Source organism: Leclercia sp. CFBP8987 (assembly GCF_034044995.2).
In the GTDB taxonomy this organism is placed as follows: domain Bacteria; phylum Pseudomonadota; class Gammaproteobacteria; order Enterobacterales; family Enterobacteriaceae; genus Enterobacter; species Enterobacter tamurae.
Window position 1 is genome coordinate 57,672 of the sequence record NZ_CM188255.1, and the last position, 115,064, is coordinate 172,735.

Consider the following 115,064-nt stretch of genomic DNA (forward strand, 5'->3'; position numbering starts at 1 on the left):
GCGCTGGATTTTTTACATCAACCTGCCGCTGGGGCTGTTTGCCCTGCTGGTGATCGGCGCGGTCTTCCAGGGCAGCGCGAAGCGCAATAAACATGAGATCGACTATCTGGGGGCGATTTACCTCAGCATGGCGCTGCTGTGCATCATCCTGTTTACCAGCGAAGGGGGCACGGTGCGCGAGTGGAGCGACCCGCAGCTGTGGTGCATTCTGGCCTTTGGCCTGACGGGCATCGCCGGATTTATCTACGAAGAGCGGCTGGCGTGGGAGCCGATTATTCCGCTGTCGCTGTTCCGGGACCGCAGCTTCCTGCTGTGCAGCCTGATTGGCTTTATTATCGGTATGTCGCTGTTTGGCTCGGTGACCTTCCTGCCGCTCTATCTGCAGATTGTTAAAGAGGCCACCCCGACCGAGGCCGGGCTACAGCTGATCCCGCTGATGGGTGGGCTGCTGCTGACCTCGATTATCAGCGGCCGCATTATCAGCCGCACCGGGAAATACCGCCTGTTCCCAATCATCGGTACCCTGCTGGGGGTGGTTGGCATGACGTTGCTCACCCGGATCACCATTGATTCGCCGGTCTGGCAGCTGTACCTGTTTACCGGCGTGCTGGGGGCGGGGCTGGGTCTGGTGATGCAGGTCCTGGTGCTGGCGGTGCAGAACAGCGTGTCCGCGGATCAGTATGGGGTGGCGACCTCCGGCGTGACCCTGTTCCGCTCCATCGGCGGGGCGATTGGCGTGGCGCTGTTTGGCGCGGTCTTCACCCAGGTATTGCAGTCGGGCCTGATGGCGCGGATACCCGAGGGCACCGCACTGCCGCGGGAGCTGAACCCTGTTGCGATTCACCATCTGCCTGACGCCCTGCGTCTCGACTATCTGGACGCCTTTGGCTCCGCCATTCATGCGGTATTCCTGATGGCCGCAGGGATTATGGTGCTGGCCTTTGTGCTGTCGTGGTTTTTACGCGAGACACCGCTGCGCAAGCGGGAGGCGTAAGGTTAGCGATTCCGCTAATTGTTGCGAGTCGCTTTCCGAATCTGAACGGCCAGGCTTGTCTTCCTTAACGGTGCTGGCGCATGCTTTGAGCTGGTCAATAAACCAGCAGAGGTTGCAATGGAACGCAAAGCAAAACTGTTCAAAAAGGGACGAAATCAGGCAGTTATCCTTCCCGATGAGTTCGCGTTTGATACGGAGAGTGTCTGGATCCGGCGGGATGAGGAGGGGAATGTCGTTTTGAGGACAATGTCAGAGAAAGAAAAGCACAGGGAGAATTTTTTGCGTTTGCTGAAGCAAACGCAGGTTCCTGATTCATTCCTGAGCAAGGAGGAGCGCAATCAGAGCTATACGACAAGAGATCCTTTTGAAGGATTATAGAAATGCTGCTTATGCTGGACACAAACATAGTAAGTCACCTGGTGAGGCAACATCCTGGCGTGGTCGATCACTATTCCCGAATAGCACCAGAAGAGATGTGTATATCAAGCGTAACGAAGGCTGAACTGCTTTATGGCGTCGCCAGAAAGCAAAGTCATACATTGCATGAAACCATCTCGGAATTTCTTAAAACCATCACCATTTGCGACTGGGACAGTGACGCCGCGGCAATCTACGGCAAGCTACGTGCCGAAATGGAAAAGCGCGGGAAAGTAATGGGCGATCTCGATCAGCTTATTGCTGCGCATGCGCTCAGTCTGGGCACGACGATTGTGACTAACGATCGTGCCTTCGGGATGGTGCAGGAACTGACTATCGAGGATTGGACCACCGCAGCCTGAGCCTCAACGCCCGGTGGCGCTACGCTTACCGGGCCTACGATACTGGTGCTGGCCTTTGTGCTGTCGTGATTTTTGGGCGAAGCCGCGTTGCACAAGCGGGAGGGGTGAGAATGCAAAGAGAGATAAATTAGATCTTTTAAAAGCCATTAAGATATCTAAGGAAACAACACTCTTTAGCATTACCAGAGTAACGACTTTAGAGTGTTGTCAGAAAATGATGCGCATGTAGCTCAGGATTTTATATAGTACTGACGACTTAAGTTACGATTCACCTCTGGCTTCGATTCTGACTTCGCCAATAGTAAATATAATTTCTGCAGGAGATACTCTCATTGATGTTTCATCTGCTATAGCGCGTGCTTTGGTTATTGCTCTGTCATTACCAATAACTGGAATGCCTTCACACCATGTCAATCTAAGCTGACCTCTTTTGGGATTGTTTGAGGGGGTTGTAATGCTATAGCCCTGTTCACCGTTTGCTACTACTTTTAATCGCCAGGTTGTTCCATCATCGGTGAAGCCGATGTCGATACGATCTCCTTTTTTGAACCTTGCCCGAGACATAATATCTTCAGGGATCCTAATCGTCATAAATCGAACTAATTGGTTGTTAATTCTACGACAAATCTGAGTAATACTCAGATTATTTGTTACAGGGAGGCGCCCGGCTTTACCTGATCTGTTTTTAATTATTTCACTCACCGATATAAACTCAATGGGTTTATGATCTTTCATTCCACTTTCCTTAAGCCAATTTAATTGTTTCATACATGAGTACCTAACAGGGATTTCATAGCAAAAGGTTAGCCCTATAATATTTTAAATTATTGAGTTAAATCAAAAGGATTTCTATGTGTTAATGTTTTTATTACAGGCATAATATTCTTTAATATCATCCCTTAATACATGTGGTGTGTAATATCATTATTATTTATTTTATTCCACTATTCCTTATTAGCCTGCCTGTAACGTACATCATTCCTTCTTACTTTTCTTGCGTGGGGGGCAGTCGTTTATAACTTATCCTTCTTATTGATGCCATTTCGTTTTTTAGCCTGCCGCTGCGTTGCCGATATAGTCGATAAAACAGTTATCAAAAGGATATGACGGGTGAAACTTCGATTGGGTGCGCTTCTCCTCGCTGGCCTGCTGCTGGCGGGCTGTGATCAAAACGGCAGCGATGCCAAACATATCAAAGTCGGCGTGATTAACGGTGCCGAGCAGGACGTGGCGGAAGTCGCCAAAAAAGTGGCGAAAGAGAAGTTCGGCCTTGATGTCGAGCTGGTGGGCTTTAGCGGCTCGCTGCTACCAAACGATGCGACAAGCCACGGCGAACTGGATGCTAACGTCTTCCAGCATCGTCCGTTCCTGGCGGAAGACAACAAGGCACATGGCTACAAGCTGGTGGCCGTCGGTAATACCTTTGTGTTCCCGATGGCGGGTTATTCCCGCAAGATCAAATCGGTGACGGAGCTGAAGGACGGCGCAACTATCGCCATCCCGAACGACCCGACCAACCTGGGCCGCGCGCTGTTGCTGCTGCAAAACGAAAAGCTGATCGCCCTGAAACCGAACGTCGGTTTGCTGCCAACGGCGCTGGATATCACCGCCAATCCGAAAAAGCTGAACATTATGGAGCTGGAAGGGGCGCAGCTGCCGCGCGTGCTGGACGATCCGAAAGTGGATGTGGCGATTATCAGCACCACCTATCTTCAGCAAACCGGGCTCTCGCCGGTGCATGACAGTGTCTTTATCGAAGATAAAAACTCGCCGTACGTGAATATCGTCGTGACGCGGGAAGACAACAAAGATGCGGAAAACGTGAAGGAGTTTATTCAGTCGTATCAGTCGCCAGAAGTGGCGAAGGCGGCAGAGACAATCTTTAACGGCGGGGCAGTGCCGGGCTGGGAATAGAATAAATGCGGGGCGCTAGCGATCTTCCCGGCAATGCCAGAGGTCGAGAATATAGAGCGTAGTGCCCCGTGAATTACTCTTTTTTCAGGCGTGCTACCCATTCCAGAATCTCTAAGTGATCTACTACCCTTCCTGTATCGACATCAGCAAGGCCTGCTTTTATATCGTTATGCCTTTCATTTTGCGTTTCTTTTCTATGCGCCAGTTTAACGTTACTCCGGTCACTAATGATATGTTTAACATGCGATTGCATGGCTGACCTCGCTTAATCACCGTAAAAACTTTAAGAAAGCTAACATAACCTAGCTGACCTCCTATCAGGAACCGCACCCAATAAAATTGGCCCGATCCCATCGCTGAATGCCCTTTTGCCCACATCCTGTCGCCTGCCCTCCGGCTATGCTTTTCGCATACTAACCGGAGAACAGCCCATGAACATTACCCACATTCGCAACGCGACGCAGCTCATCACCTACGCCGGAAAACGCTTTCTGATTGACCCGCTGCTGGCACCCAAAGACGCTTACCCTGGTTTCCCCGGCACCGCCCGGGCGGAGATCCGCAACCCGACGGTGGAGCTACCCTGCGCGGTGGAAAGCCTGCTGGATGTCGATGCGGTAATCGTCACCCATACCCATGCCGATCACTGGGATCAACACGCCATCGAGCGGATCGCCAAAGAGATGCCGATCTTTGTCCAGCACGACGATGACGCGCAGCTGCTGCGCAGCCAGGGCTTCCGCAATCTGACCGTTTTGACGGACAACACGCCGTTTGGCGCGATCCAGTTGAGCAAAACCCACGGCGGTCAGCATGGCACCGACCGCGCTTACGCGGTGCCTGAGCTGGCGGAGATGCTCGGTGAGGCGTGCGGCGTGGTGTTTCGCCATCCCGACGAAAAAACGCTGCTGATTGCAGGCGACACTATTTTGCGTCCGCAGGTGGCCGACGAACTGCAAAAGCTGCAGCCGGATGTGGTGGTGCTTAATGCCGGGTACGCGCATGTGATCGGCTTCGGACCTATCATCATGGGCGCGGAAGATGTGCTGAATGTGCACTTCCTGCTGCCGCAGGCAAAACTTGTCGCCGTCCATATGGAGGCGATCAACCACTGCCTGCTGACGCGCAGTGCACTGCGGGAGTATGTGGATGCCAACCAGATGGGTGAGGCGGTGATCATTCCCCAGGACGGGGAAAGCGTTATAGTCTGAACAGCATCAGGGCAAAGGAGAACAGTGTGAAGCTAACAACAGTGGCGATTGTCGCCGTCGACGGGTTCAGCCCCTTTCACTACTCCGTGCCCTGCATTTTGTTTGGCGATAGCGTATCGGGTAAAAAGCGCTTTAACGTGACGATCTGCGCCGAAAACCCAGGGTTATTGACCTCCCGGGAGGGTTTCGCCCTCAATGCCACGCACGATTATTCCGCCATCAGGCAGGCCGACATCGTGGTGGTACCTTACTGGGCTCATGTGCTTGAACGCCCGCCGCAGACGTTACTCGACAGCCTGGTGCAGGCCAGAGACAACGGGGCGGAAATCGTCGGCCTGTGTCTGGGATCGTTTGTTCTCGGATACGCGGGCATTCTGGACGGCAAACGGGCGGCGACCCACTGGGAGTTCGAACGCCAGTTCCAGTCGTTATTCCCGGCGGTACAGCTGGATATCAATGCGCTGTACGTCGATGACGACAACATCATCACCTCTGCTGGCACGGCCGCTGCGCTGGACTGTTGCCTGTATATCATCCGTCAGCGCTTTGGCAGCGTAGTCGCCAACCAGATTGCCCGGAGGATGATTGTGCCGCCGCATCGCGAGGGCGGACAGGCGCAGTTTATCGCCCAGCCGGTGCCGGAAACGACCCGCGATGCGCGGATTAACAATCTGATCGACTATCTTCAGCATAATATCAGCCAGCCGCTGAACCTGGATGCGCTGGCAGAGAGCGTGGCGATGAGTCGCCGCACGCTGACCCGCCATTTTATGAAAGCCACCGGAATGAGCGTCGTCTCGTGGATCACCGCCGAACGCCTGCGGCGTAGCCAGCTGCTGCTGGAGAGCAGCAATCTGCCCGTTGAGGCGGTGGCGGAGCAGGTGGGGTATCTTTCCGCCGTGACCCTGCGCCAGCAGTTTAAGGCCCGCTTTGGTGTCAGCCCGGCGGAGTGGCGTAAAACTTTCCGCACGCAGAGTCAGGCCGGGTAGCGCAACATTTACCCCAGCTTCTCCATCCTCGTCTCCCCTTCCACCATCGACAGCTGATACAGCGAAAACGATCGGTGCTTTTCAATCAGCGTCGCCAGTTCCGGCGAGTGGCTGGTGAGCCAGATCTGCGAGTAACGGCTGGCCTCGGCAATCAGGCTCGCCAGCGCGGGCAGCATCTGCGGATGCAAGCTGTTTTCCGGTTCGTTGAGGGCGATAAACGCGGGCGGACGCGGGCTTAACAGCGCCACCGCCAGACAGAGAAAACGCAGCGTGCCGTCGGAGAACTCCGCGGGCTCCAGCGGTCGGCTTAAGCCTTCGCGCTGCATCATCATGCGAAAACGCCCCCCGGTATTGTCGCTGTAAAACACGCAGCCGGGGAAGGCCTGGTCGAGGATGCGCATCAGCAGCAGCTCATCACCGATCTCGACGATGGTCTGAAAGGCCGCGGCCAGGTTTGCACCGTCGCTGGCCAGCACCGGGGAGCGGAACCCCACCTGCGGGGCACGGATCGCCGAGCCGGATGAGACGGAAAACTCATGATAAAAGCGCCAGTTACGCAGGGATTCGCGCATCTGCGACACCTCCGGATAGAGGTGCGGCTCACCCAACTGCCCGAACACCGATTCGTTCTCGTACAGCGTGCCGCTGTGGGTCACCTTTTCGTGATGCACGTTATTGAGAAACACGGCCTGATTCTTGCGCTTCATCAGCTGTGACGACGGGCGTCGGTGCTGGCCGCTCAGCCAGATGGACTCCTCTTTGATCACCGGATCGAGCTGAAACTGCGAGGGATAAGGCAGCTTCTCGACAAAGCCCACCTGCAGTTCATATTCGTAGGTCTCTGTTTCCACCGCCAGGCTCATGCGCCGGAGCTGGTCGCTACGGGTTTTACCTGCCCAGAAGACCTTTAAAATCCCGCCCTCATTGGCCAGGGCCTGGGAAAACTGCCCCTGCGCCGCGCTGTGCATCAGGTGGATCGCCTTGTAGATATTGGATTTCCCGGTGCCGTTCGGGCCGAAAACGATATTGAGCTGCTGCAGATCCAGCGACAGGTCGCGAATCGAGCGATAGTTTTGAATGTGCAGGGTGTTGATCATCGGCGTACCCACTTTTGCGGACTAAACCTGTACAGAGTTACAGTGTTTCAGGCAAAGTGCAAAAAAAAAGACGACAGTGAGGTGTCGTCTAAACGGGGTAGTGCTTCGGGCCTCTCAGGGTCAATGGGGCCTCGCGTTTGACATTCAGATTACGGCCAGACGCAAACCCAGATCGTCAGGATAGGGATCAAAGTAGTTTTGCGTCATCAGATACCGGTCAGGGTATTCGGCCAGATAATGTTTCAGCAGCGTGAGCGGGGCGAGAATGGGCAGTAATCCGTCACGGTAATGCAGGATCACGTCGCGCAGTTCACCGCGCTGGCGGCTGTTCAGTTGGTTACGGAAATAGCCCTGAATATGCATCAGGACGTTAGTGTGGTTTTTCCGCGAAGCCGGTTTACTGAGGATCAGCATCAGTTTTTCGCGGTACGCCTCAAAGAAAGCGTCCAGGTCTTCCCACTCGTGCAGCGAGGCGACGAACGGCCCGATCTCGCGGTAGCCCGCCTGATGGTGCGCCAACAGCTGGAGTTTGTACCGGCTGTGGAAGTCCAGCAGCGCGCGACGCGTCAGGCCTTGTGCCCGCAGCGTATTCAGCTCATGAAGAGCGAAAACCCGCTCGACAAAGTTCTCACGCAGCACCGCGTCGTGCAGGCGTCCATCTTCCTCCACCGGCAGCCACGGCCATTTTTCAAGCAGGGCGGCGGTGAACAGCCCGACACCCTCCTTGCGGCCCGCGTTACCCTTTTCATCGTACAGCCGCACGCGCTCCATGCCGCAGCTTGGCGATTTGGCGCAGACGATAAATCCGCAAAGATCGCCCATTTTCGGCACATAACCCGCCGCAAAATCGGCCATTTTTTGGGTAACGTCTTCATGAGGCGCTTTGCTGAAGCGCATCTGGGTTTCACCGCTGGCGGTCTTCGTCAGACGCAGAGCCGGACGAGGCGTCGGTAGGCCGATCGCCATTTCCGGACACACAGGCCGGAAATTGACCCATTCGGCCAGCTCATCCATGACAAAGCCCATACGCTTATGCCCGCCGTCGAAGCGAACGGCGGAACCGGTCAAACATCCGCTAATACCCAGCACAGGTTTCGTTGTCATGATGTGCACCTCCAGAGTCATACTCTAAAAGTTACACAAAATGATTATTTTGTCCAAGTATTGACGAATATATTTTTTATTTTGTATAGATATCAGCAGCTTTTAGCTGCCCTTATAGGTCGAGTAACCGTACTGGCTCAGCAGCAACGGAATGTGCAGTTTTTCGTTGGTGCGGGTGACGGTAAACAGCACCGGGATCTCCGGGAAGAATGACTCCAGCTTGTTGCCGTGGAAGTACTCTGCCGTTTTGAAGGTCACTTTATAGACGCCAGGCTGCATATCCTGATCCGCCGGGTAGAGCGACTTGATGCGGCCGTCCTGGTCAGTTTTGCCGCTGGCGAGCGGGGTCCATTTATCCTGCTGCTGCTTTTCCAGCGTAACGGTCACGCCAGGTGGTGGCGTGCCGGTTTGCTGGTCAAGGATATGCACGCTCAGGGTGCCGGCAGGGGCGGCGCCAAAGGCGACAGGGGCAAAGGCCATGGAGGCGAGGATCAGCAGAGGGGCAGTCTTTTTCATCGTGTTTTCCTGTGGAGTGATAAGTCACAGGAAAACGTTAGCATTTGCCGCGCAGGAAAATATTCAACTTTTCGTGAAGATTCCCGCAGGAGAAAATAATCAGAGGATAATCACCTCAAGGGCAACCTGCTGCTGCCACTGTTCCACCTGTTTTCGGCGCACGGCGGTGAGTTTACCGCTGGTGACCAGCAGCCACTGGCGGTCCGGGAAAATCTCCGGTGCCAGCGCGGCAGGGGGAATGGGCAGCAGGTTGATGCGGTGGCCCTGGCCGGTGCGGGCTAAGGCTTCGAGCCAGATTTCGCACGGGTCGTTCAGGTGCCAGCCGCTGAGCAGGAGGTTGTCGCCCGGCGCTTTTTTATCGGCTTCAAGGCAAAACGAGGTGTAGGCGATGATGATGCCATCGAGGATCTCGCGCAGGGTCATGGCGGCGGGAACGTTGGCCGAGACCAGGCTGCGCAGGGGACGTAACACGTTCACGACCAGCTCCGGGCGCGGATACTCGCGACCTGCATCGTAAATCATCTGGCGCAGGGATTCGATTTTGCCGGCCTGCAGACGTTCCAGCATGGTCTGCTGCAGCGTTTGCCAGTTGTTGGTCCGGCCCGGGGCAGGACGCTCCAGCAGCGGCTTTACCTGGCCTATCGGGACGCCTTTTTTCACCCAGTCGAGGATTTTTAACGCCTGCTGGACGTCCTCGTCGCTGTACTGGCGATGACCGCCCTCGGTGCGCAGCGGCTTGAGTAAACCGTAGCGACGCTGCCACGCCCGCAGCGTGGTAGGGGTGATCCCACTAAGTCTGGCGAATTCGCCAATGGAGTATGCCATGTCTGCGTCCGAAGAGGATTAATCTCAATATTCTACGAATATTTTCCGATGGGATGAAGCGCCAGAGCGCTGCACTACACTTTAATTCCAAACGTGCAAAATGACAGGAGTTCTCATGAAACTATGGCCCGTTGTTACCGGTGTTGCCATTGCGCTGACCCTGGTGGCCTGTAAATCCCCTACGCCACCGAAGGGCGTGCAGCCGATAACGAACTTTGACGCCAGCCGCTATCTGGGCAAGTGGTATGAAATCGCCCGTCTGGAAAACCGCTTCGAACGCGGTATGCAGCAGGTGACTGCCACCTATGGCAAGCGCAGCGACGGCGGGATCAGCGTGCTTAACCGGGGCTATGATCCGGTGAAACGTAAATGGAGTGAGAGCGAGGGTAAAGCGTTTTATACCGGCGAGCCAACCACCGCAGCGCTGAAAGTGTCGTTCTTCGGCCCGTTCTACGGCGGTTATAACGTGATCAAGCTGGACGATGACTACCAGTACGCCCTGGTCAGTGGCCCGGATCGCGACTATCTGTGGATCCTGTCGCGTACGCCAACCATTCCGGATGCGGTGAAGCAGGATTACCTCAATACCGCGCGCAGCCTGGGCTTCCGGGTTGATGAGCTGGTATGGGTGAAACAGTAAAGATCGTGCTTTTGTCCTGGGGAAATGTGCGGGCAGGGGAATAGACTTGCGTCATGGGCACACGGGAGATGACATATGCACTGGCAACCCTTTCGCGGCACCGCGCCGACCACCATGACCCTCTACAGCGCGTCCTTTCCCGATGTCAGCGACAACTGGCCGATGAAAGACGAAGTGACGCGCGAGCTGAACGCCGTCGATCGCGCCTTAAAAGCGGACCCGCAGCTGATGCCGCCTGTTATCGAGAAGGATGCCAATGGCGAGAAGAGGATAAAGTGCCAGCATCAGTGGTCTGAAGAGGCCTTTGCGACACGGCCCGCCGTCGTCGCCTGGCGTACCCGGCTGGTGCCGACGGCGCTGGCCCTGTACGCCATCCAGAATCCGCTGGATGAACATCTCCCCGACGGCACCCGGATGGACAGCCGCAGCCGCCAGTGGTTTATCCACGCCAACGATGCCATCGGCATCCGTTCCCGCGCGAAGGTGCTCTCCGTGCTGGCGGAACAGTACCTGCATAACGACATCGACAACGTCTGGGTCAGTCTCGCCAGCGGGGCGGCCGTCCCGGTGCTGGAGGCGCTGCGCGGCGCCCATCTGGACGGGCAAAAAGTGCATCTAACGCTGGTGGATTACGATCCCGTCTCCCTGCGCTGGGCAGAGAAAATGACCGCTGCCGAAGGGCTGAGAGTAGGGGAGCAGGTGACCATATTGCAGCGCGATCTGAAAGAGAGTCTGATCCACAGCGATAAACTGATACAGGAGCTGGGCGAAGGTAAGGTCGAGCTGGTGGACGCGCTGGGGATCTTCGAATACTTCAACGACACAGAAGCGGTGACTTTCCTGAAACATGTCCTGCGCCTGATTAAACCCGGCGGGGCGCTGATTATCTCGAACATGCTCACCAGCAGCCCGCAGATTGATTTCGCCCTGCGCTGTATCGGCTGGACGCCCATCTTCCCGCGCACCTTGCAACAGATGCAGGATATTCATCTCGCGGCAGAGATCCCGGCGGAAAATGTCACGGTGATCGTGCCGAAAGACGGGGTGTATGCGGTGATGGAGGTGCGGGTTTAGGTTTCCTCTCCCGTTGGGAGAGGGTGTGGGGAAAATTCGCTATCACCCTTTCAACTCGTCGCGCAGCATTTGCTGGCGCGTTTCCTGAATTATCTTATCGGCTGCTGTTTGGATGCGCTGTTGGCTTTCTGGCGATCGGAAAGCTATCAATTCATTCAAAGTATTCAATTTACTCTGTTCGGGTAGGGGGAATGTGTTGCTGATAGAATGATCTGTCATTACCTTTATCGTCCTTGTTTATAAGTGCATGGCTAAGCTTGATATTGTTCCGTTATCTTATGATGATCGCATTATGAAAATCGAAACTGCAGTTCCCTCACACTTTGAACGTCTCGTCGCGATCTGGGAGTCCTCCGTTCGTGCTACTCACCACTTTCTGCAGGAGAGCGATATTGCGGCGTTACGCCCGTTATTACTCAACGCTTATCTACCAAATTTAAACGTTGTTATAGCCCGGGATGAAACCGGCGCCATTCACGGCTTTTTGGGCGTGGACGAAAACCGCATTGAGATGCTGTTTGTCGACGATGCGAGCCGGGGAAAAGGCGTTGGCTCGCTGTTGCTGAAGTACGCCATTGACCATCTCGGCGCTAACGAGGTGGACGTTAACGAGCAAAATCCGCAGGGCGTTGGGTTTTATCAGCATATGGGGTTTGTGCAAACCGGGCGATCGGAGCTGGACGGGCAGGGCAATCCGTTCCCGTTGCTGCATATGCGGTACGAGGGTTAACGCCTGCACATACTGCCCCCTCGCCCCTTCGGGGAGAGGGCTGGGGTGAGGGGAAACACACCGCAACGCCGGGTGGCGGCTTCGCCTTACCCGGCCTACGAAACCTGCATGGCGCGAACGTTACGCAGCGGCGAGCGCACCTTCAATGCCTTTCAGCTTCTGCTGCGCCTGCCTTAACTCTTCTAAAAGCTTTTTCTCATGCGGGTTGTGCGCCATCACCACGATGCAGCCATCCATGACTTTCACTGTGACTTTATCCCCAGTATCAAACCCCGCCGCACGCAGCCATTTGCCGGAAAGGATCAGGTTGGGCGTACTGCGATCGAGACCTTGCGGGCGATATCCCACAATTAATGTACGCTCAGTTCCGGTTGCGGCGGTGTCTGGGGTAGAATGCGAATCAGCCATAATCAACTCCTTGATAGTTGGTGAGGTTAGCTCTCGTCGGGTATTGCGAGTACCGGGCGAGGGCGTTTCGACTCAGGTTATCCTGTGATAAGGTACGTACCTGAATGGTTAGATTTTGCTCTCACAGGTACGTACATGTCAACAGCTAAACGCGATCCAAATCAGTCAAAATCCGGTAAAGCACCGACTTTTCAGATTCGAATTACGCCGGAGTTGAAGGCGCAGTTTGAGGCTGCGGCTAAGGCTGAAGGGATGAGTTTGGGGAATTGGTTGAAAAGTTTAGGACGCAAGGAATTAGAATATAAAAAATCAAAATAATGTAGAAAATAATGATTACATTATTAAACAAAAATAGTGTGCCCCTGCTGGTGTGTCTGTAACAGAAAGTAAAGGAACATAAACGTTAGTTAAGTCAATGTTCGTAGCACTACCCACTTTCAATACCTTCTGTTCTTTTTACCTAAGTAAAAAGTATCTGCCAAAAACTCAAATAACCGATGAAAAAGCCTCCTGAATTTTGCGATTCAGGTCAAATCTCAATCATCCCAACGCCAAAACATAAACATCCGCAGGGGTGTTATATGTATATCATAACAATTTTAAGAATCATAGCCTCTTTGCATTTCTTTTTTCTGAAGTAGTTTTTTTATGTTAATCGACTTATTCCAATCAATGAAAAATTGTTTATGGCTTTTAATCTTATTAAATAATTCGTTAATGCTTGCAGGATCTGGATTTGTGCCATATGTTTTTGAAATATAGATACTTAATGATTTTTTGAATTTTTCAGTAGCAATATGAGGGAATGTCCCCAGGTCGAGTATTGAATGTATTAAATCTGAAGCGTTACGCGGCGTCTTACATTCATCCAATTTAAGAGAAAGATTATCGTAAATACTATCTCTTATATGATGATTAGTATCATTGTTACATAATAAATATAAGCATGTACACATGTCAAAATAATCGAGGTTGCATCTAAAATCATTTTCCACTTCAAAATTATAAAATTGCATAATGACTTTGTCATCAATAATGTTAATTCCAAATACAGAACGTAGTGATATTATGAAATTAACAAACTCAACTCGGGGCCTTGACTCTGAAATCGCAATATTTATAAGTATGTTAGCTTCGTCTTTTATTTTTTTTATAATTTCATCTTGGTCAGGTTTTTCAAGTTTAGATGTTATTTCACTGACAATAACAATAAGTTGTGACATCAAATGACTAGTTCTTGATTTAATATTCATGGAAAATAAAAAACATATGAAATCCATGCTGAAAATTAAAAAATTCCTATAGGTTGAGCTATGGTTTTTTATATCCTCAATAAGTTTAATCTCATTGTTAATTTTTTGTAACCGCGCCCTTAAAATAGACATAATTAAACCACTGAAAGAATCATAATTTGTATTGTGTTGCTTTATAATCGATTTGAATTTAGTTATTAAGGTGTTTGATCGTGTATATGGTTTGTAGATGTAATCGATACTTGGCAATAATGCTCTATCTTTTCTCTCTAAATGCTCTTTACTTCTTCTAATGGATTTAAAAAAATCATTAATGGCTTCTAAAACTTGTGTTTTCGCTATTGATAATGGTGTAATAAATGGTCTGTTATCTCTTTGCTCTTTCGATTCGTTAACATATAACTTATATTGTGACAACTCATCAATAAATGTTTTGTAGATAATATTAGCAATGGCTTCATTTTTAGTAAAGATAAAGTAATCGTCAACATAGCGTTTTACTGTGTAATCAACTTTATTTCTATAACCTAAATTTAATAACGCTAATTCTGTTTTTATATCTATTGATTGAAGGATTATTTCTGCAAATATTCTTGAAAACTCAGGACCAATAATGATCCCATTTGTCTCATTATCATTCATTTTCCTGATGATCGCATCAAATTTATCATCAAATGAAATAGAAGCTATGTTTTCCTTGGAATATTTTTTCCCTTTGATTGCCCAGCTAATACTATGTGTATAAATACTATTAAAGCATTTGGCAATATCAAATTTTAAGGAGTATGAAAATTTCTTCTCAATAGATTGAAACTTTAGAGAACTGAAGAACTTATAAAGTAAAGTATAACCATCGTATGCAAAATAAGATGATGAAAATTTGCTTTCTGATGTGTTTTCCCCGTTTTCATTGCTTATTTGAATGACATCATTATCTTTTAAGTCTGAGTTTGAATAAACATCAAAAGGCGAGGATTCATAGAAATATGATGCAACAGAAACCGGTTTCCTTATACTGAAGTTAGATTTAGAGCATAAATATGTAATAAATTCGGCATTGTTGTGTATGAGTTCTCCAATTTCATACTGCGCAACAGGGTGTGGAATACTAATGATTCGAGAGTTTCTCTCATTTTTTGTTATTTTATAGTTATATGGGGTTAATGATGATTTATTAATGAAAAGCATGTCATCAATTATATTGTTCTTTTTGTTGTTGTTCTGAATATAACTATAAAAACCTATATTAGAAAAAATTAATGGGACTTCATAAGGAAGTGTTTCTGTCAGTAAAATGCGATGTGCATCATGCTTTTTTATTAGGATTTTATCCATTACCAACACCCCTTTATTTTATTAATTTGATTTCCATTAAATTTATGCGTATATTTATTTTTAAATCCAGCAACAAATGAATACTTACTTAATATTTCTCTATGAGTTCGATTCAAAACTATTGAAGTTGATATTTTTTTATATAAAATTTTTAATAGAAAAGCATCAAGTCTTTGATATTTTTCTAAATCTGTTAGATGGATATAATTGTAGTACGATCCAGATTTCATCCTATCTGTATGATGTTTTCCATTCGATATGTAATGGTTACCAGTTAGAAATTTTATTCTGCTTTCTAAAAGTTTGAAATTTCCTTTTTGATGATAATCATCAAAGCTTAGATAAATTCTATTTTTTAACTTATTCATTTTTTTTAAGGAAATATCAACTTTGAGTTGTTTGCTTGAGTTTTTAAGCGACAAATTTGGGAACTGGAATTGATAACCCAAAAAATCGAAAGAATGATTTTTAGAGTCAGTATTCTTGCATTTACATTTGTCCCAACAACAACATTTATTTACAACACAACTACATTGCTCATGACATTTGCAAGGAAGAATTGAAAGAATCTTATTTTTTTTCCAATTTAGCTGTAATCCAATTGGCAAGTTTTTGATTATATTTTTTTTTATATCAATCCTTTCTGTAGAGAATATTAAAATATCATCAACAAATCGCGTATAATAATAAATGGTAGGGTTTTTATTAATGATGTTATCAAATGGACGCATGGCTAATTCAGATAATGTAGAGCTTAACCCTATTCCTCGAGGTATACCAATTACGTTAGCACTTTCAACTTTCTGGATATATTCTTTCAAAATAAAAATTGAATCAAAAGATAGTAAATTATCTTCTAAAACTGCCCTGCAACATAACGACAAATCTATACTTTCATAGAAATCTTTAATATCAAACTTATAAATATACTTTGGACATTCTTCTTTTAAAAGTGATATGACTTGCTTAATGATGGTATGTCTATCACTTTGGCGAATATTGTAAATATGTTTAATATTATAATTTAACTTAGATAAAACTATTTCATCATCTACTGAAGAAGTAGTGAATATTTTTTTTCCATTTTCGGCATAGGAAGAGAAACTATTGAGAGTAAATGATTTTGATGTTATTGAATCAGCAATGTCCTCAATTGTTTTTATTCGAGGCTTTAATCTTAATGATCTTGATTTCCTTGATCTAGAATTTTCAATTTCTTTTAGATTTTTTACATTAAATGATTGTCTATTCATTTTAAATTCTCATGAAATTAAATTTTTAGAATAGTGACATAGCATATTGAGCATAAGAAAGCGTTTTTGGCGGAAGATCACAGGAGTCGAACCTGCCCAGGACCGCTGGCGGCCCCAACTGGATTTGAAGTCCAGCCACCTCACCGGAGATGACGATCTTCCGCGCCTCGATTGCTACATGGAGGCGGGGCGCATTATATCTACTTTCAATCATTTACCCCATCTTTTCCCGCACCTATTTCACCCCTTTCTTGACCTGTGTTAAGCCCTGCAGCGTAAACCTTAAGAAAATCCTCAGGTTACATTTTCCGCCGCCGCACTTTTACCGCGATCACAAAAAACAAGAAACGTAAAAACGTAACCAGAAAACGCAATACCTGCCCGTGGGTGAATGGTTTACAAAAACTGTAACCGGTCTCAGCGCCCTACGCGTGAAGGAATAACAATGAAAAGCGAAGTCTTGTCCGTCAAAGAGAAAATTGGTTACGGCATGGGTGACGCCGCAAGTCACATCATCTTCGACAACGTCATGCTCTACATGATGTTCTTCTACACCGATATCTTCGGGATCCCCGCCGGGTTCGTCGGCACCATGTTCCTGCTGGCGCGTGCGCTGGATGCCATCTCCGACCCCTGCATGGGGCTGCTGGCCGATCGCACCCGCAGCCGCTGGGGGAAATTCCGCCCGTGGATCCTGTTCGGCGCCATCCCGTTTGGTCTGGTCTGCGTGCTGGCCTACACCACGCCGGACCTCAGCCTGAACGGCAAAATGATCTACGCCGCCGTCACCTACACCCTGCTGACACTGCTCTATACCGTGGTCAACATCCCTTACTGTGCGTTGGGCGGTGTGATCACCAACGACCCGACGCAGCGCATCTCCCTCCAGTCCTGGCGCTTTGTGCTGGCGACGGCGGGCGGCATGCTCTCCACGGTGCTGATGATGCCGCTGGTGAATCTGATTGGCGGCGAGGATAAAGCGCTCGGCTTCCAGGGCGGCATCGCGGTGCTGTCGGTGGTGGCCTTCCTGATGCTGGCGTTCTGCTTCTTCACTACCAAAGAACGCATCCAGGTGCCGCCGAGTACCACCTCCATGCGCGAAGATCTGCGCGACATCTGGCAAAACGACCAGTGGCGCATCGTCGGGCTGCTCACCATCCTCAACATTCTCGCCGTCTGCGTTCGCGGCGGCGCGATGATGTATTACGTCACCTGGATCCTCGGCTCGCCGGAGCTGTTCGTCGCTTTCCTCACTACCTACTGCGTCGGCAACCTGATCGGCTCCGCGCTGGCGAAACCGCTCACCGACTGGAAGTGCAAAGTCAGCGTCTTCTGGTGGACCAACGCCCTGCTGGCGGTGGCGAGCGTGGCGATGTTCTTCGTGCCGATGCAGGCCAGCATCACCATGTTTGGCTTTATCTTCGTGATTGGCGTGCTGCACCAGCTGGTAACGCCGATCCAGTGGGTAATGATGTCCGATACCGTCGATTACGGCGAGTGGACCAACGGCAAACGCCTCACCGGCATCAGCTTTGCGGGCACGCTGTTCGTGCTCAAGCTGGGCCTGGCCCTGGGCGGGGCGTTAATCGGATGGATGCTGGCAGGCGGCGGCTACGATGCCGCAGCCAAAACCCAGAACGGCGCCACCATCAGCATCATCATTGCCCTGTTTACCCTGGTCCCGGCCGCGTGCTACCTGCTGAGCGCGGTGATCGCCAAACGCTACTACAGCCTGAAAACGCCATTCCTGATGAAAATCATGAACGATCTGGCACAGGGCGCGCGTCGTAACCAGCAGGAATTTGAAAATCTGCCGGTCAGCAAAGAATTGCAGAACTAAGAGGACGAAAGCATGAAAATCAGTGACGGAAACTGGCTCATTCAACCGGGTCTGAACGTGACCTACCCGGTGCAGGTGTTCGATGTGGAGCAGCAGGGCAACGACCTGGTGGTCTATGTCGCCCCGCGCGATGTACGCGAGCGCACCTGGCAGCTCGACACCCTGATGTTCACGGTGCGCCTGTTTGCGCCGCAGGAGGGGATTGTCGGGGTGCGCATCGAGCACTTCCAGGGCGCGCTGGATAACGGTCCACACTATCCGCTCAACGTCCTGAAAGAGGTCAACGTACAGATTGAAAACAATGCCGAGTTTGCCGAGCTGAAAAGCGGCAACGTCAGCGTGCGCGTCACCAAAGGCGAGTTCTGGGCGCTGGATTTCCTGCGTAACGGTCAACGCATTACCGGCAGCCAGCTGAAAAACAACGGCTACGTGCAGGACGGCAATAGCGATCGCAACTATATGTTCGAGCGTCTGGATCTGGGCGTGGGCGAAACCGTCTACGGCCTCGGCGAGCGCTTTACCGCCCTGGTGCGCAACGGCCAGACGGTCGAAACCTGGAATCGCGACGGCGGCACCAGCACCGAGCAGTCGTACAAGAATATCCCGTTCTACCTCACCAATCGCGGCTACGGCGTACTGGTGAACCATCCGGAAAACGTCTCCTTTGAGATCGGCTCCGAGAAGGTGTCGAAAGTGCAGTTCAGCGTCGAGGGCGAGTATCTGGAGTATTTCGTCATCGACGGCCCGACGCCAAAAGAGGTGCTCAACCGCTATACGCAGTTCACCGGGCGTCCGGCGCTGCCGCCAGCCTGGTCGTTCGGCCTGTGGCTCACCACCTCGTTTACCACCAACTACGACGAAGCGACGGTGAACAGCTTTATCGATGGCATGGCGGAGCGCGACCTGCCCCTGCACGTCTTCCACTTCGACTGCTTCTGGATGAAGGCCTTCCAGTGGTGCGATTTTGAGTGGGACCCGGTGACCTTCCCGGATCCGGAGGGGATGATCCGCCGCCTGAAGGACAAAGGACTCAAGGTCTGCGTGTGGATCAACCCGTACATCGGGCAGAAATCGCCGATCTTTAAGGAGCTGAAAGAGAAGGGCTATCTGCTTAAACGCCCGGACGGCTCCCTGTGGCAGTGGGATAAATGGCAGCCGGGGCTGGCGATCTACGATTTCACCAACCCGGAAGCGTGCCAGTGGTATGCCGACAAGCTGAAAGGCCTGGTGGATATTGGCGTCGACTGCTTCAAAACCGACTTCGGCGAACGCATCCCGACCGACGTGCAATGGTTTGACGGCTCCGATCCGCAGAAAATGCACAATCACTACGCCTACATCTACAACGAGCTGGTGTGGAACGTGCTGAAAGAGACGGTGGGCGAAGAGGAGGCGGTACTGTTTGCCCGTTCGGCCTCGGTGGGTGCGCAACAGTTCCCGGTGCACTGGGGCGGGGACTGCTACGCCAACTACGAGTCGATGGCCGAAAGCCTGCGCGGCGGGCTGTCGATCGGCCTCTCCGGGTTCGGATTCTGGAGCCACGATATCGGCGGGTTCGAAAACACCGCCCCGGCGCACGTCTATAAACGCTGGTGTGCTTTCGGGCTGCTCTCCAGCCACAGCCGCCTGCACGGGAGCAAATCCTACCGGGTGCCGTGGGCGTATGACGACGAGTCCTGTGACGTGGTGCGCCACTTCACGCAGCTCAAATGCCGGATGATGCCGTACCTCTATCGTCAGGCGGCGCTGGCCCGTGAGTTCGGTACCCCGATGCTGCGGGCGATGATGCTCGAGTTCCCGGACGATCCGGCCTGTGACTATCTCGACCGCCAGTACATGCTGGGGGATTCGGTGATGGTGGCTCCGGTGTTCAGCGAGGCGGGCGACGTGCAGTTCTACCTGCCGGAAGGGCGCTGGACGCACCTGTGGCATAACGACGAGGTGCAGGGGAGCCGCTGGCACAAACAGCAGCACGAGTTCCGCAGCCTGCCGGTCTACGTGCGCAACAACACCCTGCTGGCACTGGGTAACAACGACCAGAAGCCGGACTATGCGTGGAATGAGGGCACGGCTTTCCAGCTGTTTAACCTGGACGATGGTGCCACGGCGGTGAGCGACGTGCCGGCGGCCAACGGTGCCGTGGCCTTTACCCTGACCGCGACGCGCAACGGCGATACCCTGACGTTAAAAGGGAACGGCGAGGCGCGGGGCTGGTCGGTCTGTTTGCGCAATGTGCAGCAGATTAGCGGCGTGAAAGGCGCGTCACATGGCGGAAGCGAGTGGGGCGTGGTGGTGAAAGCGGAGGGGGATGAGGTGGTGATTCATCTCTGAGTCCCCTCACCCTAACCCTCTCCCCATAGGGGAGAGGGAATAGTTAGTGCCCATCTTTAAGCAGGTGAGGACGGGTTTGCTCCCTCTCCCTTTTAGGGAGAGGGCAGGGGTGAGGGTTGTTGCTCAACCGTACTCACCACCCCACCGGTCATCGTCTGCGTGACCTGCTGTTTATCCATATTCACCGCGTTCACCCTGCCGTTAACCGTCGGCTTCAGCGGCGAATCTTTCTGCACATTACCGCTGGCGTTGAGCTGAATATTGCCATCGCCCGTTATCGGTAGCGCTGGCCATCCCCACTGCTGGATCACGTTCAACGGCACGCCGCGCCCGGTCAGGTTGATGGTGGTCTGCCGCACCGGTGTCTGCGAGACGCTGGCCTTCGCCTCCAGAATGCCTTTCTCGGTAAAGGCGCTCAGCTCATTGATGGCAATGATCGAGGCGTTGGCGGTCAGGGAGAGTGACGGACGGCGCACGTCCACGCGGTTAAAGGTCGCCGCCGCGCCGTTCAGGGTAGCGGTACCCGCCCATACGCCCCACTGGCGATCTTTCGCCAGCTGCAGGTTGGTGCCGTAGCCGTCGAGGGCAGTGACCTGCCACGGGAAGGTAGAATCAACGTCAATCACCAGGTTACGGCTCAGGCCGAATTTGCGCAGCGTGACGCTATGCAGCCATTCCGGCAGAGTCTCCACCCACTGCGTTTTCCAGTTTTCCGGCAGGGTGTATTCCAGCCCGGCGACGGCGACATCATCCAGCACCAGGGCTTTACCGCTGCGCAACCAGTTGCCGGAGGTGCGCAGCATCCCGCCTTCCCAGCGCGAGGTGAACTGGCGCAGGGCAATCCCCTGCGGAGAGAATTCGGCATTCAGGATCGGGTCGAACAGGTGCAGCGAGCCGTAGATAAATTCACTGGCGTTCATCGACAGGCGACCATCCTCGCTCTGCCAGTCGCCCTGGCTCAGGGTCAGGTTGCGCAAGCTTAAATCGAGATCCGTTACCGCCCAGTCCGGCCCCTGCAGGCGGGCGTCGGTCACGTCGAGGCGGCCAATCTGCAACGACGGCAGGGTGGTGATGGGGGCAAAAAAGTCGGCCAGCGATTTATCGCTCTGCAGGCGGATATCGTTCAGGCGCATGTTGTCCACTTTCCAGCCGCCGTTAGCATCGCGTCGCGCGGTACCGGTGAGCGAGCCCCGCGCCATGTCGGCGCCGATGGTGGTCAGCACCACCTCTTTATCGCTCAGCTCGCCCTCGATCAGCACGTTGCTGGCCGGTACGCCGTTCAGCGTCAGCGACCCGGCGCTAATCTGGATGTTGGCTTTTTTACCCAGCACGTTACCTGCTTCAGGATCCCACGGGCGTACGCCGCCGGTCACCTTCTGCGCGCTCAGATCCCACGCGGTATTCGGGCTGTTAAACGCCATGTTGTTCAGCAGCAGACGATCGGCCTGGAAGGGGAGAGGGGCGGTCTGCGGGGAGAGGTTCAGCGTGCCGTCAAACAGGGTGATGGTATCCATGTGCAGTGGATCGGTGAGCTGGCGGCTGCTCACGCCGATATCGACCATTTTCGCCACCAGAGTGGCGGGTTGACCGTCGCGCCCGAAGGTGACGTTTTTCAGCACCAGGTGTGTCGGTGAGGAGAAACGGTGATCCATCAGGTCGAAATTGAGTTCGTAGTCGGTGTTTACCGTGATCCAGCTGCTGACCTGCGCCGCGCCCCAGCGGGTCTGAACCAGGATATAGAGCGCGAGGATCGCAATAAGCACAACGGCCAGAATACCGACGAGAAGCTTTCCAATAAATTTCATGGTCTTCCATCACGTAAAACGCACATAAAGGAGTTATGCACGATTTACACGCAATGCTCAAGGCTGGAAGGGCGGAATTCTGGGTTACGGCAGCAGTTGCCTGCTGCCGTAAAGGGGGATCAGTTCTTTTCTGGCGGGAAAATCAGGTTCAGAACGATAGCGGTGATCCCGCCGGCAGCGATGCCGGAAGAGAGCAGGTTTTTCACCCAGTCCGGGGCAAACTGGAGGATCAGCGGCTGCTGAGACACACCCAGACCGACTGCCAGCGACAGGGCGATAATCATGATCGCACGGCGGTTCAGCGGCTCACGGGAGACGATACGTACGCCTGATGCCGCGATAGTGCCGAACATCACCAGCGTTGCGCCGCCGAGCACCGGCTCAGGAATGTGCTGCACAAAGCCACTCACCGCCGGGAACAGACCCAGCACGATCAGCATCAGCGCTACCACAAAGCCCACGTAGCGGCTGGCCACGCCGGTCAGCTGGATCACGCCATTGTTCTGACCGAAGCAGGAGTTCGGGAAGGTGTTGAACACGCCGGAGACAAAGGAGTTCAGGCCGTTGGCCAGCACGCCGCCCTTCAGGCGCTTCATGTACAGCGGGCCAGAGACCGGCTGCTCAGAGACGTCGGAGGTGGCAGTGATATCCCCGATGGTCTCCAGGGAGGTGATCATAAAGACCAGCATCAGCGGCAGAAGCAGGTTCCAGTCGATGCCCAGGCCGTAGTAGAGCGGGGTTGGAACCACGATCAGCGGGCTGTCGGTCGTGGCGGCAGACTGCGGCAGCATGTCCATCCCCCAGGCGGCGAGATAGCCTGCGGCCATGGCGATCACCAGCGAGGCGACGCGCAGGTACGGGTTACGCTGACGGTTAAGCAGAATAATGATTGCCAGTACCACGCCCGCCAGCAGCAGGTTTTTCGGGGCGCCAAAGGTATGGTCAGCCATCGCGGCGTAACCGCCACCGATGGAGGTCAGACCCACCTGAATCAGCGACAGGCCGATAATCATCACCACTACGCCGGAGACCAGCGGGGTAATAATGCGGCGCGCCAGGTGCAGCACGCGGGAGATGACCATCTCGGTGCAGCTGGCCAGCATCAGGGTGCCGAAAAGCGCGGCCATCATCGTCGGGACATCCGCGCCGCCGGTTTTAAGCGCCGTGCCGCCCATGATCAGCGGGGCGACAAAGTTAAAGCTGGTGCCCTGAATCGACAGCAGGCCGGAACCCACCGGACCCCAGGCTTTAATCTGAATGATGGAGGCTACGCCTGAAGCAAACAGCGACATGCTGATGATGTGCTGGGTGTCCTGCGCCGGTAAACCGAGCGCCTGGCAGATCAGCAGGGCAGGGGTGATGACGGCCACGAACATCGCCAGCAGATGCTGACAGGCGGCGAACAAGGTCTGCGCCAGCGGGGGGCGATCTTCAAGACGGTAAATCAGTTCACTGTTATGCGGCTGCGCAATCGGTTGCGCATCTTGCTGTTCTACGGCGTTTACGGACATCTGCTGCGATCCCCAGGAAGAAAAGCGGGCATTTTAGCCGAGTGGGTGAGAAAAGCAAACGATTGCTCGCAAAAATAGCAGAGAAAACCCCCAGCTTAATACGGCTTTTCTGTCACGCTACGGTAAAGTTCATTACACTCCTGCTCCCGGTTGCGCTTAAGTCGCGCAAAGGGTTCAGAAAAACACGCATTTCATGGAGCACGTGTCATATAAGGAGCCCACTATGATTCATCTCGATACGTTGTCGACCCTCGTTGCGGCAACACTGGTTTTACTGCTTGGCCGTAAACTGGTTCACAGTGTCCCCCTTCTCAGAAAATACACCATCCCGGAGCCCGTCGCGGGCGGGCTGCTGGCCGCCGTTGCGCTGCTGGTGCTGAAAAAGAGCATGGGCTGGGAAATCGACTTTGATATGACGTTAAAAGACCCGCTGATGCTTGCCTTTTTCGCCACCATCGGCCTGAACGCCAACCTCGCCAGCCTGCGGGCAGGCGGCAAAGTGCTGGGCGTGTTTTTGATTGTGGTGGTCGGGCTGCTGGTGATGCAGAACGCCATCGGTATCGGCATGGCCTCCCTGCTGGGGCTGGACCCGCTGATGGGCCTGCTGGCCGGTTCCATTACCCTCTCGGGCGGGCACGGCACCGGGGCGGCGTGGAGCAAGCTGTTTGTTGAGCGCTATGGTTTCCAGAATGCTACCGAAGTGGCGATGGCCTGCGCCACCTTCGGCCTGGTGCTGGGCGGCCTGATCGGTGGGCCGGTGGCGCGCTATCTGGTGAAGCACTCCACCACGCCGAACGGCTGCCCGGAAGATGAAGCGGTGCCGTCGGCGTTCGAAAAGCCGGACGTCGGGCGGATGATCACCTCTCTGGTGCTGATCGAAACCATCGCCCTGATCGCCATCTGCCTGACGGTGGGTAAAATCATTGCGCAACTGCTGGTGGGGTCCGCATTTGAACTGCCGACCTTTGTCTGCGTGCTGTTCGTGGGGGTGATCCTCAGCAACGGCCTGGCGCTGATGGGCTTTTATCGCGTCTTTGAGCGGGCGGTATCGGTGCTGGGTAACGTCTGCCTGTCGCTGTTCCTGGCGATGGCCCTGATGAGCCTCAAGCTGTGGGAGCTGGCCTCGCTGGCGCTACCGATGCTGGCGATTCTGGCCGTGCAGACCCTGTTTATGGCGTTTTACGCAGTGTTCGTGACCTGGCGGATGATGGGCAAAAACTACGACGCGGCGGTGCTGGCGGCCGGACATTGCGGCTTTGGGCTGGGAGCGACGCCAACGGCGATCGCTAACATGCAGGCCATCACCGAGCGTTTCGGTCCGTCACATATGGCGTTTCTGGTGGTGCCGATGGTGGGGGCGTTCTTTATTGATATCGTCAACGCGCTGGTGATCAAGCTGTATCTGATGTTGCCGATGTTTGGCTGATCAGGCGTTGGAGTAGCGCTCGGTCTCGGGCATCCAGCGCTCGATTAACGCTGCCGCCTGGTCGGGGTAGCGTTCATGGATATGGCGTGCCAGACGCTGAACTTCGGGGATCATGCCCTGATCGCGCAACAAGTCGGCCACTTTAAACTCGGCGTTACCGGTCTGGCGGGTGCCGAGCAGTTCGCCCGGACCGCGAATCTCCAGATCCTGTTGCGCAATTACAAACCCGTCATTGCTGTCGCGCAGCACCTGCAAACGTTTCTGGGCGGTTTTCGACAGTGGAGCTTTGTAGAGCAACACGCAGTGTGAGGCCACTGCGCCACGTCCGACGCGGCCGCGCAGCTGGTGGAGCTGCGCCAGTCCCAGACGCTCCGGGTTTTCGATGATCATCAGGCTGGCGTTAGGCACATCCACCCCGACTTCAATCACCGTGGTGGCGATCAGCAGATGCAGATCGCCCTGCTTGAAGGATTGCATCACCGCCTGCTTCTCGGCAGGCTTCATCCGGCCATGCACCAGCCCGACGTTCAGCTCCGGCAGGGCCAGCTTTAACTCTTCCCAGGTGGCTTCCGCCGCCTGGGCTTCCAGCAGATCCGACTCTTCAATCAGGGTACAGACCCAGTAGGCCTGACGGCCTTCCTGACAGGCGTTGCGCACGCGATCGATGATGTCGCTGCGGCGCGTATCGGGTATGGCGACGGTAGTGACCGGCGTACGGCCCGGAGGAAGTTCGTCGATGGTGGAGGTGTCGAGATCGGCATAGGCGGTCATTGCCAAAGTGCGCGGGATCGGGGTTGCGGTCATGATCAACTGGTGCGGATGGTACCCCTGCTGGAGCCCTTTTTCCCACAGCGCCAGACGCTGATGCACGCCGAAACGGTGCTGCTCATCAATGATCACCAGCGCCAGGCCGTGGAACTGCACCTGCTCCTGGAAGATGGCGTGGGTGCCGACAATCATCTGCACCTGACCGCTGGCGATGGCCTCCTGCTGCGCCTGTCGCGCCTTGCCTTTTTGCTTCCCGGCCAGCCAGCCCACTTCAACTCCCAGCGGGGCAAACCAGCTGCGGAAATTATTCGCATGCTGCTCGGCCAGCAGTTCGGTCGGGGCCATCAGCGCCACCTGTCTGCCGTGGGCAATGGCGCGCAGCGCGGCCAGGGCCGCCACCAGCGTTTTACCGGAGCCAACATCGCCCTGCACCAGGCGCATCATCGGCACGTCCAGCGCCAGGTCGCGTTCGATCTCGGCGGTCACGCGGGCCTGCGCCCCGGTAGGCTTAAACGGCAGCGAGGCCAGCAGCCTCTCTTTTAATTCGTCCTGGGGCGGGAGCGGCAGGGCGTGAAAACGCTGGGCACCGGCGCGCAGCGCCAGCATGCTCAGGTTATGCGCCAGCAGCTCTTCCAGAATCAGTCGACGCTGGGCCGGGTGTTGCCCGCTCTCCAGATCGCTTAACTGTAATGTTGGCGGCGGGCGGTGCAGGGTGCGCAACGCCTCCGGCAGGCTCATCATCCCCTGCGCCAGCTCGGGCGGCAGCAGTTCGGTAATGGCGCATGTGTCGAGCAGCTCCAGTGCCTGATCGGTCAGCTTGCGCAGCGTCGCCTGCTTGATGCCTTCGGTGGTCGGATAGACCGGGGTCAGCGTCTCCTGCATCTCCGGGGTGCTGAGATCGCCCTGCACGCGGTACTCGGGGTGGATCATCTCCGCGCCGTATTTCCCGCGTTTGGCTTCACCATAGGCCAGTACCCGTCGCCCGGGGGCGAGGCTGTTTTTCATCGCCGCGCTGAAGTTAAAGAAGCGCATCGTCAGGATGCCGGAGCCGTCGCTGATCTGGCAGGTCATCATCCGGCGACCGCCGAAGGTGATGTTGCTGTTCAGGACTTCGCCTTCAACCGTGGCGTAAATGCCGGGCAGCAGCTCGCCAATCTGATAGAGCTGGGTGCGGTCTTCGTAACGCAGGGGAAGGTGCAGGAGGAGATCCTGCACGGTATGCAGGCCGATTTTTGCCAGTTTGCTGCTCTGGGCCGCGCCAACGCCCGTCAGGGAATTGAGCGGCACGGCATCCAGCAGGCGGCCTTGCATGATTATTTCGTCGCTTGCATGGTGGCCCACCACGTCGCATCGGCTTCAATTTCGCCCTGCATATTCACGTGGGGGTAGGGTAATCTTTTCTGCTTCGCCACATTGGCCAGCACCGGATAGCCGCCTTCAAACAGCAGACGCTGCTGCTCGTCTTCCGGCAGCATGCTGTTCTCGCGTTTGTACATCCCGGCATTTTGTCGCTGGCGCTGGGCTTCATACAGAATGAGCGCGGAAGCCACGGAGACGTTCAGGGACTGCACCATACCGGTCATCGGAATGATGATGTCCTGATCCGCCAGATCTAACGCTTCCTGGGTGATCCCCGTTTTCTCCTGACCCATCAGAATGCAGGTCGGGCGGGTGTAATCGATCTCGCGGAAGTCGACGGCTTTGTCGGAAAGATGGGTCGCCAGAATCTGCATGCCGCGCCCTTTCAGGTGCGAAATGGCGTCGCCAATATTGTCGTGGGTTTTGACCTGCACCCAGCTGTTGCTGCCTGCGGCAGCCGAGGCCATGGGACGCATTCGCGTCCCTTTCCAGACGGCGTGCACTTCATGCACACCGACGGCATCAGCGGTACGGACGATAGCAGCCACGTTATGCGGTTTATGAACCTGCTCCATGCAGACCGTCAGATCGGGCTGACGCCTGGCGAGCATTTCGCAGATCCGGGCATAACGTGTTGAATTCATAACGCTAGTTTCGGTTACGGGTGACTTTGATTACGTCGGCCATCACGCGGATTTTGCGCATGATGTTCGCCAGATGCACACGGTCGCGCGCGGTCAGACGAATAAAGGCGCTGTAAACGCGGCCATCTTTCTCTTCCGTATTCAGGCTATGAATGTTGGAAGAGGCGGTGTTGATTGCCGCCGTCAGGTTCGCCAGCGCACCCTGGTGGTTGAACATATCCACCTTGATTTCGGTGATGAATTCCTGCTCGGTCTCTTTATCCCACTCCACCGCCATAAACTTCTCAGGCTCTTTCTGGTAGCCACGGATGTTACGACAGGATTCGTGGTGGATAACCAGACCCTTACCAGGGCTTACGTGAGCAATAATCGGGTCGCCCGGGATCGGTCGGCAGCACTTGGCAAAGGTGATCAACACGCCGTCGGCGCCTTTGATCGGCAGATGGCCGTGGCTGGTTGATGACGGCTGCGGCACAGAGGTTTCGCCCTGCTGCAGGTTCTTCGCCACCACCACGCTCATTGCGTTACCCAGACCGATTTCTGCCAGCAGATCGTCAAGCGTAGCGAGCTTCATGCGCTCGATTTCACGCTGGACGTTCTCTTTCGGGATCTCAGCCAGCTTGCGGCTGCCGCCCAACGCGTGGTTGAGCAGACGACGGCCCAGGCTGACGGAGTCGTCGCGTTTGAGGTTTTTCAGCAACTGGCGGATCTTGGCGCGGGCTTTCGAGCTCACGACAAAGTTGAGCCACGCCGCGTTCGGACGTGCGCCAGGTGCGGTAATGATTTCCACCGTCTGGCCGCTGGTCAACGGCTGTGACAGCGGGTACGGCTGCCTGTCGACACGTGCGCCGACACAGGCATGACCGATATCGGTATGCACGGCGTAAGCGAAATCGACCGGGGTTGCGCCAGCAGGCAGCTCGACAATGCGCCCCTCTGGCGTGAAAACGTAAATCTCATCCGGGAAGAGATCGGATTTAACGCTCTCGATAAATTCAAACGAGCTACCGGCGCTCTGTTGCAGCTCCAGCAGGCTCTGCATCCAGCGCTGGGCACGGATCTGTGCGGTGGTGCTGCTTTCGCCGCCACGCTCTTTATAAGCCCAGTGCGCGGCAACACCCATCTCCGCCATCTGGTCCATGTCTTCGGTGCGGATCTGCACCTCAACCGGCACGCCGTGCGGGCCAATCATCGAGGTGTGCAGAGACTGATATCCGTTCGCCTTGGGAATAGCGATATAGTCTTTCATCCGACCCGGACGCGGTTTATACAGGCTGTGCATCTGACCCAGCACGCGATAGCAGGTGTCGGAGTCATGGACGATCACGCGGAACGCGTAGATATCCATGATCGAGTGAAAACGCTGCTCTTTGAGCACCATTTTGCAATAGATGGAGTACAAATGTTTTTCGCGACCGCTGACGCGGCAGGGGATACCGGCTTCCTGCAAGCGTCCTTCGATTTCCGAGAGGATCTTCTGAATCATCTCTTTACGGTTACCACGTGCGGCTTTCACCACCTCTTTAATCACGCGGAAGCGGTTCGGGTACAACGCTTCAAAACCCAGCTCTTCCAGCTCGGTTTTAATGTGATGAATACCTAAACGGTGCGCCAGCGGGCTGTAGATTTCGAGGGTTTCACGGGCAATGCGACGACGTTTATCCGGGCGCAGAGAGCCCAGGGTGCGCATATTGTGGGTACGGTCAGCGAGTTTGATCAGAATGACGCGGATATCCTGCACCATCGCCATGATCATTTTGCGGAAGTTTTCGGCCTGCGCCTCTTTCTTGTCGCGGAAATTCAGCTTATCAAGCTTAGAGACCCCTTCCACCAGCTCGGCAACGCTTTTGCCAAACAGCTGTTCCATGTCCTGGTAGGTGGCGGGGGTATCTTCGATCACGTCATGCAGCAGGGCAGCCATCAGCGTTTCATAGTCGAGTTTCATCTCGGCCAGAATACAGGCCACCGCTACCGGGTGCGTGATATAGGGTTCACCGCTTGAACGTGTCTGGCCCTCGTGAGCGTCACGTGCAACGAGATACGCCTGCTGGAGACGCTTAATCTGGTCTACCGGCAGGTAGGTTTGAATCAGTTGATTCAGGCTTTCAAACAGATACAAGGGCGACCCGCAGGTTTAATTAACGACGACCTTCAGCAATGGCGGTAACGGCCTGCAGTTCTGCGGCTTCCTGCTCTTGCTGCTCCTGGCGTTCACGAACATCAAGGATCTGGTTGTTGATCAGACCTTCTTCGATTTCACGCAATGCGATAACGGTAGTTTTATCGTTTTCTTCCGGTACCAGTGGATCTTTACCGCCTGACTGCATCTGACGAGCGCGACGCGCGGCGACCAGCACCAGGTCAAAACGGTTACCAATTTTCTCTACAGCGTCCTGAACAGTTACGCGTGCCATACTTAAAATGCTCCACAGATGAAGAAATGACTGGGCATGATACTGAATGTGGGTTCAGTCTGCCAACAGTTTGGTGATTAATGCGTCATGTCGCTGCTTCTGGCGGCTCATACGCAGACGTTCGGCGCGAAGGATGATTTTGAGATCGCTCAGGGCGGCGTCAAAGTCATCATTCACAATCAGGTAATCATATTCGGCGTAATGGCTCATTTCCGCAACTGCCTGGGCCATACGTTTTGCGATAACCTCTTCGCTGTCCTGGCCGCGGCCGCGGAGACGGCGATCCAGCTCATCTTTCGACGGCGGTAAAATAAAGATACTGCGCGAATCGGGCATCTTCTTGCGAATCTGCTCCGCGCCCTGCCAGTCGATATCCAGGAACACGTTTACGCCGGTCGACAGCACCTGCTCAATAGTTTCACGTGAGGTGCCGTAGTAATTACCGAAGACTTCCGCGTGTTCAAGAAACGCATCCCTGCCAATCATCGCTCTGAATTCGTCGTGATCAACAAAGAAATAGTGTTCACCGTGCACCTCACCCGGACGCGGCGCGCGCGTGGTGTGGGAAACCGATACCTGGGTATCGTACAACGGTTGGGTTTTTAACAGCGCCTGAATCAGGCTGGATTTACCCGCGCCACTAGGGGCAGAAACAATATAAAGCGTGCCTTGAGCCATGAGAGTCTTTTGTATGTGTTAGCGAAGAAAGTCCTACATACGGGCTTATTATACACGTCGCCGCTTCGTGACGTAGCCTTTGTCACACTTTTTCCGCTTCTTAGTTGATTTTTGCTCTCCCTTTTCCACTTTTCTACGCTGTTTGCTGCAACAGAAACAAAGTCCTGATGACGGCTCGTAAAGTCTGTTTTTGCCTGTCGCCTGCGATGTCATACCGCGTTATACCCTCCGTAAAACAGGGAGGGATAACGATGTGGCGATGTTTTGGTGTACTCATGCTGCTCTGGAGCAGTTGCGGCCTGGCGGTATGCCCGGTCTGGTCACCCGCGCAGGCAGAGCAGGAGATCGCCCGGCTCAGCGCGCAAATAGCTCGCTGGGATAAAGCCTACTGGCAGCAGGGCGTCAGCGACGTAAACGACGAAATATATGACCAGCTGGCTGCGCGGCTGAAACAGTGGCGGCACTGCTTTGGCGATGAGACGGCAACAGATACGCTGTTGCCTGCGGGCGGTTCGATCAGGCATCCGGTCAGCCATACCGGGGTGGAGAAGGTAGCCGACAAAGCGGCACTCCGGCAGTGGATGCATTTGCATCGCGATCTGTGGATCCAGCCTAAGGTGGATGGCGTGGCGGTGACGCTGGTCTACCGTCAGGGTCACCTGCTGCAGGCCACCAGCCGGGGCGACGGGCTGAAAGGCGAAGACTGGACGGCAAAAGTGAAGCGCATCGCCTCGGTGCCTGCCCGGGTGACGGGCCCGCTCGCCGACAGCGTGTTACAGGGGGAGCTCTTCTTGCTCCGTGATAATCATATCCAGCAGCAGATGGGCGGTATGAATGCACGGGCAAAAGTCGCCGGGGCGATGATGCGTCAGGATGAGAGCGCCGCCCTGGATCACATCGGCATCTTTATCTGGGCCTGGCCGGACGGTCCTGCCCCGATGGGTGAGCGTCTGCAGGCGTTAGCCCGGGCGGGCTTCACCCTGAGCGAATCCTGGACGCAGCCGATCGGTTCAGTGGAGGAGGCTGAAACCATACGCGATCGCTGGCTGAAGTCGCCGCTGCCCTTTGTCACCGATGGCATCGTGATCCGCTCGGCACAGGAGCCTGCAGGCAGCCGCTGGCTGCCCGGGGAGGGCAGTTGGGTGGTGGCGTGGAAGTATGCCCCGGCCGCCCGTGTCGCCGAGGTTCGGGCTATCACCTTCGCCGTGGGGCGTACCGGCAGGATCGCGGTGGTTGCGACACTTGAGCCGGTACAGCTTGATGATAAACGGGTGCAGCGCGTCAATCTGGGGTCGGTGAGGCGCTGGCAGGAGCTGGATATTGCGCCGGGCGATCAGGTTCAGGTCAGCCTGGCCGGGCAGGGGATCCCACGGGTGGATAAAGTCGTCTGGCGGGGGAGCGAACGGAAAAAACCTGCGCCGCCAGCGTCACGCTTTACGCCGCTGACCTGTTTTTATGCCTCACCGGAATGCCACGAACAGTTTATGGCCCGGCTGGCCTGGCTGAGTTCGTCGTCGGTGTTAAACATCGAAGGACTGGGTGACGCTGGTTGGCAGGTGCTTCATCAGGCACATCATTTTGAGCACCTGTTTTCGTGGCTGGCGCTCACCCAGGAGCAACTTCAGCATACGCCCGGTCTTTCGGCACAGCGCGGCCTGCGGCTCTGGCATCAGTTCAACCTGGCGCGCCGTCAGCCCTTTACCCGCTGGCTGGATGCGCTTGGCGTGCCTCTGCCCCGGGTGGCCATGCGCGCGCTGGGGGATGGTCACTGGCAGCAGTTGCAGAGCAGAGATCCGCTGGGCTGGCAGCAGGTTCCGGGCATTGGCGTGGAAAAAGCGCGCAGGCTGGTGGAGTTTGTTCATCACCCCACCGTTAACGCCCTGACCGGCTGGCTGAATGAGCAGGGCGTGCAGGGGTTTTAGTGGCTGTCGTGGCGGTAATAAAAGACCGGCAGGCCCAGCTTTAAACGCAGCGCCAGCATACGGGCGGTAAAACCAAACAACAGCGTGGAGATGATCACCACATCCTGGTTGCTCACGTAATGCTGCAGGGCGACGTACAGCACCGCTGAAGCGAAGGAGACCCCGGCATAGATCTCTTTTTGAAACACCAGCGGAATGCGTTTGCAGAACATGTCCCGCAGGACGCCGCCAAACACGCCGGTGATCACCGCTGCGATAGTGGCGATAACCGGGCCTTCGCCCATATCCAGCGCGACCTGGGCACCGATAATGGAGAAGACGATCAGGCCGAGCGCATCCAGCACCAGAAACAGACGTCGCAGATGGGGCATCACCGGGGCGACGATGGTGGTCAGCACGGCCGCAATAGCCACAATAATCACATATTCAGGATGCTGCACCCAGCCGAGCGGATAGTGGCCCAGCAGGATATCCCGGACCGAGCCCCCGCCCAGCGCCGTCGCCGTAGCAATAATAATGACCCCGAAAGTGTCCATACGACGACGCCCGGCGGCCAGGGCTCCGGTCATGGCCTCAGCGGTGATACCGATCAGATACAGGATGTGCAGCAGCATGTTACCCCCAAAATTAAGGCCGTCAGGGTAACGTTTTGTGGGCTGTCTCACGATTTAGATTTTTTTGTGTGAGTAGCCATTCCTTAGATTAACTAATGGATGATTGGCGTGATAAGTGCGATATCAGGTTTTTTAAACTGATGTCGCATTAGATTTATTTGGTATTTACTGCTGCGGTCGGCTAAAAACCTGGCGGAACATCGGTACCAGTATCTTATTACCGGTTTCACTGAGGTGATTATCGTCGAAGTACCAGGGTTGGAGATTTTTACTGCCCATACAGCGACTCGCGGTACAGAGCCAGGCGGTGGGATCCAGTACCTGAACGCCGCACTCTTTTGCCGCCCGCGTCTGGGCCTGCAAAATGGCCGCGTTCTTTTTCTCGTAGTCCGCCAGAGGAACCGATAAATCGCGGGTAGCTTTGCCGGTCATCAGACGATGGGATAACGTGCGGGGAACGTTACGCGCCATCTCGGGGATCGGGTTCACCAGCCAGACCGGATGCGAGCGATTCAGAGTGCACGCCATCCCGACAATCGCCTCGGCATACTGTTGCAGGTACGCCTGCTTGTCTGGCGAATGGGTATCAAATTTCACCAGCTGCTGTTCAGCATAATGCGTCAGGCGGTTCACGATCACCACCGGCACATCTGACGGATAATCCTGCAGCCGTGAAGGTAGGGACCGATTGAATGCGCCGCATCGGTTGTTCTCGCTCAGTTCACCCGTCGCCAGCGTCGGGCAGCCGGAATAGGTGATACCGATAACCGAGCCCTTGCCCTGCGCGGCTTCTGCCAGGGCGGTTGCTGTGGCTTCCGCATGGCTATCGCCAATAATGATGGCGGCAGGCTTACCCGTACCGTAAGTGCTTAAGTGCGTTTTCGGGTTAGCAGCATAGTTTTTGTTGGTGGCTTCCAGCGCGATTTTGTTCACCAGCGGATCGGGCTGGCTGACAATAAAATTGTTTTTCACCAGATAGCTGAACAGCCAGGCGACGACCACGCAGGCAAACAGGATTAACCAGAAAGCGCGGGTCGAGCGCTGGTTCAGGTAGTTCTTTCCGGGCTGCTCAATCAATACCCAGGAGAGCCATCCGGCGGCAAAAGAGAGCGCAATCGCGCTCATCACCCACAGCCCATTATGCTGTTGCCCGGAATAGATCAGGAATACCGCAATGGGCCAGTGCCATAAGTAGACGGAGTATGAGCTTAGCCCGGCCCAGCGAAAATTGCGGTCAAACAGGCTCACCAGCGGCTGGTAGTCGCTGTAAATCACCAGCATGGCACCCGCGACGGGGAGTAAGGTCAGCGGGCCAGGCCAGGCTTGCTCTGCCGTGATGAACACGAGGGATAGCAGGATCATGGCGTAACCCGCGATCGCCGTAAATGGCCGCAGCTTTAACGGCAGGATAAAACGCTGTGCGGCGTACCAGACCAGCCCGCCACACAGCATCTCCCAGGCACGATACGGCATCAGATAAAAGCTGGTGGCCGGGTTTGTGGAGGTTTGTGTCATGCTCACCATAAAGGACGCGATGGTGAGGACCAGCAGACAGAGGCCGGTGTTGAGCTTTTTCCTGAGGGGATATAAGCCCATCATAATAAACGGCAATACCAGGTAGAATTGCCATTCAACGGATAAAGACCAGGTATGTAAAAACCAGTTCTCATGCGAGTCGAGGGCAAAATAGTCCCCGGTCTCTTTGTTGAGTTTCAGGTTAGAAATAAACAGAGCGGCATAGCCAATATAGTTTCCGAGCTTTTTATACTCATTTGTCGGTAGCCAGAAAAAGGTCGCTACGGCGATAACCAGACACATCGCCAGCAGGGCGGGAATTATTCTTTTGCAGCGCGCGGCATAAAACTGAATAAGGTTAAAGCGGTTGCGTTCCAGGCCGGTGGCGATGATTTTGGTCATCAGAAAACCGGAGATCACGAAAAACACATCCACGCCCGCGAAACCGCCGGGCAGCAGGGTGGCGGTAAAGTGATAAAAAACAACAGAAAGAATGGCTATTCCGCGCAGCAGGTTGATGTCCTGCCTGAAATCGCGGTCAACTGAGAGGCTGGAGACGCCCTCTAATGATAAGTTGATGTTTGCCATTAGGTTTCCTGAAAAGGACGATCTGAATAAGGAATGCGGCCTGCATTCTATCAAAATCAGGAAAAGAGTGCTTATGTTCTGATGCGCCTGAAGCAGACAGTAAATTCTTATGGCTATTAAATAAAAATGGTCCCTGAGTGGGACCATTAATAACAAATCGGTGTCTGTTAATGCTTATTCGATGTTCTGGATCTGCTCACGCATTTGTTCAATCAGCACCTTCAGTTCAATCGCAGAATTAGTAACATCGGCGTTGATCGATTTCGATGCCAGGGTGTTCGATTCACGGTTGAACTCCTGCATCATAAAGTCGAGACGGCGACCGACGGCCTCTTTCTTCTTCAGAATGTTGTAGGTCTCTTTGACGTGCGCTTCCAGACGGTCCAGCTCTTCGGAAACATCAATACGCTGGGCCATCAGCACCAGTTCCTGCTCGAGACGGTTATTCTCCAGTTGAACTTCGGCGTCTTCCAGCTTGGCAACCAGACGCTCGCGCTGCCACTGCAGGATCTCTGGCATATGGGAACGGACTTTCACGACTTCGCCGCTCACGCCTTCCAGGCGTTGCTCGATCAGCGCTTTCAGCGCCTGGCCTTCGGTTTCCCGGGCCTCGATGAAATCGTCCAGCGTGCCGTCCAGTGCAGAAAGGATCTCAGCGGTAATCGCATCCAGATCCTGGTCGCCAGCCGCCATCACCCCAGGCCAGCGCAGAATATCAACCGGGTTGATTTCGCCTTCGTCGCTCTGCATTTTGACCCAGTTAGCGGCGTTCACCAGCTGTTTAGCCAGTTTCTCATTGAGGATCAGCTCCCCTTGCGCGCTCGCATCGGGTTCAAAACGCAGGTTGCATTCAACCTTACCGCGCGTCAGACGAGACCGGATACGCTCACGAACCACGGGCTCAAGGCTGCGGAACTGCTCAGGCATACGGAAATAGGTTTCAAGATAGCGTTGGTTTACCGAGCGCATTTCCCAGGTAGCGCTGCCCCAGCTACCCTTGATTTCACGGCGGGCGTAGGCGGTCATACTGCGGATCATAGACATTTCCGTTTTTGAGGAGAGATGGGGGGATTATAGCTTTCGGGGCTTTCTCAGGATAGGAATAAGCGCGTTTAATCCGTATAATGCGCAGCCACATTCGTTTCAAGCCGGAGATATCATCATGCGTCCATCAGGTCGTAGCGCCAACCAGGTGCGCCCCGTCACCCTGACCCGTAACTATACAAAACACGCTGAAGGCTCTGTGCTTGTTGAATTTGGTGACACCAAAGTGCTGTGCACCGCCTCCATCGAAGAGGGCGTGCCGCGCTTCCTGAAAGGCCAGGGTCAGGGCTGGATCACTGCCGAGTACGGCATGCTGCCACGCTCCACCCATACCCGTAACGCCCGCGAAGCGGCGAAAGGTAAACAGGGTGGTCGCACCATGGAAATCCAGCGTCTGATCGCTCGTGCGCTGCGCGCTGCGGTTGATCTGAAAACGCTGGGCGAGTTCACCATCACCCTCGACTGCGACGTGATCCAGGCGGATGGCGGCACACGCACGGCCTCCATTACCGGTGCCTGTGTGGCGTTGGCCGATGCCCTGAACAAACTGGTTGCGGCCGGTAAGCTGAAAACTAACCCGATGAAAGGTATGGTGGCAGCGGTGTCTGTGGGTATCGTCAAGGGCGAAGCGCTGTGCGATCTGGAGTACGTTGAAGATTCTGCAGCAGAGACCGATATGAACGTGGTGATGACCGAAGATGGTCGTATCATCGAAGTTCAGGGCACCGCAGAAGGTGAGCCGTTTACCCATGAAGAGCTTCTGGCGCTACTGGCGTTAGCCCGAGAGGGAATCGAATCCATCGTAACGACGCAGAAGGCGGCGTTAGAAAATTGATTTTAAAGGCGACTGATGAGTCGCCTTTTTTTTGTCCGTAGAAAAGCAAAGTCAGATGAGGAGTAAACCCATGAAACCCTATCAGCGCCAGTTTATTGAGTTTGCGCTTAGCAAGCAGGTCCTTAAGTTTGGCGAATTTACGCTGAAATCCGGGCGCAAGAGCCCCTATTTCTTTAACGCCGGGCTGTTTAATACCGGGCGCGATCTGGCCCTGTTAGGCCGCTTCTATGCCGAAGCGCTGGTAGATTCCGGGATAGAATTCGACCTGCTGTTTGGCCCGGCCTATAAAGGCATTCCGATTGCCACCACCACCGCCGTGGCACTGGCGGAGCATCACGATCGCGATGTGCCTTATTGCTTTAACCGCAAAGAGGCCAAAACCCACGGCGAAGGTGGGAATCTGGTCGGCAGCGCGCTGCAGGGCCGGGTTATGCTGGTGGATGATGTGATCACTGCGGGTACCGCCATTCGTGAATCGATGGAGATTATCAAGGCCAACAACGCGACGCTGGCGGGCGTGCTGATCTCGCTGGACCGTCAGGAGCGTGGCCGTGGTGAAATTTCTGCCATTCAGGAAGTGGAGCGTGACTACAGCTGCAAGGTGACCTCAATCATCACCCTGAAAGACCTGATTGCCTATCTGGAAGAGAAGCCGGAGATGGCAGAGAGCCTGGCAGCAGTGCGTGCCTATCGCGAAGAGTACGGCGTCTGAGTTTCTTGCCCGGTGGCGCTGTGCTTACCGGGCCTGAATGCTGTTTCCGCTACTGCAATTGCGCGGCGACTAACGGCCAGCGGGCATCAAAATCGTCCGTTGGACGATATTTGAATTCACTGCGCACAAAGCGGGAGAGCATCCCTTCACAGAAGGCCAGCACCTGCCCGGCAAGCAGCGATTCATCAATGCTGTATCCCTCGCCTTCACGCATCTTCTTTTCACGTAATACCTGGCGCAGCTGCACTTCGATACGTTCGAAAAGCTGGTTAATCCGCCCCTGCAGCCTGTCCTGCTCAAACATCAGCGCGTGGCCGGTCAGGATACGGGTTAACCCCGGATTGCGCTCTCCGAAACCGAGGATCAGCTGGACAATCAGACGCAGCCGCGCGGTGGTGTCTTTTTCATCCTTCAGGATCAGGTTGATACGCGTGATCAGGCTATCTTCGATAAACTCGATCAGGCTGTCGAACATTCGCGTTTTGCTGGGGAAATGACGGTACAGCGCCGCTTCCGACACGCCCACAGAGGCGGCCAGTTTCGCAGTGGTGATGCGTTGACTGCCATCGCTGGATTCAAGCATCAGAGCCAGAGATTGAAGTATTTCTTCGCGACGATTCCTTTTCGCAGTTTGTTTTTCTGCCATGTTACAAAATACCCCTGAAAATAAGCGCTTGTCAGGCTGACATCCACACAACAACCGCAAACGTCTGTTTGCGGTTTGTTAATACGTTATTAGATTGTGGAATGCGTTTAGCCGGGTTTATTTACGCCCGGAATGGCCGAAGCCGCCTTCGCCACGATCGGTGGCGTCAAAGTCTTCTACCAGATTAAATTCAGCCTGTACCACCGGGACGAATACCATCTGGGCAACACGCTCGCCGGGTTGAATGGTGAAGCTGTCCTGACCACGGTTCCAGACGGAGACCATCAGCTGACCCTGATAGTCAGAATCGATCAGTCCCACCAGATTGCCCAGCACAATACCATGCTTATGGCCCAGGCCGGAACGCGGCAGGATCACCGCCGCCAGAGAGGCATCGGCAATGTGAATTGCAAGACCGGTCGGCAATAGCGTGGTGGCGCCCGGTGCCAGCTCTACGGCGGCGTCGAGGCAGGCGCGCAGATCAAGACCGGCAGAGCCGGAAGTGGCATAGGTCGGCAGCGGAAATTCCTGACCAACACGCGGGTCCAGAATCTTAACGTCGATTTTTTTCATCATAACGGGTAACGATCTCGTCCAGTAATAGTTGGCCCAGGAGTTCCTTGCGCTCAAGCGGTAAGACTTTATCTCCATCCTGCCAGAATAGGTGCAGTGCGTTGCTGTCGCTGTTAAATCCTTGGGTGGCCAGCGATACGTCGTTCGCGCAAATCAAATCGAGGTTTTTGCGGGTACGTTTTTGCCGGGCATATTCTTCCACATTATTCGTTTCAGCGGCAAACCCAACAACGTAAGGCCGACGATCTTTTAGCGCGGCGACCCCGGCAACGATATCCGGGTTTTTCACCATTTTTATTGTGATTTCATCGCCTTGCTTTTTAATTTTCTCATCCGCGATGGCCGCTGCACGGTAGTCCGCCACGGCGGCGCAGCCAATAAAAATCTGCTGTTGTTGCGCGTGCGTCTGAACGGCCGCTTCCATCTCCAGTGCGGTGGTCACGTCGATGCGCTGCACCCGCGGCGGCGTTGGCAGCGACACCGGGCCGCTGACCAGCGTGACCCTGGCGCCGCGCTGCGCGGCGGCGGCGGCAATGGCAAAGCCCATCTTGCCGGAGCTTTGGTTAGTGATATAGCGCACCGGATCCAACGGCTCACGCGTTGGACCCGCGGTAATCATGATGCTGAGATGTTGCAGATCGTTGACAGGTGAAAAATGGCTGGCGGCCAGATCCACAATCGCCAGCGGATCCAGCATGCGGCCCGGGCCGACATCGCCACAGGCCTGGCTGCCGCTGTCCGGCCCCCAGATCTGCAGACCGCGGGAAGCCAGAGTTGCCAGGTTATGCTGGGTGGCCGCGTTGCGGTACATCTGCTGGTTCATGGCAGGCACCACGGCGACCGGCGCCGGGGTAGCCAGGCAGATGGTGGTCACCAGGTCGTTGGCCATACCGGCGGCCACGCGAGCGATAAGATCGGCGGTGGCCGGGGCAAGGATAACTAAATCTGCCCACTTACCCAGCTCGATATGGCCCATCGCGGCTTCCGCCGCCGGATCGAGCAGGCTGTCCGACACCGGGTAGCCCGAAACGGCCTGCAGGCTCAGGGGGGTAATGAACGCTTTGCCCCCTTCGGTTATTGCCACCCGCACGTCCGCGCCGCGCTCGCGCAAACGGCGCACCAGTTCCGGCGTTTTATAGGCTGCAATGCCGCCGCTGACGCCGAGAACGATTTTTTTACCGGCCAGGCTCATCATGATTCTTTCCTGTTGGGTTCACCAGAGAGGTGGGCATTTTATCACAATCCGAAATGCATCGGGATGTTGTCCACCGGCCACTTTGCGAGGCGTTACGCAAGACGAGAAATCCGCCATCGTGAGGGGCCACTGTCTGTGGCAGCATAGCCTGACTATGGAGGAGGTGAGTGTATGGAGACATCATCCCCGCAGTTACCGCGGGAAAAAATGCTCGCTGATGGCGCCACGACGCTGACGGACGATGAGCTGCTGGCGCTGTTTCTGCGAACCGGAACGCGAAGTAAAAGTGTGTTCACGCTTTCTAAAGACCTGTTGCAGCATTTCGGCTCGTTGCACGGCTTGCTGACTGCCGAGCTGGCCGCGTTCAGGCGGGTCGACGGGATCGGTATTGCGACCTTCGCCCAGCTCAGAGGCATTGCGGAGCTTGCCCGTCGTTACTACTGCTCGGGGATCAGGCGGGAAACCCCGCTGGAGAACCCGGAGATGACCCGGGAATTTGTGCGCAGCCAGCTGGCGGAAGAGGAGCGAGAGATTTTTATGGTGATTTTCCTCGATAATCAAAACCGGGTACTGCAACATTCCCGGTTATTTTCGGGGACCCTGAGCCATGTGGAGGTGCATCCACGAGAAATTGTGCGTGAAGCGATAAAAGTGAATGCCGCTGGCGTGATCCTCGCGCATAATCACCCCTCAGGGCGCGCCGAACCGAGCAAAGCCGACAGAGACGTGACCGCACGCATCATGAAATGCTGTCAATTCATGGATATTCGTGTTCTTGACCATCTGGTGATAGGTCGCGGAGAGTACGTTTCGTTTGCCGAACGTGGGTGGATTTAAGCCATTTCTCGCGATCCATCGGGATCTTTGTCTGTTCGGGACTTGAGCACATCCGCGAGTCAGCGTATACTACGCCACCTTTGAGAATCTCGGGTTTGGCAATTGGGCCTGGCAATCGATGGTTCACTTAGAATCGCGATGACTGGGCTGTAAAGCCTGACGAGGCGCCGATACCCCATACGAAGCTCGAGCTAATTTGATTTTTGGAGAATAGACATGTCCCGAGTCTGCCAAGTTACTGGCAAGCGTCCGGTGACCGGTAACAACCGTTCCCACGCACTGAACGCGACTAAACGCCGTTTCCTGCCGAACCTGCACTCTCACCGTTTCTGGGTTGAGAGCGAGAAGCGTTTTGTCACCCTGCGTGTATCTGCTAAAGGTATGCGTGTTATTGATAAGAAAGGCATCGATACAGTTCTGTCCGAACTGCGTGCCCGTGGCGAAAAGTACTAAGTACTTAACGAGGAAATAAATCATGGCTAAAGGTATTCGTGAGAAAATCAAGCTGGTTTCTTCTGCTGGTACAGGTCACTTCTACACCACCACGAAGAACAAACGTACTAAGCCGGAAAAACTGGAACTGAAAAAGTTCGATCCAGTTGTACGCCAGCACGTACTGTACAAAGAAGCTAAAATTAAATAATTTTAGAATCCTTGTACTGAAAAACCCCGCAACTGCGGGGTTTTTTGCATTCTGAATCTCAACGGAGGAACCATGCCTGAATTACCTGAGGTAGAGACCAGCCGCCGTGGCATTGAGCCTCACCTGGTCGGTGCGACCATTCTTCACGCTGTTGTCCGCAACGGTCGTCTCCGCTGGCCAGTTTCTGATGAGATCCACGCCCTGAGCGACAAACCCGTTCTCAGCGTCCAGCGCCGCGCGAAGTACCTGCTGCTGGAGCTGCCGGATGGCTGGATCATTATCCATCTGGGGATGTCCGGGAGCCTGCGTATCCTCACTGAAGAGCTGCCCGCGGAAAAGCACGATCATGTTGACCTGGTGATGAGCAACGGCAAAGTGCTGCGCTATACCGATCCCCGCCGCTTTGGCGCCTGGCTGTGGACCAAAGAGCTGGAAGGGCACAACGTGCTGGCGCATCTGGGGCCGGAGCCGCTCTCGGATGAGTTTGACGCGGAATACCTGAAAGCGAAGTGCGCGAAGAAGAAAACCCCGATTAAACCCTGGCTGATGGATAACAAGCTGGTGGTTGGCGTGGGTAACATTTACGCCAGTGAATCGCTCTTTGCCGCCGGGATCCATCCCGATCGCCTCGCTTCCTCGCTTTCTGCGCAAGAGTGCGAGCTGTTAGTCAGGGTGATTAAAGCGGTGCTGCTGCGTTCGATTGAGCAGGGCGGAACCACCCTGAAGGACTTCCTGCAGAGCGACGGTAAGCCGGGCTACTTTGCTCAGGAGCTGCAGGTCTATGGCCGTAAAGATGCGCCATGCCGGGTCTGCGGTGCGCCGATTGTGGCGACCAAGCACGCTCAGCGCGCCACCTTCTACTGCCGTCAGTGCCAGAAGTGATATGCAGGCCGGGCAAGCGCAGCGCCGCCCGGCAAGAAGGCAGGAACTACTTCAGCTTGTCCATCAACGCCTGATGAACCACCGCGGGTAAGAAATGGGTGACATCCCCCGCGTGGCGCGCCACCTCTTTCACCAGCGAAGAGGAGATAAACGACCACTCTTTGGATGGCATCAGAAAGACGCTCTCCAGCTCGGGCATCAGATGGCGATTCATGTGCGCCAGCTGCATCTCATATTCAAAGTCGGCCACCGCACGCAGGCCGCGGATCAGGATATTCGCCTGCTGAGCGCGGGCAAAATTCGCCATCAGGTCGCTAAAGCCCACCACGTCCACATTAGGCAGGTGCGCGGTAGCGGCTTTTGCCAGGCCCACCCGCTCCTCAAGGTCAAACAGCGGCTTTTTGCTGGGGCTGGCGGCAATCGCCAGAATCACCGTATCAAACATGCTTGCGGCACGGGTGACGATGTCAATGTGACCGTTGGTGATGGGATCGAAGGTACCCGGATAGATCGCTTTTGTGCTCATGGCTCACGCTTTCTCTGAGTAGCCGCGGTTCAGCGCCCACAGCTCGGTGTATTTATTAAAAGTATACTGGGCGTTAACCACCGCCAGTAACCAGCCCTGTTTACCGTCCAGCACGCCACCACGCAGCACCAGCGTCTTCAGGAACGCCCCTGCGGTGTGGCTGAAAATACCCGCCAGCGAGGTTGTCTTACCGCGCTGATGACGCTCCTGAGCCCAGGCCGTGGCGTAATTAAGCTGTTTGCGCTGGAAGCTGGCGAAATCACGACAGGTGAGATGCAGCAGATCGCCATCGAGGGCAACCACATGCGCGCCGCCGCAGTCCAGCGACTCATGCACCAGATTATCGTTGTACTGATAGCGCGTGCGCGGGTAGAGACGCATCACCCGATCGGGATACCAGCCGCTGTGACGCATAAAGCGACCCAGGAAGTAGTTACATCGGGCGATGCTGTAGACGGCCTCGGGTTGAGGTGCAGCCAGCACGTTCTGGATGGCCTGGTGCAGTTCCGGGGTGACGCGCTCGTCGGTGTCGATCATCAACACATAATCGCCGGTGGCGAACTGCTGTGCACGCTGGCGCTGAATGCCATAACCCTGCCAGTCGGGATTGCTATAGACCTGCACACCGGCCACGCGGGCAACCTCCACCGTGGCATCGGTACTGCCGGAATCGAGCAGGACGATCTCATCGGCCCAGGCTACAGAGGCGAGGCAATCCGGCAGCAGGTCAGCGGCGTTTTTGGCGATCATCACGACCGACAGACGCGCAGACATTAATGGCTCCGTACGGGCAGGTAAGGTTGCAGAAGTTGCAGCAGGCGGGTCAACGCCCCCTGGTTCTGGTGCAGCACTTCGACAGCGTGACGGCCATACCACAGACGATAGTCTTCATCAGTCAGCAGGGTGGAAACTTCCTTCACGATCGAGTTGGCATCGGTGACCGTAATCAGACCGTCGGCCTGCTGCAGCTTGGCGCAGATATCTTTGAAGTTGAAGGTGTGCGGCCCCATCAGCACAGGAATAGCGTGCGCTGCCGGCTCCAGCGGATTATGCCCGCCGCGCTCTACGAGGCTGCCACCGACAAAGGCCAGATCGGCAATGCCGTACAGCATCATCAGCTCGCCCATAGTATCGCCAATCACCACCTGGGTGCTGGTCGACGGGATTTCACCGCTGCTGCGCATAATGAAGCTGAATCCGCCTTTCTGCACCATGTCGCGAGCATCTTTAAAACGCTCAGGGTGACGTGGCACCAGAATTAACAGCAGATCCGGGAAGCTTTCCAGAAGCTGGCGATGCGCCTGGAGGATAATCTGTTCTTCGCCGTCGTGGGTGCTGGTGGCGATCCACACTTTACGGCGCGGCGCCCACTGGCGACGCAGGGTAATCGCCCGGGCAGCCAGCTCCGGGGTGACAGAGATATCAAATTTCAGGCTACCGGTGACCGCCAGCTGATTACGCTTCAGGCCCAGCGACAGGAATCGCGCGCCGTCCTCTTCATTCTGGGCCGCGATCAGGGTGATTTTACTCAGCAGGCGGCGCATAAATTTGCCCAGCTTGCCGTATCCCTTCGCCGAACGTTCCGACAGACGGGCATTGGCCACCACCAGCGGAATTTTACGGCTGTGCAGGGCGGAAATCATGTTCGGCCACAGTTCGGTTTCCATCACGATCACCAGCTTAGGGCGCACGGTATTGAGGAAACGGTTCATGGCGCAGGGTAAATCGTAAGGCAGATAGACGTGATGAACGTCTTTGCCAAAGGCGGACATGGCGCGTTCGGATCCGGTTGGCGTCATGGTGGTGACGGTGATCGGCAACGACGGATAACGGTGGCGCAGGGCGCGGACCAGCGGAATGGCCGCCAGCGTTTCACCCACGGACACGGAGTGGAGCAGGATACCGTCCGGCGCAACTTTGTTGCGGCAGAAACCATAGCGTTCAGCCCAGCGTTTACGGTAGGCAGGCGCTTTACGGCTACGTAGCAGCAGTCGTAGCCACACCAGTGGCTGAATAATATAGAGCAGAGCGGTATACAACAATTCCAAGCGATTATCCGTTTTTCAGTTTCGGCGGGCAAATTCTAAGCATTTAGGCCGTTTAAAGCTATCCCTTTGGCGCTTTTGCTCAGCCATTTGCCTGCGTTACGTGCGTTCGCAGATAAAAAAACGGGCATCAGATGCCCGTTTAATGATTTCTGCTTAACGTTCCGCTTCCGGCAGTTCGTTCAGATGGTAGGTGACGCGCTCCGACAGGCCGCGAATATCACCCCCGGTGATGTAGTAGCTGTCGTCCTTCTGGTTCGGATTACTGACCGCGTACCCCAGCATCTTGTTGATCAGCGTCGCCATCTGGTAATGGTTGAGCGGGACCTGCTGGCTGATAGCGCTCATCGCATAAGCCGGATCATTACTGAAGTAGAGGAACGGCACCTGAGCAATCGGCATCTCAACAATCGAGTGGCCGAACAGCCCGCCATCACCGACGCGTTCGCCGTGATCCGAGGTAACAAACACCAGCACCGGCAGTTTTGATTTCGCCATCGCGGTACGGATCGCCGAGGCCAGCTCTTTGTCGTACAGGCGCACGGCATCATCGTACTCATTCTTCTTCTGCGCCACGTCGTCACTCAGGCGTGGGGTAGAGAATTTCGCGAAGCCCTGCGGGATGTTGCGCTCATAAGGAATATGCGGCGCGCGACTGTTCAGCACCATCAGGAAAGGTTTGTTCCAGTCCAGCTTCGCCTGTTCAACGGAAGGGGTAAGCACCACATCGGCACCCACGTCCGGTGCCGGGCGGATCTGCGTATCTTCCCACAGGTCGATATCGTGGATACCAATCCAGTTGCTCAGCCCTTCCAGACCCTGGGCAGAGATAAACGCCGTCTGGTAGCCCTGCTTTTTGGCATTGGTAAAGATGTTGGTCGATTTTGACTTATAGGCGGCGTAGTTGTCCGGCTCGCGCAGGTTATTGACCAGCATCGGGATCGCCACGCGGGTTGAAACCGCGTTCGAGACGATCAGTCGGCCTGTACCCTGATACTGTTCCATCAGGGCTTTCAGTTCTGGCGTGGTGTCGCGCTCGTACCCCAGGGCGCTGACATGATGCGGGTTGAGGCTTTCGCCAATCGCCAGGATGATAGAGTATTTCCCGGCGTGGCTGCCCTCTACAGGCGTGACCTTATACGGCTCATAGTGCGTGACGCTCTGGTTTTCACCCGAAAGGGCTTCCGGGATCAGGCGAATGGCGCTGTAACTCATGGCTGACAGACCATTGCGCAGCAAAGAGTGGCGCAGATCCGGGTTGAATTTATACATCTGCCCGTCGATGGCTTTATAGAACTGACCCGCAAACATCACCACGATAGCCAGCAGGCACGGCATCGCCACCCACTTATGCCACTGCGGCGCCAGACGTCGGGTAAAGACCAGCGCAAAGATCACCGCGACGGCCATGATGGCAAAGTAGATCCCAAGCGATCCCAGGCTGTCCGTGATGCCGCTGGCGATATCTTTGGTTTCGACGAAGGCCAGCCACACTTCACTCGGGCCATAAAACTGGCCGTAGAACTGGTAATACACCGCTTCCGATATCTGCACGATAAAGGTCACTGCCAGCAGCAGACGGGTCAGGAAATAGCGGGCGCTGACGGCCGCCAGCAGGGAAATAATCAGATACAGCGACATGTCGCTGGATTTCGGCTGATATACATGGTCTTTCAGCAGGATGATGATTTCACACAGTGAAAACAGCACCAGGAAAGCCAGCGTGAGTATCACGGTGCGCAGAATATTGCGACGCGGCGTGAGTGACGATTGTGAGGATGTTTTAAACATGAACGGACTCAAGGTTACTTAAAACTTTTTAGTCAGCGGGCGAATGGCTTTACCGAAACCAAAGCGCAATGCACGAACCAGGGTTGGGCGTTTATGCAGTCCTTTACGCCAGATATCCTCAAACAGGCTCAACCAGCGCGCGGCAACCGCTTCGCGGGAATAAACCTGCAGACGTTTGTCGCCCTGCTCGCGCATCTGACGATAGAGTTCAGGGGAGTTTTTCAGCCGCATGATGGCGTCGAAAGCTTCATCCGGTGTTTTGGCGATCAGGTAGTCGAACTCGCTTTCGCGGATCGCGCGGTAAGAAGGCTCGTCGTCGCAGATCATCACCGTTTTACCCAGCCAGTTGTTAATCAGCTTACTGGCAGGTTTGCGCGCCAGTTTGTGGTCGTGTGATTTGCGGAAACTGATACAGACGTCCACGTCCTGGTAGTTAGTCCAGTTATCGAAAGAGATACGCAGATCGATGCCCTGCTCAGCAAGGCGCTGCTTAAAGGCCTCGCTGCGAAACGCTTCCGGGAAGCTGTCCACACGGCCAAAAAAGGCCACGGTTTTGACGGTTTCATCGGTACGCTCACGCGGTTTCACCCCCGGCTGCGGCCAGTAGGGAACAAAAACGCCGTTGCTACGGTTATCCGCTTCCGGGTTCTGATCCACCACCACGTCCGCGCCAATCACCGGTGGGCGGTCGGCACGGGCAACGACAGTCACGCCACGCCAGGGTTTGACGCGCGATCCAAAATCATCGTTATGCATCAGGTTGATGGCATCCGGGCGACATTCCGATCCAAATGAACACTCGATGTCATCTCCGTAATAGTGTTTCAGCGCCAGGGTGGTCTGGAACGTCCAGCCGCCGCGACCGCCGCAGTAAAAACGCTCCGGGATGGTATCCGGATTGACGCGGTTATCCAGCAGCGTCTGGAAGTCTGCATAGTTTTTGGCGATGAAATCAGCGCGGGAGACCGCGTGTAATTTAAGTTTGCTCATAATATTCGTTAGCCGATGATTTTTTTAAGGCGGAAGTAACGACGTCCCAGACGCCAGCGCTGACGCAAACCCCGCGCGTTTTGCCAGATCATCGACCAGATGCCGCGATCGAACAGTTCCTGGGTGATTTCGCGTTTTTTCGCGCTGTCTTCGATATTGTTAATGCTGTGCAGAATACCCAACCCCTCTTTGGCAATCTGCCATCGGCAGGCCGGAACACGCTTCACCTGGTCCGGATAGCGTTTATTGATGGCATCCAGCATTTCGAGGATTTTCATATAGTGGCGTGACGAGCGCATTCGCGTGTCGTCGGTCCCTGGCGTGTGCGATACCGAGGCAGAGTGGATCAGATAGTCGTAATAGACTTCATCCACATATTGTACGCGTTTGGCCGTCAGCAGCACTTCCGTGGTCCAGGGAATATCCTGATGACGCAGGCCGTGTTCGAAGGTAAAACCCTGCGCTTTGATAAAGGCGTGGCGATAGATATTCAGCCAGGTGACATGCAGGAATTTGCGCGAGGCCAGCGCCTTCTGCAGCCACTCCGGGCCGTCCAGCACGCCGGTCGAGGCCAGTTTGTCTGAAGGGAAAATCTTTTTCGACGGGCGTCCATCGTCATAAATATAATTACCGTTGCAGGTCGCCACATCGAGCTGGCCTGCGAAAGCAATATCCAACAGGCGCTGATACATGCCGGGGTAAATAACGTCATCAATATCGGGGAACGCGACGTATTGACCCGTCGCCAGGGCAAGACCGGTATTGCGTGCGGCCGATACGCCACCATTAGGCTGATCGATTATGCGGAAATGGCTAAATTTGTCGGCATAGCCGGCAATGATTTCCGCTGAGCGATCCGTTGAGCCGTCATTAACAATGATGAGTTCCAGGCTCGATAAATTCTGCTGTTTAATGCTGTCAAAAAAAGCGCTCAGGAATTTTTCGCCATTAAAAACGGCAACGATGAGGCTTAATTGAGGCGTTTCAGACATGCTTTCTCCGTAAAAATACGCAGCAATAAAAAGGGTATAACGAGGCCATTTGCTGGCAATTCGACAGCCGACAGGCTAAAGCGTTCCGCGCCATGGTGATTATTCCCCTGGCGCGTCAGATTGGTCAGGACATTTGCTTTTCGGTGTTTGCAGGTCGTAGGGCGCACATGCCAACCAGTAAGCCGGTCAGTAACATATACTGCTCCAGATAGTGATCCTTGAGGTTATGATCGACCATGGTTCGGCAGAAGAAGCCGACGGTAAAGAGCAGCAGGAACATTCCCACCATCATTTTGCCACGCCGGAACTCCCGCCAGCCGATATACCAGCAGCCCACTAGCAGGATCAGCCAGCCTGCGATGCCAATGACACCGTTCTGAATACCAAATTCAATCAGGCCGTAGTGGCTGTGGGGAATGTTAATCCGGTTATCCTGGGTATCCCGACGCAATACGTAGCGGAAGGCCTCTTTTTTGGCCCCTACACCTGCTGGATGTTCGGCAATTAGGTTCCAGCCCTGATGGAAGAAGCTTGCCCGGCAGCCGTTGGAGTGGTTCATAGGTACACCCAGGCTATTAACCGGTACCGCTCCGTCTGTTTTATTGTAACAAAAGCTGGTGAAGGGGGCATTCCATCCAGCAATGGCATCACTTTCAAGGGTTTGCCAGCGCGGATCGGTTTTCCATGAGGCGTAACCGAGCAGCGCAGAGGCAATAATAAGACCAACCAGAATGCCGCCAGTGACGACGACCCGACTGCGGCGCATGCTATGAAGGCTTAACAGGATAAAGGTTGAGAACAGGCTACCGACCAGACCGATAGTGCCCCAGCGGGTATCCACCAGCGCGGTACATACCAGGTTACTTAACAGTATCAACGCCAGCATCGGTGTATTCAGGCGCAGGAAGCGTTGATGTAACAGACCGCGCGCCAGCAGCTCGGCCATGATAAAGCCGGTAATCATATTGACCTGGAAGCTCATGCGGGTGCGGTTATAAACGATCCGCGTTTCGCCCCAGTGGATAACCCCATCGCGCCAGTAGAGCCAGACAGTATCAAGCAAATGTACGCAGACCACGCCCCAAAAGAAAAGGATCACCAGCGTAAAGAAGCGGGCGGCGGACATGGAGGGGAATGTTCTCTGGATCGCCGGCAATAATACCAGGCCAGCGCAGAACAGTAATACCGGGCGTAACCACTGGCCACTCCAGGCAGAAACCATTTCTTTTATGTCCGGAGCGACAAAAAAGCCATTAATCAGAATAAAGAAAGTTAACGCCCATATAACAATAAGAACGAACTTAATTTTGCTTAAATCCAGCCGCTGTCTGGTTGTTATCCCACTAAAAAACAGGCCAAGTGCCACGGCGACAATGGGATAAATCAATCCATTGCGGTGAAACGGCAGCTGATCGTTGGGAATAGGCCAGACAAAACATAAAGCCAGTACAGCAAGGACTAACAGGCCTGTCAGAATGTTACGAGTATTTGTCATATATTTTGGGCTGGTTAAGGATTTTTTCGGTTCTTGACCGGCTGGTTAACAACGCTGTGAGCCATCTCCACGGTTTTTCCGTGGGAAATAAAAAGCCAGAGAAAACTATCACAAATGCCTGACCTACAGAAGGACAATGTTTGTAAGCAAGAATAATCCGTTACGCGCTTTCCGGCACCAGGCTTTATGTATTACCCAGGCCGTAACGGTTATAATTTGCTGCTACGGCAAGTTCTTGCACAATAAACAGGATAAGTATGCATATCGTTCACACTGAAGCAGACGGTGGTAAGGGCGGTCAGCCATTACGCATCATTAATGAGTCCTTAGGGATGATTCAGCGCGGCCATCAGGTGACCATACTTTGTCCGGAGAGTGCACCGCTACACGGTCTGGCACGCGATGCCGGGTTAACGGTCGTAACTATGCCGCTACGACGTAAGAACCTGCAAAACCTGCAGCAGCTGCGCCGCTGGCTGAAAGAGAACCGCCAGTCCGTTGATGTCATCAACAGTCACAATTCTGCCGATACCTGGCTGGTGGCGCTGGCCAATCTCACCCTGTCGGACCCGGTTCCGCTGGTGCGTACCCGTCATGCCTCAGGCGTGCCGCGCAATAACTGGACCACCCGCTGGCTGTTTCGCAAAGCCTGCGCCCATATCGTGACCACCGGGGAAGCGCTGCGCCAGCAGATGGCAGATATCGGCGTGCCGATGGCCCAGAGCACGTCCGTACCGAGCGGCGTGGATACCCAACGTTTTCACCCGGCGGATAAACAGCAGGCCCGAGAGCACTGTGGCCTGTCGCAGGCCGATTTCTGGCTGGGCGTGGTGTCGCACCTGCGGCCTAACAAGGGCCATAGCGTACTGCTGCGTGCTCTGGCCAGCATTGATAATCCGCACATCAGACTGGCGATCGTCGGCGAAGGGCCGCATAAAGCGACGCTGGAGCAGGAGATTATCGACCTGGGATTGCAGGAGCGGGTAGTGATGGCGGGGCATCGCAGCGATCCAGAGCGCTGGTTCCCGGCCTTTGATGTCGCGCTCAGCCCTTCGCACGATATGGAAGGCGTCCCGCAGGGGGTACTGCAGTCGCTGGCCTCGCGTATTGCGACCATTGCCACCGACGCGGGCGGCACGGCTGATGCGGTGATTAACGGCCAGACCGGGATTTTGATTGCGCAGCGCGACGAAACGGCGCTACGCGAGGCGATTGTGCAGTTATACGACGACGGCGCGCTGCGCGAAACGCTGGCGCAGCAGGGATACGATTACCTGTGCAGCCATTTCACCCGCGAGTGCATGCTGGAGGCGATGGAAAAGGTCTTTTCCACCGCGGCTCAGCGCAGCAGGTCACGGTAAAGCGCCTGCAGCTCTTTCGCCATCCGCTCCAGGGTATAAGGCTCAGCAGTGGCGCGTGCCGCTGCTGAATAATCAACACCCTGTTCACGGCCCTGAAGCCAGAGGCTTATCACCTGCTGATACCCGTCGCTGTCGAGCGCATCGCGCACCCAGCCGTTAACGCCCTCTTCAATCCACTCCGCCGCGCCGCAGCCATGGCTGGTGAATAACGGCAGGCCACAGGCCAGCGCTTCGACGCAGACGTTCGGGAAGGGATCGTAAAGTGTCGGCAGGATCAGCGCGTCGGCGGTGCCGTACACCTGTCGGACATCGGCAACCGGCCCCAGAAAACGCACCCGGGACGCCACGCCGAGGGTCTGGGCCAGCTTTTCGAATTTGCGCGCATGCTTGTCGCGTCCGGCGATCAGCAGCCAGACATCAGGGTGAGGAACAATAGCGCGCAGCGCCGTCGCCACCCCTTTACGGCTGAACCCGGAGCCGACATAGGCCAGCACCGGTGCTGCCTGGGGGATCCCCAGCGCATCACGCTGGGAGAGCGAGCGCACCTCAGGAGTGAAGTGGGCAGTATCCACACCGTTGTAGATCACCGTCAGCTTGTGGTCCGGCAGGCCAAAACGGCGGGCGATATCATCCCGCACCATTTTCGAATTGCAGATCACGTTGCGCAGCGCAGGATGGGTAAACATCTGCGCTTCCGCCTGTAAAATATAGCGATGGTAGCGGCTCAGGGACTGCGCCCAGCGCGCCAGCGGCGACTGGATGCGATTGTACTGTGCAAGCCAGGTGGCATGTACGCCATCCCCGGCGCGGAAGATGGTCGCCCCTGGAATGCGTTCGTGGCTCTGCACGATATCGAACTGGGCAAACTGCGCCGCCGCAGCGTTGGCAAAACCCGACTCGCGATCGAGTCGGTTGCGGAAGGCCGGGTTAACCGTCAGGGTTTTCCAGCCTGCGGCATCTTCCCACTGACGGGCGATCAGCGTCACGTCCAGGGCCGTATCCTGCGCCAGCACGTTCAGCGCGCGGGAGACAAAACGCTCCGCGCCGCCGTTGGGGTTATAGGTCTGTCGGACGATAGCCAGCTTCATGCCGGATTTTCCAGCAGCAGGGTATCGATGGCGCTCAGCACCATCTGCGGGGTGATCGCCGTAATACAGTCGGAGACGCCGCTGTCGCCGCAGCCCGCTTTACCGCAGGGCTGACAGGTAAAGCCAGCCACGATCACCCTGTAGTTCACCCCCCACGGCGCCCACTTGATCGCCCCGGTCGGGCCGAAGATGGCGACGGTCGGGGTTCCTACCGCGCTGGCGAGGTGCATCGGCATCGAATCGACGCCAAAGTAGACCCGCGCGTGCTTCATCAGCGCGCCCAGCTCTTTCAGGTTTAACTGGCCGCTTAAATCAAACACCGGCTGGGTGAGCGCGGCACGCAGCGCATCCATGTAGGCGGTCTCTTCTTTTGATGGTGCTGCAGAGAGGATAATCGGCAGGCCGCGGGCCGCCAGGTTATCGATGGTCGCAGCCAGCTTGTTGATATCCCAGGCCTTGAACATCCAGCGCGACGTCGGGTGCACCAGAATGTAGGACTGGCTCGTCAGCCCGAAACCGGCCAGTTTCTCCGCAATCGACGCTTCCGCCGCATCGCCCGGCACAAACAGGGTATGTTTGTCGGCATCGGTCCGCGGATGAATACCGATCCGCCGCAGCGCATCCAGATTCACCTCCACCATATGGCGGCTGTTATCCTGAATCGCGGGATAGAGGGTGGTAAAGGATTTGACCCAGCGGCGACGTGCCAGCCCGCCGCGTTTATCGGGCTTAAAGCCGACGGACACGCGCGGTTTCAGACGACGCGCCAGCCGCGCGCCGTGCCAGTGTTCGGTCAGGTTGATCAGCACGTCATACTGCCGCGCCTTCAGGGTATTCAGCAGGGCGCGGTACAGGCGGAACTGCGCGAACCAGCCTTTTTTACGCCAGTTGCGGCCAATGGTATGCACCTGGTCGATATAAGGATGGCTGGTGAGCATCGCCTGGGTGTCGTCATACACCAGGGCATCCACTTCGACATCGGGGTAGTTCTTTTTCAACACCGTAAAGACCGGCGAGGTCAGCAGGACGTCACCGTGGTGACGCAGCTTAACGATCAGCACGCGCTTCGGTGGGCGCTCCGCTGAGAAAAAATCAGACATAGGCTCTCTCTGCTGCCAGCAACGGCTCTAATTGCGCAAATACCGCAGCGGTGGACAGGTCGCTCAGCTGCGATGAATGTTCCGGGCGGCAGATATATTGATTTTTGCCATAGCCGCCAATCAGACCCGGATCCGTCGGGCCGTAAAGCGTAATATTAGGACGATCCAGCGCCGCCGTCAGGTGGCTGAGGCCGGTATCCACCGACACCACCGCCGTGGCGCCAGCCAGCTGTTGCGCCACGCCGTCCAGCTTCATCCGGGGCAGCACGTCCACATAATCAAAGTCTTCTGCCAGACGCTTCGCCCGCGCCTCTTCGTGCGGGGCACCCCACGGGAGCTTAATGCGCAGGCCCGCATGACTCAGCAGGCCGATAAGATCGCGCCAGTGGGCTTCCGGCCAGTGTTTATCATCCCGGGTGGTGGCGTGCAGGAAAACCAGATAAGGCGCGCTTTTGGGTTCTGAATCATGCAGGAAGTGCCGGGAAATCGCGTAATCACCCTGCATGTCGGGTTTCGCATAGCCCAGGCTTTTGGCGAACAGCTCCCGGGTGCGTTCCACCGCGTGCTGCTGCTTCGCGATTGCATGGCGGCGGGTATAGAACAGGCTCGCCAGCGGTTCGCGGGCGCTGTGCCAGTCCATACCGTGCTTCACGCCGTGCGCCAGTCGGGTGACCAGCGCCGCGCTTTTGACCAGCCCCTGGGCGTCAATGATGGCATCATAATGCTGCGCCTGAACCGCCTCGCGAAAGGCCTGACGTTCGGCTTTAATCGGTGCGGAGAACCAGGCTTTGCGCCAGCGACGGATCGCCACCGGGATCACCCGGTCTACGGCTTGATGCCAGCCCGGGATCTGCGCGAAGCCTTCTTCCACCACCCAGTCAAAACGGATACCCGGAATCGCCTGCATGGCATCGGTGAGTGCGGGCAACGTATGGAGCACGTCGCCCATCGAGGAGGTTTTAACGATCAGTACCCGCATCCGTTACCCTTCTTCGCTCAACAGCAGCTCGTTAAGCTCGTCGAGGACACGCTGCGGAGTAATGTCGATCAGGCTCTGGTGATAGCCTTCGGCGGCGTCACCCTTACGTACTTTGTGGTAGCCAGTGATCAGACGGATCACCCGCGCCTTATGCGACAGCGGCGGGGTAAAGTCCGGGCTGCTCGGGCCGTACAGCGCCACCAGCGGGCGGTTCAGCGCCGCGGCAACGTGCATCAGGCCGGAGTCGTTAGTGACCACGGCCTTACAGGCGGCGAGCAGAATAACGGCCTGCTCCAGCTGGGTTTCTCCGGCCAGGTTGCGGCACCAGGCCTGCTGCTCAATGCTCAGCGCGGCGAGGATTTCATTCCCCGCCTCATGATCTTTCGCCGAGCCGAACAGCACAATCTGATAGCCTTCGTCGATCAGCTGCTTCGCCAGCTCAGCATAGTGATAGTGCGGCCAGCGTTTTGCCGGGCCAAATTCCGCGCCAGGACAGAAGCCAATCAGCGGCCGATCGGGTAACAGGCCAAAAGCGTTACAGGTCTGGGATTTTTCACCCTCGTGGACCTGGAGCTGCGGCCACAGCAGCGGCTGGGGCAGATCTTTCGCGCTGCGCATTACGCCTTTGTCGTAGGCCAGCGCTACGTAGCGCTCCACCATCAGGGGCCAGGCCTCTTTATCCAGGATCCGGGCGTCATTCAGCAGGCCGTAGCGCATCTCGCCCCGCCAGCCGGTGCGGAGCGGCACGCTGGCAAAGAAGGGCACTAATGCCGATTTAAAGGAGTTCGGCAGGACGTAGGCGCGGTCGTAGCGCTTGTCGCGCAGGTTATGGCCGAGCTTGCGGCGCTCTGCGAGTTCCAGCGCCCCGTGACCAAGCGGCATCGGGATCGCCTCGTTAACTTCCGGCATCCGCGATAACAGCGGACGGCACCACGCGGGTGCCATCACGTCAATTATCGCCTGGGGATAGCGCGCCTTGAGCGTGCGATAGAGACTTTGCGACATCATCATGTCGCCCACCCAGGACGGGCCAATCACCAGTATTTTCATTCACTTCATCCTTCAAGCTGTCTCTGCGTTGGCTGCCTGCGTTCACTCCAGTCACTTACTTGTGTAAGCTCCCGGAGATTCACTTAGTTGCCGCCTTGATACCGCTCGAATGATTTTGTGAATTGATATCGCGGTCGCGGTTCAGCCAGGCCATATACTCCGTCACGCCTTCGGCAACGGTCTTGAACGGCTTGTGATAGCCGGCGGCGCGCAGGTTAGTCAGATCCGCTTGGGTAAATGCCTGGTAGCGGCCTTTCAGCTTGTCCGGGAACGGGATGTACTCAAGGCTGCCTTTCTGATGATACGCCAGCGCAGCATCGGCTACCGCCTGGAAGGACTCTGCGCGGCCGGTACCCAGGTTGAAGATGCCGGAGACGCCGTTTTCCCAGAACCACAGGTTCACTGCTGCCACGTCACCCACGTAGACGAAGTCACGCTTGAAGCCATCGCTGCCTTCGAACAGTTTCGGGGTTTCGCCGTTGTTCAGCTGGGTATTGAGGTGGAAGGCCACGCTCGCCATGCTGCCTTTGTGACCTTCGCGCGGTCCGTAGACGTTGAAGTAGCGGAAGCCAACGATCTGCGAGTTGGCTTCTGGCAGCACCTGGCGCACGTATTCGTCGAACAGGAACTTGGAGTAGCCGTAAACGTTCAGCGGCTGCTCAAATTCACGGGATTCAATAAAGTCTGAAGTGCGCCCGCCGTAGGTCGCTGCGGAAGAGGCGTACAGGAACGGAATTTCACGCTCCAGGCAGTAGTGCAACACCTCTTTGGAGTACTGATAGTTGTTATCCATCATGTACTTGCCGTCCCACTCGGTGGTGGAGGAGCATGCACCTTCATGGAAGATGGCCTCGATCTCACCGAACTCTTCACCCGCCATAATCTGGATAAGGAAATCTTCTTTATCCATGTAGTCGGCAATGTTCAGATCCACCAGGTTAACGAACTTGGTGCCGTCTTTCAGGTTGTCCACCACCAGGATGTCGGTGATGCCTTTGTCATTGAGGGCCTTAATAATATTGCTGCCGATAAAGCCCGCGCCGCCGGTAACGATGATCATAGCTGTAACCTTTGAAGTGTGGAGTCCGGGGACAATCCCGGACACTAATAGTCATATCATATCATTAGTATGACTCCCCATCAGCCATTCACCGACATCCCGCAGGGGTACACGTGATTTATGCTGCAAAAACGAGAACTGTTAATGCGTCATCTCGTATCGGGGTATAGCTTTGGGTAATATGTGCCGAAATTTGCCGAGTCTGGAGAATTGCAATGCGTGGTGATTTTTACAAACAGTTAAACAGTGACCTGGAAACCGCGCGTGCGGAAGGGTTGTTCAAAGAAGAGCGGATCATTACTTCTGCTCAGCAGGCAGATATCACCGTTGCCGACGGCAGCCATGTGATTAACTTCTGTGCCAACAACTATTTAGGTCTGGCGAATCACCCTGAGCTGATCGCTGCCGCGAAGGCAGGCATGGACACCCACGGTTTTGGTATGGCCTCCGTGCGCTTCATCTGCGGCACCCAGGACAGCCATAAAGCGCTGGAGAGCAAGCTGGCTGCGTTCCTCGGCATGGAAGATGCGATTCTGTACTCCTCCTGCTTCGACGCTAACGGCGGTCTGTTTGAGACCCTGCTCGGTGCGGAAGATGCCATCATTTCCGATGCCCTGAATCATGCGTCGATCATTGACGGCGTGCGTCTGTGTAAAGCGAAGCGTTTCCGCTACGCCAACAACGACATGGTTGAGCTGGAGGCCCGTCTGAAAGAGGCTCGCGAGGCTGGGGCGCGTCACGTGCTGATCGCCACCGACGGCGTGTTCTCGATGGACGGCGTGATCGCCAACCTGAAAGGCGTCTGCGATCTGGCGGACAAATACGATGCGCTGGTGATGGTCGATGACTCGCACGCGGTCGGCTTTGTCGGCGAGAACGGTCGTGGCTCCCACGAATACTGTGAGGTGATGGGCCGGGTGGACATCATCACCGGCACGCTGGGCAAAGCGCTCGGCGGCGCATCCGGCGGCTACACCGCGGCGCGCAAAGAGGTGGTGGAGTGGCTGCGTCAGCGTTCCCGTCCGTATCTGTTCTCCAACTCCCTGGCCCCGGCCATTGTTTCCGCCTCCATCAAGGTGCTGGAGATGGTGGAGTCCGGTGCCGATCTGCGCGACCGTCTGTGGTCAAACGCCCGTCTGTTCCGCGAAAAAATGACCGCCGCAGGCTTTACCCTGGCCGGTGCCGATCACGCCATTATCCCGGTGATGCTGGGCGATGCCGTAGTGGCGCAGAACTTTGCCCGCGAGCTGCAGAAAGAGGGGATTTACGTCACCGGATTCTTCTTCCCGGTGGTGCCAAAAGGTCAGGCGCGTATTCGCACCCAGATGTCGGCGGCGCATTCCCCTGAACAAATTGAGCGTGCGGTTGAAGCCTTCACCCGCATCGGCAAACAGCTGGGCGTAATTGCCTGAGGACGCGTAATGAAAGCATTATCCAAACTGAAAGCGGAAGAAGGCATCTGGATGACCGACGTTCCGGAGCCGGAAGTCGGTCATAACGATCTGCTGATCAAAATTCGTAAAACCGCCATTTGCGGCACGGACGTTCACATCTACAACTGGGACCAGTGGTCGCAGAAGACCATTCCGGTGCCGATGGTTGTCGGCCACGAATATGTCGGCGAAGTGGTTGGCATTGGTCAGGAAGTGAAAGGTTTTAAAATTGGCGATCGCGTCTCCGGCGAAGGCCATATCACCTGCGGTCACTGCCGTAACTGCCGCGGCGGACGCACTCACCTGTGCCGTAACACCGTCGGCGTGGGCGTTAACCGTCCGGGCAGCTTTGCAGAATATCTGGTGATCCCGGCATTTAACGCCTTCAAAATCCCGGATAATATCTCCGACGATCTGGCGTCGATCTTCGACCCGTTCGGCAACGCAGTGCACACAGCGCTGTCATTCGACCTGGTAGGCGAAGATGTGCTGGTCTCCGGCGCAGGCCCGATCGGCATCATGGCCGCTGCGGTGGCGAAGCACGTGGGTGCCCGCAACGTGGTGATCACCGACGTGAACGAATATCGTCTGTCACTGGCGCGCAAAATGGGCGTCACCCGTGCGGTGGATGTCTCGAAAGAGAACCTGGCTGACGTGATGGAAGAGCTGGGGATGACCGAAGGCTTTGACGTCGGTCTGGAGATGTCCGGCGCGCCGCCGGCATTCCGTACTATGCTCGACACCATGAACCACGGTGGCCGTATCGCGATGCTGGGTATTCCGCCGTCTGATATGTCCATCGACTGGAACAAAGTGATCTTCAAGGGCCTGTTCATCAAGGGCATTTATGGCCGTGAGATGTTCGAAACCTGGTACAAGATGGCAGCCCTGATCCAGTCTGGTCTGGATCTGTCGCCACTCATTACTCATCGCTTCTCCATCGATGAGTTCCAGCAAGGCTTTGACGCGATGCGTTCAGGCCAGTCCGGGAAAGTGATCCTGAGCTGGGATTAAAATGAAAAGCGCCTGCGGGCGCTTTTTTTTCGCAGGCCTCACGTTTTTCGGTCCACAACCGGATAGTTATCCGCTTTTCTTCGCTTTTTTCAGCCTTCGCTTATAGAGTCTGTTCAGGTTTACTCAACTTTACAGCGCCTATGTTCAAGCTCACCGTTTGTTTATTGACCTGTAACTCAGCACGACTGCTGCGTGAAGTCCTGCCTCCGTTGATCGTTGTTGCCGATGATATCATTGTCCTCGACTCGGGTAGTCACGACGCTACGTTAGCGATTTGCCAGGAATACGGCATCACCCCCCATCATCAGCCCTATACCATGCATGGCGTACAGATGAACCACGCCATCGAACTGGCGAGCAATGACTGGGTGCTCTGCATGGACAGCGATGAGATCCTCGATGCTGAAACCGTTGATTTTATCCTGCGCCTGAAAGCGGGTGACGAACCTCATCCGCAGCAGGCATGGCGCATTGCCCGCTACTGGCATGTGTTAGGGGAAGAGGTGCGGACGATCTATCCCGTCTCCTCGCCCGATTTTCCGGTACGGCTCTTTAACCGTACCCAGGCGCGGTTTAATCAGCGTCCGGTGGATGACAAAGTGGAAGGGGCGATCCAGTCGGTTAAAATTCCGGGCCGGGTGCGCCATGACACCTTCTATTCGCTGCATGAGGTCTTCAACAAGCTAAACAGTTACACCAGCCGTCTGGTGAAGTACCAGACCGTACGCCCTTCGATTGCACGCGGGGTGATTAGCGCCATCGGCGCGTTCTTCAAGTGGTATCTGTTCAGCGGCGCGTGGCGCCAGGGGAGAGTGGGGGTGGTGACCGGTCTCTACGCCACTTTTTACAGCTTCCTGAAATACTTCAAAGCCTGGTATCAGCGCCAGGAACAGAAGGAGTCTGCGGGCAAAAAGCGCGCAGACTCTCACGTCATTGAGTAAGGGCCGGTATCAGCTTTTTTTACCCCAGCCCTGCCACTGCAGCTGGACATACTTCACCAGCGAACTCTGGCTGATGCTCTCACCAATCACCGAGAAATAGCGGGTCACGTAGACCGGCTCTGGCGGCTGCTTCGGCGCACAAAGCGTTACGCCGCGGAACGGGTTACGCGGTTTAGTGCCAGGCGCGGTGCCAGTTGGTGGCGGGCTCACCGGGTGAGAGGTATCCACCTGTGGCTCGTTGAGCAGGCTGCTCGCTGGCACCAGGGTGATATCCCCAGGCAGTGTGGGCAGCATCTGCTGTAACACGCGAACGGTGGATGGATGAGGATGACCAATGGCGATCGCCGAGCCTGAGCGGCGGGCCACCTGCACGGCGCGGTTAAACTGGACGCGGATATCGGCCTCGTTTTGTGTGTCATCGAGGAACACTTTACGCTTAATCACCTTCACGCTGGTGCCTTGCGCGGCGCGCATCGCCTGGCTGTTGCCGATGGTCATGCTGTCGAGGAAGTAGAGGTTGTAGCGCGCCAGGGACTGCATCACCTTCTGCATGCCAAACAGGCTGGAGGTCATGGCGCTGCCCATATGGTTATTCAGCCCCACGGCGTAAGGCACTTTGCCATACGCCTCGCGGATGATGCGCTCGATCTCGTCACTGCTCATCTCCGGACGGAGGGTATCTTTTTCCAGCGGCTGTTTGCTGAGCGGGGCCATCGGCAGATGGATCAACACTTCATGCCCGCTGTTATGGGCTTTAGTGGCCATTTCGTGCGCGTGTGGCGCGTTCGGCAGCACGGCGACGGAGATGGCGGATGGCATCGCCAGGACCTGATTTTCTGTGTGTGGACGATAACCGAAGTCATCAATGACGATAGCGAGTTTACCTGCGTAAACCGGCATCGCCAGCGCCAGTGCGCTGACGAGGGGGAGAACCATACGACGAAATTGAAGCAAAACTTATCTTCCCAACCACGGCTGTGGATTGACCGCCTGACCCTGGCGACGAATTTCGAAATAGAGTGACGGGCGGCCCTGACCGCCACTGCTGCCCACGAGGGCGATAGCCTGACCGGCGCGTACCTGAGTGCCGACGCTGACGAGGGCGCTCTGGTTGTAGCCGTAAAGACTCATGTCGCCTTTACCGTGCTCAACCACCACCACCAGGCCGTAACCCTGCAGCCAGTCAGCAAGGATCACCCGGCCATCGGCAATAGCTTTGACTTCGCTACCTTCCGATGCACCGATAACAATCCCCTTCCAACGTAGCTCACCCTGCAGCTGTTCGCCATAGCGATGCAGAATTGAGCCCCGTACCGGCCAGTACGCCTGGCCGCGCGGCGAGCCCAGTCCGCCAGTGCGCGACATCAGCGAGCGTTCGTTTTCTGTTGGCTTGTAGGTGGTGCCTTTGCGGGAGGCTTCCTGCTGGCGATTGCGTACCGCCTGTGCTTCACGGGCTTCACGTTCGGCGCGGGCCTTCGCCGCTGCTTCTGCGCGGGCAAGGCTGTTACGTAAGCGGGATTCGTTGGCGCGCATTTCGCTCAGCTGGCTCTGGCCTTGCTGAATGGAGGATTCGAGGCCTGCAAGGGTTTTCTTACGCTCGTTGCGCGCCTGCTCCAGTTTGGCCTGCTGCGCCTGCTGATCGTAAAGCAGGGTTTGCTGTTGGCTCTGCTTCTCTTCCAGCTCCGCTTTTTGCGTGGTGACCTCTTCCCGCGTCTGCTTCAACTGGGCGATGGTCTCCTGGCGGGACTGGTTAAGGTAGCCAAAATAGGCCTGCAGACGCTGGCCGCGCTGGCTCTCTTCGCCGCTGAGGATCAGCTGGACGCCGGTGTGTTCACCCTGGCGGAAGGCAGCATCTAACTGTGCGGCAAGATTGCGCTCCTGAGCCGCACGCTGGCGCTCAAGTTTGGCGATAGACGCATTCATCTCGTCTATCTGCTTATTCAGCTGGGTGAGGGTGTTCTGGGTTTCGCGCAGCTGGCGTGCCGCCGCGGAGATCGCCTCTTCCTGCTTTTTGAGTTGCGCAAGCAGGGAAGAACGTTGCTGCTGTTGCTGGCGTACCGCCCGTTCTTTAGCGGCGATATCCGCCTGAATGGTTTTGAGCTGATCGCGCTCGTCCGCCTGGGCGGATGCCGCGCACAACAATACGCCAGCGCTGAGCACGCTGGCGTAAAGTAAAGGCCTGACTGATAACCGTAACGGCTTCACGACCCATGTGATTGAAACAATCGCCTTTCCCCTCATGGGGAAGGATTATTCCACGATGAACAGCGGCTTGCCAGTCATCTCTTTCGGGATTTCCATACCCATCAGGGTCAGCATGGTCGGGGCAACGTCTGAAAGCTTACCGCCATCCACTGCTTTAACTGATTTATCACCGACATAAATCATCGGGACCGGCAGGTTGGTGTGCGCGGTGTGCGCCTGACCGGTGGCCGGATCGCGCATCTGCTCGGCATTGCCGTGGTCAGCGGTGATCAGCATCTGGCCGCCAACGGCTTCCACTGCTTTGGTGACCTGCGCAATACATTCATCCAGCGCTTCAATGGCTTTGATCGCCGCTTCCATCACCCCGGTATGGCCAACCATGTCGCCGTTCGGGTAGTTACAGATGATGGTGTCGTATTTGTCGCTTTCGATGGCGGCGATCAGCTTTTCGGTCAGCTCGGCAGAGCTCATCTCTGGCTGCAGATCGTAGGTCGCCACTTTCGGGGAGTTGATCAGAATGCGGTCTTCGCCTTTAAACGACTCTTCCACACCGCCGTTAAAGAAGAAGGTGACGTGGGCGTATTTCTCGGTTTCGGAGATGCGCAGCTGGGTTTTGTCGTGCTTCGCCATCCACTCGCCGAAGGTATTGGCCAGCGATGACGGCGGATAGGCGCACGGCGCTTTAATGTCGGCGGCATATTCGGTCAGCATCACGAAATCGCCCAGCTTGACCTCTTTTTTACGTGCGAAGCCGTCGAAGTCAGCATTGACGAAGGCGCGGGTGATTTCGCGGGCGCGGTCAGCGCGGAAGTTCATGAAGATCAGCGCGTCGCCGTCTTCCATCGCGGCATCGGCCTGGCCTTCGGCACGGATCACGGTCGCTTTCACGAATTCGTCGTTTTCATCACGGGCGTAAGCGGCTTCCAGCGCAGCAACGGCGGTATTTGCCTGGAACTCGCCTTTGGCGTCAACCAGCAGATTGTAGGCCTGCTCGACGCGATCCCAGCGGTTGTCGCGGTCCATGGCGTAGTAGCGGCCAATGATGGACGCCACACGGCCTTTGCCGAGAGCGGCAAACTTGTCTTCAAAGGCTTTCAGGGAGGATTCAGCGCTGCGCGGTGGGGTATCGCGACCATCAAGGAAGGCGTGCAGATAGATTTTGTCTGCGCCCTTTTCTGCGGCCAGCTCGACCATCGCCATGATGTGATCTTCATGGCTGTGAACGCCACCGGCGGAGAGCAGACCCATAATGTGTACCGCTTTGCCTGCGGCGGCAGCTTTCTCAACCGCGCCGGTCAGCACCGGGTTTGCAAAGAAGGTGCGTTCTTTAATTTCAACATCCAGACGGGTCAGGTCCTGATAAACAATGCGCCCAGCGCCCAGGTTGACATGTCCAACTTCGGAGTTACCCATCTGGCGATCGGGCAGACCCACTTCCAGACCGGACGCATCAATCAGCGTGTGAGGACGTTGGGCCCACAGTGCATCCATGACCGGGGTTTTAGCATTGAAAATGGCGTTATCCTGCTGATCTTCGCGATAACCGTAGCCATCCAGAATCATCAGTACCATAGGTTTTTTAGAAACCGACATTGCGACAACCTCTTTGCTCAAAAGACAAAAAATTTGCGTAATTTTACTACAGCTGAATCGATCAAATAGCCGCAGAAGATCAAAGAAACCACGGAGGTAAGGGTAAGGATAGGGGAATTTCGGTCTTTTTTTTCGTGGCAGCACGCAGAAAATGGATTAGCTTATTGTCGCTGGCTGTATTTGCCACAACGCACAGGTATACTCCTGTCCTGGTTTTTTATTCACTCAGTCGGGAGTCGTTACCCCCCATGCAAGAAATTATGCAATTTGTCAGCCGCCACCCCATACTTTGTATCGCGTGGATTGGTCTACTGGCAGCAGTACTTTTCACCACGTTCAAAGGCCTCACCTCTAAAGTGAAGGTGATCACCCGCGGCGAAGCCACGCGTCTTATCAATAAAGAAGAGGCAGTGGTTGTCGATCTGCGTCAGCGTGACGATTTCCGCAAAGGCCACATTGCAGGCGCGATTAACCTGCTGCCAGCCGAAATCAAAGCCAATAACCTTGGCGAACTGGAAAAGCATAAAGACAAACCCATTATTGTCGTCGACGGCACCGGGATGCAGGCTCAGGAGCCGGCAAATACCCTCGTCAAAGCAGGCTTTGCAAACGTCACTGTCCTGAAAGACGGCATCTCTGGCTGGAGCGGTGAGAATCTGCCTCTGGTTCGCGGTAAGTAAACAGGAGACTGAACATGGCCAATATCGAAATCTATACCAAAGCGACCTGCCCGTTCTGCCATCGTGCGAAAGCGCTGCTGGACAGCAAAGGCGTAGCCTTCCAGGAACTGCCTATTGATGGCGATGCTGCGAAGCGCGAAGAGATGATTAAACGTAGTGGCCGTACGACGGTTCCGCAGATTTTTATCGATGCGCAGCACATTGGCGGCTGTGATGACTTGTATGCGCTTGACGCGCGCGGTGGACTCGATCCCCTGCTGCGCTAAGGCGTTTTAGGACAATTAAAAAGGGTATTTCCATGTCAGAACAAAACAACACCGAGATGACTTTCCAGATCCAGCGCATTTACACCAAAGACGTCTCCTACGAAGCACCAAATGCGCCGCATGTTTTCCAGAAAGACTGGCAGCCAGAGGTTAAACTTGATCTGGATACCGCATCCACCCAACTGGCGGATGATGTGTATGAAGTCGTGCTGCGTGTTACCGTAACCGCCTCTCTGGGCGAAGAGACTGCATTCCTGTGCGAAGTACAGCAGGGCGGCATCTTCTCCATTGGCGGCATCGAAGGTAATCAGATGGCGCATTGCCTGGGTGCATACTGCCCGAACATCCTGTTCCCGTATGCCCGCGAATGCATCACCAGTTTGGTTTCCCGTGGTACGTTCCCGCAACTGAACCTTGCGCCGGTGAACTTCGATGCGCTGTTCATGAACTATCTGCAGCAGCAAGCTGGCGAAGGTACTGAACAACATCAGGATGCCTGATGAGTACTGTCAATGCGTCAATGACTGTGATCGGTGCCGGCTCTTACGGCACCGCTCTTGCTATCACGCTGGCAAGAAATGGTCACGAAGTGGTTCTCTGGGGCCACAATCCTGAACATATCGCGACGTTAGAAGCCGATCGCTGCAACGTTGCGTTCCTCCCTGATGTGCCTTTTCCTGACTCACTGCATCTTGAAAGCGACCTGGCAACCGCGCTGGCCGCCAGCCGTAATATTCTGATCGTTGTGCCGAGCCACGTGTTTGGCCAGGTGCTGCGACAGATTAAACCGCTGATGCGTGACGATGCGCGCGTGGTCTGGGCCACCAAAGGGCTGGAAGCCGAGACCGGCCGCCTGCTGCAGGATGTCGCCCGCGAAGCGCTGGGTGATGCCATTCCGCTGGCGGTGATCTCCGGCCCGACCTTTGCGAAAGAGCTGGCGGCAGGGCTGCCGACGGCCATTTCACTGGCCTCGACCGACGAGACCTTTGCTGACGATCTGCAGCAGTTGCTGCACTGCGGTAAAAGCTTCCGTGTCTACAGCAACCCCGATTTTATCGGCGTTCAGCTGGGCGGTGCGGTGAAGAACGTTATCGCGATCGGTGCGGGGATGTCTGACGGTATCGGCTTTGGCGCGAACGCGCGTACGGCTTTAATTACCCGTGGGCTGACCGAAATGTCCCGTCTGGGCGCGGCGCTGGGTGCCGATCCGTCCACCTTTATGGGGATGGCAGGGTTAGGCGATCTGGTGCTGACCTGTACCGACAACCAGTCGCGTAACCGTCGTTTTGGCATGATGCTCGGACAGGGCATGGATGTTATCGGCGCGCAGGAGAAGATCGGCCAGGTGGTGGAAGGCTACCGCAATACCAAGGAAGTCCGCGAGTTGGCACACCGCTTTGGTGTCGAAATGCCAATAACCGAGGAAATTTATCAGGTATTGTATTGCGGAAAAAATGCGCGCGAGGCAGCATTGACCTTATTAGGTCGTGCACGCAAGGACGAGCGTAGCAGCAATTAACTGCAGGAAAGCGTTATCACCTGAATGACCCGGCCGGCAAAGAACTGGCCGGTCATTATCATTACGTCTGGAGTAAGCAATGCCGTGTGAAGAACTGGATATCGTCTGGAACAATATTAAAGCCGAAGCCCGGGCTCTGGCCGACTGTGAGCCGATGCTCGCCAGTTTCTACCACGCGACGCTACTCAAGCACGAAAACCTCGGCAGCGCCCTGAGCTATATGCTCGCCAACAAACTGGCTTCCCCGATCATGCCAGCCATCGCCATTCGTGAAGTGGTGGAAGAGGCCTATGCGGCCGACCCGGAGATGATCGCCTCCGCCGCGTATGATATCCAGGCGGTACGCAATCGTGACCCGGCGGTGGACAAATATTCCACGCCGCTGCTCTATCTGAAAGGTTTCCACGCTTTGCAGTCCTACCGTATCGGCCACTGGCTGTGGAACGAAGGCCGCCGCGCGCTGGCGATCTTCCTGCAAAATCAGGTCTCGGTGAGCTTCCAGGTGGATATCCACCCGGCGGCGAAGATTGGTCGCGGGATCATGCTCGACCACGCCACCGGGATTGTGGTGGGTGAAACGGCGGTGATTGAAAACGACGTCTCGATCCTGCAGTCGGTGACCCTGGGCGGGACCGGCAAAACCAGCGGCGATCGCCACCCGAAAATCCGTGAAGGGGTGATGATTGGCGCGGGCGCGAAGATTCTGGGCAATATCGAAGTCGGGCGCGGGGCGAAAATTGGCGCCGGTTCAGTGGTGTTGCAGCCTGTACCGCCGCATACCACCGCCGCAGGCGTTCCGGCGCGTATTGTCGGCAGGCCGGACAGCGATAAACCGGCGATGGATATGGATCAGTTCTTCAACGGCCACCATACCTTTGAGTATGGCGACGGCATTTAAGTAAACGCCCGGTGGCGCTACGCTTACCGGGCCTGGCTCTACCGTAATATCGCGCCGGCATACCCCAGCTGGCGCCAGGCTTCATACACCACCACCGACACCGCATTTGACAGGTTCATGCTGCGGCTGTCCGGCATCATCGGAATACGGATTTTTTGTTCAGCAGGCAGGGCATCGAGAATGGTGGCTGGCAGGCCGCGCGTTTCCGGGCCAAACAGCAGATAGTCGCCTTCCTGATAGCTCACCGCGCTGTGCGCAGGCGTACCTTTAGTCGTCAGGGCAAAAATCCGCTCCGGCTTTTCCGTGTCCATAAATGCGCCCAGGTCCTGATGGCGGACCACGGCGGTAAATTCATGATAATCCAGCCCGGCGCGGCGCAGGCGCTTGTCATCCCAGGTAAAGCCCATCGGCTCAATAATATGCAGACGGAACCCGGTATTGGCGCACAGGCGGATGATATTGCCGGTATTGGGTGGAATTTCTGGTTCGAATAAGACGATGTTAAGCATGCTGCCCCCTTAATTTGCGGGGGCAGAATAGCATTTTCACTACGCCGCGTCCCCCTGTGCCAGCGGTGCCAGCCCGGCAGGGATCTTGCTCAGCTCCTGCACCAGCATCTCCTTGCTGATCTCAGGGATGGATTTCGCCCCGGTAAGCGTCATCGCCACCTTCATCTCTTTCTCGATCAGATTAAGCAGATTCGCCACACCCGCCTGACCATGGGTCGCCAGCGCATAGAGATAAGCCCGGCCCAGCAGGACGGTATCGGCGCCGAGGGCAATCATGCGCACCACGTCCAGACCGTTGCGGATCCCGGAGTCCGCCAGAATCGCGATATCGCCCTTAACCGCATCGGCAATGGCGGGCAGGGCGCGGGCTGAGGAGAGCACTCCGTCCAGCTGGCGGCCGCCGTGGTTTGACACCACGATGCCGTCGGCACCAAAGCGCACCGCGTCGCGAGCATCTTCCGGATCGAGGATCCCCTTGATCACCATCGGGCCATCCCAGAACTCACGGATCCACTCCAGGTCTTTCCACGAGATTGACGGATCGAAGTTATTCGCCAGCCAGCCAATGTAATCTTCCAGCCCGGTAGGTTTACCCAGATAGGCAGAGATATTCCCCAGATCGTGCGGGCGGCCGTTGAGCCCGACATCCCACGCCCACTGTGGATGGGTCACTGCCTGCCAGTAACGGCGCATCGCCGCGTTCGCGCCGCTCATCCCGGAATGGGCATCGCGATAGCGTGCGCCGGGGGTCGGCATATCGACGGTAAACACCAGCGTGGAGCATCCCGCTGCTTTGGCGCGCTCCAGGGCATTACGCATAAAGCCGCGATCGCGCAGGACGTACAGCTGGAACCACATCGGACGCTTGATGGTCGGGGCGACCTCTTCAATCGGGCAGACCGAGACGGTGGAGAGGGTAAAGGGGATGCCTTTGGCATCGGCGGCCGCGGCGGCCTGCACTTCACCGCGACGGGCGTACATGCCGCACAGTCCGACGGGGGCGAGGGCTACCGGCATGGAGAGCGTTTCGTTGAACAGCTTCGTCTCAAGGCTCAGGTCGGACATATTTTTCAGGACGCGCTGGCGCAGGGCCACCTGGGACAGATCTTCCACATTGCGGCGCAGGGTGTATTCCGAGTAAGCCCCGCCGTCAATGTAGTGAAACAGGAACGGGGGCAGGATGCGCTGCGCGGCGGCGCGATAGTCACTGGCTGCGGAAATGATCATGCTTTGTTCTCCCTGGAAATAGCGTTGTCGCCAGGCAGACGGGTAATACGCGCCTGTCGGGCCTGATCTTCATCGAATTGTTTGATGGTGGTATGCACGAAGCCCAGATGCGCCATCATCGCCTGACGGGCCGCTTCGGCATCCCCGGTAAGAATGGCGTTCAGCACCGCCTCGTGCTGCTCGGTTAGCTGCGCAAAGACCGGCGGCACCAGATACATACGCTGGCGGCTCTGCTTGACGGAGGATTGCAGCAGATCGAAGAAGCCGCGCATGGTCTGGAGCAGAACAACGTTGTGCGAGGCTTCGGCAATCGCCAGATGAAAGCGCACATCCGCCTGCGAGGCGATATCCGGATCGCTGCTTTGTGTTGCCTCGAAGCAGGCTTTGAGCTTCTCTTTGTCGGCTTCTGTCGCCCGCATGGCCGCATGCCAGGCGGTGCTGGCTTCGATGGCGTGGCGGGCTTCGAGAATATCGAAGCTGTAGTCCGGGTCGTTGGCCATTAAGGTTTTCAGCGGCTGGACGATCGCCTGTTCTGACCACGCCTCCTGCTGCCAGCGCACAAAGGTCCCGCCGCCGCGACGGCTCAGCAAAACCCCGTCGCTGACCAGGGTCGCTAAGGCTTCGCGCAGCGAGTTGCGCGACACGCCAAGCTGGGCGGCAAGCTGGCGCTCGGCGGGCAACTTCATGCCCGCCTCCAGCTGCTGTTCTTCAATCAGCGCCCGCACGCGAGAGGCGATCTCGTCGGACAGGCGTCTGGGCATCACTATCATGGGATCATCCAGGTTAAGACGTAAGCCTGCAGAGTGGTGATCACCCCCACCATGCAGGTGAATATCAGGCTGTGCTTCACGGTAAAGCGGAACAGATCCGACTCTTTGCCTACCAGGCCAACCGCCGCACAGGCAATGGCGATGGACTGCGGGGAGATCATCTTCCCGGTCACGCCACCGGTGGTGTTAGCGGCGACCAGCAGCACGTCCGAGACGCCAATCTGCTGGGCGGCGGTCGCCTGCAGGGCGGCGAACAGGGCGTTCGATGAGGTATCCGACCCGGTCAGGAATACCCCCAGCCAGCCAAGGAACGGCGAGAAGAAGGTAAACGCGGAGCCGGTATGCGCCAGCGCCAGGGCCAGCGTCGATGACAGCCCGGAGTAGTTAGAGATAAAGGCGAAGGCCAGCACCATCCCGATGGAGTAAATCGGCAGCGCCAGCTCTTTCAGCGTACTGGCAAAGGTCTGTACCGCCGCCGCGGGTTTCATCCGCAGCCACACAATAGAAAGGATAGCGGCAAACAGGATGGCCGTGCCGGTGGCAGAGAACCAGTCGAATTTGTACACCGCAGCATACGGCGTGGCGTCGTGGACCACAGGCGGCATGCGGGCAACCATTTTATCGAGGAACGGCACGGAGATATTCACCACCATGTCGTACAGCGCGCCGTTCGGGGCAAACAGAGCTTTAAACGGCGGGATACTCCACAGAGTGACCGTGGCGGTCAGGAACAGGAACGGCGACCAGGCACGGATAATTTGTCCCGGCGTGTAGCGGGTGCGGGCCAGGGTCATATCGACCTGTGACGCGCCCATATCGCCAAAGCGGAAGGTACGCACCGGCTGCCAGCGTTTCAGGAACAGAGTCAGACAGACCAGCGAGACCAGGGAGGAGATAATGTCCGGCAGTTCCGGGCCGAGGAAGTTGGAGCTCAGGTACTGGGCGATAGCAAAAGAGCCACCCGCCACCACTACCGCAGGCCAGGTCTCCTTCACGCCGCGCCAGCCGTCCATAATCGCCATGATCCAGAACAGCACGATAATGGTCAGGAACGGCAGCTGGCGGCCCACCATCTGGCCGATCTCGAAGCTGTCCAGCCCGGTCACCTGCCCGGCCACCAGAATCGGAATGCCCATCGCGCCAAAGGCCACCGGCGCGGTGTTGACGATCAGACACAGGCCAGCGGCATACAGCGGGTTAAAGCCCAGCCCCACCAGCAGCGCGGCGGTGATCGCCACCGGCGCACCGAATCCGGCCGCCCCTTCCAGGAAGGCACCAAAACAGAAGCCAACGATCAGCATCTGCAGACGCTGGTCCGGCGTAATCGAAAGAATCGACGAGCGGATAATGTCGAATTGCCCGGTCTTTACCGAGATTTTATAGACAAAGACCGCGGCGATGATGATCCACGCAATCGGCCACAGGCCATAGAAGAAGCCATACACCACCGAGGCCAGGGCGCGATCCACCGGCATTTTATAGAAGAACAGGGCCACCAGCAGGGCGATGGCGACGGTGTACGTCGCGGCGAGATAGCCCTTCAGCTTGAGTTTAATCAGCGCGAAGAAGAAGAACAGGATAGGAAGCGAGGCGATCAGACTCGACAGCCAGATATTTCCCGCCGGATCGTAATTTTGTTGCCAGAGGCTCATTGCAGGTCTCCCGAGGACCACACTGCTGCAACGCGGTGAGTCTGTGCTCATCTCGGCGTCACATTGCGTGTAAAAGTGGTCCTGCCAATAGTGTGATGTAGGGTTAATGACAACAAATGGTTAACCAAATGTTATTGGTCGGCAATGTGTTTGTGAGTAAAGATTATGGAATTGTGAACCAGGGAAGGGTTGGTTGCATAATTGGTTGGACCAGTTTTGCGGGGCTTGCAAAGAGTAGGCTCACCCCGCAATTATCAAACAAAGCGAAAAACCGTCAAATGAGTCCCTTTTGGGCGAACGTGATCAGAGTGGCCTCGTTGAGATCCATATCTTTAAGCTTTTCAGGGGCCACCCAGATAATTTCCTGAAATTCTTCATTGAAAGTGATATTCCGGTTTGCACTCACACAATCAAAGATAAGATAGATCATGTAAATTTCTTCGGTAGTACCATCCTGATAGGTTTTAATACGGGTATCATCACGAAATGCCCACGGCTGTATATCAGCGATAACAAGTTCTTCACCTAACTCTTCCTTGATTTCTCGCCTTAGCGCGGTTTCCATCGTCTCACCCGGTTCCATACCGCCGCCAGGCAGAGCCCACTGCCCCGGAAAAACGCCACGGTCCGATGCCATTTTACAAAGCAGATACTCGCCGTTATTTTGGATAACAGGGCACACGATCATTCTCTGGCGCATTTTTTCTCCTTAAAAACATAGCGTTCTGAAGTATCAGATCAGAAAACATTCCAATATTATCAGCATGATGACAAACCCCCACCCGCTGGCGAAAATGCTCATGGAAGGGTTTTAATATTGTACGTCGAGGTTAAGTGGGGAAAAAAGGGAATACAGGGGTTATAAAAAACCCAATGCATTCTCAATATGAATGCATTGGGTTACTAAAACAGAACGTGAACTTATCAGAACTCAGTCTTACTAAAACCCGTCATCTCTTTCAGGCCCATCTCACGGCCCAGCTCGGTCATCGGGTGAACAACCACCAGGCCGCGCACGCTTTTTTTCAGCTTGCCCATATCGGCCTGCTCTTTTTTAGTGATCGCACGGCGGAACGGCAGGTTTGACAGCTTCTGCGCTTCTTTGCTCAGCTTCTGCTCTTTCACGCCACGCAGACGCTCGATTTCGGTTTCCAGCGTCGCTTTCTCTTTTTCCAGCTCGGCGTATTTCTCGGCGGCCTCAACCAGCGAGAGGCTGGCCTGCTGGTGACGGATCAGATCCAGGCGGTCACTCAGGCGTTTAATTTCGTTCTTTTCGACTTCTTTCATCACAAATAGCTCTAAAAACAGGGGAGATTATAGGGAAGGATACACCAATGTGCGCAGGCTTACTTCTGAAACGCTTTTTTTAAGCTGATTCGGGAAATCAGCTCAGTCAGGGAAAGGACCATGGTGGAGCGGACAATCTGCTGGTAACGCTGCTTCTGCATCGTGTACAGCTCCGGGTCGCTGATATCAAAATGCGGCGACGGGGGCAGGGCGGTCACGCAGTGCAGCTCTCCAAGCGGGCCGAGGATCTCGTCGTCGGTGAACCCATACTCGTTGCCGTCGTGATTCAACTCTTCGCGCAGCGCCATCAGCAGCTCAGCATCTTCATACTCATGACGGCTGATAACGCCAAGGCCATAGATCAGTTTCAGACGCACGGATAAATCGCCCAAGGGGCCGTCGCCGTCGAGTAACGGTTCAACTGCGTATTTCACCGCGTAGTCGTCTTTGCGAAACACCTGAAGCACCAGGATATTCACCGCCTCGGTTAACAACTCGACGGCGGATATCAGGAAACTTCGAACGGTTTTGCCAGCATTCAGACGCTCCAGCACACGGTTTTCAAAGGCCTGGGTTTGTTCCATTATTGCCTGCATATCTGACAATCTATATTCCGGGCGCAGGATGACCTGCGCCAGTTCCTGCATCATTTGGTTGCGTTGTAGTTTTTTACCGCCTCCACCACCACGTCGCTGTTGGCATCCAGACCGGATACCTGCGCCAGTGCGGCCTGTGGACCTTGCTCGTCAATCAGCTGTGCCAGCTCCTGCGCCTGCGGATCTTCTTCGCTGCGGTAGTGCATCGCGGCGGCAATGCCTTTGACCAGGCTGGTGTGCGGCAGACCATATTCCAGCGTACCGAGCAGCGGCTTGATCAGACGATCGCCCGCACTCAGTTTACGCAGCGGCTGGCGACCCACGCGCTCAACGTCATCTTTCAGATACGGGTTTTCAAAACGACCGAGGATTTTCTGAATATATGCCGCATGCTTATCGGCATCAAAACCGTAGCGTTGAATCAGTACCGCGCCGCTCTCGTCCATTGCACCTTTTACCACGGCGCGAACGTTCTCATCGAGAATGGCGTCACGAATGGTCTGATGACCGGCTAATTTACCGAGGTAGGCGGTTATAGCATGCCCGGTGTTCAGCGTGAAGAGTTTACGTTCGACAAATGCCATCAGGTTATCAGTTAATTCCATCCCGGCGATCTCAGGCAGCGTGCCTTTGAACTGGGTTTTGTCGACGATCCATTCGCTGAAGGTCTCTACGGTCACTTCCAGCGGATCGTGGGTCGCGGAGGCTGACGGCGGAACGATGCGGTCCACGGCGGAATCGACAAAGCCCACGTGCTCTTCAACCCAAGCTTTATCTTCGTCAGCCACCGCGGCCATGACATGACCTTTCAGCTGGGTGGTGCCGCGCACCATATTCTCACAGGCGATAATGTTCAGCGGGGTGTCGTTACCCTGGGCCTTACGTTTTGCCAGCCCTTTGGCGACGGCCGGGGCGATACGCTCCAGCACGACCGGGCCGACCGCGGTGGTGACCAGGTCAACGCTGGCGATCAGGTCAATAACCTCGTCGCCAATGCTGCTGACCGCGTTCACGCCGGTTACGGTTTCGACCTGCTCGTTTTCACCCACCACATGAACCTGATAGCTATGACGGGCATTCAGGGCATCCAGTACCGTCTGATTAACATCCGCGAATGTCAGCGTAATGCCCGCGTCTGCCAGCAGTTTGCCGATAAAACCACGACCGATATTACCTGCGCCGAAATGTAATGCTTTCATCGTATTAACCTTCATCAATGTTGTTACCCGAGAGGGCTGGGGTGAGGAACCACGCGAATTTCCCCTCACCCTAGCCCTCTCCCCGTCGGGGAGAGGGAAGGGAAAGACTTACTTGTTCAACAGCGCCAGGACTTCTTCGACGCTGGTGGTATTTGCCAGACGTTCGATAACGGTCTCATCGTCCAGAGCGTTAGTCAGGCTGGTAATCACCTGGATGTGCTCGTTGTTGCGAGCGGCGATACCAATCACCAGACGGGCGATGTCATCTTCTTCTTCACCGAAGCGCACGCCTGCCGGGTACTGACAGAACACCACGCCGGTTTTCAGAACGCGATCTTTCGCTTCTACCGTACCGTGCGGCACCGCAATGGATTCGCCCAGGTAGGTCGGGGTCAGTTTTTCACGTTCCAGCATTGCTTCAACATATTCCGGCTGCACGTAGCCGCCTTTCACCAGCTGCTCACCGGCAAAGCGAATCGCTTCTTCTTTATGGCTCGCGGTACGGCCAAGGAAGATGTTCTCCGCACCCAGACGGAACAGGTGGCTGTTGCTCTCGTCGAAGCTGTCCTGCAGGCTGGTACGTACTTTCACTTCGTTATCTTCGTGACGCTGTGCGGCTACCAGACGTTCGGTCAGGCTGGTGTACAGACCGCTGTCGAGGAAGTTGGTCAGCGAAATGTGCTGCGCCTGCGGAACCTGGCGCATCGCACGCTCGGTCAGGTCGCGGTGGGTGATGACCAGGTCAACATCCGGCGGCAGGCTGTTAATGGCGCTGTTGGTAACGGAGATCTGAGACAGACCGGCATCCGCTACTTTCTTACGCAGTACACCGGCACCCATGGCGCTGGAACCCATACCGGCGTCGCAGGCAACGATGATTTTACGCACGTGGCTCAGGTCGTTAGAGACATCACCTGCGGTCAGTGGCGTTGCAGCAACACCTTTAGACTGAGATTTCATGTCCTGCATACGACGGGTTGCCGCTTCGATATCGTCTTCTTCTTTCACTTTGCTGGTTTTCAGCAGGATAGCTGAGACCACGAAGGAGACCGCCATGGCCGCACAGATAGCCGCGATGTTAGCGAAGTAGGCACCTTTCGGGGTCATTGCCAGTACCGCCAGGATAGAACCTGGAGAAGCAGGGGACACCAGACCGCCGCCCAGCACGCTCAGCGTGAACACGCCAGTCATACCGCCGAGGATAACGGCGAGGATCAGACGTGGGTTCATCAGCACGTACGGGAAGTAAATTTCGTGGATACCACCGAGGAAGTGGATGATAGCCGCACCGCCAGCAGACTGCTTAGCGCTACCGCGACCAAAGAACATATATGCCAGCAGCACGCCCATACCCGGACCCGGGTTCGCTTCAATCAGGAAGAAGATGGATTTGCCGAGGTCATGGGACTGCTGAATACCCAGCGGGGAGAAGATCCCGTGGTTGATGGCGTTGTTGAGGAACAGGATTTTTGCCGGTTCAACAAAGATGGACGCCAGCGGCAGCATGTCGTGGGCAACCATGAAGTTAACGCCCGCCGCCAGCAGTTTGGAGAGCACTTCAACTGCCGGGCCAATGCCGAGGAACGCCAGAATCGCCAGGATCATGCCGATGATGCCGGCAGAGAAGTTGTTCACCAGCATTTCGAAGCCGGATTTGATTTTACCATCAACCCAGACGTCGAACTTCTTAATCGCCCAACCGCCCAGAGGACCGGCAATCATGGCGCCGAGGAACATTGGCATATCGGCACCGACGATCACGCCCATAGTGGTGATCGCACCGACCACGCCACCGCGGTCTCCGCCCACCAGACGACCACCGGTATAACCGATGAGCAGCGGCAGCAGATAGGTGATCATTGGGCCAACAAGTTTCGCCAGCGTTTCGTTAGGCAACCACCCTGTCGGAATAAATAACGCAGTGATGATACCCCACGCGATAAACGCGCCGATATTTGGCATCACCATGTTGCTGAGGAATCGACCAAAGCTTTGAACTTTGATCTTGAAATCGGATGACATAAAACACCCCTTCTTTTTGTTAACGCAGGCTTAGAGCCCGAGGTTTGTTGTTAATGCGGTGGCAGAGGTTGCCCAGCCCTGTTCTGATGAGGTGAAATTTGGCACTTAATAGTTTACCTGTCCAGACAGGGCAAAATAGTGTGATTTAGATCACGTAAATATAGGGGGTGTGATAATGATTGAGGTGATCTTCGTCACAAAAATGAAGTGTAAAAAAAATACAATGGCCGCAAAAGCGGCAGTTTGACGGCTAAAATGTGAAATAAATCACATTTCGTTGTCGTGAGTTTGTTTCGGGAGTGTGATCTATTCCACAAAATATTTTTATACGGATTTCTCCGGATGTGATCGACGGCAACATCTGTTTAACCCAGCAGCGCCAGGATGTAAGTAAGCAACACTTATCGTTAAAAAAATAGTACCAGAATATGGTATGGCGAAAAGTGCTAAGCTGGATTAAGCTCATACTGTAAACTTAAGTCTATTATTATTCAGGATATATTTTGTCAAGCTTCTAAACTTGCATGGAGATATAAGAAAAAATCATACTCCCCGGCTCTGAAATAATAAGTACACATTCGTGTGCTTAACCAACAATTAATTTGGCTGCTTACCATTTAATTATTTTAATGAGTTTACGATTTATTTAGTGAGGCAAATATGTTTCTCAACTATTTTGCGCTGGGTGTATTGATTTTTGTCTTCCTGGTTCTTTTTTATGGAATCATCGCTATCCATGACATTCCGTATAATATGGCCAAAAAGCGCAATCATCCCCATGCCGATGCGATCCATACCGCGGGATGGATTAGCCTGTTTACGCTGCATGCCATTTGGCCGTTTCTGTGGATTTGGGCCACCCTCTACCAGCCAGAGCGTGGCTGGGGGATGCAGAACCACATACAGCCGCCCGAACGCAGCCCCGACGTCGATGCGCTGGCAAAGCGCGTAGCCGAGCTGGAACACAAACTGGCCGCAGTGCAACCCACTGCTGATAAGAACACGTCGGAGCGCTAATCATGGATCTGTTGATCATCCTGACCTATGTCGCGTTTGCATGGGCGATCTTTAAAATATTCCGTATTCCGGTAAACCAGTGGACGTTAGCCACCGCGACCTTAGGCGGCGTGTTTATTGTGGCCGGGCTTATTTTATTAATGAACTATAACCACCCGTATACGTTTACGGCGCAGAAAGCGGTTATTTCTATCCCTATTACTCCGCAGGTCACGGGGGTGGTGAGTGAAGTTACCGATAAAAATAACCAGCTTATTAAAAAGGGCGACGTGTTATTTAAAATCGATCCGAGCCGCTATCAGGCCCGCGTCGATCGTCTGCAGGCTGACCTGGTCACCGCGACGCACAATATCAAAGTACTGAAAGCACAGCTTGCGGAAGCCCAGTCGAATACCACCCGCGTCTCTGCCGAGCGCGATCGTCTGTTTAAAGACTATCAGCGCTATTTAAAAGGCAGCCAGGCGAAGGTCAATCCGTTCTCTGAAAGCGATATCGATAACGCGCGGCAAAACTACCTGGCGCAGGACGCCATGGTGAAAGGCTCAGTGGCGGAACAAACCCAGATCCAGAGCCAGTTAGACAGCATGTCTAACGGCGAGCAGTCGCAGATCGCCTCGCTGCGCGCCCAGTTAGCAGAAGCGCAATACAACCTGGATCAGACCATTATCCGTGCGCCAAGCAACGGCTATGTCACTCAGGTGCTGATTCGCCCGGGGACCTACGCGGCCTCTCTGCCGCTGCGCCCGGTAATGGTGTTTATCCCTGAGCAGAAACGGCAGATCGTGGCGCAGTTCCGTCAGAACTCGTTGCTGCGTCTGAAACCAGGCGATGAAGCGGAGGTGGTGTTCAATGCCCTGCCAGGGCAAGTCTTCTCCGGTAAGCTCACCAGCATTCTGCCGGTAGTGCCGGGCGGCTCCTACCAGGCACAGGGCGTGCTGCAGGCGCTGACGGTAGTTCCGGGCACGGATGGCGTAATTGGCACCATCGAGCTGGAGCCGAACGCTGATGTGGACGCGCTGCCTGACGGCATCTACGCCCAGGTCGCGGTTTACTCCGACCACTTCTCGCACGTCTCGGTGATGCGTAAAGTGCTGCTGCGTATGACCAGCTGGATGCATTACCTCTATCTCGACCATTAATTCTTTCACAGGCAGGTATGCGATACGCATAGCCTGCCTTTTTTCTTTGCCTGGGCCATACTTATCCTTTTGTTGGCGAATAAGGAGCAGGCAATGAAACTCATCGGCAGCTACACCAGTCCCTTCGTGCGTAAAATCTCTATTCTCCTGCTGGAGAAAGGCATCACCTTCGAATTTGTAAACGAGCAACCCTATCAGGCCGATAACGGTGTCGCGCATTACAATCCGCTGGGGAAAGTCCCGGCGCTGGTGACCGATGATGGGGAGCACTGGTTCGATTCGCCGATTATTGCCAGCTATATCGAGCTGCTGGATATTGCCCCGGCGATGATCCCCCGCGACCCCAAAGCTGCGCTGGCTATCCGACAAATTGAGGCGCTGGCGGATGGGATCATGGATGCGGCTCTGGCCTCGGTGCGTGAGCAGGCGCGTCCGGCGGCACAGCAGTCGGAGACCGAGCTGCTGCGTCAGCGCGAGAAAATCCTCCGCAGCCTGGATCAGTGTGAACAGCTGATCCGCGACGGGAAAATTGCTACCGACAGCGTCAACCTGGCGACCATCGCCATTGCCTGCGCCATCGGCTACCTGAATTTCCGTCGCGTCTCGCCGGGCTGGTGCGTGGATCGCCCCCTGCTGGTTAAACTGGCAGAAACCCTGTTCCAGCGCGAAAGCTTCGCCCGCACCGAACCGCCAAAGGCTTGATGTCGTCGATAACACTTCCTTGCCGGACGCGGTACAATCGCCCTGACATTGACTCCCTCTCCCGTCGGGAGGGGGGAAGATACCCAACCGTCAGGCGCTTCCATGACTACTCAGCACGCACTCTATAGCCAACTTCCCGCGACCGATCGTCTGCTTCGCGACGCCCGTCTTTCCGCCGTTATTGCCCGCTTCGGCCACAGCCGAACGGTCGAGACCTTACGCCTGTTGCAGGACGAAGCCCGCGCCGGGATCCGCGCCGATAACCGCCTGCCGGCGTGGTGTGACGACTGGGCTCAGGAGACCGAAAAACGGCTGGCGACGGAAGACGCGCCGGGCCTGCGCCCGGTCATCAACCTGACGGGAACGGTGTTGCACACCAATCTGGGGCGCGCGCTGCTGGCTCAGGAGGCGGTGGCTGCGGTAACCCAGGCGATGCAAACGCCGGTTACCCTGGAGTACGATCTTGACGGCGCCGGGCGCGGCCATCGCGATCGGCCCCTGGCGGCGCTGCTGTGCCAGCTCACCGGGGCGGAAGATGCCTGCATTGTGAATAACAACGCTGCGGCGGTGCTGCTGATGCTGGCCGCCACCGCCAGCGGGAAAGAGGTGGTGGTCTCCCGGGGCGAGCTGGTGGAGATCGGCGGGGCGTTTCGCATCCCGGACGTGATGACCCAGGCCGGGTGCCAGCTGCGGGAAGTGGGCACCACCAACCGCACCCACGAGCGGGACTATGCGGCAGCCATCAATGACAACACCGCCCTGCTGATGAAGGTCCATACCAGCAATTACCATATTGAAGGCTTTACCCATGCCGTTGACGAGGCGGATCTGGTGCGCATCGGCCAGGAGAGGGACGTACCTGTGGTGGTCGATCTGGGCAGCGGTTCGCTGGTGGATCTCAGCCGCTATGGCCTGCCGAAAGAGCCGATGCCGCAGGCGTTAATTGCCGCCGGCGTCAGCCTGGTGAGCTTCTCGGGTGACAAGCTGCTGGGCGGCCCGCAGGCCGGGATCATTGTCGGCAAGCGCGACCTGATCGCCAGATTGCAACAGCACCCACTGAAACGCGCCCTGCGCGCGGATAAAATGACCCTCGCCGCGCTGGAGGCCACTTTGCGCCTCTATCTCCATCCGGAGACGCTGGCCGAACGCCTGCCGACGTTGCGCCTGTTGAGCCGCGACGCCGCTGCGATCCAGCGTCAGGGGGAGCGGCTGCAGGCCCTGGTCGCGCCGCACTATCCTGATTTTGAGGTTCGCGTGGAAGCGTGCCTGTCACAGCCGGGCAGCGGATCGCTGCCGGTGGATCGCCTGCCGGGCGCGGCCCTGACCTTTACCCCGCGCGACGGCCGCGGCGCTCAGCTGGAGGCGCTGGCGTTACGCTGGCGCTCCCTGTCGGTGCCGGTGCTTGGCCGGATAAAGGACGGACGTCTGTGGCTGGATTTACGCTGTCTGGAAGATGAAGCACAGTTTCTGGAGATGTTGTTGAGATGATTATTGCCACTGCCGGTCATGTTGACCACGGCAAAACCACCCTGCTGCAGGCGATCACCGGCGTCAACGCCGACCGCCTGCCGGAAGAGAAAAAGCGCGGCATGACCATCGATCTGGGTTATGCCTACTGGCCCCAGCCGGATGGCCGGGTGCTGGGATTTATCGACGTGCCGGGGCACGAAAAGTTTTTGTCCAACATGCTGGCCGGTGTCGGCGGGATCGACCACGCCCTGCTGGTGGTGGCCTGCGATGACGGAGTGATGGCGCAGACGCGCGAGCACCTGCAGATCCTCCAGCTGACCGGCAACCCGCAGCTGACGGTGGCCCTGACCAAAGCCGATCGCGTCGACGACGCCCGGGTAGAGGCGGTGCGCGACGAGGTGCTCGCCACCCTGGGGGAGTATGGCTTTGCCGACGCGACGCTGTTTGTCACCGTCGCCACCGAGGGGCGGGGCATTAATGCCCTGCGCGATCACCTGCAACAGCTCCCGGCCCGCGCCCATGCGGATCATCACCGCTTCCGTCTGGCCATCGACCGCGCCTTTACCGTCAAAGGGGCCGGTCTGGTGGTCACCGGCACGGCGCTGTCGGGCGAAGTACGGGTGGGGGATAGCCTGTGGCTGACCGGGGTCAATAAGCCGGTGCGCATTCGTGGGCTGCACGCGCAAAACCAGCCTGCTGAGCAGGCTCACGCCGGGCAGCGCATTGCCCTGAACCTGGTAGGCGACGCGGAAAAAGCGGCACTGAACCGCGGCGACTGGCTACTGGCCGACGCCCCGCCGGAGCCCACCACGCGAGCGATTGTCACGCTGCAAGGCGACGTGCCGCTGGCGCAGTGGCAGCCGCTGCATATTCACCATGCCGCCAGCCACGTCACTGGCCGTGTCTCGCTGCTGGAGGGGGCGCTGGCGGAGCTGGTCTTTGATGCCCCGTTATGGCTGGCCGACAACGATCGGCTGGTGCTACGCGATATCTCAGCCCGCGTCACCCTGGCCGGGGCGCGGGTGGTTACCCTCAACCCGCCGCGTCGCGGGAAGCGCAAGCCGGAGTACCTGCAGTGGCTGGCCACGCTGGCACCGGCGACGGATGACCATGCTGCATTGCTGGCCCATCTCGAACGCGGGGCGGTAAATCTGGAGGCGTTCGGCTGGGCACGCCAGCTCAGCGGGGAAGGGCTGCGTCAGTTGACCCAACAGCCGGAGTTTATCCAGGCCGGTTCCGGTCTGTTAAACACCGCTGTCGCGGCGCGCTGGCAGCGTAAAATTCTGGAGGTGCTGGCGACCTATCATCAGCAGCATCAGGATGAACCTGGCCCCGGGCGGGAACGCCTGCGGCGCATGGCCCTGCCGATGGAAGACGAGGCCCTGGTTCTGCTGCTGATCGAGCGGATGCGCGAGAGCGGGGAGCTGCACAGCTATCACGGCTGGCTGCACCTGCCGGATCACAAGGCGGGCTTTACCCCGGCGCAGCAGGCCGTATGGGAAAAAGCGACCCTGCTGTTTGGCGACGAACCCTGGTGGGTGCGCGACCTGGCCCGTGAAACGGCTACCGACGAGCAGACCATGCGTCAGGTGCTGAAGCATGCGGCGCAGCAGGGGCTGATTACCGCGATCGTCAAAGATCGTTATTACCGCCACGATCGGATTGTCACCTTTGCCAACCTGATCCGCGAGCTGGACCAGGCGCGCGGCTCCACCTGCGCGGCGGATTTCCGCGACCGGCTGAACGTCGGACGTAAGCTGGCGATCCAGATCCTCGAGTACTTCAACCGCATTGGCTTTACCCGCCGCCGCGGTAACGATCATCTTCTGCGGGATGCGTTGCTCTTTGCCGACGAGAGGCAGCAGGGTTAATCCTTTTTGCTGGCGAACTTCTGTTTCGCCAGCCATACGGCACCCAGCCTGCCCGCCTGGTTCCCCAGCTGGCAGGGCAGGATCGGCACCTGCAGCGAGTCCCACTCTTCAAAGGTTTGCAGGTGTTTGTCGAGCAGGGTATAGATTTTCTCCTGCTCGCTGATGCCGCCGCCAATCAGTACGACCTGCGGGTCGAACATCGAGATCACGCTGTAGACGCCGCGGGCGAGGAACAGGGCCCACTCCTCTACGGCTTCGCGCAGGTGCAGATCGTTCTCCATCCGCTCGAACAGCTCTTCCCCTTTCGGCATATCGTCCCCGGAGACTCCCAGCGCCCGGCGGCAGGTCTCCATCAGCCCTTTGGCTGAGGCCACCTCATGCATCCCTTCGCCTTTTTTGCCGACCGGGATAACCCCGAACTCCCCGGCGCGGTAGTGTGAGCCGCGATAGAGATCGCCCCCGAGCACAATCCCGCCGCCGATCCCGGTGCCGAGCGTCATGCAGACAAAATTCTCATACTCGCGCCCTGCGCCGCACCAGCGTTCACCGAGAGCGGCACAGCTGGCGTCATTGTCGGCCACCAGCGGCAGGTCGGTCAGCTCTGCGAAGAGTTCGTACAGGTTGACGTTATCCAGATACTCCAGCGCGCCAGCCTTCGCCGCTTCGCCGGTATGGGTGTTAATGTGGCCGGGGATGCTCACCCCGATCGCCGTAATCTCGTGCTCTTTCTCATAGGCCTCGACCACCTCGCGCCACTTCTGCTTAAAGCTCTCTTCATCCTCCGGCGTATCAAACTGATCGGTGGTGAGTTCGTTGCCGTCCTCGTCGATCACGCCGTGTTTAATGTGGGTTCCGCCCACGTCGAAGCCGATAAAAAGCCGCATTTATCCTTCCTTCTGCCAGAGTTGTGCGTCTTAAGTATGGCTCAGGGCAGGAAACCAAACGTAAAGTAAGGTAATGCGTGAAGGGGCTCGCAAAGCAGGCGACAACTGGCGATATTTTCACCGCCGGGGTCTACCTTTGAAGGACACTTCACGCAAGGAGACAGTCATGACGAATAACCCTCCCTCAGCACGTATCCTGCCCGGCGAATATGGTTTCCCCCTCCAACTGAAAGCCCGTTATGACAACTTTATCGGCGGCGACTGGGTTCCTCCGGCCGACGGCGAGTATTACCAGAACCTCACCCCGGTAACCGGCCAGCCGCTGTGCGAAATCGCCAGCTCCGGGAAGCGCGATATCGATCTGGCGCTGGATGCGGCCCACAAGATAAAAGAGAAATGGGCCCACACTTCGGTGCAGGATCGTGCCGCGATCCTGTTCAAAATTGCCGATCGTATGGAGCAGAACCTGGAGCTGCTGGCCACGGCTGAGACCTGGGACAACGGCAAACCGATCCGCGAAACTATGGCCGCCGACGTGCCGCTGGCAATTGACCACTTCCGCTACTTTGCCTCCTGTATTCGCGCCCAGGAGGGCGGGATCAGCGAGGTGGACAAGGACACCGTTGCCTATCACTTCCATGAGCCGCTGGGCGTGGTCGGGCAGATCATCCCGTGGAACTTCCCCCTGCTGATGGCCGCCTGGAAAATGGCGCCTGCGCTGGCAGCCGGGAACTGCGTGGTGCTGAAACCGGCGCGCTTAACGCCGCTGTCGATCCTGCTGCTGATGGAAGTGGTAGGCGACCTGCTCCCGCCGGGGGTAGTAAACGTGGTCAACGGCGCCGGGGGGGAAATCGGGGAATATCTGGCGACCTCCAAACGGATCGCCAAAGTGGCCTTTACCGGCTCCACCGAAGTGGGCCAGCAGATCATGCAGTACGCCACCCAGAACATCATTCCGGTGACGCTGGAGCTCGGCGGCAAATCCCCGAACATCTTCTTCGCCGACGTCATGGATGAAGAAGATGCCTTCTTTGATAAAGCGCTGGAAGGGTTCGCCCTCTTTGCTTTTAACCAGGGCGAAGTTTGCACCTGTCCAAGCCGGGCGCTGGTGCAGGAGTCGATCTACGAGCGCTTTATGGAGCGCGCCATTCGTCGCGTGGAGTCGATCCGCAGCGGCAACCCGCTGGACAGCGTCACCCAGATGGGGGCGCAGGTGTCCCACGGGCAGCTGGAGACCATCCTCAACTATATCGATATCGGTAAAAATGAGGGGGCCGAGATCCTGACCGGCGGGCGGCGTAAGCAGCTGGACGGCGAGCTGAAAGAGGGGTATTACCTCGAGCCGACTATTCTGTCCGGCAAAAACAACATGCGCGTCTTCCAGGAGGAGATCTTTGGCCCGGTGCTGGCGGTAACCACCTTCAAAACCATGGCGGAGGCGCTGGAGCTGGCCAACGATACGCAGTATGGCCTGGGGGCCGGGGTCTGGAGCCGTAACGGTAATCTGGCTTATCAGATGGGGCGTGGGATCCAGGCCGGACGCGTCTGGACCAACTGCTATCATGCTTACCCGGCCCATGCTGCGTTTGGCGGCTACAAACAGTCGGGTATTGGCCGCGAAACCCACAAGATGATGCTGGAACATTACCAGCAGACCAAATGCCTGCTGGTGAGCTACTCCGATAAACCGTTGGGCCTGTTCTAACTTCTGAGAGCAGGCCGCCCCAGGGGGGTCTGCTCAATCTGTTTACGCAGGGTATTCAGCACCCCATCCAGGACAAACTGCACCCGCCACGGCTGATAGTCACGTTTGCGAAAGATGGCCACCAGATCCAGCCACCACTCCTCCTGATGAGTGAAACAAGGCACCATTGAGCCCTGTTCTATCTCCCGGAGCAGACTCTCTTTTGGCGCAAAGACGATTCCCAGATGATTGCGGGCCAGCTCCAGCGCCGTCTGGGTGTTGTCGCAAATATAGTTACCCGAGACTTTATAATCGAGCACCTGCTCGCTATTATTCGCGCGAAAACGCCAGATGTTAGCATCGTCGATTATCATTGAGTCGATAAGAATGCAGGAGTGATTAATAAGATCGTCGGGTTTGTTGATGGGGTGTTTTTTTATATATTCCGGCGTGGCGAAAGCCGTAACAGAATATTTAGTTAAGGTGCTGGCGACCAGGCTTTCATCTTTTGGTTGGGCATAGGTAATTAAAATATCGCAGTCATCGGGAAAGGTAACCCCTTCAAAAAACTCATTCCGGTCCAGGTTGTAGGTTTTCAGGCTAATACGGATATCGCCAATATTTTCGATCTCATGAATGACGTGGCGAGCCAGATAGGTGACGATCCCTGAGGGGGCATAAAGGGTGACCTTGCCGCGTTTTTCGTGTTTGTAATCAGCAATAAAATTAATGAGTTGCTCGTTTTTTTCCAGTGATGCATCGATAAACGGCAGCAGCGATTCACCAAACTGGGTCAGCGCCAGATGGCGGGTGGTGCGTTCAAACACCTTTAGCCCGACGCGCGTCTCGAAATCAGCGAGATATTTACTGACATTGGCCTGGGCCATCCCCAGCAATGCCGCTGCATCACCAATGCTGTGCGTCGCGGCAATGACGGAAACAATCTTTAATTCTCGCGGTTTGATTTGCAGCTTGTTCATTGCCTGACGTCCATCTATATGAATTTATATATAATATTATACAAATAACCGCATTGCATCGCGATTTTTGTAACCATTATTATGCGCGGCGTCGTATGACATTTAATGGATTACAAACAATGACGTTTAAAAATAATTTACTAATTGCGGTCGCTTTATTTACGGCGACATCCGCAATGGCCGATGATTTTTCAGTTGGCGCTGGCGCAGTATTTAATGAATCGCCGTACATGGGCCATAACGAGAATGTGTCCGCTGTTCCGTTAATTAGCTACGAAGGCGAGCACTTCTATGTGCGTCAGACCACAGCCGGTTGGATCGTCTGGAAAGATGGCAAAAACGAGCTCAGCCTGACCGCCTCCTGGATGCCGCTGCACTACGACCCGGACGATAACGACGATCGTGCCATGAGCCAGCTGGATGAGCGTAAATCCTCCGCGATGCTGGGCGGGGCCTACTATCGTCACGAAAGCTGGGGGAGCCTGAAAGTTGCGCTGGCGGCGGATGCGATGGACGAGAGCGGCGGCGTGATGGGCGAGCTGTCCTACTTCCGTCCGATCCGCATGGAGCGCCTGACCCTGACGCCGTCGGTGGGCGTATTCTTCCATGACGAAAGCTTCAACGATTATTACTACGGTGTGTCTGAGAAAGAGTCCCGTCGCAGCGGCCTGCAGCAGTATACCGCTGGCGAAACCGTGACCCCCTATATTGGCCTGGCGGCGAAGTATCAGCTGACGCAGAACCTCTATCTGAACGCCAGCGCAATCTATACCGTGCTGCCTGACGAGGTGAAAAACAGCCCGATGATCGACCGTGACGACAGCTTCGCGCTGATGACCGGGCTTTCCTGGACGTTTTAAGAGTCCAAAAAGCTGCCCTCAGGGACGAGGGCAGCCTCACTCGTTTTCTGCTTACGCCTCATCCACCCAGATCCGCATCTCCCCCTCACCGCGGTTCGCCCAGCTAAACCACGGAATAAAGGTCAGGGTCTGCGCCTGCTGCGTGGTTGGGGCGCGATCGTATTGCCACAGCGGTTGCTGTTCTGCGTTCGCAGCGTGGCGGGCATAACCCTGGGTCTGGATCAGCACCTTGTGAGCAAAAATCCCTTTTCCTTCCACGAGCTTAAATTCGCTGTTGGCAGGCAGGGTCAGATTATGCAGCCCGGCGCCGTTATCGGCCTCTTCGAGACAGTAGACCAGCGGCCCGCGCTGAAGCGCCACTTTTCCGGCCTGCTGGCGCACCTGCGGATTACCGTATACCCGACGAACCGGCATCGGCAGGGTTAACTGCAGCCTGTCGCCCTCCTGCCAGCGGCGGGTCAGGTAGAGATAACCCTGGCGTACCTCACCGGTGACCGCTTCGCCGTTCAGCGTCAGCAGCGGGTTGTCGCACCAGTCCGGCAGACGCAGGGCCAGGGTATGGTCGATCGCCACCGGGGAGGTGATCTCAATGTTGACCTGCTCCTGCCACGGGTAGTTGCCGCTGATCCGCACCTGCAACGCTTTATCACCTACCGGGAAGGCCATGCTGTTGCCGATATAGAGGTTAATAAACAGGGCATCCTCACGGACGGTATAGATGTAGTGACCGATCGAGGTCAGTACCCGGGCGATATTCGGCGGGCAGCAGGCGCAGCCGAACCAGCGCTGGCGAACCGGCTTCACGTGATCGTAGATATGGTTAAACTTCAGTGACTTCGGATGCACCTCCAGCGGGTTGACGTAGAAGAAGTGTTTCCCGTCCAGCGCCATACCGCCCAGCACGGTGTTGTAGAGGGCGCGCTCCATCACATCGGCATACTGACTGTTGGCCTCCATCTCCAGCATCCTGCGGGCAAACATCATCAGGCCGATCGAGGCGCAGCTCTCGGCATAGACGGTGTCGTTCGGCAGATCGTAATCGCTGCTGAAAGCTTCGCCGCTGCTCTGGGAGCCAATCCCGCCGGTAATATACAGCTGGCGCTGGGCCATGTTGTTCCACAGTCGCAGGCAGTCCTGGCGTTTGCCCTCGTCCTGGCTCAGGCGGGCCAGGTGCGCGACGCCGGCCATCAGATAGACGAAGCGCACCGCGTGGCCGATGGCCGTTTGCTGTTCGGCCAGCGGCTGATGCGCCTGGCTGTAGGCTTTATCCTGCACCATCCACGCCGGGCCGTAGGTGTTCCAGTACGAAGTTTTGCCGCGCTTTTCATATTCGATGTCATAGAAGTGCGGCTGGGTGCCGCGCTGCTCGACAAAGTATTTCACCAGTGCCAGATAGCGCGGCTCCTGGGTGACATCGAACAGGCGCATCAGGGCCAGCTCGATCTCCGGGTGACCCGGATAGCCGTGCAGCTGCTGCTCGCCCGGACCAAAGACGCTATCGATATGGTCGGCCAGCTTGCAGACCACTTCCAGCAGACGGCGTTTGCCGGTGCCCTGGAAGTAGGCCACGCCCGCTTCAATCATGTGCCCGGCGCAGTAGAGCTCGTGGCACTCCGCCAGGTTCGTCCAGCGCTCCTCCGGGGCTTTGACCGTGAAGTAGGTATTCAGGTAGCCATCGTCGCACTGCGCCGCGGCTACCAGATCGATCACCTCATCGGCGGTCTTTTCCAGCTCCGGGTCGGGCTTCTGGCACAGCGACCAGGCCACCGCCTCCAGCCATTTCGCCACGTCACTGTCCTGAAAAACCATCCCGTAAAATTCACCGCTCTGCTGGCCTGCCGCAATGCGGAAGTTGGCGATCGCATGGCTCGGTTCGGCCTCGGTGATGCGATCGTTCAGGGCATCCCACTGGTAGGGAATAACCACATCGCGCACCAGCTGTTGATACTGGCCGAGAAACGGGTCGCTGATTTTCAGTTTATGCAGGTCGGGTTCCATTATGGACATCATGTTCTCCTCAGGAGTGAGCGTGACGCTGGCGCAGGTCGGTGGCAATGCGCGCCATCATCGGATTATTGAGTCGGCACTTGCGGATCGCCAGCGCCAGCAGCAGATGGAAAAGGGCGGGCAGCAGGGTCTCCATGGTGGTGATGCCCTGCAGCGAGGCAGCGGTCTGGTTGCCTGCCCCCGGCTGATAGGCGACAAAAATGAACACCAGGCTGATGATCCCGGCGCTGGAGGCCCAGGCCAGCTTGATGAAAAACAGGTTAAAGGCGAAGTTCATCCCGGATGAGCGCACGCCGGTTTTCCACTCGCCGTAGTCGTCGGCAAAGGCCATTAACGCGAAGTGCAGCGGCAGGGTAAAGCCGAGGATCACCCCATTCGCCAGGATAACGATCAGCCACAGTGTCTGATACGCCGGACCACTGGGCAGGAACCACATCCCTGCTGCCAGTACCGCCAGCACCAGGTTGGTGTAGTAGTAGAGTTTGACGGTATCGCTGCGGCGCGACAGCAGGTTAACGATCACCGCTCCGAGAATGGCGGCAAAGGTCACCATGGTGAAGAACAGCGAGGTATAGGCGGTGCTGCCTTCCAGCACGTAGGTGATGAAATACATGTAGCCGCCGCCACGGATGTTAAAGACGTTGATCAGCAGGAAGGACATCACCAGCATCAGCAGCAGCTGGTCGTTGTTACGCAGACCGGCGAGGTGCTCTTTCAGGGTGAATTTGCCCATCATCGCCAGCGGGACGCGCTCGCGCACCCAGAAGAAGCAGCACAGGAACATCACCACCGCAATGGCACACAGCACCCCCACGCCCAGCTGATAGCCCTGGGCCGTGTTGCCCTGACCGAGCACCGAGACCAGCCACGGCAGGCCGACCGACACCAGAAAACCGGCTACGCCGCACAGGACAAAGCGCCAGGACTGGCAGGAGAGCACCTCGCTGTGGCGGGTGGTCATGGTGTTGATCAGCGCGCAATACGGCACGTTGATGGCGGTATAGCCCACTGAAAGCAGCAGGTAGGTGCCGAACGCCCAGGCGATTTTGACCCCCATCCCGGCATCCGGCACGGTAAAGGTCAGCACCCCAATCACGCCAATCGGCAGGGCGACCCACAGCTGCCACGGGCGAAAGCGTCCCCAGCGACTTTGGGTACGGTCGGCAATGATCCCCATCACCGGGTCGGAGATGGCGTCGAAAATGCGCAGGGCGATAAACAGCGTGCCGACCAGCGCCGGGGTTAAGCCAAAGACATCGGTATAGAAAAAGGTCAGAAAATTCATGATCAGACAGGTGATGACCGTCCCGCCCGCATCACCCAGGCCGTAGCCGATTTTTTCTCGCATCGAGAGGCGATCGTTGACGGCCTGCCGGGCAATCTCTGTTTGTGTAATCGGAGTGGAAGTCATGAGGTAACTCCTCGGGTTAGCGGATTTTTTATGTTGTTTTGTCAGGTACCCGATTAATTTTGCACTGTTACCCGGTCTCAACAAGGGAAGGGAAAAGTATAAAAAGGTGAGGATTCCGACCTCGTGCTCAAAGTGTGATTTCGATCGGGACGAAAGGCAATTATCTGTTAATAATCAGTGATAAAGCGTCATAAATTGTCTGTTAATAGCGGAAAAGTGAATAGCAATGCTCGAATTATCCATAGCACTTCCGATCAGGGTTCAGAATGGCGGCTATTTCATCTCCCGGGGCGTAGGGCGACATCCGGCGCGCAAGCTCGACTCCTGGGAGGTGATCTTTGTCGAAAAGGGGACATTAACGATCCAGGAGGAGGGAACCGTTTTCGAAGTGCATGCCGGGGAGAGCCTGCTGCTCTGGCCGCACCGTCGGCATAAGGGCATCGAGGATTTTCCTGCCGAGTTACGCTTTTACTGGCTGCATTTTGAGGTCGACGAGCAGAGTGCGCCTTCCGCCTGGAGCACGCTGCTGTCGGTTCAGCAGCACGGGAAAAGCGGCGACCCGCAGGCGATGGTTGCGCTATTCCGCCAGTTTCTGACCGAGCAGGAGAAGCTTCAGCGCAGCCCGGCGCTGGAATTTATCTTGCTGCTGATCCTCCAGCAGCTCTCCCAGGTGGCGGGGCAGGAACTGCCGCCGGATGAGGCGGGAGTGAACCTGGCGTGGAAGGCGCGGCAGCTGATCGGCACCCAGTTTCACCTGCCGATCTCCACCTCCTCGCTGGCCAAAGAGCTGCACTGCAACGCGGACTACCTGGGGCGGGTGTTTCGGCGGGTCTTCCATCTGACCCTGACCGAGGCGATCCACCGCCAGCGCGTCAGGGCTGCAGAAAAGCTGCTGCTCAACGATGCCGTATCGCTGAAAGAGGTGGCGGTTCGCTGCGGCTTTAACGACGTGGGCTACTTCCGGCAAATCTTTCGCAAGCATACGGGATTGACCCCCGGAGTCTGGAAACGTCGCTACTGCAAAGAGCACATCAACTCCGCCTGAGGACCTGTGGTAGATGGCCAGTTTTCACGGCAGGGCACACAAATCGGCTCTTTTACCCTGTCGGATCAAGGCGCTGGCCCCGATCGCTCTGGCAACCTGACTTTTTTCAGCAAGGATGGAGCAGGCGATGAATCCCTTTATTGTTGCCGACCCGGCGAAATGTATTGGCTGTCGCACCTGCGAAGTGGCCTGCGTGGTGTCGCATCAGGACAATCAGGACTGTACGGCGGTGACGCCTGGCACCTTTATGTCGCGCATTCGGGTGGTAAAAGGTAACACCTTCACCACGGCGGTCACCTGTCATCAGTGTGAAGATACGCCCTGCGCCAACGTCTGCCCGACCCGGGCCATTCAGCGTCAGGCGGGAGTGTGGCAGGTGGATCAGGCGCGCTGTATCGGCTGTAAAAGCTGTATGATCGCCTGTCCGTTCGGGGCGATGCAGGTGACGGGGAGAGCTGAAAAGGTTCAGGCCCTGAAGTGTGACCGTTGTGCACATCGCGAAGCGGGACCGGCCTGCGTGGAGGCCTGTCCTACTTACGCGTTAAACTGCGTCGATCCTGCCAGATTACGCGCCGAACGGCTGCGTTATCTGGCGTAAATCCTTACTGGCCGTTTTCACGCCAGGCAAGCTCAACCTCTTCGGCCAGAATTTTCACCCCGGCTTCGATTTTGTCCGGGTCCGGTACGTAGTTCATGCGCATGCACTGGTGAGTGTGCGGCCAGGGTTTATCCAGCCCCGGGAAGAAGTAATCCCCCGGCACCATCAACACCCCACGTTTTTTCAGTCGCTGATACAGCAGCTCGGTGGTGATCGGCAGATCCTTAAACCACAGCCAGAGGAAAATTGCCCCTTCGGGTTTATGGATCAGGCAGCGATTTTCCGGTAAGTAGCGGCGAATGGTGGCGATCGTCTCATGAACACGCTGATAATAGAACGGCTTAATCACCTCATTCGACAGGCGCAGCAGATCGTTGCGCTTGATCATCTCGCACATCATCGCCGGGCCAATTCCGCCCGGTGACAGGCTGATAATGCCGTTCATATTGGTGATGGCGGTGATGATTTTTTCATCAGCGATGATGATCCCGCAGCGACTGCCCGGCAGACCGAGCTTGGAGAGGCTCATGCACAGGACAATATTCGGGTTCCACAGCGGACGTGCTTCGCTGAAGATGATGCCCGGGAAGGGCACGCCATAGGCGTTATCAATCACCAGCGGAATACCGTGCTGGTTCGCCAGCGCATCCAGCTTCATCAGCTCTTCGTCGGTGATGACGTTGCCGGTGGGGTTGGTAGGCCGCGACACGCAGATCATGCCGGTCTCTTCGCCAATATGCAGATGCTCAAAATCGACGTGATACTTGAACTGGCCTTCCGGCAGCAGTTCGATGTTCGGGCGCGCGGAGACGAACAGGTCTTCCTCCAGCCCGGAATCGGCGTAACCGATGTACTCCGGGGTGAGCGGGAAGAGCACCTTTTTGGTGGTGCCGTCGGCGCGTCGGCCTGCGAAGAGGTTAAACAAGTAGAAAAACGCGCTTTGGCTGCCATTTGTCAGTGCAATATTCTGTGGCCCGATCTCCCAGCCGAGGCTGTCGCGCAGCATCTCCGCCAGGACGGTAAGCAGCTCGGTTTTCCCCTGTGGGCCGTCGTAATTGCACAGTGCATCAGTGGCTTTGCCATTTTCCAGCATGTCCGCGAGGAGCGTCTGAAAATAGGCGTTCATCTCCGGAATTTGTGCCGGGTTACCGCCGCCGAGCATGATGGCGCCCGGTGTGCGCAGCCCGTCGTTGAGATCCTCCATCAGGCGGGTAATGCCTGAATGGCGGGTGAATTTGTCGCCGAAAAGTGAAAAAGTCATAGCAGGTGTTCTGTCGGGCTTGTTCTAAGAGTGGCTCACCATAACGCTACAGCTGCGCGGGTGCAAATCAGCGTGGAAAGACGGAATGATTGTTTTGTGTTATCAGTTTGCCATCAGGCAGCGAATTGTTCTGAATTCTCCCCCTCCCGGCGGGAGAGGGATACTGAACGTAACGATCAGCGATTACCCGCCCAGACCACCATCACCTTGTCGCCCTGATGCTCACGTACAAAGCCGTAGCCCTGAGGCATCGTCAGCGTGGTTTGCGTCCCTTCGCCCACCGCCGGATGGCGGGCGCGGAACTGCCCGAGCAACTGCCAGTGGGCGACGGTGGCGGCCTGCGCGCCGCTGATATCCTGCCAGTTCATGTCTGAGCGCGTTCCCTGCAGCGGATCGGAGCCCGTCGGGCCAAATGGCCGGGCGGACTCATCGCCATAAAATATCTGCACGCTGCCCGGCGCCAGTAACAGCAGCTCTGCCGCACGCTGGTCACCCTCGCGGAAAAGGCGGGTATCGTGGGAGGAGAGGTAGCTCAGGACGTTAAAGCTCTGCAGTTTCTCCGCCATCTGCTGCCAGGTCAGGTCGATGTTGGCCAGGCAATCCACCGCTTTCGCCGCCTGCTCCTGATAATCAAAATTGATCATCGCATCGAAGCCGTGGCGGTAGTAATCGCTCTGCATCACTCCGTGACCCCAGGATTCACCGGTCATCCAGAAAGGCGCATCGTCGAGTTTTTTCTCCGGGTTGGCCTGCTTCCAGGCTTTTAACGCATCGCTGGCCTGGTCCTTCAGCTGCTTCCAGCCTGCCAGCTCCACATGCTTAGCGGTATCAACGCGGAAACCGTCGATGCCGTAATCCCGCACCCACTGGCTCAGCCAGTGAGTAAGGTAGTCCCGGGGCGTGTAACCATCGACGGCTTTTGCCCCGGTGTCGGGTTTATGGCGATAGAAATTCGGCAGGCCCGACGGGGTGGTAGATTCGGTTTTCAGATCCGGCAGGAAGGCCAGCGACATGGTCAGATCGTCGAAACCGGGATTGTCGTAATCGCCAATGTCGGTGCGCACCCAATTTTTTCCCCACCAGTTTTCCCATGCGGCTTTATCGCTGAAATTGATGTAGTCGTTAAAGCTGTGCCAGCTCTGCCCGGCACCAGGCTTCCAGTCGGTCCAGCGTTCACCGAGGGTTTTCTTCAGCTCGTCACCCTGCAGATAGAGGGCGCCGAACTGATACTCCTGCATGTCGGCCAGCGTCGCGTAACCGGTGTGGTTCATCACCACGTCAAACAGGATGCGGATCCCCCGTCGATGGGCCTCGTCCACCAGCTGGCGTAAATCGTCTTCCGTGCCCATGTTGGCATCGAGCCGGGTCCAGTCCTGGGTGTAGTAGCCGTGATAGGCGTAATGGGGAAAATCACCCTTGGTGCCGCCGCCGACCCAGCCGTGGATCTGCTCCAGCGGGGAGCTGATCCACAGGGCGTTGACGCCGAGCTGTTGCAGGTAATCCAGCTTACTGGTGAGCCCTTTCAGGTCACCGCCATGGAAAGTGCCGATCTCCTGCATGCCATCTTTATGGCGTCCGTAGCTGTTGTCGTTGGCCGGATCGCCGTTCTCAAAGCGGTCGGTCAGGACAAAATAGACGGTGGCGTTTTGCCAGCTGAACGAGGCGGGTTTATCCGTCTCGGCACGCTCCAGTAACAGCAGGCCGTTGCTGCCCGGCGCGGGTTGCAGGGTAATTTTGCCCTGCTGCACGGTGGCGGTCTGTTTGCTGTAAAAATCACGCACCACGCTCCCTTCCGGGAAGGTGTTGCTGACGTCGAGCGTCAGGGGGTTGCCGTCCCATTTCGGGCACTGGCGCACCACGCTGGTTACTGCCTTTTCGCTCTCGCTGGCGACAGTCAACATCAGGGTTGGCGTACCGGAGCGCGTATCAATCCGGGCCTGATAATCGCCGTCGCGGAACAGACGCCACTGCACCGGATCCCCTTCGCACGGCTTGAGAGACATCATCTCATTGAGTTTTATCGCGTTTGTGGGCTGCCAGCACGTCTTGTCAAAACTCACTGTCAGTGGGCGGGTACCCTTCGTCAGCTTTGCCTGTGCCGTGAACACCCCCGATCCTTCAGCAGTGAAGGCCGGAAAACCCGGGGCTGCCCAGTCGGCGCTGGCCATAGCAGGTAAGAGGAGAAGAGCGAGAGCGGAACGTTTCATACCGGTTTCCTGTCACAGCATTTTGTTCAGTTTGCCATCTATTGTAGAGGGCTAACTCATCCCCTGGCGCTATCGCGCAGGGAGGAGCAATGAGGGTGAGTGATCTCACGCTTATAGCGCTGTTTAACTGCGATATTGAGCACATTTTGATGAAAATGATGCTTAAGCGCGCGATTTCCGGATGACAGGGTTTCGGATTTAGACTATTTCTTTGAATGCTCTTCTCGTCTATTTTTGCTAGGATCTGAGATTCACTTCTCATTTTACGAAAAAAATAAGGTGTTGGAATGTTTCTATCCGACCTGGAGACTTAATGATATCGACTCCCATTCGACGATATGGGGCCGCGATACTCATGTTACTCACCATGGCAATTTCTGGTGAGGTGCTTGCGAAGACGCACACGGATACAACGAGTAAAAAGGCCCACGTCATAAAGACGACAAGTAATAAGGTTAGCAGTAAACAAGAGTATTCTCGCAATAGTGCAAAGAGTAGTTCACTTCCTGATTTGCGAAAATACCCTTCCGGAACACCAAGGAAAAAAGCGTTTCTCCGGACGGTAATGCCTTATATTACAAGTCAAAATGCCGCGATTACGGCGGATCGTAACTGGCTTATTTCCAAGCAGTACGATAGCCGTTGGTCGCCATCTGAGCGCACGCGTCTGAAAGAAATTTCAAAACGCTATAAGGTGAGCTGGAACGGAAACACGCGACGTGTGCCCTGGAACTCACTGTTAGAGCGCGTGGATATTATTCCAGGCAGCATGGTCGCAACGATGGCTGCAGCCGAAAGTGGCTGGGGTACCTCGAAGCTTGCGCGCAGTAATAACAACCTCTTCGGCATGAAGTGTGCGAAAGGTCGTTGTAACAATGCACCGGGCAAAGTGAAAGGCTACTCACAGTTCGAATCGGTAAAAGATTCCGTGAACGCTTATGTTGTGAACCTGAATACGCATCCGGCGTATAAATCCTTCCGTAAGTCGCGCGCGCAGTTGCGTAAAGCGGACCAGGAAGTGACGGCCAGCACCATGATCCATAAGCTGAAAGGTTACTCAACCCAGGGCCAACGCTATAACAATTATCTGTTTGCGATGTACCAGGATAACCAGCGCTTAATCGCCGCCCATATGTAATATTAAAAAAGCCTTCCCTGCGGAAGGCTTTTTTTATTTAAACCAGCACTTCACTGTAGCGATCGCGATACTCTTTCGGCGTGGTGTCATACTCTTTTTTAAATACCGAATAGAAATACTGCAGCGACGGATAACCGCACATCTGTGAGATCTCGTGAATGGAAAGCGAGGTTGAAATCAGCAGGCTGCGGGCTTTCTCCAGCTTCTCGGCGTGAATCACCGCATGGATCGTCTCGCCCACCTCTTCCTTAAACCGCTTCTCCAGATTTGAACGTGAAATCCCTACCGCATCCAGGACCTGATCCACTTTAATGCCTTTGCAGGCGTGGTTACGAATGTAGTGCATCGCCTGAATCACCGCCGGATCGTTCAGCGAGCGGTAATCGGTTGAGCGTCGCTCCACCACGCGCACCGGCGGCACCAGCAGGCGCTGCAGGGGCAGGTTTTCGTTATCCAGCAGACGGTGCAGCAGTTTAGCTGCCTGGTAGCCCATCTGCCGGGTTCCCTGCGCCACCGACGACAGCGCCACCCGTGACAGGTAACGCGTAAGTTCTTCATTATCGATACCAATCACGCACAGCTTTTCCGGCACCGGAATATGCAGATGTTCGCACACCTGGAGCACGTGTCGGGCGCGGGCATCAGTCACGGCGATAATCCCGGTCTGCGGCGGCAGGGTTTGCAGCCAGTCGGCGAGACGATTCTGCGCGTGCTGCCAGTTCTCCGGAGCCGTTTCCAGCCCCTGATAGACAACGCCGCGATACTTCTCCTTTGCCACCAGCTGACAGAAGGCATACTCACGCTCTGCCGCCCAGCCTTTGCCGCTGGAAACGGGCAGGCCATAAAAGGCGAAGCGGTGCACCCCTTTCTCCTTCAGGTGGAGAAACGCGCTCTCTACCAGGGCGTGGTTGTCGGTCGCGATATAGTGAACGGGAGGGTAGTTCTCCGGCTTATGGAAGGAGCCGCCGACGCCGACGATGGGCACGTCGACATCCACCAGCAGCTGCTGGATAACGGCATCGTCAAAATCCGCGATGACGCCGTCGCCCAGCCACTCTTTGATATTATCGGTGCGCGTACGGAAATCTTCTTCGATGAAGATATCCCACTCGGACTGCGACGCCTGCAAGTATTCACCCACACCCTCTACAACCTGACGGTCATAGGCTTTATTGGCATTGAATAACAACGTAATGCGGTGACGCTTCTCAAACATGGCGCTATTTTTCCAGAATCAGTGACAGACGATAAAGCATCCTCAGGCGCGCCGTTTGGTCGCGGAATCCATCCATACCGCCAGCAGCAGAATCGCACCCTTGACGATATACTGCCAGAATGTCGGGACGTCCATCATACTCATTCCGTTATCCAGCGACGCCATAATAAAGGCACCCATCACCGCCCCGGCAACGCTACCGATCCCCCCTGCCAGACTGGTTCCGCCAATAACGCAGGCGGCGATAGCATCGAGTTCGGCAATGTTCCCCGCGGACGGCGAGCCTGCCCCCAGGCGCGAGCTTAAGATAAGCCCGGCGACGGCGACCATCAGGCCATTGATGGCAAAGACGGCAAGCTTGGTGCGCTCAACGTTGATACCGGACAGGCGTGCGGCTTCGAGGTTGCCGCCAATGGCATATATGCGGCGGCCAAAGGCGGTACGGGTCGCCATAAACATTCCGGCCAGCAGCAGCAGAACCAGCAGCAGGACCGGTGTCGGCACGCCGCGATAGTCGTTCAGCAGCCAGATCGCCCCAAGGACAATCACCGCCGTCAGTGCCTGGCGTCCGACAACCGACGTAGACGGTGCCGTAGCTAATCCTAAGGTCTGACGACGCATTCTGCTCCGCCACTGCCAGGCAACAAATGCCATCAGGCCAATCGCCCCGAGGCTAAAACCGACCCCGCTGGAGAGATAGCTCTGACCAATCTGCGACATGGAGGCGCTGGTGGGGGAGACAGTGGTGCCGTTAGTCACGCCGATCAGGATGCCGCGGAAGGCCAGCATCCCCGCCAGGGTGACGATAAACGACGGCACTTTGCGGTAGGCCACCCACCAGCCGTTCCAGGTCCCGAGGAGTAAACCCAGCACCAGCGTGACCACGATAGTCAGCGGCAGCGGCCAGCCCAGCCAGACATCGAAAATGGCTGCCATGCCGCCGAGCAGGCCCATCATCGAGCCCACAGAGAGGTCGATCTCCGCCGAGATAATGACGAACACCATCCCCACCGCCAGAATGCCGGTAATGGCGGTCTGACGCAGCAGGTTAGAGACGTTACGGGCGCTAAGGTACGAGCCGTCGGTGGTCCAGGTAAAGAACAGCATGATCGCCACAATGGCGGCAATCATGACAAAAACCTGCAAATTAAGCGCTTTTAACCCTGAAAACAGACCCGGTGCGGGCGCCGTGGCTTTTAACTCAGATGGATTGCTTTTCGACATGGCGTTCGCTCCTTAATGCGGCTTCCATCACCTGTTCCTGCGTCAGGTTCTGGTTAATCAGATTGGCTTTCAGTTTTCCTTCGTGCATCACCAGTACCCGGTCGCTCAGACCCAGCACTTCAGGCAGTTCCGAGGAGATCACGATCACGGCGATACCCTGCTGGACCAGCTGGTTGATCAGCTTGTAGATTTCATATTTCGCACCGATATCGATCCCGCGCGTCGGTTCATCAAGGATCAGAATACGTGGGTTGAGCAACAGGCAGCGGGCAAGGATCGCCTTCTGCTGGTTACCACCGCTGAGACGACCAATGGCGAGGTCCGGGGAGGACGTTTTGACCTTCAGGCGCTGCAGGGACTGCAAAATACAGTGCTGTTCGGCGGCGTCGTCCAGGCTGCTCAGCTTGCCGCTGAACTGATCTAAGGCGGCGAGGGTGATGTTTTTACCCACTGCCATCACCGGCACAATGCCATCTTTTTTCCGATCTTCCGGCACCATCGCGATGCCATGGGCAATGGCCTGCTGACAGTTTTTGATGTCCACCGGCTGCCCGTCGATAAATACGCTACCTTCCCAACGCCCGGGCCAGACCCCAAACAGGCACTGCACCGCCTCAGTACGCCCGGCGCCAACCAGCCCGGCCACGCCAAGGATCTCCCCGCGATGCAGGGAGAAGGAGACGTCGTTCACCCGTTTGATATGGCGATTCACCGGGTGCCAGGCGGTGAGATGTTCCACCCGCAGGATCTCTTCCCCGAGGGTATGCGGCTCATTCGGGTAGAGCGCGGTCAGCTCGCGCCCCACCATCATGGTAATGATGTCATCCTCGCTCATACCCTGCGCGTCGCGGGTGCCGATATGCTGTCCGTCACGAATGACGCAGACGGTGTCAGAGATGGCTTTCACTTCGTTGAGCTTGTGGGAGATGTAAATGCAGGCAATCCCGTGGTGTTGCAGGTCACGAATGATGTCCAGCAATACCGCGGTTTCCTGTTCCGTCAGCGAGGCGGTCGGTTCATCGAGGATCAGCAGCCGCACCTGTTTGTTGAGCGCTTTGGCGATCTCTACCAGTTGCTGCTGCCCAAGGCCGAGATCGCCCACCCGCGTGTCGGGGGAGATCGCGAGGCTCACCTGCGCCAGCAGCTTTTCGCAGCGCAGGGTCATGGTGTCGTAATCCAGCACCCCGTGACGGCTAATCTCGGCCCCGAGGAAAATATTCTCCAGCACCGTGAGGTGCTTCACCAGCGCCAGCTCCTGGTGAATGATGGCGATACCTTTGCGCTCGGTGTCGCGGATGTGCGTGGCCTGCAGGGTTTCGCCGGCAAAGACGATTTCGCCATCATAGCTGCCATGAGGATATATGCCGCACAGCACCTTCATCAGCGTGGATTTGCCCGAGCCATTTTCACCGCACAGCGAAACGATCTCGCCGGGATTTAAGCGCAGGCTGACGTTGTCCACGGCCTTCACCGCGCCAAACGCCTTAGTAATATTTTTCATTTCAAGAAGATAAGACATAACTGCCCCACATGACCCGAAGGAAAACGGTACACGTCGATGCGCCCCCGCCAGGCAGGGGCGATGATGGATTACAGTTCGCTCTTTTTATGGAAACCGTCTTTCACAACGGTGGCGTCAATGTTCTCTTTATTGACTTCGATAGGGGTCAGCAGTCGGGACGGCACATCTTTCAGGCCATTGTTTAAGCTGGCATCCGCTTTAGGCTGTTGGTCATTGCCCAGCTCAACGGCAATTTCTGCGGCGGTGGTGGCCAGTTCGGTGATCGGTTTATAGACCGTCATGGTCTGGGTACCGGCTACGATACGCTTCACCCCGGCAAGGTCCGCATCCTGCCCGGAGATCGCCACTTTTCCTGCCAGCCCCTGAGCGCTGAGTGCCTGGATCGCGCCGCCTGCGGTAGCATCGTTGGAGGCCACCACGGCGTCAATTTTGTTATTGTTGGCGGTTAAGGCGTTTTCCATAATTTTCAGCGCGTTTTCTGGCAGCCAGCCATCCGCCCACTGATCGCCCACCACTTTGATTTTGCCTTCGTCGATGTACGGCTTCAGTACTTTCATCTGCCCGGCGCGGAACAATTTAGCGTTGTTGTCTACCGGCGAGCCACCCATCAGGAAATAGTTACCCTGCGGCACTTTCGCCACCAGGCTTTGCGCCTGTAATTCACCGACCTTTTCATTGTCGAAGGAAATATAATAATCGATGTCGGCATTATTAATCATGCGGTCATAGGCCAGCACTTTAATCCCTTCGCGTTTGGCTTCTTTTACCACATTACTTAAAACCTGACCGTTATACGGAATAATAACCAGCACGTCGACACCGCGGTTGATCATATTTTCGATTTGCGACATTTGGGTTTCTTCATTGCCATTAGCAGACTGGACAAAAACTTTTGCACCCAATGCTTCTGCCTTATTGACAAAAATATCGCGATCTTTTTGCCAGCGCTCCAGACGGAGGTCATCAATCGCCATGCCGATTTTGACTTCTTTTGCATGACTCGCCGTACTCGCCAGCAGCAGCGATGCACAGAGAGTGAGGCACAGGTTCTTTATCTTCATAATTTTTTTGCCTTTTGTAGGGTGAGGTTGCTGAGATAAAAGAAACAATCATTGCAAGAGACGTAGCAAATTCTTAACGGGGAACGGCAGACTGGCAATTACAGATTTTTATCTTCTCGTTATGATATTTGGTTTATTTCCGAATTTATGACCGCGATCTGATTTTAAATTACATAACTTATTAATTACACATGAATCTGGAATTTATGCTGTGAAATTCGTTCGGCTGCAAATTGTTTTTGCGAGCCAGCGCACGTTTGTGCATTCTCTCAATAGCAGTGTGAAATAACGTAATTGAGCAACCTGCGATCACTATTCAGTATTACTCCAGTATCTTCTTTTCGCCGCACCCCTGATTATGGAGTTCAATATGCAAGCTTATTTCGATCAACTCGATCGCGTTCGTTATGAAGGCCCGAAATCCTCTAATCCTTTAGCGTTTCGTCATTACAACCCGGACGAGCTGGTGCTGGGTAAGCGCATGGAAGATCACCTGCGTTTTGCCGCCTGCTACTGGCATACCTTCTGCTGGAATGGGGCCGATATGTTTGGCGTGGGCTCGTTCGATCGCCCATGGCAGCAGCCGGGCGAAGCGCTGGAGCTGGCGAAGCGCAAAGCGGACGTTGCTTTTGAGTTCTTCCACAAGCTGAACGTGCCGTACTACTGCTTCCACGATGTGGACGTCTCCCCGGAAGGCGCTTCGCTGAAAGAGTACCTGAATAACTTCGCGCAGATGGTCGACGTGCTGGCCGAAAAACAGCAGCAGAGCGGCGTGAAGCTGCTGTGGGGCACCGCCAACTGCTTTACCCACCCGCGCTATGGCGCAGGGGCTGCCACTAACCCGGATCCGGAAGTGTTCAGCTGGGCGGCCACCCAGGTGGTGACGGCGATGAACGCGACCCATCAGCTGGGCGGTGAAAACTACGTCCTGTGGGGCGGACGTGAAGGCTACGAAACGCTGCTCAACACCGATTTACGCCAGGAGCGCGAGCAGATTGGCCGCTTCATGCAGATGGTGGTGGAGCATAAACACAAAATCGGCTTCCAGGGTACGCTGCTGATTGAACCAAAACCGCAGGAGCCGACCAAGCACCAGTACGATTACGACGTGGCGACGGTGTACGGCTTCCTCAAGCAGTTCGGCTTGGAAAAAGAGATCAAAGTAAATATCGAAGCCAACCACGCCACCCTGGCTGGCCACTCGTTCCACCACGAGATCGCCTCCGCTATCGCGCTGGGCATTTTTGGCTCCGTGGATGCCAACCGCGGCGACCCGCAGCTGGGCTGGGATACCGATCAGTTCCCGGTCAGCGTGGAAGAGAACGCGCTGGTGATGTACGAAATCATCAAAGCGGGTGGGTTCACCACCGGTGGCCTGAACTTTGACGCCAAAGTGCGCCGTCAGAGTACCGATAAATACGATCTCTTCTATGGTCATATTGGGGCGATGGACACCATGGCGCTGTCGCTGAAAGTGGCTGCCCGCATGATTGAAGACGGTGAGCTGGATAAGCGCGTGGCGAAACGCTATGGCGGCTGGAACAGTGAGCTGGGTCAGCAAATTTTGAAAGGGCAGTTATCCCTGACCGAGCTGGCGAAGTACGCTGAACAGCATAACCTGGCGCCGCAGCACCAGAGTGGTCATCAGGAGCTGCTGGAAAACCTGGTGAATCATTACCTCTTCGACAAGTAATGGGGATCGCCGGGCGGCGCTACGCTTGCCCGGCCTACATTTTTTAAGGAACCCACCATATGTATATCGGGATCGATCTTGGCACATCGGGTGTGAAAGCCATTCTGTTGAATGAGCAGGGCGACGTGCTGGCAACGCAAACAGAAAAACTGCACGTTTCACGGCCACACCCGCTCTGGTCTGAACAGGATCCCGAAGCATGGTGGCTGGCAACGGATCGCGCCCTGAAGGCGCTTGGCGAGCAGCACTCGCTGCGGGAAGTTAAAGCCCTGGGAATTGCCGGACAGATGCACGGCGCCACGCTGCTGGACAAGGACAACCGCGTGTTGCGCCCGGCCATTTTATGGAACGACGGCCGCTGCGGCGAAGAGTGCGCCCTGCTGGAAGCGCGCGTGCCGACATCGCGGGAGATCACCGGCAACCTGATGATGCCGGGCTTTACCGCACCAAAACTGCTGTGGGTTCAGCGTCATGAACCCGAAATTTTTAGCCAGGTGGCGAAGGTACTGCTGCCAAAAGATTATCTGCGTCTGCGTATGACCGGTGAGTACGCCAGTGATATGTCGGATGCGGCAGGCACCATGTGGCTCGACGTTGCTAAACGCGACTGGAGCGAGACGATGCTCGACGCCTGTCATCTCACCCGCGACCATATGCCCGCCCTGTTCGAAGGCTGTGAGCAGACCGGCACCCTGCTGCCGTCGATCGCGCAGCAGTGGAATATGCCAGCCGTTCCTGTCGTGGCGGGAGGCGGGGATAACGCCGCGGGTGCGGTCGGCGTAGGGATGGCCGATGCCGGACAGGCGATGCTGTCGTTGGGCACCTCCGGCGTCTACTTTGCCGTGAGCGACGGCTATCGCAGCAATCCTGACAGCGCGGTGCACAGCTTCTGCCATGCGTTACCCGGCAAATGGCATCTGATGTCGGTGATGCTCAGCGCGGCGTCCTGCCTGGACTGGGCGGCAAAACTGACCGGATTAGACAGCGTTCCGGCCCTGCTCGATGCCGCACAGCAGGCCGATGATAATGCGGGTACCCTCTGGTTCCTGCCCTATCTTTCCGGCGAGCGCACCCCGCATAACAATCCGCAGGCGAAAGGGGTGTTCTTTGGTTTAACCCATCAGCATGGTCCGGCCGAACTGGCGCGCGCGGTGCTGGAAGGGGTGGGCTATGCCCTGGCCGATGGCATGGATGTGGTGCATGAGTGCGGGCTCAAACCAACCAGCATTACGCTGATCGGCGGTGGGGCGCGCAGCCCGTACTGGCGTCAGATGCTGGCGGATATCAGCGGTCAGCAGCTGGATTACCGTACCGGTGGTGACGTCGGACCTGCGCTCGGCGCGGCGCGACTGGCGCAGATCGCGATGAATCCGGATAAACCGCTGTCGGCACTGCTGCCACAGCTCGCGCTGGAACAGCAGCACATCCCTGATACTGCGCGTCATGCCCGCTATGCCGGGCAACGCGAAGTCTTCCGCAAGATCTATCAGCAGCTTCTGCCGCTGATGTCGTGAAACAGCGCCGGGTGGCGTTTCGTTTGCACAGCCTTGTAGGCCCGTGCAAGCGAAGCGCCGCCGGGCAAGCAAGCCGTGCTTAACTCACAAACCTGCGCGTATCAATCCGCTGCAGCAGCATCGACAGCAGCAAACTGACCACCAGCGTGGCCGTAAAGATCCAGACGATATCCAGCAGCGGCCAGCTCTTTAACTCCACCCCGCGCGTGCGCAGAGCGTGGATCACCAGCGCGTGAAAACCATATATCCCCAGCGAGTTACGCGAAATTAACCCCAGCAGTGGCAGAGGGCGCGCATTGAGCGTGTTTTTCACCAGGGTAAATAATGACATCGCGCAGATAAAGACCATCGGGCCGCAGTAGAGATACCAGGTATCGGCGAAGGTGCCGCGCCACTGCAGCTCATGCAGCGTCCCACGGGAAATAATCGCGACCGCAGCAATAAAGAGCGCGGCGCAAATACCATTCAACCAGCGTTTGCGGGTATCCATCATCCCAAGGGCGCGACCGAGCATGCCGTACAGCACGTAATAGAAGGTGTCGCCGTTGATATACAGGTTGATCGGCAGCCATTCAAATCCATCAATTTTCTGCGAAACCGTGTTGGGGTTGGCCACGATGCCGATCACGATCATCAGCGCCAGCAGCATTTTACCGTTCGCGCTTTTCACCTGCAGCAGCGGAGAAAGCAGGTAAATGACGATAATGGCGAAGAAAAACCACAGGTGATAGAACACCGGCTTTTGCAGCAGGTATTTCAGGGATAGCTCGCTGTTGATCGAGGTAAACAGCACGATATAGAGGAACGCCACGGTACTATAAAACAGCAGGCACAGACCGATGCGTAAAAAATGGCGCGGCTGCGCGCTGCGTTCGCCAAAAAAGAGATAGCCGGAGATCATGAAAAACAGCGGTACGCTCACGCGCGAGGCGGAGTTGAGAACGTTGGCGATATCCCAGTTAACGAGGCTGATGCTTGCGGCATTGGTGATATACCAGGTCGTGGTATGGATCATCACCACCATTAAACAGGCTATTCCCCGCAGATTATCAATCCAGTTAATTTTTTCCTGCATCCATCCCTCTGTTTATGCGTTAAAAAGAGTCTGACTGTGGTATTGCTACAGACGCTCACTGGAAAATTCTGAGTTTGCACCACCCTGCTTGTGCCGGGCCGGTGAGGTTCGCAGAATGCCGGGCGATAATCTATAAAGTTTAGAGTTTAAAAATAACAGCCACAGCAAAGGGCGGTAATAAAAATGATGATACGCGCGATGTGGATCCTGCTTCCCGCGTTACTGGCCGGCTGCGCGGCTCAGGAGACGTCCCCGGCGCAAAACGCGCAAACGAAGAAAGTCAGCCCGGTGCGTTCGCTGGACATGGAACAGCTGTGTAAGGATCGGGCGGCCGAGCGCTACAATACCGGTGCGCAAAAAATCGACGTCACCGCATTCGAACAGTTCCAGGGTAGCTATGAAATGCAGGGTTTCACTGCCCGCAATGAGAGTTTCATCTGTTCTTTTGACGCAGAGGGCCATTTTTTACATCTTTCGATGCGTTAAGGCTGCCGCGTAATGAGCTGGCTGCGCCTGGAGGGTGTTGTCAGCACTGCTTATTTCCCAATTTTCCCTAAACAAACCCGTTTCGTACTGTATATCTTGCATCCGACGGGTATACTGATCCCTTCCATTCAAAACCACACGTATCCAGCACGAAATACTATGCAAAAGTTCGATACTAAGACCTTCCAGGGCCTGATCCTGACCTTACAGGATTACTGGGCTCGCCAGGGCTGCACCATTGTTCAACCTTTGGACATGGAAGTTGGCGCCGGCACTTCACACCCGATGACCAGCCTGCGCGCGCTGGGGCCAGAGCCAATGGCGACCGCCTACGTGCAGCCATCCCGTCGTCCGACCGATGGTCGCTACGGTGAAAACCCGAACCGCTTACAGCACTACTATCAGTTCCAGGTGGTCATTAAGCCGTCCCCGGACAATATTCAGGAGCTGTACCTCGGGTCGCTGAAAGAGCTGGGTATGGATCCGACCATCCACGACATCCGTTTCGTGGAAGATAACTGGGAAAACCCAACGCTGGGTGCCTGGGGTCTGGGCTGGGAAGTGTGGCTGAACGGCATGGAAGTGACGCAGTTCACCTACTTCCAGCAGGTTGGCGGTCTGGAATGTAAGCCGATCACCGGTGAAATCACCTACGGTCTGGAACGTCTGGCCATGTACATTCAGGGCGTAGACAGCGTTTACGACCTGGTCTGGAGCGACGGCCCGCTGGGTAAAACCACCTACGGCGACGTGTTCCATCAGAACGAAGTGGAGCAATCCACCTATAACTTCGAATACGCGGACGTGGACTTCCTGTTCACCTGCTTCGAGCAGTATGAGAAAGAAGCCCAGCAGCTGCTGGCGCTGGAGACTCCGCTGCCGCTGCCAGCCTACGAGCGTATTCTGAAGGCCGCCCACAGCTTCAACCTGCTCGACGCCCGTAAAGCGATCTCCGTCACTGAACGTCAGCGCTACATTCTGCGTATTCGTACCCTGACCAAAGCCGTTGCAGAAGCTTACTATGCGTCCCGTGAAGCCCTTGGCTTCCCGATGTGCAACCGAAACAAATAAGAGGCGGCCATGTCTGAGAAAACTTTCCTGGTGGAAATCGGCACCGAAGAGCTGCCACCAAAAGCATTGCGCAGCCTGGCGGAGTCCTTTGCTGCGAACGTGACTGCCGAGCTGGATAATGCTGGCCTCGCACACGGTAAAATTGAATGGTTTGCTGCTCCGCGCCGTCTGGCGCTGAAAGTGGCGAGCCTTGCGGCGGCTCAGCAAGATCGCGAAGTAGAAAAGCGCGGCCCGGCCATTTCCCAGGCGTTCGACGCCGAAGGTAAGCCGAGCAAAGCGGCAGAAGGCTGGGCGCGTGGCTGCGGTATCACCGTTGACCAGGCCGAGCGTCTGACCACCGACAAAGGCGAATGGCTGCTCTATCGCGCCCATGTGAAGGGCGAGAGCGCGGAAGCGCTGCTGCCGAACATGATCGCCACCTCGCTGGCCAAACTGCCTATTCCAAAACTGATGCGCTGGGGCGCAAGCGACGTGCACTTTGTGCGTCCGGTTCACACCGTGACCCTGCTGCTGGGCGACACCGTCATTCCTGCCACCATTCTGGGCGTGGCATCCGATCGCGTGATCCGCGGCCACCGCTTTATGGGCGAGCCGGAGTTCACCATCGACAATGCCGATCAGTACCCTGCAATTCTGCTGGAGCGCGGTAAAGTCATTGCTGACTACGAACTGCGTAAAGCCCGCATTAAAGCGGACGCGGAAGAAGCGGCACGTCAGATTGGTGGTAACGCCGATCTGAGCGACAGCCTGCTGGAAGAAGTGACCTCGCTGGTGGAGTGGCCAGTAGTCCTGACCGCGAAGTTCGAAGAGAAATTCCTCGCGGTGCCGGCAGAAGCACTGGTTCACACCATGAAGGGCGACCAGAAGTACTTCCCGGTCTATGCCAACGACGGCAAACTGCTGCCGAACTTCATCTTTGTGGCTAACATCGAATCGAAAGATCCGATCCAGATCATCTCCGGTAATGAGAAGGTGGTGCGTCCACGTCTGGCGGATGCCGAGTTCTTCTTTAATAGCGACCGTAAAAAGCGTCTGGAAGATCACCTCCCGCGCCTGCAAACCGTGCTGTTCCAGCAACAGCTGGGGACGCTGCGCGACAAGACTGACCGTATCGCGGAGCTGTCCGGCTGGATCGCTCGTGAAATCGGTGCTGACGTCAATCACGCGACCCGTGCAGGCCTGCTCTCCAAGTGCGACCTGATGACCAACATGGTGTTCGAATTTACCGACACCCAGGGCGTGATGGGTATGCACTACGCGCGCCACGATGGCGAAGCGGAAGATGTGGCCGTGGCCCTGAACGAGCAGTATCAGCCGCGCTTTGCCGGTGACGATCTGCCGTCTAACCCGGTAGCCTGTGCGGTGGCGATTGCCGATAAGATGGACACCCTGGCGGGTATCTTCGGTATCGGTCAGCATCCGAAAGGTGACAAAGACCCGTTTGCGCTGCGTCGTGCTGCGCTGGGCGTGCTGCGTATCATCGTTGAGAAGAACCTGAACCTGGATCTGCAGACCCTGACCGAAGAAGCGGTGCGTCTGTACGGTGACAAGCTGACCAACACTAACGTGGTGGATGAGGTTATCGACTTTATGCTGGGCCGTTTCCGCGCCTGGTATCAGGACGAAGGCTACACCGTTGACACCATTCAGGCGGTTCTGGCGCGTCGTCCAACCCGTCCGGCAGATTTCGATGCCCGTATGAAGGCGGTGTCCCACTTCCGTACCCTGGAAGCGGCATCTGCGCTGGCTGCGGCCAACAAGCGTGTCTCCAACATCCTGGCGAAGTCCGATGAGAAGCTGAACGAGCGTGTGAACGCCGCGACGCTGAAAGAGCCGGAAGAGATTGCCCTGGCGATGCAGGTTGTAGTGCTGCGCGACAAGCTGGAACCGGTCTTTGCGGAAGGTCGCTACCAGGAAGCACTGGTGGAACTGGCTGAGTTGCGCGACGTGATCGACGCCTTCTTCGAGAAAGTGATGGTGAACGTAGAAGATAAAGATCTGCGTATCAACCGTCTGTCGATGCTCGAAAAACTGCGCGAATTGTTCCTGCGCGTGGCGGACATTTCCCTGCTGCAGTAAGGCGCCCATTGCCCGGCGGCGCTATGCTGGCTCGGGCCTGTGAGTGTTAAAAACCCGCTTCGGCGGGTTTTTTATGCCGTGCCGTTGAAAATTTAACCTTGAAACGGTCAACAAATTACCGTTATCCTTATCCCCGTTAACTTTCTCTCCCTGGAGCGCCCCCCAAAAATGAACAACCACGACTGATGAATTTCGATCCTTGCTAAACGCCACCGCGTCGGCAGGGGATGTTTTGATTTCATTCAGGAGTGCTTATGGCTCATTTTGCGCAATCCCCTTCTTTTATTTTGCATCAGGTGACCTGTCAGTTTGCGACGGGCGATACCCTTTTTGGTCCGCTGAATTTCTCTCTCGAGCCGTCGCTGTGCGCCCTCGTTGGCCGCAACGGCAGCGGCAAGACCCGGCTCCTGCGCCTGCTGGCCGGGCTGGACGAGCCCGCCAGCGGCCATATCGAACGTTTCGGCACGCACGCTTACGTTGCGCAACAGCACGATATTTCTCCGCAAACCACGCTGGCCCAACTGCTTGGCTATGAAGCCATCTTTGCTGCCCGCAAGCGGATCGACACCGGCGAGTACCAGCCTGACGATCTGGAGCGCCTCGACGGTTTCTGGGATATCGGCGAGCGGCTAAGCGAGGCGTTCAGGGAAGCTCAGCTTCCGGCGTTTGCGCCAGACAGATTGGCAGCTGAGCTGAGCGGTGGCGAGCGGGTTCGTGCTCTGCTGAGCGGCGCGTTTACGGCCAATGCGGACTTTCTGCTACTGGATGAACCCACCAACCACCTCGACCAACAGGGAAGGGCGTGGTTTTACGCCCGGCTGGCGCGGTATTCCGGCGGTGTGCTGGTGGCGTCCCACGATCGTGAGTTGCTGGCGCAGGTGCCGCGCATTCTGGAACTCAGCCCCTCCGGTTTACACAGTTACGGCAGAAATTACGCCGACTATCAGCGTCAGCGGGATGCCGAGCAGCAGGCCGCCCGCGCAGCGCTGGAGCACGCGGCAACCGAGCGCAAACGCACCCGCGTCCGTATGCAGAAAGAGCATGACGACAGCCTGCGCCGCTCGGCTAAAACCCTGCGCACGGTGGATTCGCTCAATATCGCCTCGTTTGAGCGGGTTAAATACAAAGGCGCGGCAAAGGAGCGTCCAGGCTCGTGGCGCAAACAGCACCATGATCAACAGGATGCGCTGAATACGGCGGTCAATCAGGCGCGGGAACGGGTCGAAGAGGAGTGTCCGGTGATGTTTACTCTTCCGGGCAGCCAGCTTGTGGAGGGTAAACAGGTGCTGGTGCTGGACGATCTGGTGCTGCCCTATGTCACGATGTCGCCGCTCAACTGGCGTATGGACGGGCCGATGCGGGTGGCCTTACGCGGGCCGAACGGCTGCGGGAAATCCACCCTGCTGAAAACGATCCTCGGTAAGTGCGCGCCCGTCGCCGGTGCCTGTCGCGTGTCGGTCAATACGGCGTACCTCGACCAGCATCTGTCGCAGCTGGATCTGACGCAGTCCGTTATCAGCCATCTTAACCTGCATAATACGCCGCTGGAGGAGGGGGTGCTGCGCAGTCGTCTGGCGCAGCTGCAGCTGGGGGCCGATAAGGTAACGCTCCCGCTGGCAGAGCTGAGCGGCGGCGAGCGGTTAAAAGCGGCGCTGGCCTGCGTTCTGTGGCGGGAAGAGGCGACGCAGCTGTTGCTGCTCGATGAACCGACCAATCACCTGGACCTGGCCTCAATGCAGGCCATCGAGGCGGCGCTGGCAGGCTTTCCCGGCGCTCTGCTGGTGGTATCGCATGACGAGCATTTTCTGGAGGGGCTTAACCTGACGCATGACCTGGTATGGCGGGATGGGGAATGGTGCGGTGAACGGCGGTAACAAAAACACAAACCCCCGCAAATGCGGGGGCTAAAACAATGTTATTCAGTCAACTGCTTACGGAGGGCCGGGTTAGCCTGAATCAGGCTCATCAGCTTCAGCTCGGTCATGGAGGGCTTCACTCTTTTAGATTCCCACTCCTGAACCATTGCCACGCTGACACCCATAGCTCGCGCGAAATCATCGTTTTTCATCCCTGTCCCTTTGCGTAAGCGCTCAAATTCCGTAAAGGGGTTAGACTTTTGCGAACGGGTCACCGTCTGCGGTACATCTTTAAAAACAATCTGTTCCAGACTGCTTAGCAGATCGAACATAGGATCTTTTAATTCCATTGAGAACTCCTCTTAAATCACACTGCGGGATCGTGAACATAGAGAGCAATTTAAGAATAGACGGTAAAACTGACAGGAGATCGTAACGTGCGTGATTAATTGTTGGAGATACGTTTCGCTCGCTGGTTTTCGCGCTGATTACCTATGCTAATGACTTGATTAATCAGTAGCGCCTTAGCATCAGGTATATTTTTGTAAATCGTAAGAATTTATATGGCAATAGCCGTTTTACATGAAAAGAGTATCTTGCAGGCCTGACCTGGACTATTCTTGGCAGCGTTGGGCACGCGTGTGCCGGTGTGCGCTTTTTTGGGTGAAAGGAGTAATAACAATGGCGACAGGAAAGCTCTGCTCTCGCTGGTTTGCGCCGCTTGCGGCGTTGTTAATGGTAGTGAGCCTGAGTGGGTGTTTCGATAAGGAAGGCGATCAGCGCAAAGCGTTTATCGATTTCCTGCAAAATACTGCGATGCGCAGTGGCGAGCGTTTGCCAACGCTGACTGCGGATCAGAAAAAACAGTTTGGTCCCTTCGTTTCCGACTATGCCATTTTGTATGGTTATTCACAGCAGGTGAATCAGGCGATGGACGCCGGTCTACGTCCGGTAGTGGACAGCGTGAATGCGATTCGCGTCCCACAGGACTATGTGACCCAGCGTGAGCCGCTGAGCCAGGCAAACGGTGCGCTGGGTGTGCTGGGCCAGCAGCTGCAGAATGCTAAAATGCAGGCTGATGGCGCACGCTCTGCGCTGAAACAGGGCGACGACCTGAAACCTGTGTTCGACAAAGCGTATGAAAAAGTGGTGACCAAACCTGCCGATGCGCTGCAGCCGCTCATTCCGGCCGCGCAGATCTTTACTCAGCAGCTGGTACAGGTGGCGGATTATATTTCGCAGCAGGGGACCCAGGTGAGCTTTGTCTCCAACGGCATTCAGTTCCCGACCTCACAGCAGGCCAGCCAGTACAATACGCTGATTGGGCCGCTGGCAGCGCAGCATCAGGCGTTTAGTCAGGCCTGGGGCGCGGCGATGGCCGCAACGGAGTAGCGTCAGACGCGTACGTTGGCCGTATAAAAACCCCGCTGGAAAGCGGGTTTTTTTATTAAGGTAGAAAATAAAGCTTGTCTTTGATGTCGTAACTATGTTTAATAGTCCTCGTCGGTTTGTTACACAGACCTAAAGCAGTTTAGTTAAGCAGTCCAGATGCGTTATCCTTAGATACCCTTCGTAGTGACCCTTCCTTCATCGCTTAAAAATCTGTAACACATTCCATCATCGCGCCGGAAGGCAAAACAAATTTTTAAAAGGTAATTTCTATGTCTGGTAAAATGACTGGTCTGGTAAAATGGTTCAACGCTGATAAAGGTTTCGGCTTCATCACTCCTGACGATGGCTCAAAAGACGTGTTCGTACACTTCTCTGCTATCCAGAACGATGGCTACAAATCTCTGGACGAAGGTCAGAAAGTTTCCTTCACCATCGAAAGCGGCGCTAAAGGCCCAGCAGCTGGTAACGTTGTAAGCCTGTAAGCTTCCAACTCAGCTAAAAGAATTTAAAAACCCGCCTCTGGCGGGTTTTTTTCGTTCAGGCCTTAGCCTGCGGATTCACGCAGTTTTTATCGACCTTGCCCTGCAGGGCGTCGATCAGGTTGTCCACCGCACAGGCCGCCATGTTATAGCGCGTCTCGTGCGTCGCAGAGCCAATGTGCGGCAGCGCCACCACGTTAGGCAGCTTCAGCAGTTCTGAGCTGGCAGGCAGCGGCTCCTGCTCAAACACGTCCAGCCCCGCCGCGTGGATTTCACCGTTTTTCAGCGCCGCGATCAGCGCCTGCTCATCCACCACCGGTCCACGGCCCGCATTAATAAAGATGGCGGACTTCTTCATCTTCTCAAACTGCGCTTTGCCCATCAGATGATGCGTCTCATCGGTCAGGGGCAGGATCAGGCAGACGAAGTCCGCTTCCTGCAACAGGGTATCGAGATCGCAGTAGCGGGCGTTGAAACGCTCCTCGGCTTCCTTATGCTGGCGGCGTGCGTTGTAGAGGATCGGCATGTTGAAGCCGAAGTGGGCGCGCTGCGCCAGCGCCAGGCCGATGCGGCCCATCCCAACGATACCCAGCGTTTTGCCGTGCACGTCGGTGCCAAACCAGTCCGGGCCAATGCTTTTGGTCCATTCCCCGGCTTTGACGCGCTCGGCCACTTCCACCACCCGGCGCGCACTGCTGAGTACCAGGGCCATCACCGTATCGGCCACGGTTTCGGTCAGTACGGTTGGGGTGTGCATCAGCAGGACGTTACGGGCATTCAGCGCGTCGACGTCAAAGTTGTCATAGCCCACTGAAATGGTCGAGGTTGCACGAAGCGCAGGCATTTTCTCCAGCAGCGCGGCGTCCACTTTTTCGCTGGAGCCGAGCAGCCCGACGGCACCGGCGAAGGCGTCAGCGTGCTGCTGCACCG

The 115,064-nt window shown here is 56.1% G+C and carries 107 protein-coding genes and 1 tRNA gene (2 of these 108 cut by a window edge); 47 read left to right on the forward strand and 61 right to left on the reverse strand.

Annotation, left to right across the window (positions count from 1 at the left end; genetic code table 11):
* From SOM40_RS00295 to SOM40_RS00305, 3 genes are all read left to right on the forward strand, one after another.
* A protein-coding gene (locus SOM40_RS00295) for an MDR family MFS transporter (protein WP_320530820.1) crosses the window boundary here: on the forward strand, positions 1-994 show its 3' portion. It extends 506 nt beyond the left edge of the window; the window shows 994 of its 1,500 coding nt (coding positions 507-1,500); its start codon lies beyond the left edge, outside the window; it ends in the stop codon at positions 992-994.
* Positions 995-1,111: 117 nt separating this feature from the next.
* A complete protein-coding gene (locus tag SOM40_RS00300) occupies positions 1,112-1,372 on the forward strand; it encodes an antitoxin (RefSeq protein WP_106995605.1) in 261 nt (86 codons plus the stop codon).
* Positions 1,373-1,374: 2 nt separating this feature from the next.
* The gene (locus SOM40_RS00305) at positions 1,375-1,773 is read left to right on the forward strand and encodes a type II toxin-antitoxin system VapC family toxin (RefSeq protein WP_320530821.1); all 399 of its coding nucleotides are present in this window, start codon (positions 1,375-1,377) and stop codon (positions 1,771-1,773) included.
* A 261-nt stretch (positions 1,774-2,034) separates the two neighbouring features.
* Here the strand turns inward: SOM40_RS00305 and SOM40_RS00310 are convergent, their stop codons facing one another.
* A complete protein-coding gene (locus tag SOM40_RS00310; protein WP_320530822.1) occupies positions 2,035-2,508 on the reverse strand; it encodes a hypothetical protein in 474 nt (157 codons plus the stop codon).
* Between the two features lie 375 nt (positions 2,509-2,883).
* On the opposite strand from SOM40_RS00310, the gene nlpA reads away from it, so the two are divergent.
* On the forward strand, positions 2,884-3,687 hold the full coding sequence (nlpA, locus tag SOM40_RS00315; protein ID WP_225759885.1) for a lipoprotein NlpA: 804 nt from the start codon (positions 2,884-2,886) through the stop codon (positions 3,685-3,687).
* 73 nt (positions 3,688-3,760) lie between these two features.
* Here nlpA and SOM40_RS00320 read toward each other — a convergent pair whose 3' ends face one another.
* Positions 3,761-3,940, reverse strand: a complete 180-nt coding sequence (locus tag SOM40_RS00320) for a CopG family transcriptional regulator (RefSeq protein ID WP_320530823.1) — start codon at positions 3,938-3,940, stop codon at positions 3,761-3,763.
* 178 nt (positions 3,941-4,118) lie between these two features.
* Between SOM40_RS00320 and SOM40_RS00325 the strand changes: the two genes are divergently transcribed.
* On the forward strand, positions 4,119-4,898 hold the full coding sequence (locus SOM40_RS00325) for an MBL fold metallo-hydrolase (protein WP_320530824.1): 780 nt from the start codon (positions 4,119-4,121) through the stop codon (positions 4,896-4,898).
* 26 nt (positions 4,899-4,924) lie between these two features.
* The gene (locus SOM40_RS00330; RefSeq protein WP_320530825.1) at positions 4,925-5,887 is read left to right on the forward strand and encodes a GlxA family transcriptional regulator; all 963 of its coding nucleotides are present in this window, start codon (positions 4,925-4,927) and stop codon (positions 5,885-5,887) included.
* Positions 5,888-5,895: 8 nt separating this feature from the next.
* Here the strand turns inward: SOM40_RS00330 and SOM40_RS00335 are convergent, their stop codons facing one another.
* The 4 genes from SOM40_RS00335 to SOM40_RS00350 all read right to left on the reverse strand — a co-directional run bounded on the left by SOM40_RS00335 (position 5,896) and on the right by SOM40_RS00350 (position 9,429).
* Complete coding sequence (locus SOM40_RS00335; protein WP_320530826.1) at positions 5,896-6,984, reverse strand: AAA family ATPase; 1,089 nt, start codon at positions 6,982-6,984, stop codon at positions 5,896-5,898.
* A gap of 144 nt (positions 6,985-7,128) precedes the next feature.
* Complete coding sequence (locus SOM40_RS00340; RefSeq protein ID WP_106995613.1) at positions 7,129-8,088, reverse strand: YbgA family protein; 960 nt, start codon at positions 8,086-8,088, stop codon at positions 7,129-7,131.
* Positions 8,089-8,190: 102 nt separating this feature from the next.
* Positions 8,191-8,604, reverse strand: coding sequence for a hydroxyisourate hydrolase (gene uraH / locus SOM40_RS00345; RefSeq protein WP_106995614.1), 414 nt, complete (start codon positions 8,602-8,604; stop codon positions 8,191-8,193).
* Positions 8,605-8,703: 99 nt separating this feature from the next.
* Positions 8,704-9,429 carry a MerR family transcriptional regulator gene (locus SOM40_RS00350; RefSeq protein WP_225759882.1) on the reverse strand — a complete coding sequence of 242 codons (726 nt, stop codon included), beginning with the start codon at positions 9,427-9,429 and terminating at the stop codon, positions 8,704-8,706.
* 115 nt (positions 9,430-9,544) lie between these two features.
* Here SOM40_RS00350 and SOM40_RS00355 point away from each other — a divergent pair, with 115 nt between their 5' ends.
* The gene (locus tag SOM40_RS00355) at positions 9,545-10,069 is read left to right on the forward strand and encodes a lipocalin family protein (protein ID WP_320530827.1); all 525 of its coding nucleotides are present in this window, start codon (positions 9,545-9,547) and stop codon (positions 10,067-10,069) included.
* 75 nt (positions 10,070-10,144) lie between these two features.
* Positions 10,145-11,143 carry a class I SAM-dependent methyltransferase gene (locus SOM40_RS00360; RefSeq protein ID WP_320530828.1) on the forward strand — a complete coding sequence of 333 codons (999 nt, stop codon included), beginning with the start codon at positions 10,145-10,147 and terminating at the stop codon, positions 11,141-11,143.
* Between the two features lie 42 nt (positions 11,144-11,185).
* Here the strand turns inward: SOM40_RS00360 and SOM40_RS00365 are convergent, their stop codons facing one another.
* Positions 11,186-11,362, reverse strand: coding sequence for a hypothetical protein (locus SOM40_RS00365; protein WP_320530829.1), 177 nt, complete (start codon positions 11,360-11,362; stop codon positions 11,186-11,188).
* A 73-nt stretch (positions 11,363-11,435) separates the two neighbouring features.
* Here SOM40_RS00365 and SOM40_RS00370 point away from each other — a divergent pair, with 73 nt between their 5' ends.
* Complete coding sequence (locus SOM40_RS00370) at positions 11,436-11,873, forward strand: acetyltransferase (protein ID WP_106995619.1); 438 nt, start codon at positions 11,436-11,438, stop codon at positions 11,871-11,873.
* A gap of 120 nt (positions 11,874-11,993) precedes the next feature.
* Here SOM40_RS00370 and SOM40_RS00375 read toward each other — a convergent pair whose 3' ends face one another.
* Positions 11,994-12,281 (reverse strand): SymE family type I addiction module toxin, encoded by a 288-nt coding sequence (locus SOM40_RS00375; protein ID WP_320530830.1) that lies wholly within the window; start codon positions 12,279-12,281, stop codon positions 11,994-11,996.
* A 135-nt stretch (positions 12,282-12,416) separates the two neighbouring features.
* Between SOM40_RS00375 and SOM40_RS00380 the strand changes: the two genes are divergently transcribed.
* Positions 12,417-12,599 carry a toxin-antitoxin system HicB family antitoxin gene (locus SOM40_RS00380; RefSeq protein WP_320530831.1) on the forward strand — a complete coding sequence of 61 codons (183 nt, stop codon included), beginning with the start codon at positions 12,417-12,419 and terminating at the stop codon, positions 12,597-12,599.
* A 281-nt stretch (positions 12,600-12,880) separates the two neighbouring features.
* Here the strand turns inward: SOM40_RS00380 and drt3b are convergent, their stop codons facing one another.
* From drt3b to SOM40_RS00395, 3 genes are all read right to left on the reverse strand, one after another.
* Complete coding sequence (gene drt3b, locus SOM40_RS00385; protein WP_320530832.1) at positions 12,881-14,869, reverse strand: antiviral reverse transcriptase Drt3b; 1,989 nt, start codon at positions 14,867-14,869, stop codon at positions 12,881-12,883.
* Positions 14,869-16,122: an antiviral reverse transcriptase Drt3a gene (gene drt3a / locus SOM40_RS00390; protein ID WP_320530833.1), complete on the reverse strand. Its 1,254-nt coding sequence runs from the start codon at positions 16,120-16,122 to the stop codon at positions 14,869-14,871. The genes drt3b and drt3a overlap by 1 nt, the downstream gene beginning before the upstream one ends.
* Positions 16,123-16,189: 67 nt before the next feature.
* A tRNA-Sec gene (locus SOM40_RS00395) sits at positions 16,190-16,284 on the reverse strand.
* A 283-nt stretch (positions 16,285-16,567) separates the two neighbouring features.
* Between SOM40_RS00395 and SOM40_RS00400 the strand changes: the two genes are divergently transcribed.
* Entirely contained in the window at positions 16,568-17,962 is a 1,395-nt protein-coding gene (locus SOM40_RS00400) for a glycoside-pentoside-hexuronide family transporter (RefSeq protein WP_320530834.1), read from the forward strand.
* A gap of 12 nt (positions 17,963-17,974) precedes the next feature.
* Positions 17,975-20,293 (forward strand): alpha-xylosidase, encoded by a 2,319-nt coding sequence (gene yicI, locus SOM40_RS00405; RefSeq protein ID WP_320530835.1) that lies wholly within the window; start codon positions 17,975-17,977, stop codon positions 20,291-20,293.
* Positions 20,294-20,385: 92 nt separating this feature from the next.
* Here the strand turns inward: yicI and SOM40_RS00410 are convergent, their stop codons facing one another.
* Positions 20,386-22,098, reverse strand: a complete 1,713-nt coding sequence (locus SOM40_RS00410) for an AsmA family protein (RefSeq protein WP_320530836.1) — start codon at positions 22,096-22,098, stop codon at positions 20,386-20,388.
* Between the two features lie 119 nt (positions 22,099-22,217).
* Positions 22,218-23,609, reverse strand: a complete 1,392-nt coding sequence (locus tag SOM40_RS00415; protein WP_320530837.1) for a nucleobase:cation symporter-2 family protein — start codon at positions 23,607-23,609, stop codon at positions 22,218-22,220.
* 223 nt (positions 23,610-23,832) lie between these two features.
* Here SOM40_RS00415 and gltS point away from each other — a divergent pair, with 223 nt between their 5' ends.
* Positions 23,833-25,035, forward strand: coding sequence for a sodium/glutamate symporter (gltS, locus tag SOM40_RS00420; protein ID WP_106995427.1), 1,203 nt, complete (start codon positions 23,833-23,835; stop codon positions 25,033-25,035).
* On the opposite strand, the gene recG is transcribed toward gltS, so the two are convergent.
* From recG to gmk, 5 genes are read right to left on the reverse strand one after another with little or no spacing between them, the layout of a single operon-like run.
* Positions 25,036-27,114, reverse strand: a complete 2,079-nt coding sequence (gene recG, locus SOM40_RS00425; RefSeq protein WP_166181111.1) for an ATP-dependent DNA helicase RecG — start codon at positions 27,112-27,114, stop codon at positions 25,036-25,038. It abuts the gene before it with no gap.
* Between the two features lie 2 nt (positions 27,115-27,116).
* Positions 27,117-27,806 (reverse strand): tRNA (guanosine(18)-2'-O)-methyltransferase TrmH, encoded by a 690-nt coding sequence (gene trmH, locus SOM40_RS00430; protein ID WP_106995429.1) that lies wholly within the window; start codon positions 27,804-27,806, stop codon positions 27,117-27,119.
* Positions 27,807-27,810: 4 nt separating this feature from the next.
* The gene (spoT, locus tag SOM40_RS00435) at positions 27,811-29,925 is read right to left on the reverse strand and encodes a bifunctional GTP diphosphokinase/guanosine-3',5'-bis pyrophosphate 3'-pyrophosphohydrolase (RefSeq protein WP_106995430.1); all 2,115 of its coding nucleotides are present in this window, start codon (positions 29,923-29,925) and stop codon (positions 27,811-27,813) included.
* Positions 29,926-29,944: 19 nt separating this feature from the next.
* The gene (rpoZ, locus tag SOM40_RS00440) at positions 29,945-30,220 is read right to left on the reverse strand and encodes a DNA-directed RNA polymerase subunit omega (protein ID WP_032615688.1); all 276 of its coding nucleotides are present in this window, start codon (positions 30,218-30,220) and stop codon (positions 29,945-29,947) included.
* A 54-nt stretch (positions 30,221-30,274) separates the two neighbouring features.
* A complete protein-coding gene (gene gmk, locus SOM40_RS00445; protein ID WP_166181116.1) occupies positions 30,275-30,898 on the reverse strand; it encodes a guanylate kinase in 624 nt (207 codons plus the stop codon).
* A 251-nt stretch (positions 30,899-31,149) separates the two neighbouring features.
* On the opposite strand from gmk, the gene ligB reads away from it, so the two are divergent.
* Positions 31,150-32,820 (forward strand): NAD-dependent DNA ligase LigB, encoded by a 1,671-nt coding sequence (gene ligB, locus SOM40_RS00450; RefSeq protein ID WP_320530838.1) that lies wholly within the window; start codon positions 31,150-31,152, stop codon positions 32,818-32,820.
* Here the strand turns inward: ligB and SOM40_RS00455 are convergent.
* From SOM40_RS00455 to SOM40_RS00465, 3 genes are all read right to left on the reverse strand, one after another.
* Complete coding sequence (locus SOM40_RS00455) at positions 32,817-33,434, reverse strand: trimeric intracellular cation channel family protein (protein WP_106995520.1); 618 nt, start codon at positions 33,432-33,434, stop codon at positions 32,817-32,819. The two genes, ligB and SOM40_RS00455, sit on opposite strands and share 4 nt — an antisense overlap.
* A 165-nt stretch (positions 33,435-33,599) precedes the next feature.
* A complete protein-coding gene (locus SOM40_RS00460) occupies positions 33,600-35,537 on the reverse strand; it encodes an acyltransferase family protein (protein ID WP_320530839.1) in 1,938 nt (645 codons plus the stop codon).
* 174 nt (positions 35,538-35,711) lie between these two features.
* On the reverse strand, positions 35,712-36,575 hold the full coding sequence (locus tag SOM40_RS00465; RefSeq protein ID WP_106995434.1) for a YicC/YloC family endoribonuclease: 864 nt from the start codon (positions 36,573-36,575) through the stop codon (positions 35,712-35,714).
* Between the two features lie 124 nt (positions 36,576-36,699).
* Between SOM40_RS00465 and rph the strand changes: the two genes are divergently transcribed.
* Both rph and pyrE read left to right on the forward strand, forming a co-directional pair.
* Positions 36,700-37,416: a ribonuclease PH gene (rph, locus tag SOM40_RS00470; protein WP_106995435.1), complete on the forward strand. Its 717-nt coding sequence runs from the start codon at positions 36,700-36,702 to the stop codon at positions 37,414-37,416.
* 70 nt (positions 37,417-37,486) lie between these two features.
* Positions 37,487-38,128, forward strand: a complete 642-nt coding sequence (gene pyrE, locus SOM40_RS00475) for an orotate phosphoribosyltransferase (protein WP_320530840.1) — start codon at positions 37,487-37,489, stop codon at positions 38,126-38,128.
* 49 nt (positions 38,129-38,177) lie between these two features.
* Here pyrE and slmA read toward each other — a convergent pair whose 3' ends face one another.
* From slmA to coaBC, 3 genes are all read right to left on the reverse strand, one after another.
* Entirely contained in the window at positions 38,178-38,774 is a 597-nt protein-coding gene (gene slmA / locus SOM40_RS00480; protein WP_320530841.1) for a nucleoid occlusion factor SlmA, read from the reverse strand.
* A 117-nt stretch (positions 38,775-38,891) separates the two neighbouring features.
* Positions 38,892-39,350: a dUTP diphosphatase gene (gene dut, locus SOM40_RS00485; protein ID WP_032615705.1), complete on the reverse strand. Its 459-nt coding sequence runs from the start codon at positions 39,348-39,350 to the stop codon at positions 38,892-38,894.
* Complete coding sequence (gene coaBC / locus SOM40_RS00490; RefSeq protein ID WP_320530868.1) at positions 39,328-40,539, reverse strand: bifunctional phosphopantothenoylcysteine decarboxylase/phosphopantothenate--cysteine ligase CoaBC; 1,212 nt, start codon at positions 40,537-40,539, stop codon at positions 39,328-39,330. Before coaBC ends, dut begins: the two co-directional genes overlap by 23 nt.
* A 174-nt stretch (positions 40,540-40,713) precedes the next feature.
* Between coaBC and radC the strand changes: the two genes are divergently transcribed.
* The 4 genes from radC to mutM all read left to right on the forward strand — a co-directional run bounded on the left by radC (position 40,714) and on the right by mutM (position 42,904).
* Positions 40,714-41,379: a RadC family protein gene (gene radC, locus SOM40_RS00495; protein WP_166181125.1), complete on the forward strand. Its 666-nt coding sequence runs from the start codon at positions 40,714-40,716 to the stop codon at positions 41,377-41,379.
* Positions 41,380-41,595: 216 nt separating this feature from the next.
* Positions 41,596-41,832, forward strand: coding sequence for a 50S ribosomal protein L28 (gene rpmB / locus SOM40_RS00500; protein ID WP_002436699.1), 237 nt, complete (start codon positions 41,596-41,598; stop codon positions 41,830-41,832).
* A 22-nt stretch (positions 41,833-41,854) separates the two neighbouring features.
* Positions 41,855-42,022: a 50S ribosomal protein L33 gene (gene rpmG, locus SOM40_RS00505; RefSeq protein ID WP_003024094.1), complete on the forward strand. Its 168-nt coding sequence runs from the start codon at positions 41,855-41,857 to the stop codon at positions 42,020-42,022.
* A gap of 72 nt (positions 42,023-42,094) precedes the next feature.
* The gene (gene mutM / locus SOM40_RS00510) at positions 42,095-42,904 is read left to right on the forward strand and encodes a bifunctional DNA-formamidopyrimidine glycosylase/DNA-(apurinic or apyrimidinic site) lyase (protein WP_106995439.1); all 810 of its coding nucleotides are present in this window, start codon (positions 42,095-42,097) and stop codon (positions 42,902-42,904) included.
* Positions 42,905-42,950: 46 nt separating this feature from the next.
* Here the strand turns inward: mutM and coaD are convergent, their stop codons facing one another.
* The 7 genes from coaD to SOM40_RS00545 form a co-directional block, all read right to left on the reverse strand.
* A complete protein-coding gene (gene coaD / locus SOM40_RS00515) occupies positions 42,951-43,430 on the reverse strand; it encodes a pantetheine-phosphate adenylyltransferase (protein ID WP_106995440.1) in 480 nt (159 codons plus the stop codon).
* 3 nt (positions 43,431-43,433) lie between these two features.
* The gene (locus SOM40_RS00520) at positions 43,434-44,204 is read right to left on the reverse strand and encodes a glycosyltransferase family 2 protein (protein ID WP_320530842.1); all 771 of its coding nucleotides are present in this window, start codon (positions 44,202-44,204) and stop codon (positions 43,434-43,436) included.
* On the reverse strand, positions 44,204-45,478 hold the full coding sequence (gene waaA, locus SOM40_RS00525) for a lipid IV(A) 3-deoxy-D-manno-octulosonic acid transferase (protein ID WP_106995442.1): 1,275 nt from the start codon (positions 45,476-45,478) through the stop codon (positions 44,204-44,206). Before waaA ends, SOM40_RS00520 begins: the two co-directional genes overlap by 1 nt.
* A gap of 153 nt (positions 45,479-45,631) precedes the next feature.
* A complete protein-coding gene (locus SOM40_RS00530) occupies positions 45,632-47,266 on the reverse strand; it encodes a sulfatase-like hydrolase/transferase (protein WP_166181133.1) in 1,635 nt (544 codons plus the stop codon).
* Positions 47,267-47,284: 18 nt separating this feature from the next.
* Positions 47,285-48,256, reverse strand: coding sequence for a glycosyltransferase (locus tag SOM40_RS00535; protein WP_166181135.1), 972 nt, complete (start codon positions 48,254-48,256; stop codon positions 47,285-47,287).
* Positions 48,257-48,264: 8 nt separating this feature from the next.
* The gene (locus tag SOM40_RS00540) at positions 48,265-49,248 is read right to left on the reverse strand and encodes a glycosyltransferase (RefSeq protein WP_106995445.1); all 984 of its coding nucleotides are present in this window, start codon (positions 49,246-49,248) and stop codon (positions 48,265-48,267) included.
* Positions 49,249-49,372: 124 nt separating this feature from the next.
* On the reverse strand, positions 49,373-50,743 hold the full coding sequence (locus tag SOM40_RS00545; RefSeq protein ID WP_320530843.1) for an O-antigen ligase family protein: 1,371 nt from the start codon (positions 50,741-50,743) through the stop codon (positions 49,373-49,375).
* A 257-nt stretch (positions 50,744-51,000) separates the two neighbouring features.
* Here SOM40_RS00545 and SOM40_RS00550 point away from each other — a divergent pair, with 257 nt between their 5' ends.
* Positions 51,001-52,104, forward strand: a complete 1,104-nt coding sequence (locus SOM40_RS00550; protein WP_320530844.1) for a glycosyltransferase family 4 protein — start codon at positions 51,001-51,003, stop codon at positions 52,102-52,104.
* Here the strand turns inward: SOM40_RS00550 and SOM40_RS00555 are convergent.
* The 5 genes from SOM40_RS00555 to rfaD all read right to left on the reverse strand — a co-directional run bounded on the left by SOM40_RS00555 (position 52,083) and on the right by rfaD (position 57,381).
* Positions 52,083-53,192, reverse strand: coding sequence for a glycosyltransferase family 4 protein (locus SOM40_RS00555; RefSeq protein WP_320530845.1), 1,110 nt, complete (start codon positions 53,190-53,192; stop codon positions 52,083-52,085). The genes SOM40_RS00550 and SOM40_RS00555 overlap by 22 nt on opposite strands.
* Complete coding sequence (gene rfaQ / locus SOM40_RS00560) at positions 53,189-54,292, reverse strand: putative lipopolysaccharide heptosyltransferase III (protein WP_106995449.1); 1,104 nt, start codon at positions 54,290-54,292, stop codon at positions 53,189-53,191. Before rfaQ ends, SOM40_RS00555 begins: the two co-directional genes overlap by 4 nt.
* The gene (gene rfaC / locus SOM40_RS00565; RefSeq protein ID WP_320530846.1) at positions 54,285-55,271 is read right to left on the reverse strand and encodes a lipopolysaccharide heptosyltransferase RfaC; all 987 of its coding nucleotides are present in this window, start codon (positions 55,269-55,271) and stop codon (positions 54,285-54,287) included. Before rfaC ends, rfaQ begins: the two co-directional genes overlap by 8 nt.
* A gap of 3 nt (positions 55,272-55,274) precedes the next feature.
* Positions 55,275-56,321 (reverse strand): ADP-heptose--LPS heptosyltransferase RfaF, encoded by a 1,047-nt coding sequence (rfaF, locus tag SOM40_RS00570; protein WP_320530847.1) that lies wholly within the window; start codon positions 56,319-56,321, stop codon positions 55,275-55,277.
* A 79-nt stretch (positions 56,322-56,400) separates the two neighbouring features.
* Entirely contained in the window at positions 56,401-57,381 is a 981-nt protein-coding gene (rfaD, locus tag SOM40_RS00575) for an ADP-glyceromanno-heptose 6-epimerase (protein ID WP_320530848.1), read from the reverse strand.
* A 215-nt stretch (positions 57,382-57,596) separates the two neighbouring features.
* On the opposite strand from rfaD, the gene kbl reads away from it, so the two are divergent.
* The 3 genes from kbl to SOM40_RS00590 all read left to right on the forward strand — a co-directional run bounded on the left by kbl (position 57,597) and on the right by SOM40_RS00590 (position 60,769).
* A complete protein-coding gene (gene kbl / locus SOM40_RS00580; RefSeq protein WP_106995453.1) occupies positions 57,597-58,793 on the forward strand; it encodes a glycine C-acetyltransferase in 1,197 nt (398 codons plus the stop codon).
* A 9-nt stretch (positions 58,794-58,802) separates the two neighbouring features.
* On the forward strand, positions 58,803-59,828 hold the full coding sequence (tdh, locus tag SOM40_RS00585; protein WP_106995454.1) for an L-threonine 3-dehydrogenase: 1,026 nt from the start codon (positions 58,803-58,805) through the stop codon (positions 59,826-59,828).
* 140 nt (positions 59,829-59,968) lie between these two features.
* Positions 59,969-60,769: a glycosyltransferase family 2 protein gene (locus SOM40_RS00590; protein ID WP_320530849.1), complete on the forward strand. Its 801-nt coding sequence runs from the start codon at positions 59,969-59,971 to the stop codon at positions 60,767-60,769.
* 9 nt (positions 60,770-60,778) lie between these two features.
* Here SOM40_RS00590 and SOM40_RS00595 read toward each other — a convergent pair whose 3' ends face one another.
* Genes SOM40_RS00595 through gpmM form a run of 3 tightly spaced genes read right to left on the reverse strand, consistent with a single transcriptional unit; the run spans position 60,779 to position 64,567 of the window.
* Entirely contained in the window at positions 60,779-61,723 is a 945-nt protein-coding gene (locus SOM40_RS00595; RefSeq protein ID WP_106995456.1) for a divergent polysaccharide deacetylase family protein, read from the reverse strand.
* A gap of 3 nt (positions 61,724-61,726) precedes the next feature.
* The gene (envC, locus tag SOM40_RS00600) at positions 61,727-62,986 is read right to left on the reverse strand and encodes a murein hydrolase activator EnvC (RefSeq protein WP_255639587.1); all 1,260 of its coding nucleotides are present in this window, start codon (positions 62,984-62,986) and stop codon (positions 61,727-61,729) included.
* 33 nt (positions 62,987-63,019) lie between these two features.
* Complete coding sequence (gene gpmM, locus SOM40_RS00605; protein ID WP_320530850.1) at positions 63,020-64,567, reverse strand: 2,3-bisphosphoglycerate-independent phosphoglycerate mutase; 1,548 nt, start codon at positions 64,565-64,567, stop codon at positions 63,020-63,022.
* Between the two features lie 248 nt (positions 64,568-64,815).
* Between gpmM and SOM40_RS00610 the strand changes: the two genes are divergently transcribed.
* From SOM40_RS00610 to cysE, 5 genes are all read left to right on the forward strand, one after another.
* Positions 64,816-65,247 (forward strand): rhodanese-like domain-containing protein, encoded by a 432-nt coding sequence (locus SOM40_RS00610; protein WP_106995459.1) that lies wholly within the window; start codon positions 64,816-64,818, stop codon positions 65,245-65,247.
* Between the two features lie 14 nt (positions 65,248-65,261).
* On the forward strand, positions 65,262-65,513 hold the full coding sequence (gene grxC / locus SOM40_RS00615; protein ID WP_032615744.1) for a glutaredoxin 3: 252 nt from the start codon (positions 65,262-65,264) through the stop codon (positions 65,511-65,513).
* A gap of 32 nt (positions 65,514-65,545) precedes the next feature.
* Complete coding sequence (gene secB / locus SOM40_RS00620) at positions 65,546-66,013, forward strand: protein-export chaperone SecB (RefSeq protein WP_106995460.1); 468 nt, start codon at positions 65,546-65,548, stop codon at positions 66,011-66,013.
* Positions 66,013-67,032: an NAD(P)H-dependent glycerol-3-phosphate dehydrogenase gene (gene gpsA, locus SOM40_RS00625; protein WP_320530851.1), complete on the forward strand. Its 1,020-nt coding sequence runs from the start codon at positions 66,013-66,015 to the stop codon at positions 67,030-67,032. The genes secB and gpsA overlap by 1 nt, the downstream gene beginning before the upstream one ends.
* A 79-nt stretch (positions 67,033-67,111) precedes the next feature.
* Complete coding sequence (cysE, locus tag SOM40_RS00630) at positions 67,112-67,930, forward strand: serine O-acetyltransferase (RefSeq protein ID WP_106995462.1); 819 nt, start codon at positions 67,112-67,114, stop codon at positions 67,928-67,930.
* A gap of 38 nt (positions 67,931-67,968) precedes the next feature.
* Here cysE and trmL read toward each other — a convergent pair whose 3' ends face one another.
* The 9 genes from trmL to SOM40_RS00675 all read right to left on the reverse strand — a co-directional run bounded on the left by trmL (position 67,969) and on the right by SOM40_RS00675 (position 77,192).
* Entirely contained in the window at positions 67,969-68,439 is a 471-nt protein-coding gene (gene trmL / locus SOM40_RS00635) for a tRNA (uridine(34)/cytosine(34)/5-carboxymethylaminomethyluridine(34)-2'-O)-methyltransferase TrmL (RefSeq protein ID WP_106995463.1), read from the reverse strand.
* 39 nt (positions 68,440-68,478) lie between these two features.
* Positions 68,479-69,666, reverse strand: a complete 1,188-nt coding sequence (gene lldD / locus SOM40_RS00640) for an FMN-dependent L-lactate dehydrogenase LldD (protein ID WP_166181162.1) — start codon at positions 69,664-69,666, stop codon at positions 68,479-68,481.
* The gene (gene lldR / locus SOM40_RS00645; RefSeq protein WP_106995465.1) at positions 69,663-70,436 is read right to left on the reverse strand and encodes a transcriptional regulator LldR; all 774 of its coding nucleotides are present in this window, start codon (positions 70,434-70,436) and stop codon (positions 69,663-69,665) included. Before lldR ends, lldD begins: the two co-directional genes overlap by 4 nt.
* Positions 70,433-72,088 carry an L-lactate permease gene (gene lldP, locus SOM40_RS00650; protein ID WP_166181166.1) on the reverse strand — a complete coding sequence of 552 codons (1,656 nt, stop codon included), beginning with the start codon at positions 72,086-72,088 and terminating at the stop codon, positions 70,433-70,435. Before lldP ends, lldR begins: the two co-directional genes overlap by 4 nt.
* 274 nt (positions 72,089-72,362) lie before the next feature.
* Positions 72,363-72,788: a nucleoside triphosphatase NudI gene (gene nudI / locus SOM40_RS00655; RefSeq protein ID WP_225759851.1), complete on the reverse strand. Its 426-nt coding sequence runs from the start codon at positions 72,786-72,788 to the stop codon at positions 72,363-72,365.
* Between the two features lie 224 nt (positions 72,789-73,012).
* A complete protein-coding gene (locus tag SOM40_RS00660; protein ID WP_106995468.1) occupies positions 73,013-73,375 on the reverse strand; it encodes a YibL family ribosome-associated protein in 363 nt (120 codons plus the stop codon).
* A 59-nt stretch (positions 73,376-73,434) separates the two neighbouring features.
* A complete protein-coding gene (gene mtlR, locus SOM40_RS00665) occupies positions 73,435-74,025 on the reverse strand; it encodes a mannitol operon repressor MtlR (protein WP_320530852.1) in 591 nt (196 codons plus the stop codon).
* Positions 74,022-75,170 (reverse strand): mannitol-1-phosphate 5-dehydrogenase, encoded by a 1,149-nt coding sequence (gene mtlD, locus SOM40_RS00670; RefSeq protein ID WP_320530853.1) that lies wholly within the window; start codon positions 75,168-75,170, stop codon positions 74,022-74,024. Before mtlD ends, mtlR begins: the two co-directional genes overlap by 4 nt.
* A gap of 108 nt (positions 75,171-75,278) precedes the next feature.
* Positions 75,279-77,192 carry a PTS mannitol transporter subunit IICBA gene (locus tag SOM40_RS00675; RefSeq protein ID WP_106995471.1) on the reverse strand — a complete coding sequence of 638 codons (1,914 nt, stop codon included), beginning with the start codon at positions 77,190-77,192 and terminating at the stop codon, positions 75,279-75,281.
* 660 nt (positions 77,193-77,852) lie between these two features.
* On the opposite strand from SOM40_RS00675, the gene SOM40_RS00680 reads away from it, so the two are divergent.
* From SOM40_RS00680 to selB, 5 genes are all read left to right on the forward strand, one after another.
* The gene (locus tag SOM40_RS00680; protein ID WP_166181170.1) at positions 77,853-78,209 is read left to right on the forward strand and encodes a DUF3302 domain-containing protein; all 357 of its coding nucleotides are present in this window, start codon (positions 77,853-77,855) and stop codon (positions 78,207-78,209) included.
* A gap of 2 nt (positions 78,210-78,211) precedes the next feature.
* Positions 78,212-79,348 (forward strand): HlyD family secretion protein, encoded by a 1,137-nt coding sequence (locus SOM40_RS00685; RefSeq protein WP_106995473.1) that lies wholly within the window; start codon positions 78,212-78,214, stop codon positions 79,346-79,348.
* A gap of 93 nt (positions 79,349-79,441) precedes the next feature.
* Positions 79,442-80,050 carry a glutathione S-transferase gene (locus tag SOM40_RS00690; protein ID WP_225759848.1) on the forward strand — a complete coding sequence of 203 codons (609 nt, stop codon included), beginning with the start codon at positions 79,442-79,444 and terminating at the stop codon, positions 80,048-80,050.
* A 102-nt stretch (positions 80,051-80,152) separates the two neighbouring features.
* A complete protein-coding gene (gene selA / locus SOM40_RS00695) occupies positions 80,153-81,538 on the forward strand; it encodes an L-seryl-tRNA(Sec) selenium transferase (RefSeq protein ID WP_320530854.1) in 1,386 nt (461 codons plus the stop codon).
* The gene (gene selB / locus SOM40_RS00700; RefSeq protein ID WP_320530855.1) at positions 81,535-83,391 is read left to right on the forward strand and encodes a selenocysteine-specific translation elongation factor; all 1,857 of its coding nucleotides are present in this window, start codon (positions 81,535-81,537) and stop codon (positions 83,389-83,391) included. Before selA ends, selB begins: the two co-directional genes overlap by 4 nt.
* Here the strand turns inward: selB and SOM40_RS00705 are convergent.
* On the reverse strand, positions 83,388-84,275 hold the full coding sequence (locus SOM40_RS00705) for an ROK family protein (RefSeq protein WP_225759845.1): 888 nt from the start codon (positions 84,273-84,275) through the stop codon (positions 83,388-83,390). The genes selB and SOM40_RS00705 overlap by 4 nt on opposite strands.
* 166 nt (positions 84,276-84,441) lie before the next feature.
* Between SOM40_RS00705 and aldB the strand changes: the two genes are divergently transcribed.
* On the forward strand, positions 84,442-85,980 hold the full coding sequence (gene aldB, locus SOM40_RS00710; RefSeq protein ID WP_106995478.1) for an aldehyde dehydrogenase AldB: 1,539 nt from the start codon (positions 84,442-84,444) through the stop codon (positions 85,978-85,980).
* Here aldB and SOM40_RS00715 read toward each other — a convergent pair.
* Positions 85,977-86,939 (reverse strand): LysR family transcriptional regulator, encoded by a 963-nt coding sequence (locus SOM40_RS00715; protein ID WP_312079665.1) that lies wholly within the window; start codon positions 86,937-86,939, stop codon positions 85,977-85,979. The genes aldB and SOM40_RS00715 overlap by 4 nt on opposite strands.
* Positions 86,940-87,058: 119 nt before the next feature.
* Between SOM40_RS00715 and SOM40_RS00720 the strand changes: the two genes are divergently transcribed.
* Positions 87,059-87,799, forward strand: coding sequence for a MipA/OmpV family protein (locus SOM40_RS00720; protein ID WP_320530856.1), 741 nt, complete (start codon positions 87,059-87,061; stop codon positions 87,797-87,799).
* 51 nt (positions 87,800-87,850) lie between these two features.
* Here the strand turns inward: SOM40_RS00720 and SOM40_RS00725 are convergent, their stop codons facing one another.
* Complete coding sequence (locus SOM40_RS00725) at positions 87,851-89,806, reverse strand: glycoside hydrolase family 127 protein (RefSeq protein WP_320530869.1); 1,956 nt, start codon at positions 89,804-89,806, stop codon at positions 87,851-87,853.
* A 10-nt stretch (positions 89,807-89,816) separates the two neighbouring features.
* Positions 89,817-91,217, reverse strand: coding sequence for an MFS transporter (locus tag SOM40_RS00730; RefSeq protein WP_106995483.1), 1,401 nt, complete (start codon positions 91,215-91,217; stop codon positions 89,817-89,819).
* Between the two features lie 226 nt (positions 91,218-91,443).
* Here SOM40_RS00730 and SOM40_RS00735 point away from each other — a divergent pair, with 226 nt between their 5' ends.
* Entirely contained in the window at positions 91,444-92,262 is an 819-nt protein-coding gene (locus SOM40_RS00735) for an AraC family transcriptional regulator (RefSeq protein ID WP_106995484.1), read from the forward strand.
* A 127-nt stretch (positions 92,263-92,389) separates the two neighbouring features.
* Positions 92,390-92,860, forward strand: a complete 471-nt coding sequence (locus SOM40_RS00740; protein ID WP_320530857.1) for a 4Fe-4S binding protein — start codon at positions 92,390-92,392, stop codon at positions 92,858-92,860.
* Positions 92,861-92,864: 4 nt separating this feature from the next.
* Here the strand turns inward: SOM40_RS00740 and avtA are convergent, their stop codons facing one another.
* Both avtA and SOM40_RS00750 read right to left on the reverse strand, forming a co-directional pair.
* Positions 92,865-94,121 (reverse strand): valine--pyruvate transaminase, encoded by a 1,257-nt coding sequence (gene avtA, locus SOM40_RS00745; protein WP_261644964.1) that lies wholly within the window; start codon positions 94,119-94,121, stop codon positions 92,865-92,867.
* A gap of 176 nt (positions 94,122-94,297) precedes the next feature.
* Positions 94,298-96,328 (reverse strand): alpha-amylase, encoded by a 2,031-nt coding sequence (locus SOM40_RS00750; RefSeq protein ID WP_320530858.1) that lies wholly within the window; start codon positions 96,326-96,328, stop codon positions 94,298-94,300.
* Positions 96,329-96,641: 313 nt separating this feature from the next.
* Here SOM40_RS00750 and SOM40_RS00755 point away from each other — a divergent pair, with 313 nt between their 5' ends.
* The gene (locus tag SOM40_RS00755) at positions 96,642-97,466 is read left to right on the forward strand and encodes a protein bax (protein ID WP_106995488.1); all 825 of its coding nucleotides are present in this window, start codon (positions 96,642-96,644) and stop codon (positions 97,464-97,466) included.
* Positions 97,467-97,503: 37 nt separating this feature from the next.
* Here the strand turns inward: SOM40_RS00755 and xylR are convergent, their stop codons facing one another.
* From xylR to xylF, 4 genes are all read right to left on the reverse strand, one after another.
* Positions 97,504-98,682, reverse strand: coding sequence for a D-xylose utilization transcriptional activator XylR (xylR, locus tag SOM40_RS00760; RefSeq protein WP_106995489.1), 1,179 nt, complete (start codon positions 98,680-98,682; stop codon positions 97,504-97,506).
* Positions 98,683-98,724: 42 nt separating this feature from the next.
* Positions 98,725-99,906, reverse strand: a complete 1,182-nt coding sequence (xylH, locus tag SOM40_RS00765) for a xylose ABC transporter permease XylH (protein WP_313824333.1) — start codon at positions 99,904-99,906, stop codon at positions 98,725-98,727.
* Positions 99,884-101,425: a xylose ABC transporter ATP-binding protein gene (locus tag SOM40_RS00770; protein ID WP_106995491.1), complete on the reverse strand. Its 1,542-nt coding sequence runs from the start codon at positions 101,423-101,425 to the stop codon at positions 99,884-99,886. Before SOM40_RS00770 ends, xylH begins: the two co-directional genes overlap by 23 nt.
* A gap of 71 nt (positions 101,426-101,496) precedes the next feature.
* A complete protein-coding gene (xylF, locus tag SOM40_RS00775) occupies positions 101,497-102,489 on the reverse strand; it encodes a D-xylose ABC transporter substrate-binding protein (protein WP_106995492.1) in 993 nt (330 codons plus the stop codon).
* A gap of 370 nt (positions 102,490-102,859) precedes the next feature.
* On the opposite strand from xylF, the gene xylA reads away from it, so the two are divergent.
* Complete coding sequence (gene xylA / locus SOM40_RS00780) at positions 102,860-104,182, forward strand: xylose isomerase (RefSeq protein WP_106995493.1); 1,323 nt, start codon at positions 102,860-102,862, stop codon at positions 104,180-104,182.
* Between the two features lie 59 nt (positions 104,183-104,241).
* Entirely contained in the window at positions 104,242-105,696 is a 1,455-nt protein-coding gene (xylB, locus tag SOM40_RS00785) for a xylulokinase (RefSeq protein ID WP_106995494.1), read from the forward strand.
* 79 nt (positions 105,697-105,775) lie between these two features.
* On the opposite strand, the gene SOM40_RS00790 is transcribed toward xylB, so the two are convergent.
* Entirely contained in the window at positions 105,776-106,771 is a 996-nt protein-coding gene (locus SOM40_RS00790) for an acyltransferase (RefSeq protein ID WP_106995495.1), read from the reverse strand.
* 198 nt (positions 106,772-106,969) lie between these two features.
* Here SOM40_RS00790 and SOM40_RS00795 point away from each other — a divergent pair, with 198 nt between their 5' ends.
* The 4 genes from SOM40_RS00795 to SOM40_RS00810 all read left to right on the forward strand — a co-directional run bounded on the left by SOM40_RS00795 (position 106,970) and on the right by SOM40_RS00810 (position 112,281).
* Entirely contained in the window at positions 106,970-107,257 is a 288-nt protein-coding gene (locus SOM40_RS00795; protein WP_370635202.1) for a YsaB family lipoprotein, read from the forward strand.
* A gap of 159 nt (positions 107,258-107,416) precedes the next feature.
* Positions 107,417-108,328, forward strand: a complete 912-nt coding sequence (gene glyQ / locus SOM40_RS00800) for a glycine--tRNA ligase subunit alpha (protein WP_003860141.1) — start codon at positions 107,417-107,419, stop codon at positions 108,326-108,328.
* Positions 108,329-108,337: 9 nt separating this feature from the next.
* Positions 108,338-110,407: a glycine--tRNA ligase subunit beta gene (glyS, locus tag SOM40_RS00805; RefSeq protein WP_225759835.1), complete on the forward strand. Its 2,070-nt coding sequence runs from the start codon at positions 108,338-108,340 to the stop codon at positions 110,405-110,407.
* A 254-nt stretch (positions 110,408-110,661) separates the two neighbouring features.
* Positions 110,662-112,281, forward strand: coding sequence for an ABC-F family ATP-binding cassette domain-containing protein (locus tag SOM40_RS00810; protein WP_320530859.1), 1,620 nt, complete (start codon positions 110,662-110,664; stop codon positions 112,279-112,281).
* Positions 112,282-112,322: 41 nt separating this feature from the next.
* Here SOM40_RS00810 and SOM40_RS00815 read toward each other — a convergent pair whose 3' ends face one another.
* On the reverse strand, positions 112,323-112,613 hold the full coding sequence (locus SOM40_RS00815) for an HTH-type transcriptional regulator (protein ID WP_106995499.1): 291 nt from the start codon (positions 112,611-112,613) through the stop codon (positions 112,323-112,325).
* Positions 112,614-112,944: 331 nt separating this feature from the next.
* Between SOM40_RS00815 and SOM40_RS00820 the strand changes: the two genes are divergently transcribed.
* Positions 112,945-113,655, forward strand: a complete 711-nt coding sequence (locus tag SOM40_RS00820; protein WP_106995500.1) for a DUF3053 domain-containing protein — start codon at positions 112,945-112,947, stop codon at positions 113,653-113,655.
* 269 nt (positions 113,656-113,924) lie between these two features.
* A complete protein-coding gene (gene cspE, locus SOM40_RS00825; protein WP_032615822.1) occupies positions 113,925-114,137 on the forward strand; it encodes a transcription antiterminator/RNA stability regulator CspE in 213 nt (70 codons plus the stop codon).
* A gap of 55 nt (positions 114,138-114,192) precedes the next feature.
* Here cspE and ghrB read toward each other — a convergent pair whose 3' ends face one another.
* Positions 114,193-115,064 carry the 3' portion of a glyoxylate/hydroxypyruvate reductase GhrB gene (ghrB, locus tag SOM40_RS00830; protein ID WP_262662339.1) on the reverse strand. 103 nt of this gene lie beyond the right edge of the window, so the window shows 872 of its 975 coding nt (coding positions 104-975); its start codon lies beyond the right edge, outside the window — the gene reads right to left on this strand; its stop codon occupies positions 114,193-114,195.

Bases quoted from the DNA above. Each gene is read 5' to 3' on its own strand.
- SOM40_RS00690 (WP_225759848.1), top strand. From the start codon at position 79,442: ATGAAACTCATCGGCAGCTACACCAGTCCCTTCGTGCGTAAAATCTCT.
- SOM40_RS00350 (WP_225759882.1), bottom strand. From the start codon at position 9,429: ATGGCATACTCCATTGGCGAATTCGCCAGACTTAGTGGGATCACCCCT.
- mutM (WP_106995439.1), top strand. From the start codon at position 42,095: ATGCCTGAATTACCTGAGGTAGAGACCAGCCGCCGTGGCATTGAGCCT.
- nudI (WP_225759851.1), bottom strand. From the start codon at position 72,788: ATGCGCCAGAGAATGATCGTGTGCCCTGTTATCCAAAATAACGGCGAG.
- rfaD (WP_320530848.1), bottom strand. From the start codon at position 57,381: ATGATCATCGTTACCGGCGGCGCGGGCTTTATCGGCAGCAATATTATT.
- SOM40_RS00740 (WP_320530857.1), top strand. From the start codon at position 92,390: ATGAATCCCTTTATTGTTGCCGACCCGGCGAAATGTATTGGCTGTCGC.
- selB (WP_320530855.1), top strand. From the start codon at position 81,535: ATGATTATTGCCACTGCCGGTCATGTTGACCACGGCAAAACCACCCTG.
- SOM40_RS00335 (WP_320530826.1), bottom strand. From the start codon at position 6,984: ATGATCAACACCCTGCACATTCAAAACTATCGCTCGATTCGCGACCTG.
- SOM40_RS00770 (WP_106995491.1), bottom strand. From the start codon at position 101,425: ATGTCTTATCTTCTTGAAATGAAAAATATTACTAAGGCGTTTGGCGCG.
- SOM40_RS00535 (WP_166181135.1), bottom strand. From the start codon at position 48,256: ATGAGCAAACTTAAATTACACGCGGTCTCCCGCGCTGATTTCATCGCC.
- SOM40_RS00555 (WP_320530845.1), bottom strand. From the start codon at position 53,192: ATGAAGCTGGCTATCGTCCGACAGACCTATAACCCCAACGGCGGCGCG.
- grxC (WP_032615744.1), top strand. From the start codon at position 65,262: ATGGCCAATATCGAAATCTATACCAAAGCGACCTGCCCGTTCTGCCAT.
- recG (WP_166181111.1), bottom strand. From the start codon at position 27,114: ATGCAAGGCCGCCTGCTGGATGCCGTGCCGCTCAATTCCCTGACGGGC.
- SOM40_RS00820 (WP_106995500.1), top strand. From the start codon at position 112,945: ATGGCGACAGGAAAGCTCTGCTCTCGCTGGTTTGCGCCGCTTGCGGCG.
- SOM40_RS00365 (WP_320530829.1), bottom strand. From the start codon at position 11,362: ATGACAGATCATTCTATCAGCAACACATTCCCCCTACCCGAACAGAGT.
- xylR (WP_106995489.1), bottom strand. From the start codon at position 98,682: ATGTTTGAGAAGCGTCACCGCATTACGTTGTTATTCAATGCCAATAAA.
- trmL (WP_106995463.1), bottom strand. From the start codon at position 68,439: ATGCTTAACATCGTCTTATTCGAACCAGAAATTCCACCCAATACCGGC.
- SOM40_RS00340 (WP_106995613.1), bottom strand. From the start codon at position 8,088: ATGACAACGAAACCTGTGCTGGGTATTAGCGGATGTTTGACCGGTTCC.
- xylF (WP_106995492.1), bottom strand. From the start codon at position 102,489: ATGAAGATAAAGAACCTGTGCCTCACTCTCTGTGCATCGCTGCTGCTG.
- SOM40_RS00300 (WP_106995605.1), top strand. From the start codon at position 1,112: ATGGAACGCAAAGCAAAACTGTTCAAAAAGGGACGAAATCAGGCAGTT.
- drt3a (WP_320530833.1), bottom strand. From the start codon at position 16,122: ATGAATAGACAATCATTTAATGTAAAAAATCTAAAAGAAATTGAAAAT.
- aldB (WP_106995478.1), top strand. From the start codon at position 84,442: ATGACGAATAACCCTCCCTCAGCACGTATCCTGCCCGGCGAATATGGT.
- slmA (WP_320530841.1), bottom strand. From the start codon at position 38,774: ATGGCAGAAAAACAAACTGCGAAAAGGAATCGTCGCGAAGAAATACTT.
- SOM40_RS00715 (WP_312079665.1), bottom strand. From the start codon at position 86,939: ATGAACAAGCTGCAAATCAAACCGCGAGAATTAAAGATTGTTTCCGTC.
- SOM40_RS00520 (WP_320530842.1), bottom strand. From the start codon at position 44,204: ATGTCTGCGCGTCTGTCGGTCGTGATGATCGCCAAAAACGCCGCTGAC.
- SOM40_RS00660 (WP_106995468.1), bottom strand. From the start codon at position 73,375: ATGAAAGAAGTCGAAAAGAACGAAATTAAACGCCTGAGTGACCGCCTG.
- SOM40_RS00725 (WP_320530869.1), bottom strand. From the start codon at position 89,806: ATGTCCATAATGGAACCCGACCTGCATAAACTGAAAATCAGCGACCCG.
- trmH (WP_106995429.1), bottom strand. From the start codon at position 27,806: ATGAATTCAACACGTTATGCCCGGATCTGCGAAATGCTCGCCAGGCGT.
- gltS (WP_106995427.1), top strand. From the start codon at position 23,833: ATGATTCATCTCGATACGTTGTCGACCCTCGTTGCGGCAACACTGGTT.
- xylA (WP_106995493.1), top strand. From the start codon at position 102,860: ATGCAAGCTTATTTCGATCAACTCGATCGCGTTCGTTATGAAGGCCCG.
- lldP (WP_166181166.1), bottom strand. From the start codon at position 72,088: ATGAGCCTCTGGCAACAAAATTACGATCCGGCGGGAAATATCTGGCTG.
- SOM40_RS00320 (WP_320530823.1), bottom strand. From the start codon at position 3,940: ATGCAATCGCATGTTAAACATATCATTAGTGACCGGAGTAACGTTAAA.
- SOM40_RS00675 (WP_106995471.1), bottom strand. From the start codon at position 77,192: ATGTCATCCGATTTCAAGATCAAAGTTCAAAGCTTTGGTCGATTCCTC.
- cysE (WP_106995462.1), top strand. From the start codon at position 67,112: ATGCCGTGTGAAGAACTGGATATCGTCTGGAACAATATTAAAGCCGAA.
- xylH (WP_313824333.1), bottom strand. From the start codon at position 99,906: ATGTCGAAAAGCAATCCATCTGAGTTAAAAGCCACGGCGCCCGCACCG.
- coaBC (WP_320530868.1), bottom strand. From the start codon at position 40,539: ATGAGCCTGGCCGGTAAAAAAATCGTTCTCGGCGTCAGCGGCGGCATT.
- rpmB (WP_002436699.1), top strand. From the start codon at position 41,596: ATGTCCCGAGTCTGCCAAGTTACTGGCAAGCGTCCGGTGACCGGTAAC.
- SOM40_RS00815 (WP_106995499.1), bottom strand. From the start codon at position 112,613: ATGGAATTAAAAGATCCTATGTTCGATCTGCTAAGCAGTCTGGAACAG.
- SOM40_RS00735 (WP_106995484.1), top strand. From the start codon at position 91,444: ATGCTCGAATTATCCATAGCACTTCCGATCAGGGTTCAGAATGGCGGC.
- SOM40_RS00465 (WP_106995434.1), bottom strand. From the start codon at position 36,575: ATGATCCGCAGTATGACCGCCTACGCCCGCCGTGAAATCAAGGGTAGC.
- rfaC (WP_320530846.1), bottom strand. From the start codon at position 55,271: ATGCGGGTACTGATCGTTAAAACCTCCTCGATGGGCGACGTGCTCCAT.
- lldR (WP_106995465.1), bottom strand. From the start codon at position 70,436: ATGATAGTGATGCCCAGACGCCTGTCCGACGAGATCGCCTCTCGCGTG.
- SOM40_RS00455 (WP_106995520.1), bottom strand. From the start codon at position 33,434: ATGCTGCTGCACATCCTGTATCTGATCGGTATCACCGCTGAGGCCATG.
- SOM40_RS00795 (WP_370635202.1), top strand. From the start codon at position 106,970: ATGTGGATCCTGCTTCCCGCGTTACTGGCCGGCTGCGCGGCTCAGGAG.
- selA (WP_320530854.1), top strand. From the start codon at position 80,153: ATGACTACTCAGCACGCACTCTATAGCCAACTTCCCGCGACCGATCGT.
- SOM40_RS00310 (WP_320530822.1), bottom strand. From the start codon at position 2,508: ATGAAAGATCATAAACCCATTGAGTTTATATCGGTGAGTGAAATAATT.
- xylB (WP_106995494.1), top strand. From the start codon at position 104,242: ATGTATATCGGGATCGATCTTGGCACATCGGGTGTGAAAGCCATTCTG.
- SOM40_RS00460 (WP_320530839.1), bottom strand. From the start codon at position 35,537: ATGGCAAACATCAACTTATCATTAGAGGGCGTCTCCAGCCTCTCAGTT.
- SOM40_RS00750 (WP_320530858.1), bottom strand. From the start codon at position 96,328: ATGAAACGTTCCGCTCTCGCTCTTCTCCTCTTACCTGCTATGGCCAGC.
- SOM40_RS00530 (WP_166181133.1), bottom strand. From the start codon at position 47,266: ATGTTTAAAACATCCTCACAATCGTCACTCACGCCGCGTCGCAATATT.
- rfaQ (WP_106995449.1), bottom strand. From the start codon at position 54,292: ATGTCTGATTTTTTCTCAGCGGAGCGCCCACCGAAGCGCGTGCTGATC.
- drt3b (WP_320530832.1), bottom strand. From the start codon at position 14,869: ATGGATAAAATCCTAATAAAAAAGCATGATGCACATCGCATTTTACTG.
- SOM40_RS00545 (WP_320530843.1), bottom strand. From the start codon at position 50,743: ATGACAAATACTCGTAACATTCTGACAGGCCTGTTAGTCCTTGCTGTA.
- SOM40_RS00355 (WP_320530827.1), top strand. From the start codon at position 9,545: ATGAAACTATGGCCCGTTGTTACCGGTGTTGCCATTGCGCTGACCCTG.
- mtlD (WP_320530853.1), bottom strand. From the start codon at position 75,170: ATGAAAGCATTACATTTCGGCGCAGGTAATATCGGTCGTGGTTTTATC.
- SOM40_RS00705 (WP_225759845.1), bottom strand. From the start codon at position 84,275: ATGCGGCTTTTTATCGGCTTCGACGTGGGCGGAACCCACATTAAACAC.
- cspE (WP_032615822.1), top strand. From the start codon at position 113,925: ATGTCTGGTAAAATGACTGGTCTGGTAAAATGGTTCAACGCTGATAAA.
- mtlR (WP_320530852.1), bottom strand. From the start codon at position 74,025: ATGATGCAGGAACTGGCGCAGGTCATCCTGCGCCCGGAATATAGATTG.
- gpsA (WP_320530851.1), top strand. From the start codon at position 66,013: ATGAGTACTGTCAATGCGTCAATGACTGTGATCGGTGCCGGCTCTTAC.
- SOM40_RS00550 (WP_320530844.1), top strand. From the start codon at position 51,001: ATGCATATCGTTCACACTGAAGCAGACGGTGGTAAGGGCGGTCAGCCA.
- SOM40_RS00360 (WP_320530828.1), top strand. From the start codon at position 10,145: ATGCACTGGCAACCCTTTCGCGGCACCGCGCCGACCACCATGACCCTC.
- secB (WP_106995460.1), top strand. From the start codon at position 65,546: ATGTCAGAACAAAACAACACCGAGATGACTTTCCAGATCCAGCGCATT.
- gmk (WP_166181116.1), bottom strand. From the start codon at position 30,898: ATGGCTCAAGGCACGCTTTATATTGTTTCTGCCCCTAGTGGCGCGGGT.
- glyS (WP_225759835.1), top strand. From the start codon at position 108,338: ATGTCTGAGAAAACTTTCCTGGTGGAAATCGGCACCGAAGAGCTGCCA.
- rph (WP_106995435.1), top strand. From the start codon at position 36,700: ATGCGTCCATCAGGTCGTAGCGCCAACCAGGTGCGCCCCGTCACCCTG.
- SOM40_RS00790 (WP_106995495.1), bottom strand. From the start codon at position 106,771: ATGCAGGAAAAAATTAACTGGATTGATAATCTGCGGGGAATAGCCTGT.
- SOM40_RS00305 (WP_320530821.1), top strand. From the start codon at position 1,375: ATGCTGCTTATGCTGGACACAAACATAGTAAGTCACCTGGTGAGGCAA.
- SOM40_RS00610 (WP_106995459.1), top strand. From the start codon at position 64,816: ATGCAAGAAATTATGCAATTTGTCAGCCGCCACCCCATACTTTGTATC.
- gpmM (WP_320530850.1), bottom strand. From the start codon at position 64,567: ATGTCGGTTTCTAAAAAACCTATGGTACTGATGATTCTGGATGGCTAC.
- SOM40_RS00810 (WP_320530859.1), top strand. From the start codon at position 110,662: ATGGCTCATTTTGCGCAATCCCCTTCTTTTATTTTGCATCAGGTGACC.
- SOM40_RS00380 (WP_320530831.1), top strand. From the start codon at position 12,417: ATGTCAACAGCTAAACGCGATCCAAATCAGTCAAAATCCGGTAAAGCA.
- glyQ (WP_003860141.1), top strand. From the start codon at position 107,417: ATGCAAAAGTTCGATACTAAGACCTTCCAGGGCCTGATCCTGACCTTA.
- uraH (WP_106995614.1), bottom strand. From the start codon at position 8,604: ATGAAAAAGACTGCCCCTCTGCTGATCCTCGCCTCCATGGCCTTTGCC.
- SOM40_RS00720 (WP_320530856.1), top strand. From the start codon at position 87,059: ATGACGTTTAAAAATAATTTACTAATTGCGGTCGCTTTATTTACGGCG.
- tdh (WP_106995454.1), top strand. From the start codon at position 58,803: ATGAAAGCATTATCCAAACTGAAAGCGGAAGAAGGCATCTGGATGACC.
- SOM40_RS00415 (WP_320530837.1), bottom strand. From the start codon at position 23,609: ATGTCCGTAAACGCCGTAGAACAGCAAGATGCGCAACCGATTGCGCAG.
- rfaF (WP_320530847.1), bottom strand. From the start codon at position 56,321: ATGAAAATACTGGTGATTGGCCCGTCCTGGGTGGGCGACATGATGATG.
- SOM40_RS00685 (WP_106995473.1), top strand. From the start codon at position 78,212: ATGGATCTGTTGATCATCCTGACCTATGTCGCGTTTGCATGGGCGATC.
- SOM40_RS00400 (WP_320530834.1), top strand. From the start codon at position 16,568: ATGAAAAGCGAAGTCTTGTCCGTCAAAGAGAAAATTGGTTACGGCATG.
- avtA (WP_261644964.1), bottom strand. From the start codon at position 94,121: ATGACTTTTTCACTTTTCGGCGACAAATTCACCCGCCATTCAGGCATT.
- coaD (WP_106995440.1), bottom strand. From the start codon at position 43,430: ATGAGCACAAAAGCGATCTATCCGGGTACCTTCGATCCCATCACCAAC.
- radC (WP_166181125.1), top strand. From the start codon at position 40,714: ATGGAGACATCATCCCCGCAGTTACCGCGGGAAAAAATGCTCGCTGAT.
- SOM40_RS00730 (WP_106995483.1), bottom strand. From the start codon at position 91,217: ATGACTTCCACTCCGATTACACAAACAGAGATTGCCCGGCAGGCCGTC.
- dut (WP_032615705.1), bottom strand. From the start codon at position 39,350: ATGATGAAAAAAATCGACGTTAAGATTCTGGACCCGCGTGTTGGTCAG.
- rpoZ (WP_032615688.1), bottom strand. From the start codon at position 30,220: ATGGCACGCGTAACTGTTCAGGACGCTGTAGAGAAAATTGGTAACCGT.
- ligB (WP_320530838.1), top strand. From the start codon at position 31,150: ATGTGGCGATGTTTTGGTGTACTCATGCTGCTCTGGAGCAGTTGCGGC.
- SOM40_RS00370 (WP_106995619.1), top strand. From the start codon at position 11,436: ATGAAAATCGAAACTGCAGTTCCCTCACACTTTGAACGTCTCGTCGCG.
- SOM40_RS00325 (WP_320530824.1), top strand. From the start codon at position 4,119: ATGAACATTACCCACATTCGCAACGCGACGCAGCTCATCACCTACGCC.
- SOM40_RS00755 (WP_106995488.1), top strand. From the start codon at position 96,642: ATGATATCGACTCCCATTCGACGATATGGGGCCGCGATACTCATGTTA.
- kbl (WP_106995453.1), top strand. From the start codon at position 57,597: ATGCGTGGTGATTTTTACAAACAGTTAAACAGTGACCTGGAAACCGCG.
- SOM40_RS00590 (WP_320530849.1), top strand. From the start codon at position 59,969: ATGTTCAAGCTCACCGTTTGTTTATTGACCTGTAACTCAGCACGACTG.
- rpmG (WP_003024094.1), top strand. From the start codon at position 41,855: ATGGCTAAAGGTATTCGTGAGAAAATCAAGCTGGTTTCTTCTGCTGGT.
- SOM40_RS00680 (WP_166181170.1), top strand. From the start codon at position 77,853: ATGTTTCTCAACTATTTTGCGCTGGGTGTATTGATTTTTGTCTTCCTG.
- yicI (WP_320530835.1), top strand. From the start codon at position 17,975: ATGAAAATCAGTGACGGAAACTGGCTCATTCAACCGGGTCTGAACGTG.
- SOM40_RS00540 (WP_106995445.1), bottom strand. From the start codon at position 49,248: ATGTCTGAAACGCCTCAATTAAGCCTCATCGTTGCCGTTTTTAATGGC.
- SOM40_RS00410 (WP_320530836.1), bottom strand. From the start codon at position 22,098: ATGAAATTTATTGGAAAGCTTCTCGTCGGTATTCTGGCCGTTGTGCTT.
- pyrE (WP_320530840.1), top strand. From the start codon at position 37,487: ATGAAACCCTATCAGCGCCAGTTTATTGAGTTTGCGCTTAGCAAGCAG.
- lldD (WP_166181162.1), bottom strand. From the start codon at position 69,666: ATGATCATTTCCGCAGCCAGTGACTATCGCGCCGCCGCGCAGCGCATC.
- SOM40_RS00375 (WP_320530830.1), bottom strand. From the start codon at position 12,281: ATGGCTGATTCGCATTCTACCCCAGACACCGCCGCAACCGGAACTGAG.